The organism is Phenylobacterium montanum (genome assembly GCF_018135625.1).
In the GTDB taxonomy this organism is placed as follows: Bacteria; Pseudomonadota; Alphaproteobacteria; order Caulobacterales; family Caulobacteraceae; genus Poindextera; species Poindextera montana.
Window position 1 is genome coordinate 1,471,569 of record NZ_CP073078.1, and the last position, 115,343, is coordinate 1,586,911.

Genomic DNA, 115,343 nt, shown 5'->3' on the forward strand with positions numbered 1-115,343 from the left:
ACAATCCGGATGGCGGACTGATGATTGACGGCGTGCGCTCAGATTCCGACGCCAGCGAAAAGGGGCTGCGGCGCGGCGACATCATCCTGAAGGCCAACGGCAAGCCGACCGCCAATCCGCAGGACCTTTCTGCGGCTGTGGCGGAGGCGAGGCGGTCGGGCCGCAAGGACATCCTCTTGATGGTGAGCCGCAGCGGCAGCAACAGCTTCATACCGGTTCGCGTCCCGGCGGCGAAGGGATAGTCCGTTCGCCCTTTCTGGGCTCGCGGGGGTTGGGGTCTGGAGGAGCATGATGACCCCTATGGACGGGACCCTGGCCACTTACGATGAGCCGGTCAGGCGCGATTTCATCCATATCCTGGCGGCAACCGCAGTCGCCGGCGCCGGAGCGGCTTGCCTTTGGCCGCTGATCGACCAGATGAACCCGGCCGCGGACACCCTCGCCCTGGCGTCGATTGAGGTCGACTACAGCAAGGTGGCGCTCGGCCAACAGATCGTCGTCAAGTGGCGCGGCAAGCCGGTTTTCGTGCGACATCGGACACCGGCGGAAATCGCCGCCGCCGTGGCCGGCGACCACGCCGATCTTCGCGATCCGGCGACCGACGCCAGCCGGCACAAGCCGGGCATGGCGGACTGGCTGATCGTGATCGGGGTGTGCACCCACCTGGGCTGTGTGCCGTTGTTCGGCCAGGGAGAATTCGGCGGCTGGTTTTGTCCCTGCCACGGCTCGGTCTACGACACGTCCGGCCGCATCCGCAAAGGCCCGGCGCCGAAGAATTTGTATCTGCCAGACTACGCCTTCGAGCCGGCCGGCAAGGTCAAGATCGGTTGAGGGGTCTGCTTGATGGGGCTTTCGCCGGTGATGGCGCGGGTTTTCCAGGCCCGATCTCCGTTCTGGGATCCGAACCTCCCCGGCCGTGCGCTTCGCCGTCGGCAGCGGAGGGCCTGGCCGGCGGGGCCGCCGGCGGCAAGGCGATCCAATTGATCACCGAGGGGTCATCGCGAAGTTTCACATAGAGGCGCAGGCCGCTTGGATGAGGCGCTGGTAGGTTTTGGCCGGTGAACCCATCCGGCGCCTTCACAGCCTTGTCGAAATCCGGATTGGCGGACAGGGAGTCGATCAGGAAGAGATCGGAACCATTGAGCAGGCAGTTTTCGTCGGCCTTGTCGGGACACTGAAAGCCGCCCAGAGCTGGTGCGCGCACCAGATGAGCGAGCGGCTGCCAGTCACCCGCCACACCCGCTTCGACAACGCGGAACTGAAGCGGGCCGAAGGCGGTTGGTCCGAGCGCCTTGCCAGACGGGATCTGCGCCACGAACACATGCGGGTCCTGTTGCGTCAACTCAGCGCCGGCGGTCAGCCCTGCCAGGACCACGCCCTTGTCGTTGGCGACCTCGATCTTTTCCGTTCCGGTGAATTCATTCGGCGTCTGGGCTCGAATGGAAAAGGTGAGGCCGACGTCCGCAGGCCATTCATCCTTGTCGGTGAATTCGAACGAAAGGGGCGATCGCGTGGGGGATGGCGCAATGGTTCGGCTGATCAGCGCCACACTGGGCCGAGCCGGCTCGATCGAGGCCTGCAGCTGCACCGTTCGGCCGTCCTTGAGCGAAACCTTGGCGGCGGACTGGACGCCTGGCTCCAACTTAGCCGCCGCTGTGTCGTCCGAGGCGACCAAAGACAGTTCTTCGCCGGGACCGCCCGTGGCTAGCCCGTCCGGCTTGAATGCGACAGCCCCGAATCTCAGCCCCGTGACCTCGGCGAGCCGTCGGCCTTTGAGAACGCCTTTGTGGTCGCCGGCGTGGAAGACAAAGCTGTCGAGATCGGCGGGTTGTGGGAAGGCCTGGAATTGCACTTCATCGGCGGCGCCGCGACCGTACTGCTTGACCAGCAGGGCAAGTGGGCCCGGCCGGACACCTTTCAAGCTGAGAACAGCCTCCACCTTGTCTGGACCGGCGGCCTTCCACACGACCGGCTCGGTCGCGCCGTCGGCAGACTTGAGGACAACGCTTTCGACACAGGCCGCCGCCGGCGCTTCAAGGGTGACAGGATTGTCGCGGCCGGCGACGAGCGGCTGTTGATCTCGCGCCGCCAGACGCCAATGGACAGAACTTGGTGACTGCAGCGGAAACGTCGGCCCACTGAAGGCCGAGAATCCCCACACGCCCTGGATCGACGCCTGGGTCGCATCCGCCACGCCCGCCTGTCCCAGGCTCGAGGCGTCGACGACAAGCCCTCCCTTCTCGGCGTCGGCCTTGACGGGAAGATCGATGTCCGGACCAGCCGAACGCTTCAAGCGTAGCACCAAGTCATGGGCATAGCCCGTGGAGAAGACCAGCGGCGCGCCTTCGGCCGGCAGGGCCAGGTTCGCTTGGGCCAGGCAATAGGCGGCCTTGGGATCGACCGGATGCAATGGCGGCGGCTGGGGCGGCGCGATCGCCGGAAGGGCGACGACAAGCACGGACATTGGGGGCTTGAACGACGGCGGCACATTCAGCAACAGCGAGATCTGTTCGCCGTGCGCGGACGCCAGAGCCGGGATGTACTGATATTGGGCGGAGTGGAAGGAATCCAGGATCCGCGCGATGTCCATGACCGAAGCGATGTAGGGGCTGAAATAGCCATAACCAGCCTGGGGCGTGGTGCTGAGCTGCTGGATCAGGTTCGCCGTATCACCGGAGGTCAGCGCCTGGACCATGGATTGGCTTTGCCCGTCGCCTAGAACAAGCGATTCCTGACCCCGGGTCAGGCAGGGGGCTTGAGCCTCCTCGACCTTCTGCAGGCACTCAGCGTCAAGCTTTATGTCGAGGCTTCGCGCCAGCAGCGGCGACACCGTCTTCAAACGGGCGGGATCTGTGTCGCTGATCCTGCGGACCGCCGCCACGAAAGCATCCAGCCGCGTACGGTCTAGCGAGGCCTGGTTCAGGTCTTGAGAGGCGCGCACGAACGCTCCGGGACGGCTACGCACAGCCTTGACCAGGGAGCTGAAATCGCCGCCGGTCTGAGGCGCCAGAAACACCAGCACCTGCTGGGCTCCATCCGGCACGACGAGGCTAAGGGCGTCACCGGCCTTTCGGTCCCAGGTGCGCCAGGCATGGAACCACTTCTCAGGCGGCGGATTTGTCGCGCCGCGCAGGAAGGCTACCACCATCAGGTAGCGCACCGACTGGCCCCTTGGCAGGTCAGGCTGAATCCATAGCCGATCCCCTGGGGAAAGGTTTGGAGCCTGCGAGATCGGGAGCGCCTTGTCCGCATGGATCACCTGCACGGAAAGCGCCGGCCCCGCCAGATCGAACGGCGCTGGGTCGGCGGCGGCCTTGCCCGCTGCTGCGACGACCCCGATCAGCACCAAAAGCCAGAGACCGGCTGGCCTGCGGGAAGATTTGCTCGCAATTGAGCCAGCGTCGGCGCTCGGCCAACGCCTGATCCGGTGAGCTGGTCTGGTTCGACGCCTCATCAGCTGGCCAATCAGGTTGGGCGATCTTGCGTCATGCCCACCCTCACCCGGCATAGGCGACCAGGACGTATGCGCCGCACAGGAGAACGATCAGGGCGATGGCGCTGTAAAGGGCGATGTCGAGGCGATCGCGCGGTCTGCCGCGTCCATCACGCGCTTCTATCGGCGCGCCGGCATCTGGGGTGGGAGCTCGCTTTCGCACGAACATGGACGCAGTCAAAACCTAAGCTCGCATAGTGACTTTGCAGGGCATTGGGAACGGCTTCAGCCCGATAGGATGAAGGTCACGGGATCATCCGGTCGCAATGCGTCCAATTTCGGGCGGACCATCGCGTATATACCTGAATCAACACTACAATTTGGTTCCGTAAGATCAACATTTTGTCGTGCGCCGGCAGGGGCCGGCTTGCTCCGCCACCCGGCGGGATAGATCCGGCGCCGAAAGGCGCCGGATCGGGGCCAAGGGCGACCCGTCGTCCTATTGGGCGCCTTCCGTGATCGCCGTGTGGCCGTTGCGATTGTGCTGCCAGGCCTCTTCGCCTGTTCCAGGATCGATCGGCCGTTCCTTGCCGTAGCTCACCGTGGTGATCCGGCTGGCGCTAACACCGTGCTCCACAAGGAAGGTCTTAACCGCTTCCGCGCGGCGTCCGCCGAGCGCGAAGTTGTATTCGCGCGTGCCACGGTCGTCACAATTGCCTTCGATCCGAACTTTCACGGCCGGATAGCGATTCAGCCAGGCCACTTGAGCGGTGAGCACGGGCAAGGCGTCGCTGCGGAGATTGTACTGATCGAGGTCGAAATAGACGCGGTCGCCGGCGTTGACGACGAAATCCTGGATCGTGCCGGGAAGCGGGCCGGTGCGCACCGGTGCGGCTGGCGGCGGAGCGACCGGAGTGGCGGCCGGTGGCGGGGGTGGCGGGGGCGCGTGAGGCGCAGGCTCCGGCGCGGGCTTCGGATGGGAGGCGCAGGCCGAGAGCAGCGCAGTGGCGCACAGGATCAGGGCCGGTTTGAGGGATCGCGCGACGCGCGTGGCTGTGGGGGACATCGTCCAAGGCTCTCCAAATCGTAGGCCGCCGCCTGGCAAGCCTAGTGCTTATATATCATAGAATGATAGAGTGAAGCGCGGATTGATGCGTAAGGCCAAGTTTGTTCAAGTTGCATTTCTGGACGCGGCGTTCGACGCTATAGAAGTGAAACGACGAGCAGGGTTCGCCCGTTGAAGTGGATCGAGCCCCGAACGGGAGGAACAATGTCGCTGGACGCTGAGCGCTTCATGGGCCTTGCGGGCTTTCGCTACGCCCTTCGGCAGTTCGTCGCGGCCAGCGAGCACATCAATCGCGGAGCCGGCATCACCCAGCAGCAGTACCAGGCCATGCTGGCGGTCAAGACCTGGCCGGGCGAGTCCATGTCGATGAAGGATCTGTCCGAGCAGCTGCTGCTGACCCATCATGCGGCGGTCCAGCTCGTCGACCGCCTGGCCAAGGCTGACCTGGCCTTCCGCGAGCCTTCGCTTGAAGATCGCAGAAGCGTGCTGGTGAAGCTGACCCCAAACGGCGATGTGCTCCTGGGCGAACTGGCCGCCAAGCACCTGGAGGAAATGCTCCGCCAGGAACCGCTCCTGACCCAGTCGCTCAAGCGCCTGAAGCGCATGGGCGTTTGAGCCTAGGCGCGGGGATAGATCTTCACACTGGCGGCCACGGAATCGGCGACGTGTTCCTTGGTGATCGCACCGATCACATCGCCGCCGCGCGGCACCCCACGGCCTGACACCACCAGCGCCATGGTCGCTTGCTTGCGCCACATGCGCTCAATGACGTCGAAAACGACCTCAGCTTCCCGCACGACGATGAAATTGCGATTGGCGACGTCGCCCAAGGTGACGCCGGTATAGGCGCTTTCCAGGCCATGCCTGAGCCCTGTGTTCACCCGTATCACCCCAAACAGTCGCCCCTTCTTGATGATCACCACATGGCGCAGGCGCCCATCGTGTTCCGGCAAACGAAGAAAGGCGTCGAAGCTGGCCTCGGCCGGCAAGACGATCACGTCGGGATCCATCACCTCGCTGGCTTGGCGCACCAGGAACATGTTGGCATGCAAGGCCTTCGGGATCGCCCTCCCCCGGCGCGCCAGCTTCAAGGTGTAGATGGTCTCCCGCGAGAGCACACGCCGCACACCGACACTCATCGCTACGGCCACGATCATCGGCATGATGATGTCGTAGCTTAGAGTCATCTCGAAGATCATGACCACAGCCGTCATCACCGCACCCGCGCCGCCGCCGACCATGGCGCCCATGCCCACCATGGCGAAGGCGGGAACGCTGAGCGTGACCGGCAGTCCCAGCGAATTGAGCAGCGCCGCAAAGCCACCGCCCAGGGTCGCTCCCATGAACAGTGACGGGGAAAAGATGCCGCCGGAGGAGCCGGACCCGAGGCTAAGCGATGTCGCCATTAGTTTGCTGGCGAACAGCAATCCGAGCAGCCAGAAACTTGCCTGCCTGCCCGAAAGTATCGCCTCGATTGTCGCGTAGCCGACGCCGTCGACATAGTACTGGCCGGCGCTGCGCAGGAGGCCATACATCATCAAGCCGACCAGCAGCATGCCCAAGGCATGGCGAAGATATCGCGAGCCGATGCGATCGAAGATATCCTCAGCCAAGTGAAGCCCGCGAATGAACCCAGCGGCGGCGACGCCGGTCAGGCCGCCCAGCAGAGCGAACAGCAAGAGCACCAGAAGCGCGCTTGCATCACTGGTCATCGGCGCCAGGGCGGGCACCTGGAATGCAGGCTGATCGCCCAGCATCCAGCGACCAACGAAAGTGGCCGCGCCGGTCGCCAGGGCCACCGGCAGAAAGGTTGAGGCGCTGACTTCCGGCAACATCAGTTCTATGGCGAACATGACACCGCCGATCGGCGTGTTGAACGTCGCCGCGATCCCCGCGCCGGCGCCCGCCGCCACCAACGCGATCCTCTGACCGGGGGGCATGCGGACGATCTGGCCAAGGGTCGAGCCCAGGGCGGAGCCGATCTGGATGATCGGGCCCTCCCGGCCGACGGATGAGCCGGTGCCAATGGCGATGGCGGACGCGAGCGATTTGACGACCGCAACAACGGGCCGGATCACGCCGCCCCGATAGTAGATCGCATCCATCACTTCCGGCACGCCATGTCCCTTGGCTTCCGGTGCGAAGTTGCTGACGAGAAAGGTCACCAGGAGGCCGCCGATGACCGGTACCAGGATCACCGCTGGGCCCCATGGCGCAACCGGCGTGAACAGGTTGGCGTCATAGAACGCCGACGGCTTGCCGGTGAACGCCAGATTGTGGATCAGGGAGATCAGCGCCCGGAAGCCGACCGCGCCAAGCCCTGTCACGACCCCCACGACCAAGGCCAGAAGCGAGATCTCGACCAGGCTGAGCTGGCGGCTGTCTTCAAGGCTGGCGATGTTGGTCGCCCCCTTGCGACCCAGGAACCTCGGCCTCGGCGCCGCGCGCGGCATGGTTCGATCGCTCATCGAGGGGCGCGGACGTCCTTTCGGCGGACTGGCGAGCCGAAATCGGCTCCGGTTGTGACTTTTCGACTTGACCGGCGCCGGCGCCATGAGCAAGCCACTTTTATCCTAATAGGATATTTCTGGGCGGCAAGTTTCGATTTCGCCCCCGCCAGCCCAGAAAGAGAGGTCGAACCTATGCCCATGCCCGCGATCCGCCGAGACGTTGCCTTGATGCTCGCCCAGGCAGACATCCAACTCGCCGACGCCGAAGCCAAACTGTTCCGGGGGTCGGACCGCGAGAAAATGCAGGCCGCCGGCAAGCTCGCTTTCCTGAAGCGGCAGAAGGAGATGCTCGAGCGGCGCATTGAGGAGATCGATCGCCATCCCGAAGCGTCAGAGACGCTTTTCCAATGGATCAAGGAGGAGAGCTTCGCCTTGTCGGTGCGGCTGGAAAGCTGGATCGCCAACGCCTGACCGGCCGGCCGTCGCTCGCCGCGGGATGAAGCTCTTGGGGGCTGTTGATGGACGACGAATTGCGGCTCTTCGCCAGGACCGTCATAAGGTCCGCTTGGGCCGTTAAGGCGCTTCTTTGCATGCGGCGCCCCCCCGATCCGGGCCTGGACTGCGAGCGAACCGGCGGTCGAACTGCGCAGCAATTTGGCGACGCCGGCAAGAAACGGTGACGCTCGCGCGACCGCCCCATCATCAAAGAGCCCGGCCGGGGACACAGGCCAGGCTCCGCCGCAGCGGCGCCCTTCGAATTCGAGTTAGGTGGGCCGTGTGTTCAAAAGCGTGGCCACGGCCATCACGATCTGGGCCGGCGCGAAAGGCTTTTGAATCATGATGCTCCGCGGGACACCCTGGTTCGGCCATTCGGCCGCGCTTGCACCACTGATGTAGACAACTGGAATTTGGGGATTTCCTTGGCGGCTTCGACGCGCAACATCCCATCCATCCGGGCCAATGCCGAGATTGATATCGGTCACGACCGCGTCGAAAGTCACAGCATCGGCCTCAAAGCGGGCGAGCGCCTCAGAGCCGCTTGAGGCGCTCACGACTGCGAAACCGGCGTCATCCAACGCAACCTCGACCAGCTCCTGGATCATAGGTTCGTCGTCGACGAGCAGCACCAAAACGGCGCGATCTGTATCCGAATTGAGCACGCCGCCCCTCCTGGAGACTGCCGGTATCGACATCAAAAAAAGCGTTCGCCGATCCGTAGCGTGTCGCCAGGATGAACGGGAACTCTCGCCTGCAGGGGATCTCGTACCTCGGCCGCCTGATGTTCCTGCTTGATGAACACGTACTTTTTGTCGGCCCGATAGGTGAACCCCTGAGCCGCCGCCACGGCGTCCATCACCGTCAGCCCAGGTTCATAAGGATATTCGCCCGGCTTGTTCACCTCGCCCAGGATGTAGAAGGGGCGAAAGCCGATTACGTCAATGCTGACTTGTGGTGTGCGCAGATAGCCGTCGGCCAGCCGCCGCGTGATCGTGGCGGCCACATCGTCCTTTGTCTGCAGCACGGCCGGCACATCGCCGATCAATGGAAAAGAGATCGTTCCGTTGGCGTTGACGCTGAATTCACCCGTCAGATTGGGTTCATTGAAGACAATGATCCGCAGCTTGTCCCCAACGCCCAGCCTATAGCCCTTCATCGCTGGGGCCTGGCGCTCGACGACGGCTACGTTCTGCGATGTGTTCGCCGCGGCGGGAGGCACCCTCAAGCCGAGGCAAATCAAGCTGGCCCCCATCACCAGGCCCAGTGCCGATCTCGCTCTCATCGCAACTCACGCTTAGGCGGTTCTACGATCACGGGCCGATCTCATATCATTTTAGGATATAGCTGCAAGGCAAACGGAGCTCAAATCCGAGCGCAACGTCGGGTGATCGCGCTAAGTGCAAGTGAGGCGCCATTTGGAGCGCCCTTTAGGCGACCCGGCTATCGGCGAGCCCGACAGGTCTGCCATTTGTACCACCAAGAAATCGGTGGCCGGACCTGACGCAAACTAAGGCGCCGCAAAGCGCCAAGCCGAGACGACCATAATCAAATTTCACGTAAGGCTTGGAGTCCGAATATAAGTCACTCAACAAAGCGATTAGCTAATTGGCTCAATTCACGCGAGGCGGTTCTGCAGAAGATATTGGACCCCGCAGGAGGAAGTACTGTCGCCATTGCTTCGCCTAGGGGTCCGATAGCTCTTTTCTCGCCACACCTCCGAATACATTACTCTTTGGGAAGCTGACCCCGAATCTCCCCACCTTTGTTTTGTGCGGTGTGGATATTGAAATACCACTTACCTGCCTGCAATTCCTCCTCCTGATGGGCAGTGAGTTTCGCAGTGCCGGTTATAGGGCTCTTCAAGTCCGTTATCGTGATGATTGGCGGTGCATTCACGCCTGGAGCAGCCGGACCATGAAAATGGGCGGCGACGACCGGCGAGGTCAGTCCCGAATAGGTAATGGTGTAGGTAAGGACCCTCTGGCTCGTATCGAGCACAGCCTTGACCTCACCCGTTCCCGTTGTGGTGTTCGGTGGGACTTCATTCGACCCTTTTAGAGCCGTGTTGAAGTTTGCCGTGGCCGCTTGAGATCCGGTCGCCGCGAACATGCTGAGCGCCGAAACGACCGCGAATGATTTCAACCCCATCTTATTCTTTCCTTGCTTGGTTGATCGACATTGCACCCCCAGTTTGCACCAACCCGCTCCGAACGCTGGACCGGCGGCGTTTGCAGATCATGAGAGCCTTGTCGGGCGAACACGCTAGCAATATCATGGCGTGATAGAGGTGGCTAGTGGCCGAGTTGGTTTGATTGGAGGACCACTACGGCGTGCGAGCCTTTTTGTTCGAGATCGGCCACGGCTGGACCCTTGAGCCACCTCAATGTGCATGCCGGTTCACATGGCTAGCTTTTCAAGCACTCACATTCGCTACCCGCCCTGTCAGCCCAAGCGCCTCCATCCGAGACTAGGCGATAGGGACGTCACAGATTTCATGAGCAGGCCGAGACGATGGCGCAACGGCGCGGACGCGAACTGGCTAAACGCTCGGCGCGGGACCTAACGGGCCGAGTCGTGGCTGTACGGGGCTCGGTGATCGATATTCGCTTCGACAATAGCTCTCTGCCCGAGATCAACGAGGCGCTCGATATCGCCGCTAGCCCCCAAGCTCGCGTGCTGGCCGAAGTGCAGGCCCATCTGGACGAGCGGACCGTTCGCGCCGTGGCCATGCAGTCCACCGAAGGCCTCAGCCGCGGCGTTCGCGTGCTGGCTACTGGCGCGCCGTTGATGGTTCCGGTTGGCGAGGCGATGCTGGGCCGGCTCGTCGACCTATTGGGCGCGCCGCGCGACGGCGGTCCGCCGATCGCTGCTGACGCGCCGCGCTCGCCGATCCACAAGCTCCCACCGGCGCTCGCCAGGCAAGGCGGGTCGCGCATACCGCTGGAGACCGGCATCAAGGTCATCGACTTGCTGGCGCCCCTGGCCCGCGGTGGCAAGGCCGGGCTGTTCGGCGGCGCCGGCGTTGGCAAGACCGTGCTGGTCACCGAGCTGATCCGCACAATGGTCGAGTCTTACAGCGGCATTTCGGTGTTCGCCGGCGTCGGCGAGCGCTCGCGCGAAGGCCATGAAATGCTCCTCGAAATGCGCCAGTCGGGCGTTCTGGAGCGCACGGTGCTGGTGTTCGGCCAAATGAACGAACCGCCGGGCGCTCGCTGGCGGGTCGGCCTGAGCGCCCTGACCATCGCCGAATACTTCCGCGACGAGCTGAAGCGCGACGTGCTGCTCCTGATGGACAACGTGTTTCGCTTCGTCCAGGCGGGCGGCGAGATCTCCGGCCTCTTGGGCCGTCTGCCTTCACGCGTGGGCTACCAACCCACCCTGGCCAGCGAAGTGGCGGACCTCGAGGAGCGGATCGCTTCGGTTCCTGGCGCGGCCGTCTCCGCCATCCAGGCGGTCTATGTCCCGGCCGACGACTTCACCGATCCGGCGGTGACCGCCCTCTTCAACCATTTCGACGGATCGGTCGTGCTCTCGCGCGCCATGGCCGCCGAGGGCATGTATCCGGCGGTCGACCCGCTGCGATCGACCTCGGTCCTGCTGGATCCGAATGTCATCGGCGATGAGCACTACCGGGTGGCCGAAGAGGTGCGCACCACGATCGCGCGCTATCGCGACCTGCAGGACATCATCGCCCTCCTCGGCATGGACGAGCTGAGCCCGACGGATCGGGTCACGGTCCTGCGCGGCCGCCGGCTGCAGCATTTCCTGACCCAGCCGTTCCGGGTCACCGAGGCCTTCACCGGCAAGCCGGGGCGCTCGGTGCCGATCGCCCGGACCGTTGAAGGCTGCCGCGCCATCCTCGAGGGCCAGACCGACGCCTGGGCGGAAAGCTCGCTCTACATGGTCGGCGACCTGGACGAGGCAAGGGCGCGCGAAGCGCAAGCAGCGCGGACGCCGGAAGGGGCTGCGGCGTGAGGCTCCTGATCACCACGCCGGGCGCCATCGTCGCCGACCATGCCGACATCACAGCCGTTCGCGCCGAAGACGAAACCGGCGAGTTCGGCGTCCTGCCGCACCACGCCGATCTGGTGACCGCCCTTTCGGTCTCAGTCGTCGGCTGGCGCCATCAGGACGGCCGCCAGGGCTACTGCGCCGTGCGCGGCGGGCTGCTCACGGTCAGCGACGGCTGTGAGGTCGCGGTCGCAACCCGCGAAGCCATCCTCGGGGACGATCTCGGCCGCCTCGAGACCGTCGTGAAGGGCCGGTTGACCAGCGAGGCCGAGGAAGAACGCCAGGCGCGGGCGCGGGCCGAGCACCTGCGGGTTCAGGCCATCCGCCAGATGATCGGCTTCCTTCGCCCGCAGGCCAGCAGCGGCGGAAGGGATCGCCCGTGAACCCGCCAACCGCCAAGCCGGCGCCGGACACCGACACCAAGCTGATGCAGTCGGTCGCAGAGCGCGCCGCGCGACGAACATTCTGGCTGACCCACGGCGAGCGATCGCTGGCGCGGAACCTGGCGATGATCGGCGCGCTCGGCTGGCTGGTGATCACCCCGACCCTGGTGGGGGTGTTCCTGGGCCGCTGGCTCGACCGGTTGTTCAAGGCCGGCATCTTCTGGACGGGGGCGCTGATCGTGGCCGGGCTGACCCTGGGCTGCTGGCTCGCCTGGCGACGCATCGAGGAAATCCAGCGCGAGGATCCGTCATGAACGCGTCAGGCGCGGTCAATCTGGCGATGTTCGGCCTCGCGGGCCTGGCCCTGGGCGCAGCGAGCCTCACCGCCCTGCGCGTCAACACGTCTCTTTATATCTCGGGTCCCCTCTGGCGGCCGCTGGGTTTGCACGCTGCCAGGCTGGCTATCGTGGCGGCCGTGCTGGTCTGGGCGGCCAGACAGGGACCAGGGCCGCTCATCGCCATCGCCGCTGGTCTGGTGCTCGCGCGGCCGATCGCGATCCGAGCGCTGGGGCGGACGCCATGATCACTTCGCCGCTGAGCGCTGATGTCGTCTTCCGCATCGGGCCGGTCGGGATCACGACGCCTGTGGTCACGACCTGGGCCTTGATGGCGGCTTTGACGTTGGGAAGCGTCCTTGCAAGCCGCAAGCTGCGGCTCAAGCCCCACGCCGGACAGGCCGTGCTGGAGCTCCTGATCTGCACGATCCGCGACCAGATCCGCGACACGCTCCGCATCGAGCCCGAGCCCTACCTGCCCTTTCTCGCCACTCTGTTCATCTTCATCGCCAGCGCCAACCTCATCTCGCTGATCCCCGGGCTGGAGCCGCCGACCGCCCATCTCGAAACCGACGCGGCCCTGGCCGTCATCGTCTTCGGCGCCGTGCACTATTTCGGCGTCCGGGCCCGAGGCCTTGGCGCCTATCTCGCCGATTTTGCGAGGCCGACATGGATCATGTTGCCGCTGAACCTCCTGGCTCAGATCACCCGGACCTTCTCCCTGATGGTCCGCCTGTTCGGCAACATCATGAGCGGCGTGTTCGTCATCGGCGTCGTGCTTTCCCTGGTCGGCCTGTTCGTGCCGATCCCGTTCATGGCCCTCGAGCTGCTGACCGGCCTGATCCAGGCCTACATCTTCACCGTCCTGGCCATGGTCTTCATCGGCGGGGCCGTCGGCCAAACCCCACCCCCGCAAACCCAGCCCCCAACGAGGATTCCGCAATGAACTACCTTCCGCACGTCAGCATCCTGGCCGCGGCCTTCGCCGTCGGCATGGGCGCAATCGGTCCGGCGCTGGCCGAGGGCCGCTCGGTCGCCGCCGCCATGGACGCCATCGCCCGCCAGCCGGACGCGGCCGGCGTGATCTCGCGGACCCTGTTCGTCGGCCTGGCCATGATCGAGACCATGGCGATCTACGCCCTGGTGATCGCGCTCCTGGTGCTGTTCGCCAATCCATTCGTCCACTGAAGATGCATTTCGATCCCTGGACCCTCGGCCTGCAGGCCGCCAACTTCCTGGTGCTGGTCTGGCTCCTGCACCGGTTCCTCTATCGGCCGGTCCTGGCGATGGTGGCCGCGCGGCAGGCGGCGGCCGACAAGCTGGTCTCGGACGTCGAGGCTGAGAAGAAGGCCGCGCAAGCCCTGCGACAAGAGTTGGAGCACCGCCGGGACGCCCTGGCTGCGGAACGGGAGACCGTGCTTGCGAACGCACGCGACGCGGCTGACGCGGACGGCAAGGCGCTGCTCGCCAAAGCCCACGCCGAGGCGGACGCTGTACGATCAGAGGCCAAGAACGCCGCCGCCGGTGAGCGGGCCGAGATCGCCCGGGTGCTCGGGCGCGACGCAGCGCGGCTCGCCGTCTCGATCGTGCGCCGATTGCTCGATGAGGACACCACGGCCGCGGTCCAGGCCCGCCAGCTCGACCTCGTCTGTGACGATCTCGCATCCCTCCCAGAAGAAACCCGACGGCACATCGCCGAACGCCTGACGGCTCGCGAAGGCGTCGCCGAGATCGTCACCGCCGCGGCGCTCGAACGGGCGTCGAGCGTCCGCATCGGCGAACGTCTCGCCAGGGCCCTGGGCGCGCCGGTGGTCCCCACATTCAAAATCGATCCGACGCTCCTCGCCGGGGTCGAGATCCGCTTCCCGTTCACGATTCTCCGGCGCTCCTGGGCGGAGAGCCTCAAGCGGATTGAAGCCGAGCTGCTCAATGACGATCACTCTTCGCGAGTCGCTTGATCTCTGGCTGAAGGCGGCCGAAGCCCGCCTTGCCGATGTGGTCCTGGCGCCGCCGCCGGACCAGATCGGGGTGGTCGAGCAGGCCGGCGACGGCATCGCCTTTGTCCGCGGGCTGCCCGACCTGCCGCTGGGCGCCCTCATGCGCTTTGAAAGCGGGGCGAGCGGTTTCGCCCACGCTCTGGACGAGGACCTGATCGGATGCGTGCTGCTGGACTTCGACCCGGTCAAAGCCGGCGAGCAAGTGCGCGGCCTTGGCGGGGTGGTGACCACGCCGGTCGGCGAAGCCCTCCTGGGCCGCATCGTCGATCCGCTCGGCCGCCCGCTCGACGAGCACGGGCCGATAGCCGCCGTCCGCTACGATCCGGTGGAGCGCGCCGCGCCGGGGATCATTGAGCGCGATCTGGTCACCCAGCCCCTGCAGACGGGGATCAAGCTGGTCGACGCCCTGTTCGCACTCGGGCGTGGCCAGCGCGAGCTGATCATTGGCGATCGCGAGACCGGCAAGACGGCGATCGCCGTCGACGCGATCATCAACCAGCGCAACAGCGACGTGATCTGCATCTATGTCGCCGTCGGCCAGAAATCATCGACCGTGCGCCAGGTGATCGACGCCGTCGCCGCGCACGGCGATCCCCAGCGCTGTATCTTCGTGGTGGCGGGCCCGTCGACCGCGCCCGGTCTGCAGTGGCTGGCTCCTTATGCTGGTTTCGCCATGGCCGAGTATTTTCGCGACCAGGGCGGCCATGCGCTGGTCGTCGTCGACGACCTCAGCAAGCACGCCGCCACCCACCGCGAGCTGTCGCTTCTGATGCGTCAGCCGTCCGGACGCGAAGCCTATCCCGGCGACGTTTTCCACATTCACGCCCGGCTTCTGGAGCGCGCCGCCAAGCTGTCGGCCGCCCTCGGCGGCGGCACGCTCACCGCCTTGCCCATCGCCCAGACCGAGGCTGGCAATCTCAGCGCCTATATCCCGACCAACCTGATCTCGATCACAGACGGCCAGATCGTGTTGAGCGCCAAGCTGTTCGGCGAAGGCCAGAAGCCGGCCGTCGATATTGGCCTCAGCGTCAGCCGGGTCGGCGGCAAGACCCAGGCGCCGGTGCTGCGCGAACTCGCCGAGACCCTCAGGCTCGACTACGCCCAGTTCCTGGAACTGGAGCTGTTCACGCGCTTTTCGACGACACTGGATCCACGAACCCAGGCTCAGATCGAGCACGGCCGCCGCATCCGCGCCGTCCTCACCCAGGCGCAATACGCCCCCTTGTCCCTAGCCCACGAAGCTGCCGAGCTCCTGGCGCTGCATGACGGCCTGCTCGATGGCCTTCCGCTCGATCGGATCGAAGCCTTCAAGCACCAGTTGCCCGCTTGGCTGGAGCAAAGCTGCAAAGGCGTTTTGGATCGGATCGAGGCCGAGCGGACGCTGGATCCGTCGGACCGGGATCGGCTGCGCGCGGCCATCGAAGACCTGGTCAAGACGCTGACCCCATCGGCGTCCCAGGCTTCAGCATGACCGCCCTGGCCGAAACCCAGGCCCGGATCGACAGCGTCCGCAACCTGCGGACCGTCGTCGGCGCCATGCGCGGCATCGCCGCGACCCACGCCCAGCAGGCCCGGACAGCGTTGCCCGGCTATCGCGCCTATGTCGAGATCATCGCCGGCGGCGTCGCTCGCGCGGCCGATTTGGCGGTCGCCGAAACCGCGCCCGAACCGGCCCGCGCTGCAAACGGCGCCGCCATTGTCGCCTTTGGCGCGGAGCACGGTTTCGCGGGCGCATTCTCCGAGCGCGTGCTCGACGGCCTGGACCGCAGGCGAGGCGATCGGCTGTTCATCGCCGGAACGCGGGCCCTCGTCCTGGCGGAGCAGCGGACGCTCCAGGCTGATTGGGAAGGGCCGATGGCGAGCCAGGCCTCCGGTGTCGGCGCGACCGCCCGGCGTCTGGCTGACGCCCTCTATTCGGGCTTCGTCGAGGGCCGCTTCTCACGCGCCGAGATCCTGTTCGCCAGGCTGACGGGCCCAGCAGACTACGTCCTCATCCGCCGCCCCATCCTACCGATCGACCTCTCGGCATTTCAGCGACCCCGCTCCGGGCCACCGCCGCTGACGAACCTGCCGCCACAGCGCCTGGTCGAGCAGTTGGTGGGAGAATATGTCTTCGCCGAACTGGCTCTGGCGGCGCTGGAAAGCTTCGCCAGCGAGAATGCGGCGCGGTTGGCGACGATGGAGTCCGCCCGCCTCAACATCGATCAGAAGCTTGACGAACTCGCGGGCTTGGAACGCCTGCTCCGCCAGGAACAGATCACCGCCGAAGTGCAGGATGTCACCGCCGGCGCTCTGGCGGCCGAGCGCTCGGCCTCCTGAAGGCCAAAGGGCGAAACCGACGGCTCAATTCGACGCCTCTTCGCGCGCCTTGACGACCAGGACCGGACAATGAGCCTGGCGCATCACCGTTTCGGCGACGCTGCCAAGCACCGCCCTCATGACGCCGTCGCGGCCGTGGCTGCCGATGACGATCAAGTCAGCGTCCCATCTTCGCGCCGCAGCGATGATGGAGGGCGCAGCAGCGCCAATTTCGGTGAACCGGGAAATCTGGCCGGCCTCAGCCGACGTCGGCAGCAATGTTTCGAATAGGCTGGCCGCCTCGCGCTCCGCTTCGACGGTGAGATCGTTAATGGGAACACCCGCCTGCACTTCCAGGGCGTGTGGCTCGAACGCATGGAAAAGCGCGACCTCGGCGCCGAGTGAACGCGCGAGCGCCATGCCGGTCTCGGCGGCTCGCACTGCCGGATCGCCCCCATCGACGGCGATCATGATGTGCTTGAACATGCGACTCTTCCATCCGGATCAGACGTCCAGCGGCGACCGAGCGGCGATCTACCATGACCCGGCGCTGGCCTCCTGGCGTGATCGATCATTTCACCGGCCCGTCGCCATGTTCCATGACCTAAATCAAGGTCAAGCGGCACAGATATATCATTAGATGATATTAATTGGTGTGGCCGCCGCAGGGGGAGAGGAACGAAGGCTCTCCCGTGGCGACCGGTCTTTGGAGGTGCTCCGATGATCGAGAAGTTGGCCGGCTTTCCGAGCGATGTCCTCGCCTTCGCCTGCAGGGGGCGTGTCACTCGCAGGGACTACGAGACCGTTCTGATCCCCGCGGCGCAGGCGGCCTTTGAGGCCCACGACCGAGTGCGTCTGTACTACGAGATTGGCCCTGACTTCGAGACCATCGAGACGGGCGCTCTCTTGGAGGATCTCAAGGTCGGAATGGAGCACCTGACCAGCTGGGACCGGGTCGCGCTGGTGTCGGACGTGGATTGGATCCGCAATACCGTGCGCCTGTTCGGCTTCCTCCTGCCGGGCCGGCTGAAGGTCTTCCACCTCGGCGAGGCGAGCGAAGCCCGTCATTGGATCAGCGCTACGAATTGATGGTCGCCGGGCAGTGATCTTCATCAATGCCCCTCGCCCAGCCAGGTGAAACAAGCAGGCCACATCGATCGTCAGCGTGAACGGCTCAAGGCCCTTAGCTCAAAAACCCAGTCCGACACTCATTTCGCCGCGGAGGCTCTCCATGAAGGCGCTCGTCTACAAAGGTCCTGGCGCAATGGCGCTCGAGGATAGGCCGAAGCCCCAGGTGCAGGCGCCAGGCGATGCTGTCGTACGCATCGTCAAGACGACCATCTGTGGCACCGACCTGCACATCTTGAAAGGTGACGTCGCGACCTGCGCCCCCGGCCGAATTCTCGGCCATGAGGGGGTGGGAATCGTCGAATGTGTGGGCGGCGGGGTGACGGCGTTCAAGCCCGGCGACCGCGCGCTGATCTCCTGCATCACCGCCTGCGGCAAGTGTGATTATTGCCGTCGGGGCATGTATTCGCACTGCAAGACAGGAGGCTGGATCCTCGGCAACCAGATCGACGGAACCCAGGCGGAATACGTCCGCATCCCCCACGCCGACACCAGCCTGTATCCCATTCCCGACGGAGCCGACCAAGAAGCATTGGTCATGCTGAGCGACATCCTGCCGACCGGCTTCGAGTGCGGGGTCCTCAATGGCAGGGTGTCGCCGGGCTCGACAGTGGCCATTGTCGGCTCCGGCCCGATCGGGCTCGCCGCGTTACTGACCGCGCAGTTCTACTCTCCTGCTGAACTCATCATGATCGACCTGGACGACAACAGATTGGAGGTAGCCAAGCGTTTCGGAGCGACCCACGCCATCAATGGCGCCGGGGGCGATGTCGTCAGCAAGGTCATGGCTCTAACGGGTGGCGTCGGCGTCGACACAGCTATCGAAGCCGTCGGCGTGCCGGCGACTTTCGTTCTCTGCGAAGACCTGGTCGCCCCAGGCGGGGTGATCGCCAATGTCGGTGTCCACGGCGTCAAGGCGGATCTCCATCTAGAACGCCTTTGGTCGCAGAACATCACGATCACCACCCGGCTCGTCGACACCGTGACGACGCCCATGCTGCTGAAAACCGTTCAGTCAGAGAAACTCGACCCAAAGCGGCTGATCACCCACCACTTCCGCCTGGACCAGATCATGGACGCCTACGACACATTCGCCCATGCAGCGGACAATCGGGCTTTGAAGGTCATCATCGAAGCCTGAGTCGTCGCCGACCCGACTGCCGCTTACTGCCACGCCAGGACGGCGTTGGCCGCAAAGGCGACGACACCCCCGACGGCGACCAGCATGGCCGCAACCACCCGTGCGACCGTCGTAGTCGCAAACCAGCGGTCGGCGCTGTTACCAGGCCGACGGAGTTCCTCAGTCGACAGCGAGACGGCGGTCTCGAATGCCTTGTATCCAGCAAGGGCCGCGACGAATCCCACGACAACTGCGGCTAGGAGCAAGCCCGAGCCGACGAGTAGCAGTCTCGGCGCAGGAGCCGCGGCGCGGGATGCGTAAAGATTGGCGATCTCAAACCAGCATGAGACAGCGCCGGCGCCGCCACCGCTGACGAGAAAGCCCGTAACGCCAAACGAGCGGCGCGCGCGCTCCTCAAGGAAGAACTGGGTGAGATCCTCCGCCGGCGCCCTCCCCTCAAAATCGACCAGGAGTCCTCGCGTCCTGATCGGATGCCGCGCCTTCTGCACTGGGTCGGCCACTGCGCTCCCCTAGGGCTCTGACGTGGAAGTCGGGCCTCGCACTTGAGCCTCAAGCCTACGCAGGATTCTGGACCCGGCGATCGGCTCGAAACGTGCTGCCCGCCTCGCTCGGTCAGACATTTGCGATCCATTGCTCGAGCCGCAGCGTCAGGTTGAACCACTCCTCCTTTATCCACTGGAACATGGTTTCATTCGCCTCGGGATGGTCCTCGATTTCCTTGAGACGTTGTTCCAATGTTTCTTTTTGGCGCTTCAAGAACACCAGTTCGCCGATCGCGTGGGCCTTTTCGCGATCGCCGCCGCGTGAAAGCTTGATCTCAGCGTCAGCAATCTGACGGTTCGCCTGGTCGAGCATCAGCGAGACGTCGCGGCGGATATTCGGCATCGACATGGAAGACTGCTCCGCAAAACAAAGTGTGGCGACCATCGGTGTTTCGGCTCCGCGCAGATCGACCTGCAAAAAGCGGGTCGCGATCGACGGGCAATAGATCCATCACCCGGGTGGCGGTTGCAGTCATTGATTGAGATCAGACCTCGGTAGCCAAGGCCGATCCTGAGCATCACAGCACCGCTGTCCGAGACCCCACTGTAGGCGGACACAGGCTGCTGGCCTTCGTTTCGGGCTCTCACAGCATCATGATTTGGCCCGCTCGCTCTCGAACACGCGCTTCCCGGCGCGACGCCAGAGCGTCAGGGTATCGCTCCGATCGCCGGCCTGAAGCATGGTGGCGAGGGAGAGGAACGCGCCGAAGAGAACCGCACGATCATCGCCGGTGAGCTCGACCAGGCCGGCCTTCTGCACCAGCCCGCCGAGCTCGATCAGATGATGGGTTCGCTCGCGCCGCTGCATCACCCACGCCCGCGTGTCGGTCCTCGATCGCTGCAGCTCAAGCCGACGCCGAGCCGCCGCCGTTCGCTTGCTGGCTTCCCGCGTCGTCAGAAGCGCCGCCAGCATCACGGCCACGTCCCTGAAAGAACGCCTGCCCCTTCTTCCTCCATCCCTCCTTCCTGGCCGCGTCCGTGATCTGGACGAGACCCAGGAGCCCGCCGGCTAACACCTCGATGTCGAGCGCATCGGCTCCGGTAGCGATCACCAGCTCGCCCAACTGTCGGACCTTGCGCTCCTTGAGGGTCTTCGCCTTGGCCTCAAGCGCTTTGAGTTCAGCATCGAAGTCGATCGGTTTGCGCATGGGAGACTCCATCAGGATCTGATGCGTCAAGTGTAGTGCAGGGGTGCCTGAGAAGCTTCGGGGTCGCAGGAACGGGGTGCGACGATCCGGTCCCTCCCGAGATTTTTTCTTGGGAGGGCGCGCTTATACGTCGTGCCGACGTTCTGCTCGTGGCGTAACTGGATCGCCGTCATGGCGATCTATCATTTCTCAGCCAAGGTGATCAGCCGCGCTGCGGGCGGCAGCGCCGTGGCCGCGGCCGCCTATCGCTCGGCCTCGCGACTGCGCGATGCGCGGCTGGATCGCAGCCACGACTTCTCGAACAAGGCCGGCGTCATCCATTCCGAGGTGATGCTGCCGAACGGCGCGCCCGACGAATGGTCCGACCGCGAAGAGCTCTGGAATGCGGTCGAGGCGGCGGAAGTCCGCCGAGACGCCCAGCTCGCGCGGGAGATCGAGTTCGCCATTCCAAGAGAAATGGAGAAGGCCGACGGGATCGAGCTCGCCCGCGACTTCGTGCAGCGCGAGTTCGTCGAACGGGGGATGGTCGCCGATCTCAATGTGCATTGGGATATCGGCGCCGATGGCCTGGCCAAGCCGCATGCGCATGTGATGCTCACGATGCGCTCGACCGGCGAGGACGGCTTTGGTCCAAAGGTCAGGGACTGGAACCGCACAGCGCTGGTCGAGCGCTGGCGTGAGGCATGGGCCGATCACGTCAATGAGCGCCTAGCCAAACTCGATATCGAGGCGCGGATCGATCATCGCAGCCTTCAGGCCCAGGGCATCGAGCTCGAACCTCAGCACAAGATCGGGCCCGCCGCCCAGCGCATGGCTGATGAGGGCCTAGAGGCCGATCGGCTCGACGAGCATCGCGAGATCGCCCGCTCCAACGGCGAGCGGATCATCAAGGATCCAAGCCTCGCCCTAGACGCCATCACCCGGCAGCAGGCGACCTTCACCGACCGGGATCTGGCGATGTTTGTGCATCGCCATTCCGATGGCCTGGATCAGTTCAATGAGGCGATGGGCGCGGTTCGCGCCTCGCCGGACATGATGGCCCTCGGCAAGGACGGGCGCGGCCTCGACCGCTTCACCAGTCGCGAGATGCTGGAGGTCGAGCAGAGCCTGATCCGCAGCTCGGCCCTGCTGGCGGAGCGCGAGAAGCACAGGGTCGGCGAGCCGGACCAGGCGCGCGCTCTGGCGCAGGCCGAGGCGCGCGGGCTCGCCCTCTCCGGCGAGCAGCGCGACGCCTTCGAGCACGTGCTTCAGCCGAAGGACCTCGGCGTCGTGGTCGGCTACGCCGGGACCGGCAAGTCGGCCATGCTGGGCGTGGCCCGCGAAGCCTGGGAGAGCGCGGGCTATGAGGTCCGGGGCCTCGCCCTCTCCGGCATCGCCGCGGAGAACCTGGAGAGCGGATCAGGCATCGCGTCCCGCACGATCGCCAGCCTCGAACATTCCTGGGCGCAGGGGCGCGACGCCCTCACGTCGCGCGACGTGTTGGTCGTCGACGAGGCCGGTATGATCGGCTCGCGGCAGATGGAGCGCGTGCTCTCCGCGGCCCAGGACGCCGGCGCCAAGGTGGTGCTGGTCGGCGATCCGGAGCAGCTGCAGGCGATCGAGGCCGGGGCCGCCTTCCGCGCCATCGCCGAGCGCCATCCGCATGTCGAGATCACCGAGATCCGCCGCCAGCATGAGGCCTGGCAGCGGGACGCCACAAGGCAGCTCGCGACGGGCAGGACGCGCGAAGCCCTGGAGGCGTTCGACGACCACGGTCGGGTGCATGTTTCGCAGACCCGCGAGCAAGCGCGCGCGGCGCTGGTGGAGCGATGGGATGCGGACCGCAAGTCCGCGCCGGATCAGAGCCGCATCATCCTCGCGCACACCAACGACGATGTGCGCGAGCTCAATCTGGCGGCGCGCGAACGGCTCCGCGGCGAGCCGCTTCGCCGGGCCGGCGCGCTCGGCCTGGATGTTGAGGTCCAGGCCGAGCGCGGCGAACGGGCCTTCGCCGCCGGCGACCGGATCATGTTCCTCAAGAACGACCGCGGCCTTGGCGTGAAGAACGGCATGCTCGGCGAGGTCGTCGAGGTCTCGCCGAGCCGGATGAGCGTGCATCTCGATGCTGGCCGCGACGTCGCCTTCGACCTGAAGGACTACGCCCACATCGATCACGGCTATGCCGCCACCATCCACAAGGCCCAGGGCGTCACCGTCGATCGCACCCACGTGCTGGCGACGCCGGGATTGGATCGGCATGGCGCCTACGTCGCCCTCTCCCGCCATCGCGGCCGGGTCGATCTCCACTACGGCAAGGACGACTTCGAAAGCCATGATCGGCTTGCTCACACGCTGGGTCGCGAACGCGCCAAGGACATGGCGACCGACTTCGCCGAACCAGCGCAGCCGCAAGCGCCCCCCACGCGTGGGCGCAGCATCTTCGCCGGGTTCAAGCCGGCCGCGCCGGCGCGCACGTCGGAGATCACGCCGCTGGATCGCGGCGAAACCGCCCTGCGCCGGACGATCGAGCGGCACGCCCGGGCCGCGGCCGACGTCGAGCGCATGCGAGCGCGCGGCCTGCCCGCCCTCGCCCACCAGCGCCAGGCGCTCGACCAGGCGCGGGACGCACTGAACCAGATCGATCGGCACGCCGCGCGGGACTTGGAACAGGCCTATGCGCGCGAGCCGGCGCTGCTGGCGGAGACCGCGGTCGGACGCACCCAGCGGGCTGTGCGCGTGCTGCAGCTGGAGGCGGAGATTCGCAGCAATCCCGCGTTGCGCGCCGAACGTTTCGTCGAGCGCTGGCAGGGGCTGGAGCGGCAGCGCACCGCCCTCTGGGCGGACGGCGATGTCGCCGGGTCTAGCCGCCTGCGCCAGCAGATGGGCGCCATGGCCAAGAGCCTGGAGCGCGATCCGCAGGTCGACTCGCTGCTCGCCAACCGGCGGCGCGAGCTTGGGATCGACCTTGAGCTTCGGCGCGGCCTCAGCGTCGGCGACAGCCTTACCCAATACCTCGGCCTTGGCCGCGGCCGGAACATCGGCCTTGGCCTTTGATGGAGACGGACGATGGAGCAGCAATCGGACTTGGAAGAACCGGTAGATTCGGCCGCCCTGGCCTTCGAGGGCCTTCGGCGAGAGGTGGCCCTGCTCAATGTCGCTATCGGCGGCTTGGCCGCCGAGCGGGCGTCGGCGCCGGACTACAGCGAGAGCCTGGCCGAGATCGTCCAGCAGGTCAGCCGTATCGCCGGCGGCATGGGCAAACTCTCTGGAGCGCCCGCGCTGCAACTCACACCCGACGATGTGGGGCGGCGGATCGTGTTGGCCGGGACGGAAGCACGCCGGCAGGAGCAGGCGGCCCTGCAGGGGGCGCAGGCGAGCCTTGAGCGGGCCGCGGCCGATCTGCGCGGCTGCGCCGCCTCGGCGCGGCTGGCTGGCGTGCAGAACCTGCGGCTGCTGCAGGTCGGCGCCGCAGCGCTGATGGTTGGCGCGGTGCTCGGCGTCTTCCTACCGGGCGTCGTCGTCAGGAGTGTTCCGGGCCGCTGGGCCTGGCCGGAAAAGATGGCGGCGGGGCTGCTGCATCGGGACCTGTGGTCCGCCGGTGAGCGGCTGCTCTTGGTGGCAGATCCGGATCGTTGGGGGCGGATCCAGATAGCGCAGGCGTCAGCCCAGCACGACTCTGCTATGGCCGAATCCAGCGCTCCGCCCCGCTCTTCCCGGCCAAGGCGGTCGCGGTCTTCGCAAGCCCAGGCGCCGCGCGCCGAGGCTGGGGATTCCCGCTGATCGCCGCTGGACAGGTCGGTGCGGTGGGTGTGAAGTCGTTCTATATTTGTTCCCGACGGAGCGCAGAATGCTGACCCAAAAGATCGATGGAGCCCTGGACGCCATCCTGGCCTGCATGATGCGCGTGCCGGCGTTGCGCGACACCTATCGCCCCGGCACGCCCGAACGGGGCGCCCTGGACGATCTCCTGGCCTCGCTGCAGCGGGCCGATGCAGTGCTGTTCGATCGCGGGCCAGATGCGCCCTCCCCTGCCGCCCTCGGCGCCGCCGAAGCGCCTGGCCGCTTGCAACCCTGGCTCGAACGCCGGACATAAGGGGCCGATGAAGACCGAGCTCGACCATCTGCCGGAAGCCAAGCGCCGCGAGCTTCAGCGCGTGGTCGAGATCCTGTTCGCCGAGTTCCAGGACGCCATCGCGCTCGGCACCCAGGCGCACAAGAAGCAGGGCCGGATCCTCAAGGTGATCCTCTATGGCTCCTATGCCCGCGGCGACTGGGTCGACGATCCCGTCGGCGGCTACAAATCCGATTATGACCTTCTGGTCGTAGTCAACCACGACCGGCTCACCGACATGGTGGAATACTGGGCCAAGGCCGAGGACCATCTCATGCGCGAGATGACCATCGACCATCGCCTGACCGCCCCGGTCAGCCTGATCGTCCACACCCTCTCCGACGTGAACGCCCAGCTGAAGCGCGGCCGCCCGTTTTTCGTCGATATCGTCCGCGACGGGATCGCGCTCTACGAGGCGCCAGGGCATGAGTTCGTGCATCCCGAGCCCCTGTCGCCCGAAGAGGCGCTCAAGGAGGCGCAGGGGTATTTCGACGAGTGGTTTCCGAGCGCGGACGAGTTTCTCGTTCACGGTTTGGATGCCGTGTCGCGCGGCTGGGCTAAGAAGGCTGCGTTCGAGCTCCACCAGGCGAGCGAACGGCTCTTTCATTGCGCCCTTCTGGTCCTGACCCTCTACTCCCCACGCGCTCACAAGCTCAATTTCCTCCGTTCGCAAGCGGAACAGCTAGACACCCGGTTGATCGCAGCTTGGCCGCGGCGATCGAAATTCGAGCAACGCTGTTTCGAGCTGCTGCGGCGCGCTTACGTGGAGGCGCGGTATTCGCCGCAGTACAAGATCACGACCGACGAGCTGACCTGGCTCGGCGAGCGGGTCACAGCGTTGCAGGCGCTCGTCAAACAGGTCTGCGAAGACCGGTTGGATGTTTTGCGGGCCGAGGCCTGAGTCGGCCGCGACGTCGAGTTCGATGACACCGGGCCCTTGATCAGGTTATTTCCAGGGCGTGAAGCCGTTCATCGAGATCGCCGGCGTGTCCGGCACTGTCTATCGCTTTCAATGGGTCAGCGGCCCGTCAAGGCTGCCGGCGACCGCCGGCAATTTCATCTTTTTCCGCTCCGCTCCCGACGGCGATGAGATCGTTTGCTGCGGAACGGCGCGCAGCTTGGTGCTCGCCGCCACTGCCTGGGAACGGGCCCGCGATCAGTACGGGGCCGCGTCAATCTACGTCCGCCTCAACGTCTCGCGAGCGATCCGAAGCGCGGAGCACCAAGATATTGCGGCTAGGCAGGCACCGATGGTGACGATCACGGAGCTAGATTAGTTCGAGGTTGCGGCGGGAGCCGTGGTGCTGTCGTCATCGGCGACCAGCGAACCGCTCAAGGGTGGCGTCCTCAAGGCGCATGCGTCCCATAAGGCGTCGTCCGCGGCCGCGGAGCCCGCTCCCAAACCGGGTGCGACAAGCGGTCATAGCGCCGGCTAAGCTATCAACGGCCCGAGGATCACATTATTCAGACCATGCTGGACTCCACTACCAAAACTGCCCGCTAGCGGCCTTCGTCAAACGCTGTTCGATGAGCAGGCGCTCCACGCCCGGAAATCGATGGCAATGCGTGCCGACCGAACTCTCCAGACGATACGGTCTTGAATCTCGGTCGTGGATGCCCGATCTTGGCAGCATGCCCGTGACCGTAGTTCGTAAGCCCAAAAAGGCCGTGAAAGCCACCAAGGCGAAGGCCATGGTGCTCGGCTTAGCAAAGGACGGCATCAAGATCCTCAAGCAGGGCCGCTCGAAGCACTTCACCCAGAAGGAAGCGCTCGAAACTGCCCGCAAGGTTGTCGCGGCACGCGCTGGCAAGTGAGCGAGCGGCAGGTCTTCATCAACTGCCCGTTCTCCGTGGACTACCAAGACCACTTCCGGGCCATAGTTTTCGCTGTCATCCGATCGGGGTATACCCCAAGGTGTGCCCGCGAGAACGATGATGGCGCCGAGATTCGTTTCAACAAAATTTGCCGGATTATCGAAGATTGCGACTACGGCGTGCACGACATCTCGAAGACCGAGCCCGATCCAGGGTCGGGACTGCCGCGCTTTAACATGCCCCTTGAACTCGGTCTGTTCCTGGGCGCCAAGAAGTACGGATCGAAAAAGCAGAAGGCAAAGAACGCGCTCATCCTTGATCGCGAGGCCTTCCGCTATCAGCAATTCATCTCCGACATCGCCGGCCAAGACATTCATGCTCACAATGGTGATGTGGCAAAGCTGATCGGAGAGGTCGCGACCTGGCTGAGAGATGCCGCACCTCAAGATGGCGTCCCTGGCGGAGTAGCGATTGCAGCAGAATACCAAGCATTCCTGGCCGACCTTCCTAGCCTTTGCGCGGACAAACAGCTTGATCCCGACGAAATCACCTTCAAAGACGTGACTTTGCTGGCGGCAGCCTGGATAGTCGCGACGGCGAAAGCGGCCGCCTGACGGGGCGTGAGTGCCAGTTGCGGTTACCAGGGCTCGCCCACAAAAGCCTGGGCTTTGGACGTCGGAACTGACAGAACGCGGGCGGCCGGCGAGCGCCAATAGGCATCCTAAGAAGTCGGTCTGGCTGGCGGCCTCCGGGTGCGATAAGCGGACGTAGCGGGCCTAGCGGCTTGCGGGGAAGCCGCCGCCGGCCTGGACATCGCGAAGTACGTTTGACGGCTGGCGCCTAGTCGTCGACGTCCTTGAAGATGCCCGCAGCGGTGCCAGACGCTGAGCTTTCCGGCTTCTTCATCGACGCCGAACTCCAACCTCCTCCATGCGAGCGCTCCTCGCCACCCAGGCTCTCAATGTGGGCGTCGATCTCCGCGTAAAGTTCGTCAAACTCGTCGTTGTCCTCCATTTCGAAGTAGGCCTGCGCAGCCTGAAGGTTCTCCTTGAATTCGTTGTAGAGCCCGACCTCGTCCTCTGAAGAGTAGCGGCCAAACTCGCTGAAAACACTTGGGATGTCGGAAAGCCATGCCTTCTTGAAGGCTGCCTCGTACGCCGCGAACTCATCGTCCTTGAATATCTGGCGGGTGACTTCGTTGGTCAGGGGCTTGGCGTTTAGCCAGGAGATGGAGTGTTCCTGGATCTTCGCAACCATTGCCTTACGCGTGGTCTCGGGGAACAGGGACCAGGAGGCCATGGCTGCGAACAGGACGCGGCCACCCAGAACCAGCTCGCTGGCTGCAGCGCCTTCCGCCCACTTCAGGATGTCCGGCCGCACATCAAGGATCCGCTCTAGGAACGCCTTCTCGCATTGCGAGCCCAGGAACCACATCAGGGCGTCATCGAGCGGGTGTTGCTTCAGCCGCTCAATCAGCGCGGGATAGAGGGCGGGCGGAATGCGAATGCGGCCGCTCTCGGCGGCCTTCTGGCGGCACGCGGCGTCCTCCAACAAGCGGTCGAGCTTCGCACCATGGACATAGAGTTCGATTAGCTCCGGCGAGGGCCCCACCAGGGTGGCGAAGGCGTCCGCCACGGTCGGATGGCGGAAGATCCATCGGTCGCCATCATCCTCGGAGATCAGGCGGGTAATGCTGTCGTTCAGGTGCTGCATGGCCCGCGCGATTTCGGCGTGCGTGACGCCGGTCAACCGCGTAACCATCTGCATAGCCGGCGTCTCCGCGATCGGCGACGGGACCCCAGACTGGGAGTTCAGGAAGACTAGGGCGACAGCGGCGCGCGAGGGGTCGTCCAGCTGCTCCAGCACCTCGGCCAGGAACTCGACCGGGTGCTCCACGAGCTCGATCAGCCGCTCCCGACTGATCACCAAGTTCTTTGTGAAGAGCGGATCGCCCAAGCGGCGTGCAGTTTCCGGCAGGAAGGCCTTGTTGGAGGCAACGGCGGGCAGGAAGGGTTTGAGACGCTGCCGAATCTCCCGTGGCTGCACGCGGCGCACGTGGTTGTAGAGCATCTGGGCGCGCTCTTCGTCGGAGAGGGCGTGGACGTTGACGACCACTTGGCTCTCCTTAAACAGCGGGAAGGCGCTGGTCTTCAGGTGCGGGCGGGCTGCCTCCCAGATGTAGTTACGCGATGTGAAGACAACGCGGGCGCCGCCCTCGACCGCGGCGCGCAGGGCGCCAAGTTGGGCGTTCCACCCCGCCATCCGGGCGGCATCAAAGTTGTTTGGGCCGAAGGCGTCGTCCACCCAAAGGAATTGCTTTTCGCCGGGATGCCAGAGGCTGAGCTGGTCAGGCGAATTGATCTTCAGGGCGCCCAGGCAGCCGTCGTCGATGGCGCCGAGTGCCAGGATCGCGGCGATGGTGGATTTTCCGGAGGCAGGATCGCCCAGCAAGATGACGAAGCCATGCTCCTGCAGCGCCGTCACAGCCGACCGGTAGGCGTCAGTTGGCACAAAGCAGCTCAGGTCGGACCCCATGGAATTGAGGATCGCTTGGGCCTGCTTGTAGCCGTGGCCGGTGATGACGTGGGACAGGTCGCCGATCCCGTAGACCCGCGGCACGAGCATCCGCAGTCTTGGGTTTTCTATTAGTTGCTTGACGATCCAGCCGCCGTCGAAAGTCCGGCACTGTTTGACGCCAACCGACTCAAAGGCCTTGCAGATTTGGTTGTCGGCATCGCCGGACACCCCGGCGTTAGTCATGACGATGTAATCGTCGGCCAGGCCGTCCGCGGCGAGCTTCTGAGCCTTCGGCAACTCGTCCTTGAGGTCGGCAAGCGTGAGGTTGGCGCCAGGCTTGCCAAGAAATTTGCACTGGATGGTCGACTTTCCCGCGAGGGGACCAGCGGCGTCCCAGCGTCCGAGGAACGCGCCATCCCGGCCACCGTCGTTGGACCCCAGGAAGGACTGCACCGGGCGCTTGAGGACTTCGGCGGCAACCGCCGCGGCCAGATCCTGGAAAGCCTTCCAGCCAAGTTGGCTGAGGTCGAAACTCACGATCGTCCATGCTCCGCCGATGGATCGGCTCTTGTGGCCAGGACTCGCGGAAGCGCCCCAGCTAGCTCTGCGTTATGCCAATGCCCCCGTGGCGGCCGAGCGTCAACGCCCTCCGGGCCAAGACCTCATGCCTGGATCACTCTACGGGTGCTGCCGCAGGCTCGCCTGCTCGGGCGACGGCAAATGGCGACGCCCCGCGCGCGCCAAGGGTGCGCCACGGCACCTCGATAGTCTCGCAGGGCCTCGATCTTCCCGTCTTAGAATTGGCTGAGATCGGCCAACATCTCGAGCGTGTTCCCGCCCGCGGCAGCGGTGGCCATGTCGAGTGGGTGGAACTGATGATGATGAAGCGGTGAACCAGCCGGCTCGCTCCGATGGCCAACTCAGCGCCGGCTACTTCCCGGTCACTGCGTTGCCCTTGCGCTTCACCTTCGGCGCCGGCGCTTCGACGTAGAGGCGCATATCGAGACGCTTGAACATCTCGTAGCCATCATCGTCCCCGTACCGGGTGATCAGATCGTCCACCCACGTTTTCAGGGCCTCAGCCGGATAGCTTTCGGCGTTCTTCTTACCATCGAAGATAATCTCGACCGTTTGATATCCGACACCATTACTGTCTTCATCGATGTCGTACTCGCCGCGGATGCCGCAATTGGTCAGCTGTTCGAACACGCGCCGTCCTCGGCTAATGCCCCAGGCCGATGCTTTGAACCGAGACTCGTTAACCGAAAGCCTCCGCTCGTTTGGATCGCCATGGCGGGCTACGACCCACACCGACTTCAGTTGCTCTTGCTTGACGCTGTCCTTTACGTCAGCGGCCAGCACGCGCTTCAAGCAGTCGTAAACTTGTCGGAGACCCGCCTGCGAAAGGGTCCGTTCCTCTTCGGTGTCGCCAGGCGCGCCGTCGAGGCGCGAGGGGAAGGCCACCGATTGCCCCTTCTTGACCGGCGTCGGAGATGTCTTCTTTCGGAAGCTCTGCGAATAGCACAGCAGGAAGAAGGCGAATTGGGCACGGAGCGTTTCGACGATATCTGCGACGTTGTCGAACGGGTGTAGCCAGTTGTCCTCGTGGCCGGAGGCGACCCAGTCGACGAAGTCGAAGATCCGCGTGTCGTCGACCGTCGGCTTGAAGTCGGCAGTCGGGTTTTTCCTGAAGGTTGGTCGCAGCGCGTCGACCTTCTTGTCGATGAACGCGATGATCGGCCGATCCAATTTCTGTGCGGCTTTCACCTCCTCATTGGTGATGGACTTGTCGCTGCCGACATAGGTACCGCCGCGGCGACCGCCGATAATGAGAACGACGTAGTCTGCGTTCTGCATCATCTCGAGGCAGGCATCGTGGGAATGGACCTTTGGAGTAACGCCGAACGTCTTGCCCTGTGAGTTCAGGACCTCGAAGCCGTGACCCTCAAGGAAGGTGGTTAGCGCCGCCCGCGCATCCGAGAGATCATAGCAGGTCGAGGAAAGAAAGATTCGCGGCTTCGCCATGGCGTGTCCTTGTGTGTAGCGCCAAGGCGCAGGCCATGGTCGTCAGTCGCTCGATATGGTCAAGCCGGGCCGCCCATTCAACTTGGGCCAGAACGCCTTACACGCCCCTACGTTGCTTTGAAATATTCCACATCCATACCGGTCCTTCAGAAGCCCCGCTAAGAGGCAAAATCCCCAGCGAGAATGACGGCTTTAGGGAAGCTAGCGCAGCATTGGATCGGTCTCGCCTATGTCTGCATTTGGCGATCAAGAGCAAGGCGGTGTCGCCAGGATGTCAGCCTAGTCCCGCGGCGAACATGTCTGCCTTCCCGATTGGCACGCCGTTGTTGCGCAGGATTGCGTATGTCATCGACACGTGAAAGTTGACGTTCGTGGCGGCGAAGACGGTCAGCCACCGCGCCGCGGGAAATGTGGGGGCCATCCCCGGCATGATCTCGAATGTCAGAGGAATTTCGTCCCGGCCATCGAATTGCTCTGGCGTAAGCGCGCGCAGGTACGCCAGGGCGGCGTCGAGTCCGGCGTTCAATCCGGCGACGTCGAGATCGGCCGCGATCCCCTCTGGAGGCTCCAGGCCTGCAACGCGCGCCGTCCAGGTCCTGCTGAAATTGGCCACCACCATCACCTGGAAACACAGGGGATGCATGTCCTCCGCCAGCCGCCAATTGAGCATTTCCCGCTCCGGCACGCCCAGGCCGGACACATGCGCCGCGCCCTTGTCGAGGAGGTGCTTGGTGGCGACAACGGAACGGGCGAACAGATCGACGAAGCTGAAGAGATTAACGGCGGACATCGGCTCTCCTGAAGGTTCTGCCGTTTCATATGCGGCCGGAGGCGGGGCGGCGATGGCTGGGCGGCTCGAAAAGCGGCAGGTGCGCGATCCTGCCGATCATCATGACCGTTATATGGATTCTGACGCAGCTTTATGCCCATCCTTCGGAGGGTAGCAATTAGCGAACGGCTTGCCTGGCACAGCCGATTGCGCGACAGAGATGTGGGCTGTTCACCCCTGCGAGCGGGAGATCCGCCAGCAGGAATTGGCGACCCGGGCTGTCCTAACAAGCTGCGTCTACGGAACCAGGGCAGCAATCAATTGCGGCCCCCGCACCTTCATAGCGCTCGCAAAGACGGACTCGAAATGTTCGGCTCTCTGGCAGGAGATGGTGGGCAAGCCGAGACTCTTCGCCAACGAAACCCAGTCTATCTCGGGCTCGCCGATATCGAGAATCCGCTGAGCTCGGGGGCCGGCCGCTCCCGAGCCCGTACGGGCCATCTCAATGTTGAGGATGCGGTAGCTATTGTTGACGAAGACGACGACGGTGACGTCGAGATCTTCTCGCGCCAGCGTCCACAGGGCCTGGACCGTGTACATGGCCGATCCGTCACCGGTGAGCGCCACGACCTTGCGATCGGGCGCGGCCACTGCGGCGCCCACGGCGAGCGGCAAGCCGATACCGATGGCCCCTCCGGTCAGGCCCAAGACGTCGTGTGGGGCCGCCGCCGTCGTCTGTTCGGCGACGCCCGCGCTGGATGTCACGCCGTCATCGCAAATGATCGCGCCGTCGGGCAGATGGCGTGCGATCGAGATCCCGATCGATTGGGGGCTGAGGTCGCCGCTTGGAGACATGTCCGTTCGAACGTGAGGCTCAGAAGGCCCCTCCCTCGGGGCGGCGATGGCGTCAGCCAGCGCAGCGAGCGCCTCTACCGCATCCTCGGTGCGCGACGCGAGGCGCATGGCCCTGCAGCCCGACGGCATGAGCAGGCTCGGACGATCCGGGTAGGCGAAAAAGGCCACCGGTTCGGTCGTCCCAGCCAGGACCATCAGGTCGACGCCTTCAAGCGCCTTGAGGGCGGCCTCTGCGAAATAGGGCATCCGTTGCGGAGTGAACCGCCCTGTTCCGCGCGGCAGGCGCGCGACAAAGGTGTCGACCATGACCGTGACATCCTTGGCCTGAAGGCGCGCCGCCTGGGCCAGCCCTTCAGCTTGGCACGCTTGACCGCCGATCAACACCACCGGCTTGGCGGCGGCGCGAAGCGCTCCGGCCACAGCGTCGATCACGGAGCCTGGCGGAGCCAGACGCGCCGGCTTTTTCACGACAACCGGCGATGAGCTCGTCTCTGTCCAAGCGCTGTCGGCCGGCAGAATGAGACTGGCCGGGCCGCCTGGCGGCCCGTAGCTCGCCGCCACCGCCTCCGCCGCCAGCTCGGCAACCGCATCCGCTCTCTCGGCCGACTTGACCCAGACCGAGTTTGGGGCGGCGAGCGCGGCGATATCCGAGTTCAGCGGGGCGTCATATTGGCGATGATAGGTGGCGTGGTCGCCGATCACATTGACGATCGGGGTATGGGCGCGGCGCGCATTATGCAGGTTGGCGACGCCATTCCCGTAGCCGGGGCCCAGGTGCAGCAGGGTGCAGGCGGGTTTTTCCGCGATGCGCCCATAGCCGTCGGCCGCGCCGGTAGCCACCCCTTCGAACAGGCAGAGCACCGAACGCATGGCCGGCTGGCGATCCAGCGCGGCCACGAACTGCATTTCGCTGGTTCCGGGATTGGCGAAACAAGCCGTGACGTCATTGGCGAGCAAGGTCGCCAGCAGGGCGTCGGCGCCGTTCAACCCAAGGCTCCATCACGTCGAGAGATGAAATCGGCGGGGCCCAGGTCAGCCTGGGCGATGCGCGCCGGCGCGGTTTCGCGGATCAGCAGCAGCCCTGCAAAACCGATCAGATTGGCCCCTGTCAGGTACCATGCCGGCGCCATCTCGCTGCCTGTCACGTGGATCAGCCAGGTCACGACAAGCTGGGTCGAGCCGCCGAACGCCGCCATCGCGATGGCGTAAATCGAGGCGAACCCACGCCCCCTGACCCGCTTCGGCAGACTCTCGCTGAACGCCGTGTAGAAGGCGCCGGCGGTCAACCCGCTGAGCACAGCCATGACCGATATGACGCAAACCAGGGCGATTGCTGTCCGAGCGCTCAGGATCAAGCCGAACAAGGGAAGGACAAGGATCAAGTTGGCGAACGATGACCAGATCATCAGCGGCCGCTGGCCGATCCTGTCCGACAGCCAGCCGCCGAACAGGATGGCCGCCGCTCCAATCAGATAGGGCACGAGAACAGCCGTAAATCCGGCGGCCGGACCAAGATGCAGTTCGCTCTGAGCGAATGTGGCCATGTAGCCGGCGACATAACTGCCGATCGCGTTGGCGGCGAACACCATCAGGCCGATGATCAGGATGCGGCCACGTCCGCGTAATGTGACGCGAACGGCAGCGCTTTCGCCCGCATCCGCAACATCCGGCCCAGCCGCATCCAGCGTTTCTGGCAGTGATCTGCGAAGCCACAGGCCGAACGGTACCGTGACCGCACCGAGCAGGAAGGCGATACGCCAGCCGTAAGCGTCCAGCGCCGCCTGGGACATTGTGACGGACAGCACCAGGCCAACAGAGGCGCCGACGACGACCGCCAGGTTCTGGCTGGCGCCCTGCCAGGCCACCATCAATCCACGTTGGTGCGGCGCTGCTCCCTCGACGATGAAGGCGGTGTTCGGCCCGGTTTCGCCGCCCAAGGCGAATCCCTGGGCCAGCCGGGCGAGGATCGCCAAAACCGGCGCGACGATCCCGATCGTGGCGTAGGAAGGCGTCAGCGCCAAGCCGACGATGGCGAATCCCATCATCAGATAGGCCAGGATCATCGCCGGCTTGCGCCCGACCCTGTCCGCATAGGCCCCGATCAGGTATGCGCCGACCGGGCGAGCGGCGAAGCCCGCGCCGAACGTCGCTAGCGAAAGCATCAGGCTCGAATACTGATCGCCTGCGGGAAAGAAGGCGTGCCCGATCTGAATGGCAAAAAACGCGTAGATCAGAAAATCATAGAACTCGAGCGCGTTTCCCAAGGCGACGGCGAATACGTCGCGGGGGCGAAGCAGCGGCCTGGCGCTCATGACCTGGACGCAAACCATGGGGTGATCCGGGCGATCGCCTCTTCCACCTGGGCGGTCGAAACCGCGAAGCTCATGCGGATGAAGTGACGGCCTCGGTCAGGATCAAAGTCGACGCCCGGCGCCGTCGCCACACCGGTCTCGCGAAGCAACTGCTTGCAGAATGCAAGGCTGTCATCGGTCAGATGGCCGACATTGGCGTAGATATAGAAGGCGCCGTCCGGCGGGGCGATGTCCCGCAATCCAAGACCTGGAAGGGCCGCCAGCAGCAGGTCGCGATTGCGGGCATAGACGGCGAGATGCGCCTCCAGCTCAGCGCGACTGTCGAGAGCGGCCAGAGCCGCGTGCTGGCTGAGCGACGGCGCGGTGAGAAAAAGATTGCCGACGAATGTTCTTGCCCGCAGCAGCTGGGGCTTGGGCGCCAGGAGCCAGCCCAGGCGCCAGCCGACCATGCTGAAATATTTCGAAAAGCTATTGATCACCAACGCGTTGGGCTCGAACTCGAGCATGGAGGCCGCCGGCTCCACATAGCTGAGGCCGTGATAGATTTCGTCGGATACGATGGTGATGTTGCGTGCGCGGCAAACCTCAGCGATCGCCTCGAGTTCGCCCCTGCCAATGATCGTTCCCGTCGGATTCGCCGGGCTGGCGATGATCACGCCCGCAGGCGCCGGCTCCAGGGCGGCAAGTGCCGCCGCCGTGAGCTGAAAGCGCGTTTCCGGGCCGAACTCGATTTCCTGCGGGACGAGGTGGAGCGCCTTGAGCGTGTTGCGATAGGCCACGTAGCCGGGTCGCGCCACGGCCACGCGATCGCCAGGTTTGAAGCTCGACGCCAGCGCCAGAACTAGCGCCGGCGAAGCGCCGCAGGTCAGTATGAACTGCTCCGGCTCGACCGCGACCCCATAGGTGTCGGCATAGTGGCGAGCCAGGCGCGCCTTCAAAGGCTCGCTCTCCCAATAGCCCATCCCATCCCGGTCCAGGACCTGGTGCGCGACTTCGATCGCCGCACTAGGCGCGCCGGTGGACGGTTGGCCGAACTCCATGTGGATGATGGACCGGCCTTCAGCCTGCAGAGCGTGCGCCAGACGGCTGACGGCGATGGCGTGAAACGGTTCGAGGTCCGCTTGCACGGCGCTCACCGGACCGCCAGGCGCGGCGCGGGCGCGATGACGCCCATGGGCAGGATCGACGTCCGCAATATGAGTCTTTTGTTCACGTCGGCATCCCGAGAGGACCAGCGGATCTGCACCTTGGCCGCGCCAAGGCGCGGCCGGGCTGAGGCTGATTAGTGCATCATTCTCTAAATCGCAATATTTTTCTATTTAGAAAATTTTAACATGACAGCCACGGAGCTCCGGCCGCCTGAAGCCCAGGCCGGGCTATCCGTGGATCTTGCCGTCGATCTTCATGAAGCGCGTGTCGGTCGGCGTTGAAAAGACGGACACGATCCGACAGGGTCCAGGGCCCGCATTGACGTAGGCGTGACCCATTCCACTGTCGAAATAGACGGATTCCCCCGCTTTAAGTCTCAACGGCGCATAGGTGTCACTATAGATGAGCAATTCGCCCTCGATCACGAGGACGAATTCCTGTCCCTTATGCCTGTGGAATTCACCAAATTCTTCAATGGATCTGGCTGAAATGTCCGCCACCATCGGGGTGAACGGCTTATCCAGCAGATCGAGCGCGTGATATTTGTACTCGCCATGGGGAGATCGGACGACCTCGCCATCATCCAGTCTCGTGACAGCGCGCCGGCTGCGATCGCCGCCACCAGATTCGCTTCGCGGCGTGGCGATGACGTCTGCGAGATTCACGCCGAGGGCGGAAGAGAGTCGAAGCAGCCGCTCGAGCGTGAGGGTCGTTTTTCCGTTTTCGATCTTGGAAAGGGTGGAGACGGGCACGCCCGTCTTTCGGCTCACCTCGGCAAGGGTCCAACCGCGGTCGCTGCGGAGGTCCTTAAGGGCTGCTCCAGCGGTCAAAAGCGCCTGAAGCTGCGCGTCTTCGCCGATCATCACGCCTCCATCCCCGGCCATAAGTAGCTCATGCACGCTGATTCACAAAATATGTCGAAACCAACATCGCCATTCTGAAATAATTTTCTAGACAGAAAATATTGTTCGTGCTGAAACGCGTCCCGCCGCCCGAAGACATTCGGCCTCCGGACGGTTGGCGCGGGCAAGGCGCAGTGAAAAGGCGGTCGGCTGAGACCGCGCGCCGTTCCACCCCGCTTTTTGTCAGTAGGGGGCGAAATGTATCGATCTCATCTGAAGTCATCGCTGGTTTGCAGCGCAGCTGTTCTCTCGCTCGCCGTTGCGACAGCCGCTCATGCCCAATCGAGGGCGAGCGGCGGCCAGGCAGCGCCGCGACCCCAACAAACGAGCATTGACGAAGTGGTGGTCACCGCGACCAAACGCTCGGAAAACATCCAGAAGGTGCCCCTGGCGGTCCAGGCGCTCGGCGAGGCCGCCCTCAAGGCGCGGGGCGCCCAGACCGTCGAGGAAGCCATCGCCTATGTCCCTGGCGTCAACTTCTCGTCAAACGGGACCAATGCAGGCACCTATACCATTCGCGGCGTCGCCACGAGCAGCACGACCACCAACTCGCAGGCGACAGTCGGCCTCTACATCGACGACATCGACGTCCTGGACCCGGCCTACCCCAAGATCACCACCAACCTGCGCACGTTCGATGTCGAGCGGGTCGAGGTGCTCGAGGGGCCGCAAGGCACCTTGTTCGGCGCCGGCGCTCTGGGCGGGGCGATCCGCATCATCACCAACAAGCCGAACCTGACAACGTTTCAGGCTGCCACGGAGACGACGCTTTCAGGGACTGCGGGCGGCGGCCTGAACTATGACGTAAACGGAATGGCCAACATCCCCCTCGTGCAGGACCAATTGGCGCTGCGCGTGGTCGACTACTACCAGCAGGATTCCGGCTATATCGACAACGTCACCCGACACGAGTCCGGCGTGAATTACGCGAATTCGGAAGGCGGCCGTGCGGAGCTCAAATGGAGGCCCATCCCCGACCTCACCATCACCGGCACAGCCCTGTTCGAGAATGATCGGCCGCACGACAGCCCGTACAGCGACTATGGCGACAATCGTTACAAGTGGAATGGAGCCGTCACCAACACCAACTACAACGAGACCCGCATCTACAGCCTCGCCCTCGACTACAAATTCTCGTGGGCCGATCTGGTCTCGATCACCACCTTCGCCGACAAGTTCGAGAACATCCAGGCCGACTTCACCGCCGACGCCACGTCCCTGCTCGGCTTTGCGGCGCCGCCTTCGGTCGTCAACGACTATGGTCCTTCGCAGACCTTCGATCAGGAGGTTCGACTGACCTCGTCCAACGCGGGGCCATTGCGGTGGCTGGTCGGCGCCATCCTGGTCGACAACCGCAGGACGGTGATCGAGCCTGTCGTCGTGCCCGGCTCGGGCGCTCTGGTTGGATCCAATTCCGACGTCGTTTCCTACAGCAAGGGCCTTTCGCGCGTGCGTGAAGCGGCGCTCTACGGCGAAGCGTCCTACGATATTCTCCCCAAGCTGACCGCCACCATCGGCGTGCGGGTTTTCAACGATCAGCTGACCAACCAACAAACTCTATCGGGCACGCTGGTGCCGGCCAGCCACACCTTGACGCACGACACCGAGAGCTCGGCGACGCCCAAGTTCAACCTGGCCTACCACGTCACGCCCGAGTCTCTGCTGTACGCCCAAGCGGCCGAAGGTTACCGCATTGGCCAAGCCAATATCGCGATCGTCGACCCGATTTCGAAAGAACCCATCCCCGCCGCGGCTCGACCCGACAAGCTCTGGAACTACGAGATCGGTGAGAAAAGCAGCTTCCTTCACGGCAAGCTGATCGTAAACGCCGACGTCTACTACATCGACTGGAGCAACATTCAGCTTGGCGAGTTCACCCAGCCCAGCGGCATCAACTTCATCGGCAATGCAGGCAGGGCCTATGTGAGGGGGCTGGAGCTGCAGGTGCAGGCGCGGCCGACCTACGACTGGCAACTGGGCGGATCCCTGAGCCTTGACGACTCCCGGCTCACCAGCATCGCAGCCACTGTGGCTGCGTCGAAAGGCGACCGACTGCCGGGGTCTGCGCCGCTGAACCTCGTGCTCTATGCCGAATACAGTCACCCGATCGCGTCCGATCTCAGCTGGTTCGCGCGCATCGACACCCGTTATGTGGGGAAGGAATACGCGGATCTGAACAACAGCTCATCCCTGACCTACGGCCGCTATGCGGAGTTGAACCTGCGCGGCGGCCTGAATTTCAACCGCTACACCCTGACCGCCTTCATCAAGAACGCCACCAACGGACACGCAAGGACGAGCGCCTTTCCTGACCTGACCGTGCCCGTCGCCATCCGTCAGCAGCCGATCACGGTCGGCTTGACCTTCGCGGGGCGAATGTGAGCCGGCGTTCGATTTCGCACCAGACAACGGATTCTTTGGAGCATTGGCGATGAACGGGTCGACACGGCGAAGTCTGACGCTGGGTCTGGGCGCCGCCCTGGCTGCCGCCGCCGCGGGGCGGGCCGGGGCCGGACAAGCCGCCGACGAGGCGCCCGTCGACGCCCGCAAGGTGATCGCAGACGTCCAGGCGTTGCCCGGTGGAATCGACGAGCTGAAAGCCGTCGAGATCAACGGCCTCAAGCAATGGATCCATGTGCGTGGCGCGGATCGGCGAAATCCGATCCTGCTTTTCATTCATGGCGGTCCAGGCTCGCCGATGATGCCTGAAGCGTGGTCCTGGGAGCGTCCCTGGGAGGATCTTTTCACCATGGTCCAATGGGACCAGCGCGGCGCCGGCAAGACCTACGCCTCAGCGGGCGGGCTCGGCCCCCAGCCCCTGACCGTGGACCTGATGCTCTCGGACGCGAAGGCGGTGGTCGCCTATCTCAGGCAGACTTACGGCCGGGAGAAGATCTTCGTGCTGGGCCATTCATGGGGCAGCCTGCTGGGCCTCATGTTGGCGCACGCCATCCCCGATCAGCTCTACGCCTACATCGGCGTCGGCCAGGCGGTCAGCGGACGGCTGAATGAAGAGGTCGGCTATCGCGAAACTCTGGAGGCGGCGCGGCGCAAGGGCGATCAAGCCGCGATCAAGGCCCTCGAGGCCATTGCCCCCTATCCGGGGGCGGGCCCTCTAGACCTGGAGAAACTGGTCGCTGAACGCCAGTGGGACGTCGCGCTGGGCGGTATGCGCTACGGTCAGGACCACGCGCCGGAAATGCCGATCTGGAGCCTCAGTCCCGACTACACCGAGGCTGACTTGGCCACCGCCTCCAAAGGCGAACTCGAATCGGTCATGGCGCTCGCGCCCCAGCTTCCCGCGGTCGATCTCCGATCAATCGTCGACTACCGCTGTCCAATCTTCTTTTTCGCCGGAGTCGATGATCGGACCACCCCGACCTCGGTGGTCGAGCGCTATTTCACCTCCCTGCGCGCACCCAAGAAGCGCCTGTTCGTCATGGAACACGCTGCTCACTATGTGGTCGATGAGGCGCCTGGCTTGGTCCTCCTTGATCTGGCCCGCGAGGTACGTCCTCTGGCGCCGTAAGCCGGTCGCGTCGCACGCTGAGAAAGGTCTTCCGTGGACGCCATCGCGGACAAATCTAATGACCGCAATGGAGCAACCGGCGCTGCGCTAGCGGCTTCCAGCAAATGACCGCAAATGGCGAAGCCGTGCCCGGCTGCCTTCCGGTCGAGATGCGCCACGAGCGGAAGTTAGGGGCGGTGCACAAATTCTCCGTTCGCCATCGTGTCGGCGCCTCCCTGAGGACGTGTGAAACTTCGCATTTCATCCCTCCGCCGTGTTGGCAGGGTAGATGGCGCATGGTCCCTCGGTTCGTTTGAGCTGAGTTCACCAGGGACGGAATCGCTCGGTTAGATCGTTGCACGACGGAGCAGTGGGAAAATGCCGCCAGCCTCCAAGAGCTGCCGTTCATGGGCCGTGGGACGCGCGATTTTTAGAACCTGTTTGGATCCGGCGTTTGTCAGCGTCCCGGCCTCCCAATCCACGGACAGAACGTCCCACCGTTGGATTGCGCTGAGGATGCCCGGGCAGGTGATCTGCGGAAATCCGTTGGCGAGTTCGCCCATCAGATAAAGCGGCGCAAAGGATTCCGCGATCACCCCGGCGATGCCAATTCGGCGCATGGTGTCCATCGGAGGCCCATGCGGGTGGCCGTAGCCGAAGTTTACGCCGCCGACCAGAAGGTCACCGGATTGCACCACACTATGAAAGTCGGGGTCAAATGCCCCCATTGCGCTCGCGCGCATCGCCTCTGTATCGTGGGAGCGCATGACGTCGAAGCCCAGAATACGGTCGACATCGAAGTTCGGCTCGTCAAACACGAAGGCCGCGCGTCCCTGCAATATAGGCATCATCGAGCGAGATATCCGCGTGGGTCTGCGAGACGACCTTCGATTGCTGAGGCGGCCACGACCGCCGGGCTGGCGAGATATATCTCGGCTTCGGCGCTACCCATGCGGCCCGGAATGTTCAGTGTACCGCTTGAAACCGCCGCCTGACCTGAGGCGAGGGCGCCTACCGCGCCGTAGCAATAGCTGCAGGTCGGCGAGGAAATGAAGGCCCCTGCCGAGGCCAACTCGGCAATCAGCCCCTCCTCGGCCGCCCGCACCATGATCTCGCGGCTAGACGGTACGACGTTGAGCGTGAAGCCAGGATTGATCCGACGTCCTCGAAGCAGGCTGGCTGCTATGCGGAGGTCCTCCAGGCGCCCGGAAACGCACGAGCCTAGGTAGCCAACCTGAAGCGGTCGCCCGATGACCTCGCTCAGGGGCACGATCGTGGCCGAACTCGGCGGAACAGCGACAAGCGGGCCGACTTTGTCGAGATTGCAGACCAGGTCCGCAGCGTAGACAGCATCGGCGTCGCTGACGATCGGTGGAAGCACAAGGCGCGCTCTGTTGCGTACAAAGTCCCGGACCCGCTCGGTCGGTTCCGCGATAGCGGTGAGCGCTCCAGTAAACATCGCCAGGCCCGTAATGGTCTGCAAGTCGTCCAGAGACAGGCTCTCCAGTCCGGAGCCGGACAACTCCAACACTTTGCGGTTGCAAAAGTCGGCGCCAAATTGCGCGATGAGGTGATGAATAAGGTCGCGCGCCATGACCCCTGACGCCAGCTGCCCTGTCAGTTTCACACGCACAGTTTCCGGGACGGTGAAGGCGATGGTCGGACGGGCGAACGCTTCGTAAATCCCGATGTGGATACCGACCGCCAGCGTTCCGAAGGCGCCGAGTTGGCTGATATGGCCATCGAAATGGACGGCGAACGCCCCAGGCGAAGCGTAGCCGGATTCCGACGCCACCACGTGGCCGATGCCCGCGCCATCATGAATTTCAACGCCCTTTGCGTCGCACCAGTGGCGTACTTCGGCCATCCGGGCCTCAAGGCGGGCGTCGGTCACCGGGATGTTGTGGTCCAGAAAGAGTGCGAACCGTTCCGGAGCGTCGAGGCGTTCGATCCCGAACTCCTTGGCGATCAGCCGCGGGAACTTGACGAAGCCCCCGAAGACGTAGGCGAGAATGAAGTCTGGTCGAACCTGCACCTCGTCGCCCGCTCGAAGCGCACGCCCCTCAGCGGCGCGGGCAAGGATCTTCTCCGTCATGGTAAAGCCGGTCACGCTAGAGGCCTGGCGCCTTTTGGGCGCCCCTAACTAGCCGACCTGGCAGCGCGCCGGTCGCCTCCCCTTTCAGGTAGGTTACGACGCCTGATTTCACGGTCGCGTCGTACCCTTGTGCGCGCTGAAGCAGCCGGCGACCGCCTGCGGGTAGATCATCGACCATGATCGGCGCTTGCAGCGTGAGATTGTCGAAATCGATCACATTGAGATCGGCCTTGTATCCGGGCGCAATGCAGCCGCGGTCCAGAAGGCCGACGGCCCGCGCTGTATCCAAGGTCTGCATCCTGACGAGATGGGCAAGATCGAACCGGCCAGTAGGCCTGTCGCGGCCCCAATAGCTCAGCAGGAAGGTTGGAAAGCTCGCGTCGGAAATCATGCCGACATGTGCGCCGCCGTCGCCAAGGCCGACGAGCGTATGCGGGCTGTCTAGCATAGCGCGGCAGGCCTCGAGGTTGCGGTCTGCAAAATTAGAAAAGGGAGCGAAGAGAAAGCCTCTGCCCTCCTCCTCAAGCATCAGGTCCAGAGCGATCTCCAGCACCTGGCGTCCCGTCGCCCGAGCCGTCGCGGCTATGGAGCTCTCTGGGGCAGGTTCGTATTTGGGTGGGCTGCCCAGCGGGAAAATCCGCTCAAAGTCGCTGAAGCGCGCGACAGCTTCCGCCGCTCGGCCCACAGGCCTTTCCGAGAACAGCCGCGCGCGGAACTCCGGCTGACGCAGTGCGGCGACTTTTTCCGCGAACGGCAAGGCCGCGAGCGATCGAAACGAGGGGTGAGCCGAGAACGGGTTCAGACTGGCCTGCAGCCCGAGCAGGGTGCCGATGGGGCGCGGCGCCACTTGGCCCTTGATGGGCAAACCGTTGTCGGCGGCCGCCCCGATTAGACCGAGCAGTATTTTCCACGCGGCCGGATCGTGATGCACCTGGGCGAGCGACAAGGTAGTCGGCCGTGCAAACCGCTGCGCTAGGCGTCGCACGATGCCGAATTCGGCGTCGGGGCCGGGCGAGTCGAAGTCGGAGATCATTTCGAATACGCCCGCCGAAGCGTCATCAAGCCCTTGGAGGATCCCCGTCAGCTCCGCTTCCGCTGCCCGCAGCGAGGGCGTCGGATCGCCTCGCTTGGTTCGGTGGTTGAGCGTCCTGGAGGTGGTGAACCCTAGAGCGCCTGCTTCCATCGCTTCGCGAGCGAGCCTGCGCATCTGGGCGATATCGTCGTCTGTCGCCATCTCAAGGCGCGCCCCGCGCTCGCCCATGACGAAAATGCGAAGCGCCGCATGGGGGAGCTGTGCGGCAATGTCGATGTCGTGCGGTCGGCGCTCCAGCGCGTCGAGATAGTCTGGAAAACCTGTCCAATTCCAGGCCAGACCCTCATGCAAGGCCGCGCCGGGAATGTCCTCGACGCCTTCCATCACTTCGACCAGCCGATCACGATCTTCAGGCCGGACCGGCGCGAAGCCGACGCCGCAGTTACCCATGACCGCCGTAGTCACACCGTGCCAGCTCGACGGCGCGAGATAGGAGTCCCAAGTGGCCTGGCCATCGTAGTGGGTATGGATGTCGACGAAGCCGGGCGTGACCAGGCGATTGGCGGCGTCGATCTCCGCCTCGCCTTTCGTCAGATTTGCTCCGATCGTGGTGAAGACGCCGTCCTTAATCCCTATGTCGGCGACGTAAGGCTCGCCGCCACGCCCATCAGCGACGCGCCCGCCCCGAACGACCAGGTCGAACTCAGCCATGGGTTTGAGCCTGAGCTTGGGGTTGCGTGGGCCACTGGCCCAGAACGGCAATCGCTTTTGCGACAGCCTTCTGGCGGCGCTCGATGTCAGGGAGAAATTCTCTTTCGGTCAGGACGATGAAGGCGTTGGTGCGCAGACCCCGCAGGGCCATTTCGCCGACCGCGCGTGCGTCAAGACCAGTGTCGACCCGCCGCTCGATCATCTGGAAAAGCTCTTTGGCGGGTCCCGTGAACCCGGTTTCCATGAGCCAAGCTTGCCGCGCCGGCAGGTCGCCCGGGGCATTCCGCGCGCTTGTGGCGATACGGCTTTTGACAAAACCCGGACACAGGACGGTGACGCCGACGCCGTGCGGCGCCAACTCGTCGCGCAGGCTCTGCGATAGCCCGACGACAGCGAACTTACTGGCTCCATACTGACCGTGGTTCGCGGCGGCGGTCAGACCGCCGATCGACGCGACATTCAGTATATGGCCACTGTTCTGCGCCTTGAAAAAGGGCGTGGCGGCGCGGACGCCGTTGACGACGCCCATGAGGTTCACTCCCAGAACCCAGCTCCAGCCAGCGTCGGTCCAGGACTCCACAGGTCCTTCCAGTCCAACGCCAGCGTTGTTGCAGATTATGTCTATGCGGCCGAAGCGGTGCACCGTGGATTTCACCGCCGCATGGACGGCGTCAAACGAAGAGACGTCGGCGGTTTGACTGAGCACCGACCATCCTCGCGCTAGAAATTCGTGTTCGACCTTCGCCAAAGCGCCTGCTTCGATGTCGACCAAGCTTAAAGCTGCCCCCGACTCGCCGAGCACTTCGGCAATGGCGTAGCCAATTCCACTTGCCGCGCCCGTGATCAACGCGACCTTGCCGTTGAAGTCCTGCATGAGCGTCTCCTTGCTCCCAAAGGGCGCATGTCGACGATCGACGCGAAAGGGCGGATCCGCTCGGTTCGACCCGGACCTTTTCGCTCACCGTACCGCTGGGGTACCTTGGCTCAAGGACGCCAGCCGCAAGGCCCGTCGCACATCCGAGGGCGAGCCGCCGAACCAGGCTCTACAGGCCCGCCTGAAGCAACGGGAATCGGCAAGACCAAGCTCGGTAGCGATTTCTTCAACCGATTTGTCACTGATCAGCATCACCTCCGCCGCTTCGCGGCGGAGTGAGGTCTGGATTCCCCGAAATGAAGCGCCTTCCTCAGTGAGACGTCGGCGCAGGGACGGCACGCTCATCGCCATTTGTTTTGCTACGTCCACCTGGCCCTGCGCGCCCTTGAGCAGCGCTTCACGGACCTGTTGCACGGTCGGCGACAACCGCGCCGGGCGATCGGCCTCGAACCTCGACACGAGGCGTACGTATTCGTGAAACGTCGCGTCATGCCAACGTCCGAACGCGTGTTGCCGGAAGGGTGCAGCGCTCGCATCCGCTGGGTAGACGACAGATACCCCCTCCCCTTTTCTCTGCACCGGGGGTCCAAAAAGACTGAGCCATGAACCGTGGTTCGCCGCAATGATTCCTGGGCCGCGCACGCGGATGGGGTCAACGGCTTGCTCGAGACCCCAGCGCACCGCGCAATGGATCACGGTTATGAGCGCCTCGAGATAAACTGCCTTAGCGAGGGTTTCCCCGCTCGAAAATCGAACCGTAAGCTGCGCACACCCTTGCCGCACCGAGACTTGGAAGTCCAAGTCGGGACGAAGGATGCGGGCGCCGCTGACCATCCTCGTCAGCCCGTCGGCGAGTGAGGTTCCCTGCACCATCGAGGCGATGAGCAACTCGAAATTCCCCGTCGGCACCGCGGTGTTGGATAGGCGATGTCCTTCATCAGCCATGGTTTCGACGTTGGAGTTCAGAACCTTCCATGCGGTGACGAAATCGATCGTCTCGCCTTGGCTGTGCGATCCGGCGACGCGATCGAGCCGAGCAAGGATTTGCTCCAGCGTCCCCCGGCCGATCAAAGCGGCGACGTAAGCCGAATGCACGCCGATCTGACGGCTCGGCGGCGTTGCCTTACTGCACAATTCCACGGACATCCCTGCTCCTTGGGCAGGACCGCCATCGGTTATCGACAGGGCGATGTGACTGAGGAGACGCTTAGTTCGCCTTGCAATCAAGATGCAGGCGTTCGCGCGGTGAGGAAGCCGGCGGCTTCGTCCAACGCCTCGCGCGCCTCGGGCAACAGGTTCAAGAACGCCTGCCAGACATGCGGCATCGCCGGCCAAATGCTGAGGTTCACGCGAACGCCGCCGTTGATCAGACGGCGGGCGAACTCTCCTGCGTCCCACACCAGAAACTCGGCGTTGCTGGCCTGGATCAATGTCGGGGGGAAGCGGGCCAGAATGTCCGGGGCGGCCATGAGGGGAGACACGCAAGGATTGTCGATCTGGTCACGGCTTTTCAGATAGAGCGACATCATCGCCTCAAGCGACGCTTGGTCGCCGTTCGCCGAGGCTTCCGGCCCGCGCGCAGGATTGGCCGATCCATCCAGTGCTGGAGACATTAGCACCAGTCGGCTCGGAATGGCGGCGCCGCTCGCAATAGCCTCGACACAGACGGCCGCGGACAGGTTGCCGCCGGCTGAATCGCCCACGAGGAAGACTTGGCTTGCGGGATCCGGTCCGCTCGGCCCGTTATTCCATGCCCAGGCATAAGCAGCGCGACAGTCGTCCAAGCCGGCAGGGAACGGGTGCTCTGGAGCCAAACGGTAGCCGACCAGCAATACGGCCAGGCCGCTCAGCTCCGCCAGGACGGCGGCCATCGGGCGATGGCTTTCCAACCCGCCGGCCACCCATCCGCCGCCGTGTAGCAGAACGATGCGGTCGGCCCCGCGAAGTTGGTGCGGCACGATCCACTCGGCTGGCACATCGCCAATGCGGGTGGGGAGCACTTCCTTTGCTGACAGCGGTCCTCTCGCCTCAACGTCCCCGTAGCGGTCAACAAAAGCCCGCATGGCGGCGATCGGGTCCTCTGACGAGCCGGGCTGGGCGCCCGCCGCCAGGTGTTCGAAAGCGCGTTCTATGTCAGGTCGACGCGAGTAATGAGCGCTCAATTGCAAGTCCAAGAGAAGCTCCGGGCTGTCGATGGGCGCAAGGCCTATTGGTAGCGGTAGGACATCGTCACACCGAAAGTGCGAGGCATGCCGGCAAAGCGGGTCGTTGTGTCGGTATCGCGGCTTGCGGCCGTCCAGTAGTAGACATCGCCGACGTTGCGACCCCAAACCCAGAGCCTCCACGCCCCATCCGCAGATTGCACGCCAGCGCGCAAATCCACGAGGGTATAGGCTTTGAGAGCCAGTAGCGGGACGTTGCCGAGCTCACTATTGGTCTTGGATTGGTACGTGACGTTTCCGCCGACGAACGCATCCAACCGGTCATCCAGCCGCCACTTGTAGTCCGCGGCCGACACGAGCTGCCACTTCGGCGTGTTAGGAAACGCCTCTCCCCCGAAGTCGACCACCTGTCCGTTGGAGTCGTAGTTCGAGAAATTGTCCAGAACCTCGGAGTGGATGTAGGACGCCCCCGCGGTGACGTTGAGCCCGTCGATCGGCGCCCAGGCGATCTGCAGCTCCGCGCCTTTGATGTCGGATTTCGGCACGTTTATGAGTTTCAGCAGCGGCCCGAACAGGGGGTCGAGCACCCGGCCTAGGATCTGCTTGTCGCGATAGTCGTAGTAGAAGACCGCGCCATTGAGTTGAAGCGTCCGGTCGATGAGCGTGGTCTTAAAGCCTGCTTCATAGGCCAGAATCGATTCCTGCGACGCCGGAAGGTATTGGGTCGCTGTTGTCGCGCCAAGATCGGGAAAACCGCCGGCCTTATAGCCTTTGCTGACGTTGGCGTAGAGCAAGGTGCGGCGGATAGGCGTCCATTCCGCCCCGAAGCGCCAGGAGACATTATTCTGATTGAGGGTCTCGTCCACCAGGACAGGAGCATAAAGCGCGTTTGCGGTGATGCAGCCGCCTTTCGCGATCGCCGGATTGGGCGGAAGCCCCGCCAGGGAGCGCACATAATCCTGGAAGGGTCCAAAATCCGAGGCCGCGATCCCGTCGCCGCTGTCAGCGGAGCAGCTGATGAAATGATTGTCCGCTTCGGTGTATCGCACGCCGCCGTAGACCTTCACCGCGTCCGAAATCTTGTAATCGAGGTTGCCGAATACGGCATAGGTCTCCTCCTGCTGCGTCCCGAAGTTGCTGAAATCTGAGAACAACGGCAAGCCGAGCGGCACGAAGGTCAACGCCGTGGTGCTTTGCGGAAAGTTTGTGTGATCCTTCTGGTAGACCCGATCGTTCGCATAGTCGGCGCCGACCACGAAATGGAGCTTCGGCGTCGGATCGCCGTCGAGCCGCAGTTCCTGAGAGTAGCTTGTGATGTCGCCCCTGACGAACTCCGTCAGGTTTGAAAGTGTAGTCCCGTCGATGTCCTGAAGTTGGTGTTCGGCGTAGTGGCTGAATGATGTGATCGAGGTCACGACCAACTTGTCGGTCAGATCATAATCCGCCCTGACGTTCGTTTGAAAGAAGTTGTTGTTCTTGTGATAGTCGGCGCCGGGATTGAAGTCGGCGGCGCGAGCGTTCATCGGCGACAGGGGATAGGTCAGAAGGCCCGGAACCAGCGCCGCCGCGGCCGGTGCGCTCGGCGTTATGGCGACCAGCTGGCTAGCCTGAGTGTCCGAATTGTCCACCCATCCGTTGACGTTCAGCTGAACCTTCAAGCGGCCGGTGGGCATCCACGCCAGAATGATCCGGGCATTGTTGAATTCCCCGGCGCCATTGGTCGCGCCTGTGGTGTAGCTGCGCTGCCAATCGTCGTTCTGGGTATGGTCGAACGCGATGCGGCCGGTGAGGTTCGCCGCGAGGGGGCCGCTAATGAATCCATCGACGTCCAGGCTGTTGAACCGGCCATAACTGCCGTCGAAGCCATATTTAAGGGACTCAGTCGGTTTGGCGTCGATGTAGTTGATGGCGCCCCCGGTCGCGTTCTGGCCGAAAAGCGTGCCCTGCGGCCCCTTGAGGACCTCGACGCGCTCCAGGTCGAGGCTCGCGCCGCGCGTTTCAATGGCGAAGGGTATCGGCGCCTCGTCCGTGTAGATGCTGACCGTTGGGCGGCCGCCAAGGCTGATGTCGCTGAACCCAACCCCGCGCAGGGTGTAGATCGGTGAGCCCACATACGAATCTGCGTAGCTAAAGCCCGGCGTGATCTTGACGAGGTCCTTGGGCTGGCCGATCCCGGCCACTCGAAGTTGATTGCCCGTCGCAGCTGTAATCGACATCGGCACCGAGTTCGCCGTTTCCTGGCGCTTTTGTGCGGTAACGATGATCTCAGAGACGGTGCTCTGGTTTGTCTGACTCCCGTTGGCGGCGTCGCCGCCTGGTGAGATGGATTGCGCCATGGCTGGCGCCGCCAGCACCAAGCCTGAGGCGGTGGCCGCCAGAAACTGCAGGGCTCGCGCCGATAGGCGGGCATTGATCGCTTCGTCGCGTTGCATCGTGGTCCTGGCCATTTCACCCCCTGCCCCGAGGCTGGCTATCGCTGCGCATGGAGCGCAGGCGCCGCCTTCACATTGGGAGGAAGAGTGCCCCGGACCCCAAGCGGATCTAAGGGTCAGTCCGTTCAATTTGAGGCGGACTTTTTCGCTCAGCAAAGGTTGGACACTGTGGCGCCTAAAGCGCCTGGTGGATCGCACTTAGCGTCGCAGCGGGTGGCTGGCACCCTCGACAGACGGCCGGAATGGCGGTTCGGCGCCATGAGCGACCGTTGGGACCGGTGCGGTTTTTCGCCGTTGAAAAGCGCTCCGGCGCCAACGGCCGGCAACGGAGATTTCCGGAACGGGACCTGCAGGTCGAGGGCGACCCAAAGCCGAAGTAAATTCGGACGCCGAGCGGCTGCAATGCGAACCTGCTACGCTGGTCACTGGAGGCGGAGGCCTCCCGTGACATTCACGCGGCCGCGATTGCTTATTGCCGGCACTTTGACGGCGACTATGCTGACTCTGACCTACCTCTGGCTCGACCTATTCTTATCCGGTGCGACGTTCTATCAGGGGCGGGCGTCAGCGGTATCGCTCTCATTCATGGGTGCGACCGCGACTAAATCGGCGAAGCTGTGAGCGCAGCGCGTCCGTTCTCCACCCACCGTTGCCGATTCCAAATGTCCGGAATCGGGTGGCTGACCTCGCTGTAGCCCTGCTGCTCAGAAGGGCGGCTCTCGGCGGGAAAAGTCTTTTCCACTTGAATTTGCGTACGCGCTCTGAACGCACTGGTAGCTCTCGCTAGCGGTGAAATTCTAAAGCCGCTGGAAGGTGCGAACCTGCGCTCTCGATCTGAGCGAGGCCCTGGTCCAGCGCCTCTCGACTGGTGTGAACCGAGCTAGGGCCGATGACCAGGGGATGGGGATGTCGGACCGCGGAGCCCACCAAAATAGATCCTCCCCTACTTCCTGCTTCGAATTGCATGTCGCCGCTGCTTGCAAACACCTTGACCCCGCCCGTTGGAGCGCGCGCGCCTTGCATGAGAACATCGCCCGCGTAGTCGAACGCCCAAGCCACATCGTGTGCGACGGGCGGGGCGTACCTCCATCGAACCCCAGGCGCGAGCGAGACAGTGAAATAGTTCATGACCTGATGCGAGGTGATGGGGCTGATCGCAATCTTTTCCGCCAAGCGAAGATGGCCGAGGAAGAGTTTGATCTCAACGCCCTCGGCTGCCAAAATCGGTACATCGGTGGGCGCGACATACTGGCCAAGCGGAGGACCGCTCTCGACGCCCGGCGGCATCGCCACCCAAAGCTGGAAGCCCATCACCCGGCCCTGGCCGAGAAGAACGCCCTGGTGCCAAGCGCCGCCGCCTGCATTCATCCACTCAAGGCCGCCAGCCTTAAGCGTGCCGTCTTTTCCTGTCGTATCGCGGTAGCGGACATCGCAGCCTGGCTGCCAAGTTAAGGTGGCGATGCCGGAATGGGGATGCATTGGAAAGCCGAATCCAGGCGAGATCTCCCCGGCAAAATAATCTAGGAAGATGAATGGCTTCAGCGCCTCACCAAGGTCCTCCGGGCTGATCAACCGGGTGATCGGCCCTTGCCGATGGAGGGAGCCAACCTGTGCTAGGGTACGCAAGTTCATATCTGGCGTCCTTTCAGAAACGAAGGGATAGCGACGTCATCGCAAAGTCTTCATCGCGCCCGCCGGCGTGGCGGATGAAGGCGCCGGCCGAGAAGTGGGCCAGCGCTGCGGTCAGGGTGGCGACTGCATTGATCCGCCAAGCGCATTTGACCTGCTGTTCGATCCCACTGTAGCGATCACCGGCCCCGTTGGGCCGAACCAGCGGGGCAAAGGGCGCGGCGTAGAAGGCGTCCTTCACCGAGAAGCGCCAGAGGCCTTCCAAGGTATATTGCAGCGTCACCGGGCGGATCGGGCTGGCTTCCGCAACCAAGCCGGTTTCGATCAGATTGGCGGGCGCCTCAATCGTCGCTTCGGTCGAGTACGCAACGTTGGGGTAGAGCGCGTTGAAGGTTGTGACATGCCTGCTATTGTCGCCGCCGCTGAGCACGTCTGCCCGGACCGATAGATTTGGCGTCCAAACATCATCAAAGCGCCAACCGACATCTCCGTGTGCGGCGAATGCCCGCACGGGCCGACCGGCGGCCGATCCAGTCTGACCGATAAGGCCGACGGAGCCGCTTAGGGCTCCAGCGCCGCCACGCAGGCGGGCTCCGAGCGTATCGGTCCGCTCCGGACCGGCGGCGCCGAGGATCGACACCAAGGGATTGCGAACGTGATAGTAGAAAGCGTCCACGGCCCAGGGGCCCCGCCGCGCGAGCGTGAGATGGACGCCCTCTAGAGATTGTCCCGCCAGCGCATGGTCGTTGAAGTCACCCGGCTTGACCGCGTCGGGCCGGACCGCAAAGGCGTCCCATCGCCAAGGCCCTACGACATAGGTCAGTCGTGCGCCATCCCAGACCTGACGCACGTTAGGCCCATCGCGAAGGCCGATAAGTGCGCCTTCGTCGAAACTCATTTCCGCCCGGCCCAGCCGCAGGGCGGCATGCCCCCCGGCCACATCGCGCCCGATGTCGACGAAAGCTTGAGACAGATCCAGCCGATCGACGTCGGTGGGTATCGGCCCCGGCTTTCTGCCTATCTCTTCATAGTTTCCCAGTTGTACAAAGACCCTAACATCTGGCTCCAGTCGCAGGTCGCCGTACACCTGAAGCCGATGCAGGTCGTAGGTTTGACGACCACGATAGCGGAGCCCCAGGAGCGTAGCGTTGCTCGTCTCCACTCGCTCTCGAAGGTCTGCGCCCAGGGAGAGGATCGCGTCTTCGCCAAGCGGCAGAGCCTTCAATTGATGAAAAAGATCATCCTGATGGCCGTTCCGATAGAGCGAAAGGTCGTCATCGTATCGGAAGGGCGAGGACGGCGCGGGCGCTTCAGACGCCCACGCGCAGTCCCATGACGCCGCGAATAGCGACAGCGCCAGCAGCGCCGATTTCATGCTTCAGCGCCAACAAAATAGACATGGTAGGGTACTGGATCGATGCGCAGGGCAAGGCGCGCGACCTCTGCGAGATGCGCCTGGCCGGCTTGCGAGCCCAAGGCCGCATCCAGATCTTCTTTAGCACGCCACTGAACGTAGTTGAGCACTCGCGCTCCGTCCAAGCTCATATGGACCGCCGCCCCGATAAAACCAGGCTGGGAGGTGGCGAACTGCTCGGTGAACGTCTTTAAAGCGGCTGCTAGCTTCGGCTGAGACGATGGATCAACCTGGAATGTATTGACCAGGGTGAAGACCGTCGCGGTCGGATCGATCACTGCAGGCATTGGCCGCGCTCCCGTCGCTCGGGACAGAGCTAGACGACCGCCGCCCGCGGGATAATCGGCTAAAATGAAAAGCTCTATCCCGTTCGCGGGATAAACGAGTGGCGGCTAGCCGCCGACGGGAAAGGTGGCCTGCAGCCGCGGGGAAATCTGTTCGGTCAGAATCTTCAAAAACAGCCGGGTCTTGGCTGGCAAAAGCCGGCTAGGCGTCAGGGCGTAGACGGGGGCCTCGCGAAACAGCCAATCTGGCAACACGCGTCGCAGCCGGCCTGCCGCGACATCGGCTTCGACCATCGGCTCATGGAGGGTCGTGATCCCAAGGCCGAGGAGCGCGAGCTGGCGCATGAAACCGAAGTTGTTGACCTGCAGCCGGGTAGAGACCTCGACCTCGACGCTGCGATCGAGATTGCTCAGCGACCAAAGGTTGGCGTTGGGGCTATTCAGGTTGCAGATCACGGCATGCCGGGAAAGATCGTCTGGCCCTCGCGGTTCACCTGCGGCCTCAAGATATTGCGGCGCCGCAAAGAGGGCGACGCGCACCATACCGAGGCGTCGGGCGATCATGCTCGAGTCCGGCTGGGCGCCGATACGCAACGCTAGATCATAGTTCTCGGCGATCAGATCGACCTTGTGCGGTTGCATATCGAGCTCGAGCGCGACATCTGGATAGAGCGCAGCGTAGTCGGCAACCAAAGGCCCAAGAAAAAGCCTGGCGAACTCGGCGGTGGTCGACACGCGCAGCCGGCCGCGCGGCATGTCGATCAGGTCCCCGAGCTGTTCGTGCGCGACCCGAGCCGCCTCCACGATCTCGCGACAGCGCGCGTAGTAGACCGCGCCAGCCTCAGTCAGTTCGATTGAGCGGGTTGTCCGGTTCAAAAGGCGTGCGCCGACAGCCGACTCAAGCTCGGCGATTCTCCGTGAGAGTGTGGAAGTGGGCATTCCCAACGCCTCCGCCGCGCGGCGAAAACTCCTGAGCTTCGCGACTTCGACAAACAACGCCATGTCGCGGAGCACCTCACCCATCGGCTTTGTCCCTCTTGTGGAATTATGAAATCCAAACTCAAGCGTTCATGCCGCTCGCGGGACGATGTAGCGGTGAGGCAACCTACGCCGTCAAGCCATCGGACCTAAGGACGCCCAATGCCGCTCTTCGATCGCCGTAAAGTATTCGCCTTCGCCCCCCTGGTCGCCGTGTCGACAGCCATCGCGGCGTCCACCACCTCATCTCGCGCCATGACGGCGAATACGAACGGATTCTCTACCCGTAACAGCTTGATTATGTTGGTCGATCACCAGACTGGCACCGTCAATTGGGTCAAGAGCATTCCAAAGGAAACAGTCGTCACCAGCTGTCGCGTGCTGGCCAAGATGGCGCTGGCATATGATATGCCTCTTATCCTTACCACCACGGTTGAGCAGCAGGTCGGGCCGACCATTCCCGATCTGCAGCAAATCGCACCGGAGGCCTATGCGCATCGCTATGCGAGAGGCGGACAGCTCGACTGTTGGGATGACGCCCGGCTCCAACAGGGTGTCGCAGCGCTCGGGCGGAAGAAAATCATTCTTGCGGGGTTGACGACCGACATCTGTATGTATTGGGCGGCCACGAGCGCGCTCAAGCTCGGCTACGAGGTGCTGGTCGTGGCCGACGCCTGCGGCACCACAAGCACCCAAGGTGATGAAATGACCTATGCGCGGCTCCGCAAGGCCGGAGCCGAGGTGTCGGTCGTCAATCAGGTGGTGACCGAACTGGCCAACGACTTCAGCACCGCTGAAGGTCAGAAGGCGCAAAAGATCATGGCAGACGAGATCATCTCAAAGCTCTAGGCAGCTTCGGCGCCCCCAATCATAGCCTTTCTAGCGCGGCACAAAGGGCTTTCGATGGACGCGGGGAGGATGGAGGCCTTCAGTGACGGCGTGATCGCGATCATCATCACGATCATGGTGCTCGATCTGAGGCCGCCAGTGAGCGGCGAGCCTTCGGCCTTGCTGGCGTTATGGCCTGTCCTGCTTTCCTACGCCTTGTCATTCGTCCTAGTGGCAATCTACTGGGTTAATCATCATCACCTCTTGCAGGCAGCCAGGCGGGTCGGCCCGACCACCCTCTGGCTTAACCTGCATCTGTTGTTCTGGCTCTCGCTGTTCCCGTTCGCCACGGCCTATCTCGGCGCGATGCGCGGTACAGCCTTTCCAATCGCGGTATACGCAGGTTTGTCGGAAGTCGTCGCGTTCGCCTACCTGCTGCTGGCCAGGGATCTGACGCGCCGCAATTTTGACGCTCAACAGATCGCTGGCCCAGCCCGGCGGCACCAATTTAAAAATTTCGCCGCCATGCTTGCCACCGGCGCAGCTATTCCGGTGGTCTATCTCAGCAGGCCGCTCGCCCTTATTTTGCTTGCAGCGCCGGCGGCGGCCTATTTTATCCCTGATGTTCCGGCTCCACCTCCGCGCTTCCCAAAGTAGGCCCACGGAACTGGTCCCCGCTGCGCAGCGCGCTTGGCCGGCCGCAACCATGTGTCCGGCGCGCGTCATGTGATCTCTCCGAGCTTCGAGCGGATCAGTCTTATTCCGAGAGCTCCTTGCGTCGCGCAGGGATCGCCTAAGGAGTTGGCGTCAGGCATCCCCGGCGATGACTTCGCCATTGGACGCGACAGCTCCCTCTTCCTCACCACGCACCTCTACAACACGCTGGTCAAGGTCGGGCCAGACGGTCGCCGCTCCGTAATCGTCGACAAGCGCCAGGCGATTATCGGGGCGAGGGACGCCGTGTTCGGCGCCACGAGCGCCGATCGAGATACACTTTATGTCGTGACTGACGGCGGAGCATTTACGGGAGGTCCAAGAACCCGCGGGCAACTGGTGGCGCTGAAACCCTACGCACCTCACTGAATTTGGATAGTTCGGGCGCTCGATGCTTGAGCACCGGGTGCGCTGCCGGTTGCAATGTCGACTGTTGGGAACCGGCGGAGCCTCAGATCGAGCGTCCTCAACGACCGCACTTGGCGACGGCGTCCGGCGAGATGGTGCTTGCGCGCCTCGCTTGACATAGATGGCCCATCAACTGCAGCCTTCGTCGCCACATGACTGAGGCCTTCGAAAACTGGTATTTGCGGGAAATCGCGCCGTTCGAACCGGCGCTCCGCTCTCGTCTTCGCGCTCTGGTCTATTCGGACTCTGATGTGGAAGACCTTCTTTGGTCCGCCTATGAGCGCCTGATCGAAACCGGGATCTGGCGATCGGCGCATCGCCCCGTCGCCCTTGTGCATCAGATCGCGCGCAACCTGGCGCTGGATCAGCTGAGGCGTAGCCGCATCGTGCCGATCGAGAGCGCATCGGCGGCGTTCTTCCAAGCCGCCGATGATGAGCCGGGGCCCGAAGAGCGCCTGGACGACCGGCACGCGCTTGCGGTCGTGATCGCCGCCATCGAAGCGCTTCCGGAACAATGCCAGCGCGTGTTCAAGCTCCGCCGTTTGGACGGAATGTCCCCGGCGGAGATATCGGCGCATACTGGCCTCTCGATCTCGACAATCGAGAAGCACGTCGCCAAGGGTTTGCGCCTGTGCGCGGATCGGCTGGCGCAGATCGGATTGGAACGGAAAAAAGCCAGGCCATGGGTGAAGCGAACCGCAATCGCGAAGCGGTGATGGCCGAGGCCGCCGACTGGCTGGCCCGCCTCGACGCTTCGGACCGCGACGCCTCGCTGAAGGAGGCGTTCGAGAGCTGGCGCGCCGAGTCGCCATCTCATGCTGTCGCACTGGCGCGGCTGAAGGGCGCCTGGGAGCTTTCCGGCCAGTTGCAGCCCGCGGCGGCGAGGCCCAAGCCCACCAACACCCCAATGCAGATGAAGCCCGGATGGCTGATCTCGGCCGCAGCCGCGGCGGGTGCGATCATTCTTGTCGTCGCGACCGCGGATCCCACGGTTTCCTATGCGACCCAGGTCGGCGAGCGGCGCGTCATTGAGCTCGGACAGGGGCAGAGCTTGACCCTGAACACTGATTCCAGGGTCGAGGTCCGGCGCCGACGCTCGGGCGCCCTGGTGCGCCTCACCCGCGGCGAGGTTCTCGTTACTTCACGATCGGGCGCGCCGCCCATTCACCTGTCGGCCGGATCGCTCAATCTCCAAACCTCAGGCTCCACCTTCGACATGCGGCTGACGCCCCAGGGGGCGCGGGTCGCGGTCGTGGTTGGAACTGTGCCGCTGCCGGGGCAGAGCGGTCGATCTGAAGCCGCCAATGCCGGCGACGTCGCCGACATCCAGGCTGGCGAAGTTGTCGGGTCTGTTCGACCAATGCCCGCGGAAGTTCAGCGCACGGTGGCCTGGCGAACCGGCCGCCTTGAATTCGACGGCCAGACCCTGGGCGAGGTGGTGGCCGAGTTCAACCGCTACAACCGCACCAAGCTTTCGGTTGCGCCTGAGGTCGCAGCGCTACGGATTGGGGGAGGCTACGATATCGACAGCCCGGACGCCTTCGCCGCGAGCACGGCCCGCGCCTTCGATCTGAAACTGCGCCATCAAGACGACACCTTGGAAATCAGCCGCTGAGGGATAGCGGAAATCGCCGCCTCGTTCGTCAAGGTTTGGACAGCGCCAAACATGACGGGGGCAGGCATGGCGAAATACAATTCCGGCAAGGCGAGTGGCGTTCGACGTCTACTGCTGGGCGGCGCGGCGATGGCGGCGGGGAGTCTTTGGTCGGCGGTCGCCATCGCCGGCGCGACGCATGAGTTCAACATACCGCCGGAAAGCGCCGCGGAAGCCTTGAAGGCCTTCGCCGCCCAAACAGGTCTCCAGCTGATTTTTCCCTATGACGCCGCCGCCCAAGCCAAATCTCCCGGCGTCCACGGGCGCCTGAGCGACGCCGACGCTATCAAGACGCTGCTCTCCGGCACTGGCCTAGAAATCGTCCAGATCAACGACACAACGGCCGTCGTCCGTTTTCAGAGCGCCGCCGGCGCTAACACGGCACAGGGTGACGCGGCGCCGAGCCAGATCTCGGAGATTGTGGTCACCGCCAACAAACGCCCGGAACTCCTGAGGTCGATCTCCGCATCCATCTCTGCGGTCACCGCCGGCGAACTCGAGACCTTAGGCGCCGAATCCTTCTCGGACTATCTCAATCGCGTGCCGGGGGTCAGCTTCAACGCCGGAGCGGAGGGCTACTCCACGGCGACCATCCGCGGCGTCTCGACAACGACCGAAAACGATCAAGGCCAGGGCACAACCGGGTATTTCATCAATGATGTTCCGCTGACAGATCCCTACTTCAGCGCGGGAACGCCCGACATCGACGCCTTCGACGTCGACAACGTAACGGTGCTGCGCGGGCCTCAGGGCACGCTCTACGGCTCCGGCTCGCTGGGCGGGGTCATCAACTATCAGACGATGAAGCCCGATCTGCGGCGCTACGATGTCCATGTCCAGAGCACCTTCGAGGGGACGCAGCATGGAAGCGGTGGCGGTTCTGGGAAGGTGATGGTCAATCTGCCGCTAGTCGAGGACGTCTTGGCCGTTCGTGGAGTGTTCGTCTACCGGCAGGAACCCGGCTTCATCGCCAACATCGGCACGGGGCAAAGGAACGTTAATAACACCCTCACGCGCGGCGGCCGGCTGGAAGCAACCTGGAGACCCAACGCCCGCACCACCGTCAACTATCTCTACCTGCTGCAGACGCAGGACACTCCGGATCAGGGCTATCAGGAACCTGACATAGCTGGACCGTACAAGAAGAACACCCCGACGGCGGAACCGGCCAATTTCACCACCGAGATCCACAATATCCGGGTGGATGAAGATCTCAGCTTCGCGACCCTTACGCTGAGCGCGGCCTATCACAGGAAAAAGGAACTCTTCAGCCAGGATCTCACATCGGATATCGCGCCGATCTTCAACGGCGTCCTCTCGCCGGTCCCTTCACCGAGCTACGCTGGAAGCGATGGCAGTACGTTCGAGGTCCGACTGACCTCCAAGCCGGGAAGCCGCATAGATTATCTGGTCGGTCTCTACCATGACGACACGCGCGAACGGAATTTCGAGGCTTTGGACGCGCCCAACGCCGCCGCGAACATCGATTCTCTGTACGGCTCCGTCTACGGCTCGACGATCGGGCAGCAAATCACCAGCGGCGATCAGTTCGAGAACGACGGCTTCATCTTTCATGGCCAGGAGAGCGCGCTCTTCGGTGAGGCCTCCTACCACCTCAACGATGAGTGGAAATTCACATTTGGCGGCCGCCTCTATGATGAGAAATCCACCAATAGAAACATCAACCAGGGCCTCTTCGAACTCATCGCATCGGACCCCGCCAACATCGTCACTGAATCGGAGACGAGCGTCTCCAGCGAATACAGCGGCTTCACGCCGAAGGGTTCGATCACCTGGACCCCCAGCAACTCCTTCATGGCCTATGGGTTGGTGTCCGAGGGCTTCCGCTTCGGCGGCGGCAACCCCACCGCATTTGGCGCCAATATTCCGCTCAAATTCAGACCCGACAGCTTGATGAACTACGAGTTCGGCAGCCGCCTTACGCTGCTGAACCGCACGCTGCTCATCGATACGACCCTGTTCTATATCAACTGGAGCAACATCCAGGTGCGGCTCGACACCTCAACCGGGCTGGGCTACGCCGCGAACGCCGGCAGGGCAACCAACTATGGCGTCGAGGAGGCCGTAACCTGGCGGCCGGTCCGGGGCTTCGCCCTGCAGTCGAACCTGACCTATCTGGACGCGACCCTTGAGACGCCGCTCGAACTGCCGAGCGGCCTTGCACCCAAGGGCGCCACCCTGCCAGGGGCATCCAAGTGGACCATTTCGAACACCCTTTCGTATCGATGGGAGGATGCTCCACTGAGGCCTGCGCTGGTGCTGTCGGAGCGCTACGTCTCGCGCGCCCCCGGGATATTCGGTCAGCCAGGAACCCAACAAGGCGAATACAACCTCGTGGACATCAGAGCCAGCGCTCGAGTCCGCGGTATCGAAGTCACCGCGTTCGTTGAAAATATCGGCGATTCCCACGGGGTCGCCACAGCATTCAACTATGGCCAGCTCAGCCAATACCTCGTCAGGCCGCGCACCTTCGGCCTGACGTTCGACTACAAGCTGTGAGCAGGGTCGCCGCGGGGCGCGCCAGGGCTTGCGTTTTCTCTGCCGTCCTGGCGAGCGCAGCACTCCCTGGGGCGACGCTAGCTCTGAACGCCGCGACGGCCGTCACCCCCCGTTTTGCAGCCGCCGATCATCACATGCACATCGCTTCGCCCCTGTCGGTCGAGATCGAAAGGAAGTTCTGCAAGAATATCGCCGAGAAAGACGGCTGTGACAGCGATGGTCTCAAAGCCTCGACCGGAGCCGATGCGTTGCGGTCGCTCGACGCGGCCGGGATCGGACGCGGCGCGCTGCTCTCGACGGCCTATATGATCGGCTCCCCTGAGGTCGCCGAACCGCCCAACCTGCTGGCGCCGGAAACGCGGGCCGAGAACGCCTACGTGGTCGAGCAGGCGAGGCTCAGCTGCGACCGCTTGGCGGCCTTCATCAGCGTCAATCCAAACAGCCCGAACGCCCTGGACGAAATTCGGTATTGGGCCCGAACCGGCGGCGCGACAGGCCTGAAACTGCACCTCGCCAACTCAGGCTTCGACTTCAATTCGCCCGCGCAGATGGCGAACCTGGGGGCCGTCTTCGAAGCGGCGAACGAAGCCCGCTTTCCGATCGTTGTCCATCTGCGGAATCGGGACCCCAACTACGGCGGCAAAGCGGTCGAGCAGTTCCTGAACCAGATCCTGCCTCGCGCGCGTGGCGTGACGGTGCAAATCGCCCATGCTGGTGGATGGGGCGGCGTCGACGCTCAGACCCTCTCGGCCCTGAGTGCTTTCGCCGAGGCGATCGGGAGCGACCCCGCAGGAACCCGCAATCTTCTGTTTGACTTGGCCTACGTGCCCGACCTGCCGGACCGCAAAGCTTCGCTTTCCGATGACCAAGCCTTGGCGGGCCTGATGCGCCGGATCGGCCTGCAGCGTTTCCTGCCAGCGTCAGACTGGATCAAGGGGATGGATCTGACCCAGTACTACAGCTCCGAAGTCCCGGCGTTGCCGCTCACGCCCGACGAATGGCGCGAAGTCCTTTCTAACGAGGCGCCCTATATGAGACGACTGGACTCGGGCTGTTCACTAAATGCCAAAACTCAATAGTCGCGAACTATGTTTCAACTAGGTGCTACGTACGCCGATTTCAGCTGTCGCCTCCGGCTTCTACGGGTGCGATTATGTTGGTTCCAATATCAGCAAAGCGGAAGCTGCCTTAGCTTTGAGAAGCCCATCGCTACGTCGGCTTCTGGCGAGGCTAGGCTGGGCCTGGCGAGTTCCGGCGCGGGCCCTGTCGGCAGTTCGCGACCATTAGCGGACGGGCGGCTTTCGGACGCCCGCCAACGTGCGCATCGCTTGACAGTCGCCAAAATCAGTAGGATGCTACTGTTATGTCGCACCCCACCCTTGCTTTTAAGCGCGCTTACCTCGCGCTCCGGCGCGCGCTGGAGCACACGGTGAAGCCGTTTGATTTCACGGGCGCCCAGTTTGACGTCCTGCAGCTGCTGATGCACCAGGACGGTTTGGAGCATCGGGACCTGCAGCGCCAGTTGTCGATCGCCTCTCCGACCCTGACCAACATTCTCGATGTGCTAGAGCGCGAAGGGCATGTGGAGCGGCGATCCGAGAGTTCCGATGCGCGGATCAAGACGATCCACATGTCTCGCAAGGCCCGCCAGATGTGCGCCTCGGATGAGTTCTGCGACGCCGGTGACGCCCTGGTAAAGCAGATGTTCGACGGGTTCACAGAAGAAGAGCGTCGGCGCTTTCTCAGCGCCTTGGCGCGGATCGAAAGCAACCTAGACAAGATCGCCAAGCCTTAGCGTCCACCTCACTCGATCCGGTTGCACGTCAAACTAAGTAGCTTCCTACTCGAATTCAACAATGTAGCTTCCTATGGAGTTGGCTCCGATGATGTCTCCCACCCTCGACCTTCAGGCGCTCGCTGCCGCCGCGTTCTTCGCCGCGGCGCTTGGGCTCCTGACGCGTCCCCGCTTCGCCCGGTCGGCGTTGTCGCCGTTCCCAACGGGCCAGTTGGGACGAGTGATCCTGGCCGGTCTGGCGCTACTTCCTGCGACTGTCCTGGCCGCGTCCATGGCTGTCCCTTTCCTCGCTTTTTTTGCTGCGGTCCTGGGCGCCGTCATCACCCTCATTTTGGCCCTCTACGCCTTCGCCCGCGGCGTTCGCGCGATCTGGCCTCTCCCGGTCGCGATGTTGCTCACCATGGCGCTCATCGCCGGCCTCCAACCCCTGGGATTGAAAGTTATGCTGTTGCCCAAAGCCGACCCGCTTCCGTACGTGCCCGTGCCCGCGTCGGTGGTCAAAACCTACGGCGAGGGCGTCTGGTTTGAGAGCGTCCGCGCGGGGCCCGACGGCACGCTATATCTTGCAGCCAACATCGGCCTCGACTTCTCTCGGGGCGACTATTACCGCCGCGCCCACGGCGAGGTGATCGCCCGCAAGACCGACGGATCCGAGCGGATTCTCTTCACGACGCCGACTGGATCGGCGGCGGGCGTCTTCGCGGTCGCGCCGGACGGGACGCTCTATATGTCCAGCAATGGGGTCACGCCCGGCATCTGGCGCATCACCCAGGATGGCCACGGCAAGATGCTGGTGCGCCTGCCGAGGGGCGCCTGGCCGAACGGGCTCGATTTCGGGCCGGACGGTGATCTCTACTCGCCGGACAGTTCGCTCGGCCTCGTATGGCGGGTCGATCCACGCAGCGGTGCGGCCCAGGTCGCCGTTAAGGACCGGTCGTTGTCCGCGCGGCCCTTCATCTCTTTGGCGCCCGGCGCCAACGGACTGCATTTCAAAGGCCGCGACATGATCGTGACCGTCTCCGACAGCACCAAAGTGCTCAGCTTTGAGATGGACCAGGCGGGCAAATTCAAGGCGCCTAAGACCCTAGCCTCCGGTATTCCCGGCGACGACTTCGCGATCGGGCGGGACGAGTCCTTCTTCATCACGACCCATCCTTACAACACCGTCGTCCGAGTCGCCCCCGACGGACGCAGATCGGTAGTCGCCGACGCGCGCGACTCCATCGTGGGGGCGACAGATGCCGTCTTCGGCCGAACCGATGCAGACCGCGACACCCTCTACGTCGCCACCGACGGCGGCGCCTTTCGCGGTGGAACCAGAACCCGGGGGCAGCTGGTGGCGCTGAAACCGTATGCCCGGAACTGAGGTGCGCCGCCCTCTGCGCCTGATGCATCCGCATCGGGCGCACGCAGCCGGAAGTTGAGGTCTCCTCCCCACCCTCCCCCGCCGATTCCAATGACCGGAATCGGGAAGCTGCCTGTGCTGTGGCCGTCCCTCCCGGGATGTCGCCTTATGGCGAGGTCCAGCTCGGCCAGGCGGACGGAAGAGATGCGCCAGCATCGTCAGGCCCGTTCCAGATTCGGGACGTTCGCTTCAGTTATCAACGCAGGGGATGCTCGCCGGGCCGGACACGATCTCGCGCCCGGCCCAAAGCCAAGTCAGGCCGCTGATCGAACGGTCAGCGCGGGCTGGAACAGGTCGTCCCGCTCAGTCCCGAAAGTGTTGTTGAACAGGTTGGTGATGAAGCTGAACGCGGTTTCCGCGACGATGTCGATAACCTCGGCGTCGGAGAAGCCGGCGGCGCGGACGGCTTCGAAATCGGCGTCCTCAATATGGCCGCGCGATTGAGCGACCTTGTAGGCAAAGGTCAGAGCAGCGTCAGCCTTCGGATCGGTGGAATGGCCCGAACGGTTCAGCTCCAGATCCTCGGCCGTCAGGCCATTCAGCTTGGCGCCGAGGTAGCTATGGGCGGTCAGGCAGTAGCTGCAGCCGTTCACCTCAGCGGTCATCACGTGGATGCGCTCGCGGGTTTTGTGGCCAAGGCTCTTTCCGAGCGTGCCGTGCATGTCGGCGATCGCCTTCAGGGCGTCGGGCGACTGGGAGATCATCGCGAAGAAATTGGGGATGGTCCCCAGGACCTTGTTGTAGTTCTCCAGGATCGGCTGAGCCTTCGCCGGAGCTTCGTCTTTGGTGGGGATGGCGATGCGGGCCATGGTTGTTCTCCTTGCTGCCGAGCCCAATCGGCTTCGGCGAGGAGGAGATGCGCCTTTCCAGAGAGGCGCGGAATTCGTTGATTTATGGAGATAGGCTCCCATAAATTGGAAGGAGCCTAGAGAGTGGCCGCCTCGAGCCGGCTGCGAAGCCGCGGAACCGCAAAATCCACGAACGCCCGAAGCTTCAGGGGCAGGCGGCTTTGATGGCCATAGACGAGATGCACCGGAGGGGGTGACGGTTCGTAACCTTCGAGGACCGTTTTCAAACGGCCGGCGTGGACGTGATGCACGACCTGATAGGACGTGGCCCGAAGCAGACCCGCGCCCGCGACCCCGGCGTCGATCGCCCCTTCGATGGTGGTGACGCTCAAGCGCGCGCGAAACGATGCGACGATCTCCTCGTCACCCGACCAGAATGACCAGGACTGCACCTCCGAGACGCCCCCGAACGAGATGACGCTGTGAGCCTCGAGTTCACTCGGCGTCGCCGGTTCGCCCCGTGCTGAGAGGTAGTCCGGGCTTGCGCATACAACCCGCCGCAAAGAGCCGAGCCTGGTCGCGATCAGATCGCTGTCGGGTAGGTTACCGACCCTCAGGGCGACGTCGATCTGATCGTCCAGGAAATGGGCGACCCGGTCGGTGAGCACCAGGCTGACCGCCACGTCGGGGAAGGCGGTCAGGAATTCGAGCACGATCGGCAGGGCATGCAGCCGGCCGAGCATCGTCGGCGCGGTGACGACCAGATCGCCCTTGGGTTCGACATATTCGCCTGCGGCGGTACGCTCCGCCTCGTTGACCTGCTCCAGGATCGCCTTGGCGGCCACGACATAGGACCGGCCCGCTGGCGTCAGTTCCAACCCCTTGGTCGAGCGGATCAGAAGGCTGGCCTTCAGATGGCTCTCCAGGTCCGAAACCTTGCGGCTGACGGTGGCGAGGGGAAGCCTGAGCTTGCGGCTCGCCGCGGAGAGGCTGCCGCCGTCGACGGCGGCAAGCAGCACAGACATGGCGTCGAAGCGATCCATAGACCTACCAAAATCCGAGAGGTGTTCTCCCGATCTTGGCGACTGCCGCGCTCAAACGGAAGGGATCAATTTCCGAGGCGCTGCGACGGCGAAGGCCGCCGCCCATCCAAGGGAACCGACGCCATGTCCATTCAAACCTTCCACCGCACCGCCACCGTCAACGGCCGCAAGGTCTTCTACCGTGAAGCCGGCGACCCAAGCGCGCCCACTATTCTGTTGCTGCACGGCCTGCCCACCAGCAGTCAGATGTTTCGCGATCTGATGCCGGCGCTGGCCGACCGGTTTCACCTGATTGCGCCGGACTACATTGGCTTCGGCCATTCCGACGCCCCGTCGCACGACGAGTTCGACTACACCTTCGACAACCTGGCTGCGCACGTGGCGGGTCTGGTCGATGTGCTCGGGCTGACCTCCTACGTCCTCTACATGCAGGACTATGGGGGCCCAATCGGCTTTCGACTTTTCACCCAACGGCCGGAGCGGGTGAAAGGCTTCATCATCCAGAACGCCAATGCTTACATGGAAGGTGTCGGCGAGGCGCCTAAGCAGGTTCTTCTGCCGTTGTGGGAGAACCGCACGCCCGAGACCGAGAAGCCCGCGCGCGATTTCGTCAGCCTGGACGGCACCCGCTACCACTGGCTGGTCGGCGCCAAGGATCCGGAGGCCATCAATCCGGACAATTGGGTCTTGGACCAGGCCCTGCTCGATCGGCCCGGCGTGCAGGACTTTCAGGTCGACCTGCTCGAAAACTACAAGACCAACATTGGCCTCTATCCGGAGTGGCAGGCCGCTTTCCGCGCGCACCAACCCAGGACGCTCATCGTCTGGGGCAAGCACGACCCGTTCTTCATCCCGCCGGGCGCGCGGGCCTACCTCAGCGACCTGCCTGAGGCGAGGCTGGTCTGGCTCGACGCCGGCCACTTCGTGCTCGACGAGAACTGCGCCCAGGTCGCCGCCGAGATCAAAGCCACGTTCGCCCAATAGGCTTCGCCCGGAGATTGGGACGCATTGCGCAGGTTGCGCGATGCGTCCCGCACAAGGGATTGGATGATGCTGGATTCAATTGCGCTGCGCATCGTGGAGCGCACACTGCCGCTCTTTGTCGGATCGAAGGACGACTTCGGCCTGACCTGCCAGAGGTTCGCGATAGACCGGACGACCTGCCTGCTCAAGTGGGCAATCGTGAACCTCGTCGCCATCCTCGCGCCAACCGGCAGTTTGACCGGTCAGGACGTGAATTCACTTGGCCAGTCCGCGCTGATCTCCGCAGCAGTTTTACGTGACGGGCGAGTTCGCTCGTCCCCTTCTCCGCTTGGCCTGGTAATGTCGGCAATGTGGAAACAGGCTCGACTGTAGGCAGCCTCTACGGGATGTCGCCTTTTGGCGATTTTCATCTGCTCGCCCCGACCACCAAGCGGCGCCTGTGCATCCCAAAAAGATCGTCACGAGGACGCCTGCGCTGACCGTACCCTATCGCCCGGCTCGATCTTGCAACTGCGCGAACAAATGCACTTCCCAGGGCGTGAGGCTTCCGTTGATCTGATCGAACAGGCGGTCGTAGTTGTGCCAGCCATAGGTGGATGGGGAACCTTCGGCAACCCGAGCAGCGAAGTTGGCGAACGTACCAACTGGAGAAGAGAGCATCCGATCGCGGATGCCGATCATGAAGTCGGCGAATGCCTCGGGCGCGTACGCCGCTTGGGCGGCGGCTGCAAGGCCGCTGCGCTGCCATGAATATGAGAAGTCGTCGCCGAGATTTCCGCGAATCTGGACGATGTCGGCAAGCGTCAGGGCAAAGCTTTCCTCGCACCATCCGTGGGACTCGATGAAATGCGGCACCACCTCGTCGCGGAAATATAACTCATGCCAGTCGTCAATACACATCTCGTATTTGGCAAGCTCAATCCAAGCGCCTGCATCAATGCCCCCGAGCGCCTTCGCCGCCGCACCGAACGCCTGCTGCCCATCCTCCAGTTCGCTGCTCCAGACGCGTTGGAGATCTGCATCCATGCGGCATTTTGCAAGCAGACGCGTGAGCGCCGGCACGGCTGCGGAACCATGTTTCTCGACAAGGGCAAAGAAGTGTTTCTCGTCATAGGGCACACCGGCGATGTTCACCGATACCTTGATGATCCCGTCGTCGGCAAACCAGGCAAGCCCTCGATCGAGCGCCGCAGTGATGGCGTCTATCACGCTGACAATGTCAGCAGCCTGCGCCGTCTTGAGGGTAAATCGCAGCTCGCTCTTGGCTTTGACGATTTTTGTGAGGGCCGCCTGTGCGTTCCGCTGCCGCTTCAGCTCGGCCGCGCTCGGCGTGACCACCATCGGCGCTGGCGCATCCCGGTGCGACAGATCGGCGGACGGCGAACCATCCAACCGGTACACTTCAACGGTCGTCTCCCGCTCCAGCGCAAGCTCGGCAATGCGTCCAGGCAGCGCCGAGCAGATTGAACGGTAAGTGTCCAGACGCATCGGTGGCGACGAGCGGCCATCCAGCCCGACGCATATCGCACTGGTTTGCTGAATCCACCAGAATGCCGTTTCATCAGGCTGCCAAAAGATCTGATTCCTGTCGGGGAATTGCCAGGCATTGCTGTAGTTTGCCCATTCGAACGGAAGAGAGCACACATGGTTGAGCGGGTTGACAGCCCATACCTCGATCCAGCGTTCGTAAATTCCAGACCCTTCGCCGAACCCTGCCATGGCGGCTGGCTCGGTCGATAATCCCAATTCGGGCCGGAGCAGCTTACCGGCTTTCAGCACATATTGGCCCGATGGGCTGATCAGTACGTCGGCATACCCCGGGAACAACTCGAACGACATCTCCCGGGTGTAGGGGTGGATGCGCGCGATTCCATGCTTGTACAGATGCTCGTTGTTCTCGCCGAGTAGAGATGCATCCAGGACCAACCATCCGTCGGGCGTATGTCCGATTGGACGATCAAACAGGTGCGTACATCCCTTCAGAAGGAAACGCTCGGCGATCTGGGCAGACGCGATATCGACAACCACGAGCTCTCTCGTGGGATCGCCCTGCTCCGCCGTCCGTGGGCAAAGCAGCACAAGCCGTTCGCCATCATAGTCCACGATATCGTACGCCCGACTCATCGAAAGACCCGATACCTCCGCGTATGATTTCGTCGGGAGGTCGAGGATATAGAGGTGCAGACGGTGATAGTCCCGCCGGTCGGCGCTGATCGCCCAGGCCATGGTCGGGCGATCGCGAAAGATCTTGCCCCAAGTGCTGCGCCCTAAGGGTGACACCAGCCAGTCGCTACCGTCTTCATACCCGGTGATCAGGAATCCGTTGTTGCTGTGCTCGAAGAAATGATGCGGCCGCCCCGGCGCCGGTTTGTGGCCGATCTGGTATCTGCGGATATATTCAATTTGGAAGGTCACCCGTGGCGCCCCGTCTTCGTTGGTTCGCGTGCCGATCGCCGCGCTAGGGCAGCTTGCGACCCATTGTCAGAGCGCCGAAGACCGCTTGGCATGCGGGATGATCTCCAGATCCTCTAGGCGCTCGCCATCATGATCCGGGTCGCCGCCCTCATCCGCTCAATGCATTGCCGACACTATTGCGGGCAGCGAAGCTTAGCAATGCGCCCACACGCTCCTGCCGATCCGCATGTCCGCTTGGTGGAAGCTGGCGCAACCGTAGCCTACCAGGTCGGCATGTCGGCTACTGGCGAGCGGCAGATCCAGATGGACCTGGGCCAGACCTCAAAATGCATTCGATGAGGGCGGACAGCATCCAGGCCGACCCGGCTCATACATAGCGCGGGATGGGGCCGACCTGTGGGGTTTGATCTGGCAGGTCGATGAAGATCTCGTCGACATAGCACCAGCCCCAGCCCTCCGGCGGGTCATAGCCTTCGATGACGGGATGACCCGTCGCGCGAAAATGCTTCGTCGCGTGCCGGTTCTTCGACTGATCGCAGCAGCCGACATGGCCGCAGCTGCGGCATAGTCTCAAGTGCACCCAGCGGTCGCCGGACTTCAGGCACTCCTCGCAGCCGCGCGCGCTCGGCGTCACGCGATCGACGGCCGAGAGGTGTTCACAAGTTTCCGGCATGGTGCGCTCCTCGTGGTCAAACGGTTTGGGTCCTGCGTGCGGGCTCACCCCAGGCCCGCCAGATACTGATGGATCTGCGCGACTACGGCCGCGCCCTCGCCGACCGCTGCGGCCACCCGCTTGACCGAGCCTGCTCGGACGTCGCCGATAGCGAAGACTCCCGACAGGTTTGTCTGCAGGGACAGCGAGGGCTGTTCGCCGGCGCCCGTGATCACGAAGCCCTTCTCATCCAAAGTCACGCAGCCCTTCAGCCAGTCGGCGTTCGGGTCTGCGCCCACGAACAGGAATAGGTGGCGCAGCGGGACGGTTTGCAAGACGCCGGACGCACGATCACGGAAGGTCGCGCTGCTGAGGCCGAGGCTGTGGTCGCCCTCCAGAGCGGCGACCTCCGTCCCGGCATGCAGCTCGACATTCGGCAGCGCTGCAATACGGTCGATCAGATATTGGGACATTGAGGCCTCGAGCCCCTCGCCGCGGATGACCAGGTGAAGCTTCCTGACCCGGGGCGCCAGGAACACTACCGCCTGACCGGCGGAGTTGCCCCCGCCGACCAGGACGACCTCCGCATCTTCGCATTGGCGCGCCTCAACCGGCGAGGCCCAGTAGGAAACGCCCGCGCCCTCGAACGCCGACAGGTTGGCGATGTCGGGCCGCCGATAGCGGGCGCCGGACGCCACCACGACGGTGCGGACCTGAACCACCTCGTCGTCGCCAAGCTCCAACCGCAGCAGATGCCCGCCATGAATCTGGCGATGTTCGCAGTCCAGCCGCGTGACCTCGAGCGGCAGGGCCAGTTCGGCGCCAAACTTCAGCGCCTGATTGTAGGCCCGCCCCGCCAGAGCCTGCCCCGAGATGCCGGTCGGGAAGCCGAGATAGTTCTCGATCCGCGCCGAGGCGCCCGCTTGGCCGCCGATCGCGCGCTGGTCCAGCACCACGACGGAGAGCCCTTCCGAAGCCGCATAGACTGCGGTCGCCAGTCCCGCCGGCCCCGCGCCCACCACGGCCACGTCATAGACCCTGGCCGGATCCAGCTGAGGCGTCATGCCCAGGCCGATCGCCGCCTCGGCGTCGCTGGGCCGCTTCAGCACAGTTCCATCGGGACAGACCAGCAGCGGCAGGTCGTCGGGACCGATGCCGAGCCGCTGAATCAGGGCCTGACCCTCGGCGTCATGGACGGCGTCGAGAATGGTGTTCGGATTGCCGTTGCGGGTCAGAAAGCCCTGCAGACGGGTCAGGTTCCGCTCACCGGGCCGGCCGATCAGCACCGATCCCGACGCATCGCCCTCGATCAGGGCGACACGCCGCAGGATCAGCGCGCGCATGACGATCTCGCCGATCTCGGCCGAACCGATCACCAGGGCGCGCAGATGCGCCGTGTCGAATGGCAAGGCGACGCATCCGTTCGCCCCGGCCTTGGCCGCCGCGAGAGACGAGCGTCCAGCCAACTGACTGACCTCCCCGGTAAAATGCCCAGGCCTGTGGATCGTGACCGGCTGTTCCCGGCCCAGCCCGTCCCGGCGCACCACGGCGACAGAGCCCTCCAGGATCAGCCATACGGGCGAGTGTTGTTCGCCCACCTCGAACAGCTGCTCACCCGGCGCGAAGGTGCGGGCCTCGGCGCTGGCGAAGCGCTTCGCCGCCTCGACCTGTGCGGGTTCGAGCACGGGGAACATCTGATGACGCCGGGTGTCGATCAGGCTCATTTCAGATCTCGACAAACAAGAACGTCGCGGGTCGCAAAGTCCGCCTTTTTATCCGGCCGAGGGGACGCTGTGGCAACCGCGCGACCAAGACCGCGCCAGTCCCGTTATCGACCGGATGTCTGGTTTCAGGAATTGGCGTTGCCGTGATCGAGGGCTCTCTGCAGGACTGCTATTGTTGAGGGCCCGGCTCCTGCGACGACCAGCCCAGTCGCAGCGATCGCAATCTTGACCCGATCGCCCTGTTCCGATGCATTCAGCCTCACAGCGTAGCTTCGGGTGAGGGCGAGCATGACCGAAACAGAGGCTGGCCCGCCGCCGAAGGCGATGCGGTGGGTGATCCTCGCCGCGTCGCTGGGCTGCAGTATCGAGTTCTATGACTTCATTATCTTCGCCTTCTTCGCCGTTCAGATCGGCCAGAGCTTCTTCCCCTCGAACGACCGTTACGCCAGCCTCATGGGGGCGTTGGCGACCTTCGCCGCAGGGTTCCTCAGCCGCCCGCTCGGCGCCTATGTGCTGGGCGGCTATGCCGACCGGGCGGGTCGCAGGCCCGCCATGCTGCTCAGCATGGTGCTCATGGGGCTGGCCATTGCCGCCCTGGCCCTAACCCCGTCCTATAGCGTCATCGGCCTGGCCGCGCCGATCGTCGCGGTAGCGGCGCGATTGGTCCAGGGCTTTGCGCTGGGCGGCGAAATCGGCTCCTCGACCGTCTACATGGTCGAGGCTGGCGGATCTGGGCGGCGGGGCTGGAACGCCGGCATGCAAGGGGCCGCTCAATATGCGGCCGCCGCCCTCGGGGCGCTGGTCGGGGTTGGGCTAAGCTCGGCGCTCAGCGAGGTCCAGCTCGCCACGTTCGGCTGGCGTATCGCCCTACTCCTCGGCGCCACGGTGGTTCCCTTCGCGCTCGTGATCCGCCGCGCCCTGCCCGAGACCATGGGACGCCCCGAGCCTGCACGCCCCCGTCGGGCGGTCGCCGGCCCCAACTTCACCCAGGTGGTCTGGCTGGGCGGTCTGATCATGGCCAGTAGCACGATCGGCGCCTACATCTTCGCCTACACCGCCACCTTCGGCGAAACCCAGCTCCACCTCTCGACCCGGGCCTCAATGGAGGGCCAGACCGCCGCCAGCGCAGTCGGCGTCGTCGCCTCCCTCGCCGGCGGCTGGCTGTGCGACCGCTGGGGCCGGCGCGCCCTGATGATCTGGCCCCAGCTCGCCTTCGCCCTGCTGACGGTCCCCTGTTTCGCCTGGCTGTTGGCGTATCGGACCGTCGCGAGCCTTGTCTCGACCAACCTGCTGCTTGGTGGGCTATCTGCCATCACCGCGAGCGCGCTCTACGCCGCGGTGATCGAGAGCCTTGCGCCGCTACAACGCAGTCGCGCCTTCGCCCTGATCTATGCTGTGCCGATCGCCGTTTTCGGCGGCACGACCCAGCTGTTTGTGACCTGGCTGATGAGGGTCACCGGCACGCCCATGTCGCTGGCCTGGTTCCTGACTGCGGTCAACCTGGTCGGCCTGGCCGCCATGATGCTCCTCCCCGAGAGCGCGCCGGGGCGGTGGGCGCCGATGAAGACCTCCGAGGTCTCCCAAGCCTGATCTCGGCTTCAGGGGCGATAGTTTGATGCAGCGACGGCCGCTGGCCGCGCGCCCGATGACAGACCGTTGAGCAAGGTTTTCGCCGTCTGGAGGTCGGGCGTTGCAAAGCCCTCGGCGAACCAGGCATGGACGGGCGCGAGCAGGTCGGCAGCTTCAGTCGGGCGGCCCTCATCGCAGCGCAATTGTGCGAGGCTCGTGGCGGCGCGCAATTCCCAGAGCCTGGCGCCCTGCCCCTGTGCGATGGCGACAGCCTCGCGATAGTGCGCTTCTGCAGCCTCGGAACGCTCCTGTCGCAGCAGCAACTGGCCCTTGCGCCGGGCCAGCTCGGCGGCGAACCAGCGCTCGCCGGTCCGCGTAGTGATCGCGATCGCATCGTCCAACAGGGCCGCGGCCTCTTCGACCTGTCCGGCGACCTCATGGCCGGCGGCCTGGAGAGCGATGAAATGCGGCAGCCACATCACTGCCCCGGTCGCCCGGTAAGCGGCCACCCCACCGCGAAGTAGCGCCACCCCGTCCGCCACATCGCCACTCTGAACCTGTGTGTAGCCGCGATAGATGGCCGCCCAGGCCTTGTAGAACGGTAAACCCTGTTCCGCCGCGACAACCGCCAGCTCGTTCGCATACCGGTCGAGAGTCAGGTGGTCCCCCGCAAGCGAAGCCTGCAGGGCGCCGATCGCCAGAGCCACGGCCAGAGACGTAGGATGGGCCAGCCTGCGCGCGTCAGCGATGGCGGCGATGCTCCGCGCGCTGGCCTGGTCCGGAAAACCGAGACAGAACAGCGCGAGCCCCAGGAAGGCCTGCGTCATCAGGGGGTGAGAGCCCGTCTGATGGACCAGCGCGGCATGGGCCTCCGGGTCATACACAACAAGCAGTTCTTCCAGATGCGGCCGCGAACCCGCAAAGTCGCCCGCCAGCAAGAGGCTTTGCCCGGCCGCACTGCGCCCCAGCACAAGCCCGGCGGAGTCGCCGCGCTCTCGGCTCAGGCTCAGCAAATGCTCGCCGACGCGCAGCGCCTGATCGAGTTCACCGCAATACACGTGGAACATCGAACGCCCATAGGGCGCTTGACGGAACTCCAGGGGGGACCCCAGCTGCTCCCAAAGCTCCATTGTGCGGGCATAGGCAAGGCCGGTTTCCGGCGCCGCTTGGCCTTTGACGAACCGCAGCAACGCACCCAGAGCGCTGCAAGATTCCAACTCCTGGCGCAGGCGTTCGGGGCTTTCCGGCGTCAGCGCCAACTGCTCCAGCGCCTTTTGGAACTGCGCGGCCGCCTCCGCCAGCGCTGAACGCGCGGCGGACCGTTGGCCGGCGCTCACCCAGGCCGCCACGGACTTTTCGATCAGCCCGGCCTCGGCATAGTGATGCCCGAGCAGTTCGGGCTGGGTCTCCAGCAAACCGGGCGATTGCGCCTCGAGGGCCTCGGCGATCGCGGCGTGCAGCTGTCGCCGAACGCCCCGCACCAGGCTGCTGTAAGCCACGTCCTGCACCAGCGCATGTTTGAAGCTGTAGACCGCGTCCGGCGGAACACCGCGTTGAAATACGAGTTCGGATGCGACCAGCCGGGCCAGCGTGCTCTGCAGCTGGTCCTCGGACAGACCGGAAACCGCGCGCAGCAGCATATAGTTGAATTCGCGCCCGATCGCCGCGCCAGCCTGCGCGAGCCGTACCGCAGCCGCACGATCAAGCCGGGCCAGTAGCGAGGAGTAGAGGCTGGTCGGGATCGCGAACGAAGGTGTCGCGCCGTCGGCTGCGAAGCGGTCCATCTCCGCCAGCTGCTGGCCGTTCTCGAGCACGCTCTTGGTCAGTTCCTCGACGAACAGCGGCACCCCGTCGGTGCGGTCCGCGATCTGCTCCAGCACGGCGTCCGGTAACGCCTTGCCGGCGACCTGGGCCACCAAGGATTTGCGGTCGCGCCGATCCAGGCGGCTGAGCGCCAGCGTCGTCACATGCGCCAGGCCTGTCCAGGGCGGCTTGAACTCAGGGCGAAACGTCAAGATCAGCAGCACCGGCAGGCTGCGGACGCGCTCGATCGCAAGATCGAGGAGCTCCCGCGACGTCGCATCGACCCAATGCGCATCTTCGAAAATCACCATGACAGGCCGTTGACGCGCCAGCCCTTCGAGCCGCCGGATCAGGGCTGCCAGCGTCCGCTCTTTCTTCCGCGCTGCGCTCAGGCGCGCTAAGACTTCGGGCTCCGGAGCCGGCAGGTTCAGAAGGTCGGCGAGCAGCGCCACGTCCTCGTCCGGCGAGGCGGAGCCGCCCAGCAACGCCGCGAGCTTCCCCAGCCGCGCCGCTGTCGGATCGTCCCCCGCAAACCCGGATTCGCGCTCGAGCTCGCCGATAAAGGGGAAAAGTGCGCTGTCTTGGCGATGGGGCGAACAATAGTAGTGCTGCCAGAAGTGGGGATCCCCCGGCAGGCGGCGCTCCAGTTCTGCGGCTAGGCGCGACTTGCCAAGTCCAGGTTCGCCGGAGATCAGCACGACCTGCCCCTCGCCGGCCACGGCGCGCTCCCAACGCCGCAACAGCAGGGCTATCTCTTCGTCGCGACCGACCATCTGCGTCAGCGACGTCCCCCGCAAGGCCTCGAACCGGCTGGCGACCAGGCCCTCCCCCAGCACCTGCCAAATGCGGACGGGTTCGACGGGACCGGTCGTGGTGACCTGGTCGACTTCGCGGCAGTCGAACAGATCGCCGATCAGACCGCGTGTCGCCGAGTCAACGGCCACGACCCCGAGGTCCGTCGATAGCCGCAGCTGAACCGCGAGGTTCGGCGCGTCACCGACAATCTCGCGGTCTTGCGATACACCGATTGCGCCGATCTCCCCGATGATCGCCATGCCGGTGGCGATACCGGTTCGGCAACCCAGCTTGGCTCCACCGACGGGCCCAAGGGTCCCGGCCGCGGCGCGCAGCTCAAGCGCCGCGCGAACCGCCTGCTCGGCGTCATGCTCGTGCGCCGACGGATAGCCGAACAGGACCAACACTGTGTTCCCGAGCTGGCTGACGACCCACGCATCGTGGCGGTTAGCTGTCTCCGCTACGCACTTCTGAAAAGCCGCGTTGGCTTCCTGCAGGTCTTCGAGATTGGGTTCGCCGAGCTGGCCGGGTACGCAGGTCAGCTCGCACGACATCGCGGTGATCCGGCGACGTTCGGCGAACCGATGCTGACCGGGCGCAATTTCGAGGCTCGCGCGCCCAGGAGGCGACGCCACGGCAAAGGCTTCCTCGACGTGCTCCCCGACGGGTCCAACGAAGCGATAGCCGCGGCCCGGCATAGTCTCGATCCAACGCTCGCCGCCGGGGGCCCCCGCCAGGATCCGGCGCAAAGCCGCTATCTGAACCGTGAGGTTGCTGTCTTCGACGATCTGGCCCGGCCACGCGGCCGCGATCAACGCATCTTTCGAAACCAGCGCCCCGGGCCGTTCCACCAGCGCCTGCAACAGGGCGACCGCCCGCCGGCCGAGCGCCACGGGCTTGTCGCCGCGGAACAGCATCCCGTCCCGCTTATCCAGACGAAATGGCCCGAGCGCCCGACTACTCATGGTCGCAGGTGTAGCCGCTTCGGAAATTTTTCGGAACCTTTTCCGGGCTGGCTAAGGACACGCAATTGCTGAGAGCCCAGCATGTGGGCGTCACAACAAGCGCGCCTGACCATCGACAATCTTGGCGCGGCAGCAAACCGGAGCCGTTCAATGTCCTTGCGCATCAATTCCGAAGCCCCAAACTTCACCGCCAACACCACTCAGGGCGTGATCGATTTCCACGAATGGATCGGCGGCAGCTGGGCCATCCTGTTCTCGCACCCTAAGGACTTCACCCCGGTCTGCACCACCGAACTAGGCTACATGGCCGGGCTGAAGCCGGAGTTCGACAAGCGCAACACCAAAATCGTCGGCCTGAGCGTCGATCCGGTAGACAACCATTCCCGCTGGGCGATGGACATCGAGGAGACCCAGGGCCATGCGGTCAACTATCCGATGATCGGCGATCCTGAACTGAGGGTGGCGATGCTTTACGACATGCTGCCTGAGGACGCCGGAACCACCTCAGAGGGTCGCACCGCCGCCGACAACGCCACCGTGCGCTCGGTGTTCGTCATCGGGCCGGACAAGAAGATCAAGGCGATGCTGACCTATCCGATGAGCACCGGTCGCAATTTCGACGAGGTCCTGCGCCTGCTCGACTCGTGCCAGTTGACGGCGAAGCACACGGTGGCGACGCCAGTGAATTGGCGCCCGGGCCAGGACGTCATCATCCCGCCCTCAGTCTCCGACGACCAGGCCAGGCAGAAGTTCCCTGGTGGGTGGAAAACCGTGAAGCCCTATCTTCGGGTGGTCGCCCAGCCTCAAAGCTGATGACGGCGGGGCGTCGCTGAGGCGCCGCGCCCACGCCCCCGGGGCCTGGGCAGGCGCCGCTCCGGGGCGCTCTGGCGTCAGAAGCGCCTACACCTTCGCCGAACTGACAGCGACCGTACTCTCGTGGAGAGCAGACATGGTCTTCGAACAGATCGCCACCGGCGGCTGCCAATCCTATCTCATCGGCTGTCCGGAGAGCCGGGCCGCCGTTCTCATCGATCCCGAAGTTCGCCAGATCGATCGCTATCTGGGTTTGGCGGCGCGGGAAGGCTTGCGTATCCGGTATGTCATCGACACCCACACCCATGCCGATCACTTCTCGGCCGCGCAGCAACTCGCTCGACGGTTGGACGCCCCTGTGGTCACCCACAAACTCAGCCCCGCGCCCTATGCCGACCTCAGGCTGGAGGACGGCGAACTCCTGATCGTCGGGGATCTGAAGCTCAAGGCTTTGCACACGCCAGGGCACACGCGCGACTCGATTTGCCTGCTTGCGGACGACCGCGTCTATACCGGAGACACCCTTTTGATTGGCGCAACCGGCCGAACGGATCTGCCGACTGGCGACCCCGAGGCCCTTTACGACAGCCTCTTCAACATCGTGCTCAAGCTCGACCCGAAGCTGAAGGTCTATCCTGCGCATGACTACAAGGGCCGCGGCCACTCCACGATCGCCGACGAAATCGCTGACAATCCGCGTTTGCAAAAACGCGATCGCGCCGAGTTCGTGGACATGATGCGCCACCTCAACCTTTCGGCGCCCACCCATCTCACGGAGGCCCTTCGCACCAACATGAGCGGGGGCAAGACGGTGGCTCAGATGCTGGCCGAAGCCGCTGCAACGGTGCCATTTGTGTCGCTGGACGAGTTGGCCGACAAGGTCGCTTCAGACCGGCTCGATCTGGTGCTGCTGGACATGCGCGAGCGCGACGCCTGGTTGGCGGGCCATATCCCGGGCGCACGTCACCTTCCGCGCGGTCAGCTTGAGCTGCGCGTCAATGACGAGTTGCCGGATCCGACGGCGCGGATCCTGACGTGCTGTGAATTCGGGAGGATCTCGACCTTGGCCGCCGCGACCTTGCGGACGCTGGGCTTTCGCAGGGCGGCGGCCCTGGACGGCGGCGTCAAGCTATGGCGCGAACGCGGCTTTCCCCTGACTGTGGGCGACAGCCCTTGATCGCCAGCAAACCTCCCATTTTCCCGGTTCTTTTGTGACCGCTATGCGGAAACTGCCGCTGCCGTAGACACATCGTCTCGAATGACAGCAATTTGGCGATCAGCCATCATTCTCCTCGGCCACCAAAAGATAGCCGATCCCCCGGCGAACCTCGACCCGCACCTCGGCCCCGGCATCCTGCAACGCCCTGCGCAGGCGAGAAGCGGTGACTTCGACCGCATTGGGCGTCACAGCGAGATCGCGGCCATAGAGCCGCTCCTCCAGCACATCCCGCACCACGATTCGCCCGCGCGCCAGCATCAAGGCCTCTAACAGCAGCAACTCCCGCCGCCTCAGATTGAGCGGAACGCCGACAACGCTGACCTGCTGAGAAACGGTGTCGAAGGTCAAGCGCCCGAGACTGAGCTCGCTCGCAGCACGCGTGCCGGGTCGCCGCAGCACCGCCCTCAGCCGCGCGCATAGCTCATCGAGTTCGAAGGGCTTGACCATGTAGTCATCCGCCCCGGCGTTCAGGCCGGATATCCGGTCGGCGGTTGCGTCGCGGGCAGTCAGCACCAGGGTCGGCGGTGGCGGTCTGCCGCGGGGCCGCGCGGTCAATAGGCCGACCCCATCGCCGTCCGGCAGGCCGAGGTCCAGGACCATCGCGTCATAGCCGCCCAGATCCAAGGCCTCGCGCCCCTCCCCTAGTGAGCCCGCGTGATCGACCACGAAGCCCTTCTCGCTCAAATAGGCGGCCGTCATCCTGGCGAGTTCAGGGTGGTCCTCGACCAGGAGGATCTTCATGGTGGCTAGCCCCCGAACCTGGCGAGGGCTATCAGGGCCAGGGTCACGGTAAGCGCCCCGCCGATACGGGTGGCGATCTGGGCGAAAGGCATCAGTTTCATGCGATTGGCCGCGGTCAGTATGGCCACGTCGCCCGTGCCGCCCTGACCGCAGCGGCAGGCAGCCACGATCGCCGTGTCGATCGGGTGCAGGCGGACAAGATAGGCCGTGGCGAAGCCCGTCCCGACCATGGTGACGACCACCGCCACGACCGTCGCCATCTCGGCGCGATTGAAGCCCGCGATCAGCTTGTCCCACGGCGTCATGGCCACGCCGATGGCGAACAGCAGCGGATAGGTGACCGCGACCGAAAAGAAACGATAGACCACCATCGCCCCGCCGCGCAGGTCCGGCGAGACCGCCCGTCCGAGCTTCAGCAGCACGGCCAGGAACAGCATGGTCACCGGCGCCGGCCAGTTCCACAGCCGTTGGGTCATCACGCCGACCAGATAGAGGGCGACCGCAGTCACCCCTGCGGCTGCGACCGATGCGACCGAGGGAGCGCCATGCGGCGCATCTTCATCGTCTACCACCGTGTGGGCGCCCGGACCCGACTGCAGCCGCCCTTCGCCGGTTAACCCAGGCAGGCGATGGCCGAGCAGATTGAGGGCGCCGGAAAGCAGGATGGCCGTCAAGCTGCCCATCATCACCGCCGGCAGCACCTGGGCGAACAACTCGCCCTGGGGCTTGTGCAGGATGGCGCCGTAGCCGATCGAAAGCGGAATCGCGCCCTCGCCGACTCCGCCGGCCATCACCGGAACGACGATGTAGTAGAGCGTGTGACGCAGGCCCAGGCCGAGCGCGTAGCCCACTGCCGAGCCCACCCCAAGCGCCGCCACCGAACCCGCGGCGATCGGGGCGAAGATCTTCAGAAAGCCGGCGATCAGCACCCGTCGGTCCATGCTCAGGATGCTGCCCACGATGATGGAAGCAATGAACAGGTAGAGGATGTTGCTCTGCTTGGTGAAATCGGTCACCGACGTCACCAGCCCCTTCGGCAGCAGGTGCGCGTAGACCAGGTAGGATGGAGCGAAGGTCGCAAAGATCGCGCCGGCCCCCATCTCGCCCAGGAATGGAAGGCGCTTGCCGAGCTCGGCGCAGGCGAAGCCGCCAACTGACAGCACGCCGATGTTCATCATCACGTCCGAAGGCGGCTTGCCGGTGGCGACGAAGGCCCAGATCAGAGCCAGCAGCAGCACAAACACCGGAACCGGCACGATGCCGATGCGGGCGTCGACTATCCGCCACCACCCATAGGGCCAGGCGGACTTGGCGAGGCCGCGCCCTGCCCTGACGTTGAAGGTCTGGTCGTTCATGGCCTGATCCCGATGTTGATCTTGATCGATCTGCGTGGGGGCCGCGTCCTACGTCAGCGAGGCGCGTAGGTGAGCAGAGTGAAGCTGTCGGGGAAGTAGCGGTTCGGATAGAAGGGGCCGGCCTCGTGATTGACCGGCTTGGCCGGATCGACCACCCCTTCGGCAGTGACCAGGAAGACCGACTTGGTCTTAGGGTCCAGAGCCATGGTGCGGGCGATCGGACGCGTCGTCACCGCCTGGGCCAAGGCATAGCGGTCCGCCCCCAGCTGGCTGAAGATGACCAGGTTCGCGTCGAGGCCGTTGGAGGTGAACACGGTCCGCGTCTCCGGATCGTACGCCACCCCGTCGTTACCCCGGCCGATCGGCAGGGTTGCGACCTCGACGCCCGTCTGGCTGGACAGCACCGCCAGCACAGGCTTGTCGCCGCGGCAGCCGATGAATAGGCGATGGTTGGCCCGGTCGATGGTGAGGCCGGTCGGCGCCTTGCAGTTGGCGATCTTCCATTCGCCGAGCACGCGGTGGCGGCGGGCGTCAACCCTCAGCACAGCAGCGCGGTCCCGCTCGGCTACGAACAGGTGGCCCTGGCCGTCGGCGGCCGCAGCTTCGAGTTCGTCGCTGATCGTTTTCGTCCGAGCGGTGACCGCGCCGCTGCGGGCGTCGACGAAGGTGATCTCATGATCGTCGCCGCGCATGAAGGCGAGTTGGCCGGTGGCCGGCTCGTAAAACGACGCATCGGCGCTCGGCCCGAGCTTCATGCGGTCCAAGGTCTTCAGGGTGGAGAGCTGAAAGACTGTGGTCGAGCCATCGCCGTTGGTCGTGTAGCCTCGATCGACATCGGGCACGAGCGTCGTGGCGTTCGCGCCTTCGGACCGCTCGATCTGGCCGACGACCTTTCCTTCTTGCGTGTCGTAGACTGTGACCCCGTCGGCGCGCCGGTCGATGAACAACCAGGAACGGGCGGCGTCGAACGCCAAGTAGTCCCAGCCGGGAGACTGGCTCTTGAAGCTGACCGTGGATTGTAGCCGATAGAAGGGACCCGCATGGGCCGCGAGCGCGGCGGACGCCGCGATCACGGCCAGCACGCCAACCTTGGCTGATCTCCTGTCCTGGCGCACCCCGAAGCTCCCCGTCGCTCTTGCGAACGCCGCCCGCTCCCCAGTGACAGGGTTCTTCGCAGGCGGCCTGTTGGGCGGCAGATCTAGGCGCGCTCGCTGAACGGCCGCTGACGCCAAACTGAATTTTCTTTCAGAAACAGATGTTTGTCAGGATTTTGCTCGACAAGCCGGACCATCCGTGGCGGAATCGCGACCTGGGAGTTCGACGCTATGAAGATCCTGATCGTCGAAGATGAGCGCAGGCTGGGCAGGTTCCTCGTGCAGGGCTTGACCGAGCAGACCTACACCGTGGCGCTGGCCGCCAACTGCCGCGAGGCCAATGACGCCATCGTCGAGACCAAGTACGACGCCATCGTTCTCGACCTAGGCCTGCCTGACGGCGACGGCTTGGACCTGATCCGCGAATGGCGCGAAAGCGGACTGAATGAACCCGTTCTGATCCTCAGCGCACGCGACACGCTGGAAGACCGCATCAAGGGCCTGGATGTCGGCTCGGACGACTACCTGCCCAAACCGTTCAGCCTGGAGGAACTCCTGGCCCGCCTGCGCGCCCTTTTGCGACGCCAGTCGGTCAGCAAGCAGACCGTCATCGAGCGCAACGGCATCCGCTTCGACCTGGTCAGCCACACTGTGCACCTCGACGGGGCGACAGTAGACCTGACCAACCGCGAATACGCCCTGCTGGACGTCTTCATGCAGAACGCCGGCCGCGTCCTGACCCGCACGTTCATCTCCGAAAAGATCTGGGCCTCGCACTACGACGTCGACACCAATCTGCTCGATGTCTACATGAGTCGGCTTCGCAACAAGCTTGAGGCGTCCGGCCGCCAGGTCTTCAAGACCGTGCGCGGTATCGGTTACCAATTGCTATGAAGACGATCGGCGCGCGGCTGACGGCCTGGTACGCGTTCAGCGCCACCCTCACCTTGTTCGTACTGTTCCTGATCGGCTACCAGCTCCTGGAGCAGCGGCTGACCCATGGCCTCGACCAGCTGAATTTCGCCGAGTTCGAGCAAATCCGCGCCCATCTGGGCCCCGACTATAAATCGATCGACCGCGCCACCATGGACAGGCGCATCCGCGAGACCAGCGAGTTCTCCTCGGTCCTGTTCTATATCGTGGTCGACCACCCCAAAGGCGGCATCTACTTCCGCTCCTCCAACCTGCATGGCGGCGATATTCCCGACGTCAAGGGCCGCCGCCAGTACAGCACGCCGGCGCCGGTGGGGGATCTCAGGGTCAGCGAATTCCTGATGCCGCCGTTCGATGTCACCATCGCCACCTCTCTGCTGCCGGTGCGCGAGGGCCTGCGCTCCTATGTCGAGGTCTGTGCCGCGTTGATGATCGGCATGCTCCTGGCCAGCATCGCCGTCGGTTTCGGCGTCAGCCATGTGATGCTGAGGCCCATCCGCCTGATCCGCGAGACCGCCAATCGAATACGATCCGACAATCTCAGCGAACGGATACCGGTCAGCGAGGTGCGCGACGAGCTGACCGACCTGATTCGGTTGCTCAACCAGATGTTCGACCGTCTGGAGACGGCGTTCGTGCAGGTCCGCCGGTTCGCCGACGAGGCCTCGCACGAGCTGAAAACCCCGCTTTCTCTGGTCAGGCTGCATGCCGAGAAGATGCTGACCGACGGCGACCTGCCGGCGGAACAGACAGACGCAGTGCTGGTCCAGCTGGAGGAGATCGCCCGGCTGAACCAGATCATCGACGAGCTTCTGTTCCTCTCCCGCGCCGAGGCCGACGCCATCCCCTTCCAGCTCAAGGTGCAATCGCCGGCCGCTCTGATCGACGGCTTTCGCCCCGACGCCCTGGCGCTGACCGGCCACCACGGCCTGTCCTTCACCTGCAGCCACGAGGGCGAGGTCGCCGTCGACTACGAGGAAAAGTGGCTGCGCCAGGTCCTGCTGAATCTCCTGACCAACGCCCTGCGCGTCTCACCGCCCGGCGGGGAGATCCGCCTGAAGTCGCAGGTCGCCGACGGGCTCTGGAGCGTCGCCGTCGAGGACCAGGGCCCCGGCCTCGCGCCCGAGCAGCTGCAGCGGATCTTCGAGCGGTTCGTGCGCTTCAACGTCCCGGAAAACGCCGGTAAGGGCAGCGGCCTGGGCCTGACCATCTGCGAGGCCATCATCGCCAAGCACGGCGGCCGCATCTATGCCGAGAACCGGTCCATGGGTCATGGCCTGCGCGTGGTGTTCGAGATCCCGACGGCGGCGGCGGCCTGAGGTCTACGCCATCCGCCGCAGCACGCCGTCTTTCAGGATGAAATGATGCGCTAGGCCCGCCGCGGCATGGGCGGTCGCCAGCACCAGGATCAGGTTGGCGGCCAGGCTGTGCAGGTCGGTGATCTCATTGGCGAGGAGGTGGCGCGCCGTCGGCGCGTAGTCTCCGAAGGCAGGAATCCGGGCCAGGTTGAACAGGCTGTCGCCGCGCAGCCAGGCAAGAGAGAGGCCGAGGCCTACCAGCGCAACGAGATTGGCCATCAGCGCCCAGTGCATACCCTTTGCCGCGAACCCGAGCAGCCCACGTTCGGCCGGCGGCAGGCGAGCGCCCCGGTAGCCACGCCAGAATATCCGGTAGAGGGTGGCTGCGGCGACCACTGCGCCCACGACGATATGCACCGAGCGAGCGTCGATCTTCAGCGGCCCGCGCGGAAACCAGTCGATCGTTTGGCCGCTGATCCATTGGAAGACCACAGCGGCGACGATCAGCCAGTGCAGGGCGATGGTCGTGCGGTCATAGCGTTGGCGGCCAGAGGTGATCCGATTGGTCATGCGCTCACTCGGGCGGACTGACCGCCCACAGCACTGCAGCGCGGAACAGAGCCAGACCCTCAGGCCTCAGCCCCTGGAACGTATCCTGCCATAGGAAGAAGCTGAGCCGGCGGGCGGGGGCAAGGAATTCGGCGTACATGGTCGAGCCCTTCTCGTAGGCGAACACCGCCGCCTTGTCCGGCTCGCCTAGCAGGGTTGCTATGGTCACGGCGCCGAGGCAGGGCTTGCCCCAGTTCATCTTGTAGTGCTCGTCGTCCAGGACGTTCTGGACGCCGGCCTTCAGTCCAGCAGCCAGCGGATGGGGCGCATTGACGACGAAGATGAAGCGCTGGTCGTCGTCGGTGCCGTAGTCGTGGCCGCTCTTCCAGCCGGTCATCCCGAGCTCGCCCAGGAGGTCGTTCTCGAAGGTGATCAGCGGGATCGGCAGAGCGCGGTACTTGCCGCCCACGTCGATCGCGTCGACCGATTCCGAGATCAGGATCAGGTCCTGGCCCCTGGCCTCGTCGACGGAAGAATATTCGTCGACCTGGCGGACCTTGAAACCCAGCGACTGCAGGAAGGCCACCGCCTTCATGTCGTTGTCGCGCCAGGACTGCAGGGCTGCGATGCGCTTGGGCTCGGGCGGCGGGGTGGCCGCCCTGGCCTTTTCCAGCTTGGTCAGGTTGCAGACATAGAGCACCTGCTTGCCGCGCCCGGCATTGGCGTCCACCGCCGCCGCCCGCGCCCAGCCCTGCGGCAGGGCCGCCGCCAGCCCGCCGATGAGGAGGCCGCCGAACAGAACTCGCCGATCGACGCCGCCTGAAGCACCCAGTCTATGGGCCATAAACCGCTTCCTCATATCTCAGAACTTGGCCGTGGCCTGCAGGTAGAACAGCCGCCCGATCGGCGAGTAGCTCGCCACGTCGGCGTTGTTGTCGGTGAAGGCCAGCGGCGAAAGCGGCGGCATGGCGTTGGTGAAGTTGTTGATCCCGGCGGCGATCGTCCACTTCTTCAGGATCTTGCCGCTCTCCATCTCGAACAGCTTCTGGGCGCGGATATCCCAGGCGGTATAATCCTTGACCGGATAGGGCGGCTTTGCCGTGCCGGCGGCGATCAGGTTCGCCCGCGTCTGCCCACCGACGCCAAGGTCCTGCACCGACGAAACGTAAGTGTTGCCGAGGGTCACATCCCAACCGCGGAAGTTCCAGTCGATCGAGCTGTAGAAGTGGTATTTCGGCAGGGTGCCCTGCACCCCGGTGCCGCCGTTGGTGGCCGTGCCTGCATATTCGTAGAACGGCTGGATCGGCAGGGCCTGGAACTTGTAGGAAGTGAAAATCGCGCCCGTGGTGTCGAAGGTGAACACCCCGTAGTTTTCGGTCTCGCGCACGTAGTCGACATTGATGTTGAACGAGCGCTCCCTCACCCCGCCAAGGTTGGTGAAGCGGTCGATGATGAAGAGATTGTTTGCCGCGGCGATCTGGCCAGCCGCGGTGCCGTCGGCCCTCAGGTAAGTCAGCAACGCGCCTGGAGCGGCGAATTGCGAGGCGCCGGACGTGCCGACGAAGTTACCCTGGGCGATATTGTTGTAGAACTGCGATCCCGAGCCCTTGGTGTTGACGTCCTGCAGGATGTTGGCGAAGCCGATGCCGCCGGCGATGCCTTTTTCGTCCACCGCCGAATAGTCGATCGAGATTTTCAGCCCGTGGATGAAGTTGGGCTTGATCACGACGCCAAGGAAATAGGAGTCGGCCTTGGCCGGCTGTAAGTGCGGGTTGTTGCCGTCTTCGGCCTGGAACGGCATCTGCGGCAGGCCGAGCCCCGGGAAGGCCTGAGTGGGAATGATCGCCCCGCCGGCGATGCGGGTATCGGTCGGACCGTACTCGGCATAGAGCGAGGGCGCTGTGTAAGACTTCGAATAGGTGCCGCGGAAGGTCACCTGGCTGTCCACCGGCTCCCAGCGGAAGCCGATCTTGGGCACCACCGAGTCGCCGGCGTCGCTGTAGTGCTCGAAGCGCAGAGCGCCGATCAGGTCGAAGGCGTGGAAGCCGGTGAAGTTCCAGTGCGGGCTGGTGATCGGCGCGCGGGCTTCGGCGAAGGCGGCGCCGATGGTGCGGCTGTGGCTGAAGGGATCGTTGAACTGGCCACCGACCCAACTCTGGGCGCCGGAGCCGAGGGTATTGGTCCCGTTGGGGTCGGTATGGGCCGACAGGGCCTCGCGGCGCCAAGCGCCGCCAACCGCCAGGCCGATATCGCCGGCCGGCAGGGTGAAGACATCGCCGGTCACCTTGAAGTCGAACGAGTCGAGCTGGCTGGCCGCCGTCAGGGTTTCCGTGCCCAGCACGTTGGCCAGCGACCCGGGGATGATGTCGCCAGCCCGGGCGAAGGGATCCAGAGCCGGCTGCAGGACGGTCGGCCCAGCCGAGGTCACCGTGTAGTTCCCATAGACCTTGCTGTACTTGCCGCCCAGCACCGGGTTACCGCTGGCGTCATAGCCGCCGGCGACCGCCAGGGCGAGGTTCGGCTTGAACAGCACGTTCTTTTGCAGTTGGGTCAGGTCATCTTCGCTGTGAACGAAGGCGCCCTCCCATTTCCAGTCACGCCCCAAGACGTTGAACTTCCCGCGCAAGCCGATCGTCGCCCGAACGTCGTCGCTCGTGTTGTAGTATTGCTTCGGCGCCAAGGTGTCGCCGAACACCACGCCGCTGACCGCCACGCTGAGGGGGTCATAAGGCGCAGTCGCCGGCACGTTCAGAACCGTGGTCCGCGGCAGGAACTGGGTGAAGCTTTCGTTGTGCGCGTATTCCACGCCCCCGAAAGCAACGACATTGCCGCTCTTGGTCAGGTCGGCGGTGAAATTGGTCGCCAGCGCTCCTTGCTCTTGCCGCATCAGCAGGAACTGAAACTGCGACAAATCGTAGGTGCGGCCGATCCCGGCTGCGTTGGAGCCGATATAGGTGCCGGCGGCGAGACCCGAGAGGCTGGTCGCGGTCGCATTGCCGGGGCCGGTAGGGTTGTTATCGCGCGGTGAGTTCAGGGTCGCTGCAAGAAGATTTGCGCCGACCACACCGGGAACAGAGGTCGTCGAGATGTAGAATGGGCTCGAGAACGAGCGCGCGCTCTGCCGCAGCGGATCGGTATGCTGATAGCTGGCGGTCATGGTCAGGTTCAGGCCCTCGATGGGCTCGCCGCCGGCGATCAGATAGGCTGACCGTTCGGTGTAGCCGCCGTCCGCCTCGGCGATTCGCCCGCCAACCTCTTCGCCGTCGAACTTGTGCTTGAGGATCAGGTTGACCACCCCGCCGACCGCATCCGAGCCGTAGATCGCGGAGGAGCCGTCGGCCAGCACCTCGACGCGCTCGATGGCCGCGGTCGGGATGGCGCTGACGTCGACGAAGGTCTTGCCGCCGAGGCCGGCGATGGCGTCGATCGCCGAGCGGCGGCCGTCGATCAGCACCAGGGTGTCAAGGTTACGCAGCTGCACCTGCGAGCCGCCCGCCGTGTTCTGATTGGTGTTGTTGGCGTTGCTTGTTCCGGTGTTGCTGCGGCCGGCGAAGGACGGCAGGTCCTTGCGCAAAATCTCAAGCACATTGGAATTGACCCCGCCCTTGGCGATAGAGGCTGCGCTGACCGTGCTCACAGGCACGGCGACCGCGTCCGGTGTGGTCGGCAGGGCCGAGCCGGTGACCACAATCTCCTGCACCGACGGCGGCGCGGGCGAGGGCTGGGCTTGGGCATGAACGCTTGACGCGGCGGCAAGCGCAGTGCTCACCAAAAGCGACGCGACATATGCGGACTTCGACGGCATGGATGTCCTCTCCCCGTCCAACGCCGACCTTGGTCGCGGCGCCGGATTCTCTATCTTGTTCTTGCTGGCGGCTGGCTCGCCGCATCCGGCCGGCAACGCCGCCAGGCCAAGTCGCCTTGCGGGCCTTGCGGCCCTGTTTCCTCCATCTGCAGGCCGCGTTTCGCGGCCTTTCATTTTCGAAAACACCATGCGCCGGCAACCTGTAGCCAAGCTGAATTGCGACTTAATTCGGGCGCACCTTTCAAAGCTGAAGTAACGCGCAAAGAAAGCCCCGCCCGTCGGGGGACGGGCGGGGCGAGGTCCGGTCGCCTGGGAGGTTGGCGCCGGGCCGTCCGCGCTTTTCAGGTCAGGGTCGGGGCGCGACGGCGTATTGCAGGACGGCGGCGCCGGTCTTGGCTTCGCCCGGAGAGACGGCGACGAACAGGCGGTTCAGCTGCGGCACGAGGATGCCGGTCTTGGCCGCGACCCCGCTCGGTATGCGGGCCAGCTCGGAATAGTGGTCGGGATCGTCTTCCTGGAAGACGCCGATATAGCCCTCGCCACCCAGCACGTAGACACGGCCGTTGGCCTTGTCGAACACCACCTCGTCGGTGCGCTCGGGCGCCTTGAAGCTGGCGATGGACTGGCCGCTGTCGGCGTTCAGCACCACCAGCTTGCCGGGCTTGCGGGTCACCACGAACAGACGGTGGTGCGCCTCGTCCATGGCGATCGGCGCGTTCTGCTCGGCCTCCTTGATCGGCCATTGGGCGGTGACCTGGCCGGTCTTCTTGTCGATCACCGCCAGAAAGTTCTTGTCGGTGATGTTGATGAAGATGCGATCGCCCTGCTGCTCGACCGCCAGGGCCTCCGTGTGATTGGAGTCGAAGTGGACCTTGGAATATTCCTCGCCGGTGGTCGGATCGATCTCTTCAAGATAGCAATCCTTCATGTCCACGTCCTTGCCGCCGGTCACGACGTAGAGCCGGCCACGCGGCGCGTCATAGCCCACCGAGTCGGCGCCCGGCGTCAGCTTGACCGAACCCACCACCGCATAGCTGGTCGCATCCAGGATCTTGGTCATGCCGGAGCCGCTGTCGGTGACCAGCAGCCGGTTCTGGTCGGGCATGAACAGGATGCTGTGCGGCGTCTCGACCCCGGTCACCGTCTTCAGGTGCTCTCCGGTCGAAAGCCTGAACACCTCCAGCGTGCCGTGGTCTTCGGCCGCCAGGAACAGCCGGTCGCCCTTCAGGTCGACCCCGAAGTGGTCGAAGTCGCCCGAATATCCGGGCAGCTCGGTACGGCCGACGAGCTTCAGCGGCTCTTCGTCCGCCGCATGGGCCAAGGAGGCGGACAGGGCGGCCACGGCTAGGGCGGCGCCGGTGAACAGGGCGGCGAGACGAGCACGCATGTAGCTCTCCAGATCGATCGAAAGGGCTTTGGACTGTCGGTTGGGCGCCGGCGTCATCTGGCGGGCGCCGCCAACGCGGCGACCGAGCCGATCTGCGGACGCATGGCGTCGCGGATAACTATGGCCTTGTTATAGAGAGCCTTTTTGTCTGCCCCCTTGTTGTAGCGGAACACGCAGCTGAGCGCCCCGATGCGGGCGCCCTTGGCGTCCAGCAGCGGCAATTCAACCTCGAACCGCTTGCCGGTCGAATTGACCTCCTGGTTGACCGCGCCGGTATTGGCCACGCGCATGTCGTCGTCATCCGCCTCCTTGCCGATGCGGCCGATGTTCGAGGCCAGGATCAGATTGTGGGCGGCGCCGGGCGGGGTCACGTGGATCGCCAGGATGATCAGCTCGTGGTGTGCGGCCAGGGTCCGATCGACCAGCTTCTGAGCTCTGGTATCGGACGGAACCTTGGGATCGAACGGCCACGGTTCGACCAGATTGGCCGGGTTCGAGATGCGCCTCGCCATGGCGTCGCGGATGGCGATCGCCTCAGCCTGATGGGCCTTGGTGTCATCGCCCTTTTTATAGTTGAACACCACGCCCACGGCGCCGAGCGTGTCGCCGGACAGGTCGTGCAGCGGCAACTCAACTTCGTAGCGGTCGCCAGTCTCGTTGAACTCGAGCTTGGGCACGCCCGTCTTGATGACGTTCAGGTCGTCCTCGTCGGCCTTTTTGCCGATCCGGCCGATATTGGAGCCGACAATCACGTCGTCGGGCGTGTTCGGCGGGGTGGCGTGAATGGCGAGGATCACGACCTTGGGGTGCTGCGCCAGGGCCACGTCCACCAGGTGCTGGGCGTAGCTGTTCAGCGGGGTGGTCTGATCGAAGCGGGCCGGCTCCAGCAGGTTGTTGATATGCGAGATCCGCCGCGCGACGGCGTCACGCACGCTAACCGCGGCCTTCTCGGCCTTCGCGACATCGGCGCCGGGGACGACCACCTCCAGCGAACCCAGCGGACGGCGCGACATGTCGAGCAACGGCAGGCGTACGTCGACATGACCATCCTCGACCTTGGCGCGGGTATCGCCGGACTGGATCACCGCCAGGTCATCCGCCAGGTTGACGCTGGACGTGTCGTTCAGGCTGCTCGCCACGACCACGTTGTCGGTAGTCTTCGGTCGCGTCACATGCATGGAAATACCGCTTACCTCCGGCCGGCTCGCCAGGGTCGTGTCGATCAGTTGCTGGGCATAGCTCAGCTCGGCGGCGTGGGCCGCCCAAGGCATGGCCAGAGGCAGGCACAGGAACCAGGCAATAGGCTTCATCACTCCTCCCAGACGGGTCTTCTTGTCGGCTACGGGCGTAGGCCGAAGTGCGCGGCCAGAGTTGAGCGCCCCGAGCAGGCTGCACACTGCGCCGCCAAGCTGACTTCAGGCTGAATTTCCGCTGAACATGTCTGTAAGGCGGTGCAGCGCGCCCGGCGGGCGCCTTTCACCGACGCTTCAGGTTAGTGTCAGCTTGTGGCGCCAGCCTCTCGGTGATCGCTCGATCGGCCGAGCTGACAGCGCAGCCTTTCCGTACAGGGCGATGTCTAGGGAGGGTGGGCAAGAACGGCCCAGGCTGAACGATGACGATCGCCATATCGAGGCTGGAGCGCGCACGCATCGCTCGCGGTGACATCGAGCAAGAACGCCCTTTGGCGGCCAATTATCCCAGAAGGCCGCTCAGCATCCTGCTGGTCGAGGATCAGCCGATCAACCGCCTGACCGTCCAATTCCTGCTCGATCCCATGGGGGTCGAGCTGGCAATGGCCTGCGACGGGGCCGAGGGTGTGCGGATGTTCCGCATGGGCAGTTTCGACCTGGTCTTGATGGATATCGACATGCCGGTGATGGACGGCCTGGCCGCCACTTCTGCGATCCGCGACTACGAGCGCGCCACTGGCGCCACCCGCACCCCGGTCGCCATGCTGACGGGCCGCACATCCCCCAAGGACCACGCCGCCGCCACCGCCGCCGGCGCCGACGCGCATTTGTCCAAGCCAGTCGATCCTAACCTGCTCCAATCCTTGATCCGCCAACTGACGGCGCGGCGCACTACCTGAGCCCCGCGACCCGAACCCAGGGGCACGACGCCCATCCGGAGCGGGCGGAGAGGGCGCGGCACGCACAAGCCGCTGCTGAAACCAGCCCATTGCGGCGGAGGGGGTGAATCACAAATCGCCCTACACGATCGACGCGCTGTCGTCCGCCGGCAGCGCGCGACCTCGAGAAGACCTTCCGCCGCGCTCGTGCTTTGGAGGGATTTCTACTTCTGTCCCGAGCCTAGCGCCTGAAGTGCGGCCTCGCATGCCGCCGCCTTGTTCGCCTGTCCGGCCATCAGCGCTGCGTCGGGTTTGAGTCCCAGGCCGGGACCCTCGTGGCCGGTCAGACTCGCCGAGATGGCGAGTACGATGTTTTCCTCGGTCCTGAGCTTTCCGAGCGCCGCGAGTTGCGCCTGCTCCACGGCGGGATTGGTCGGTAGGCCATAGCGGACGGTCATCGCCTCGGCGAAGTTGTCGAAGATCTGGAACTGAAGCTCGCGTTCGGTTGAGACCCTGCGGAACGCGATGCCATAGTTGGCCAAGTCCTTGCGATCGAGGTGATCGGCGATCTGTTCGGCGAGCGCCACGTCCCAGGCATCGCTTTGCCAGGGTTGGGTGTCGAACGGCGGCCCCAGGTCGTGGAGCGCATTGGCCGCTTTGGCGTCGTTATGGACGATCGCCGTCTGCAGGGCGTCGAGGTACCGCGCGGCGCAGACCTTCCCGGTTTGCTGCTCGGCCGCGAAGGCGAGATCGCCGCTCAACTCCCGATCCAGGCTGGCGCGCACCGCCTCGGCCTTCTGGCTCCAGTGCAGCGCCTCCACCCCCTGCTCGCCCAGCAGGGCGATGACGATGCCGATGACGATTACGCCAACCTCTCGCGCGAGTTCGCCCCAGCTGTGAACAGGCTTCGGCTTGTGGATTTCCATAGCCCCATCCACTGAAGTTTGCTGAACATAATCGGCCGCCACTGGATCGCCGCCGACGGTGGTGTCCCCGCTCGGCGGCGGCTCACTCGCATCTGACATCAGCCAGTCTCGCCCCCGCCCATCGCGCCTTTAAGCTTAGCCGAAACGGCGCGGTTGTCGAACGCAAGGCGCCGGTTTCGTCCACTTGCCACCCTCCCCGTCGGCAGGGATGTCAGCTTTGTGGAAGCGGGCTCTGCTGCAGGCCGATCGCTCCGGAGAACAGCTATTGGCGACGCCCTGCCCGGTCGTCCGCATCGGCGTCCAACAATCAATCTGTCCGGAAACTTGTGCATGGGCCTCAGCGATGGACATTGCCGCTCCGGTCGCCAGGCGATGCAACGAGGACAACCCCAAACATGGATCGCTTCAATGGCAGCTGACTGGCCGCCGCGCCGGATCAGCACGCGACCCCTGGGCCGCGCTGAGCATGATTTCCCTGACCCGCAGGCACAGGGCGTCCGCGTCGTAGGGTTTGGCGATGATCTGCAGGCCCTTCGCCGTCGCGAGAGGACCCGCGTCGCTGTAGCCGGTCGCCAGGAGAATTGGCAGCCCAGGAAAGCGTCGGCGCACAGCCTCGGCGAGTTCAACGCCGTTCATGCCACCCGGCATGATGATGTCGGAGAAAAGAAGATCGACCGGCTCGCCCGCCTCAAGGAGATCGAGCGCAACCTTGGCGCCAGGCACAAGCTTCACCGTGTACCCGCAGCCCTCCAGCAGTTGGCCCGTGAGACTGGCGACCTCGACGTCATCATCGACGACGAGCACGCGCCCCGACGCTTTGACGGGCTGATGCGCCAAAGGCTCGCCGCTCAACTCCGTCACCGCCTCCTTAGCCGCTGGCAGATAGAGGCGGACGGTCGTGCCTTGCCCGACGACGCTGGTGAGGTCGACTGCGCCGCCAGATTGATGGATGAACCCTTGGACCTGGCTGAGGCCGAGGCCCGCCCCAGGGCCAAGTTCCTTGGTTGTGAAGAATGGCTCAAACACCCTCTGAACGATCTCCGGGTCAACGCCCTCTCCGGTGTCGGCCACTTCGATGACAACATAATCGCCATGCAGCGCCATTTGCTCGTCGTCGACGCTCCGATTGGCCGCCGATATGTGCAGGACCCCGCCGCCGGGCATGGCGTCGCGCGCGTTCACCGCCAGATTGAGAAGGGCTAACTCAAGCTGAGCGGGATCAACATGGATCGGCCATGTTGGGCTCGCGACCTCAACCTCCACGGCGATGTCGCTGCGAAAGGCGTTGGCGAGCAGAGTGCTTGCCGCAGGCATCCATTGCGCGAGGTCAATGACCCGCGATTCCAACACCTGCTGACGCGAGAAGGTCAGAAGCTGCTTGACGACGTCCGCGCCCCGTTGGGCGCCGGCTATGGCCGATACGAGGAAACGCTCGACATCTTCGCCGTTCGCGGCGCGGCGCTTCGCCAATTGAAGATTGCCGAGCACGACCGTCAGCAGGTTGTTGAAATGGTGGGCGACGCCGCCAGTGAGTTGGCCGATCGCTTCCATCTTCTGAGCCTGGTGGAGCGCGGCTTCGGTCTTCCGCTGTAGCCCAATCTGCTCTTGGAGCTGGGCGTTGGCGGCCGCCAGCTCAGCCGTACGCGCCGCGACAAGGGCTTCAAGTTGGGCTTCGCTGTCCCGCAACAAGCCATCGGCGCGGCGACGTTCCATGACCATCTTCAAGGTCGCATGAAGCTCTCGCTCGGAGAACGGCTTGAGGAGGTATCCATAGGGCTGCGTCTCGCGAGCGCGCTCCAAGGTGGCCTCCTCGGAATAGGCGGTCAGGTAGACGACCGGCAGATGCAGTTCCGGCGGGATCGCGGCGGCCGTGTCGATGCCGTCCATGTCGCCATCTATGTGAATATCCATGAGCACAATGTCGGGCCGGTTGGTCGCTATGGCGGCCAGCGCCTTCGGGCCCGACGTGGCGATGGCGGTGACCTCATAGCCCATCCGTGCGAGTCGCTGCTTGAGATTGAGCGCGACGATGCGCTCGTCCTCGACCACCATGATCTTTGTTTGCAGCATGGCGACCACCTACTCGATGGGGAAACGGAGGGTGAAGCGCGTTGGATTCACGCGGTGAACGTCGAGATCACCGCCCAGCTGATCGGTAAGCATGGCCACCAGCTGGAGACCAAGTGTCGTCGTCTGGGCGAAGTCGAGATCCGCAGCTATGCCCACGCCGTTGTCGCTTACCGACATGGTTGCGCGCCCGTCAGCCTCGGGCGCCAAGGCTATGCGGATCTCCCCCATCCTGCCGTTTGGGAAGGCATGCTTCAGTGCGTTGGAGATCAGCTCGTTCACCACCAGGCCGCACGGGATAGCGGTGTTGATCGGCAGCAGTACTTCCACCGCATCGATAGAGAGCACGACCCGATCGGAATCGACGCCGTAGGAGGAAATGAGGGTCGGGGCCAGAGTTTCGAGGAAATTGCTGAAGTCGACCTGAACGAAGTCTTTCGACTCGTAGAGTGTCTGGTGGATCAGCGCCATGGATCTGATGCGGTTCTGGCTCTCCCTCAGTATGCCGAGGATTTTGTCGTCGTTGACCAAATCACTCTGTAAGTCCAGGAGACTGTGGATGACCTGAAGGTTGTTCTTCACCCGATGGTGAATCTCTCCGAGAAGCGTGTCTTTCTCCTTGAGCGCGGCATGGATCCGCTCTTCTTTCTGTTTGCGATCGGAGATATCGACGATCGCCGAAAGGACCATCTCGCCCTCTTCGGTCTCGATCGGGTTGAGACCGATCTCCACCGGAAACTCGCTGCCATCCTTCTTGAGGCCGTAGAGATCGCGCCCGGCGCCCATTGGCCGCGAATGGGGGTCGGAGAAGAACGACGTCCGCAGCGCCGGGTGATGGGCGCGGAACCGTTCGGGCACCAGAACCTCAATCGACCGGCCGAGCATCTCCGCCCGCTCGTAGCCAAACACCAGTTCGGCTTGGGCATTGACCATCTCGATCCGACCGGCCGCGCTGATCATCACCATGGCGTTCGGCGCCGCTTCGACGACCCTGCGAAAACGCTCCTCCAGGCGCTTTCGCGATGAGATGTCGACGATGGCCGACAGCACCATGGGGCCTTCTTCGGTCTCGATGGGGTTCAATCCGATTTCGATGGGAAACTCGCTGCCGTCCTTGCGCTTTCCGTAGAGGTCCCGGCCGACGCCCATTGGGCGTGCTTCCGGGTTTGTGAAGAAGCTGGCCCGCAATTCGGGGTGGTGGCCACGGAACCGGTCCGGCACAAGCATTTCGATGGAGCTGCCGAGCAATTCGGCGCGCTCATAGCCGAACACCTTCTCGGCCTGAGTGTTGACCATCACGATCTGCCCTGACGCGGCGATCATCACCATGGCGTTGGGCGCGGATTCCACGACTTGGCGGAAACGATCCTCCAACTGCTTGCGGCTGGTGATATCGACAATAGCCGAGAGGACCTTCACCCCTTCGTCCGTCTCGATCGGGTTCAAGCCGATTTCGATGGGAAATTCGCTGCCGTCCTTCTTCAGACCATAGAGGTCGCGCCCCGCGCCCATCGGGCGGGGCTTCGGATCGGCGAAAAATACCGACCGCAGTTTCGGATGCCCGCGCCGAAACCGCTCCGGAATCAGGCTCTCGATTGGCTGGCCCAGCATCTCCGCACGCTCGTAACCGAACGTCGATTCCGCCTGCAGGTTAACCAATTCGATAAGGCCCGTAGGGCCGACCATAACTATGGCGTTCGGCGCCGCCTCGACGACTTTCACTTGGAGCGTCGCGGTCGATAGCTCGCGGATCGCCTCCTGTTGCTGGCGAATGGTCTGCTCGCGATCGGCCATCATGGCGTCGACGATGATGGCGATGTCAAAGAAGGCGATCTTTTTGAGCGAGGTGAAATGCTCGAAGCCCGCAACGGGGTCCTTAGGGAAACGCTCCATGACCCGCACGCCTATGGAACCCATCAGGCTGTGGAAGGCGCCCATGAAGATGCTGACCTCAAGCGCGGCGCGGCTGTAGAGTTGGCCAAGCCGAAAGCGCTGATCGATGTATTCGCGGCCATATTCCCCGGACACCATGGCGACAAGGTGCGCGCGCTTGAGCCGTCTGGCGTCTTGAAAGAGCTCGCCGTGATCCGTTAGTCCGCGCGCTTCTTCGAACTTGGCCAGGTGGTCGAAAAACGCCGCGACATGCTCGTCCAGGTGTTCCAGGACCGCGGGCCTCACCGCCGTGATGCGCGCCCGGTCGTCGGTCCCGAGGTCGACAAATTCAAGCCGCCGCTCGATGTTGCTCGGCGCAAACTCGGTCACTCGGAACAGCAAGACGGATCGCGACTCAGACAATTCGATCGCTCCTCCGAAGGGCGTTCGCGCTCACCGAGCTCGCCAGCGCATGCCGTGGAGACCGCTCCACATCACGCAGTCCCAGGCTGGCGTCTCCTGCGAGCCCGGAATGACTTGGATCGTCATTGGACCATACCCCCGTTCGATTCCCCGGGCACGGATATTGCGCCACCAGGTTGAACTTCATACCACCAAATTACCTGGACGATCCTGGCGAACGGAGTGAATGCTAAACCGCGGACGAGATGGGTGAGAGCGGATGGGCTGGGACAGAAGGCGGCGCCAGCCAAGCGTGAAAGACGATCATGGGCGCAGGCGCTGCAGGGTCGACTATCCTGGGCATGCGGGTATTCCTGGTTGAGGATGAGGTGCTGCCTGCCGTCATGCTCGAAGACATGCTCGCCGACCTAGGTTGCGTCCTACTGGGATCGGCAGGAATCATCGCGCGGACCCCTTCCCAAATTTTGGGTACGTCCGCCATCGACGCAGCGATCCTCGACGTTCACCTTGGCGGCGAGATGGTCATTCCCGTAGCCGACGCCCTGCGCGAACACAGTGTGCCGTTCATCTTCTCGACCGGCTTTGGACCGGCTGATCTGGCGGCGCGTTATCCGAATTCTCGCCTACTCGCCAAGCCTTAATCCCCCCGAAGCGCTCGCGGGCGTTCGCGTTGGATAGCGCGCCCTGGGGTGGTGAATGTTCACTGTTCGAGACGCCCCCCATGGCGATGGGGCTGACCGCTGCATCGCAGGCCGTATTTTCCACCTTGGCCGGCCGACCGTGATGTCAGCTATCCCGGCCGCACCCTCTTTGAGCTGGACGGCTTGGCATGTCGGCTTCTGGCGAGCCTTGCCCGGAAATATGCCGGGCTAATCGCCGACACGGGAGCAGCGGTAAGGGCGTGGCCACGCGAACCGATGGGCTCGGCCCAGCTCCTGCAGGCGAGCAGGGTCGTCTGCAGCTTCCTGATCTGCGTCGTCTCTGCGCCACTCGCGGCCATAGCGAGGATCTGTGGCGAGGAGATGCCAATGCAGCGCTTCGTCAATCAGCCGGCCACGCTCACTCATGTTCTGGGCTCTTGCCGCCTGAGCCAGAAATTGGTCCGACTTCTCGCGAAATTGGTCACTCTTGGACATAGTTGCGCCCAATACAAAAACGTCGCTCATCGCTTGCGCAACTCATGGCGAGACTGGCAGTTCCGAGGGTGCCGTTGTTTTCGCTCCACTGATCTGTGTTGGATCATCGAGATCGACCAGGCTGGCCGGGAGGTCAGCAAACCGGAACTAGCGTTGCTAGGGGCCACCGAGGCGGGATGTCAGCACATGGCGAACGGCAGCGGAGCCTGGCAACGGCCCACCTATCGGCGGTGAGTTTCGTCGATCGACGGACGGGCGCTTACGCACCCAACGGGCGCCGGTCGAAACGCACCTCTCCCCGCTTCAGCTGCACCTTGGCGAGCGATCTGCGGCGAGTTTTCTCGGAATTTCCTCGCAAGACGAAACGTACCGCAAACAATCGAGGACCTGCGGCAAATCGACCAACTCTCCAGCGGACATCCGAATTTAAGCTGCATGGGCGAAGACTGCTCCGATCTTCATAGGGGGCAGAAGCCGCGAACGTGGCAACGCCATCGCGAACCGAGTGCCATGAGCGCTGAAAACGCCGGTCGCAAGGCCAGATCCAATACGCGCTTCGATATCGCAACCAGCGTCGAGCTGGCTCGGGTCGGCACGCCGGGGCGATTGGCCTTCGCTGCGCTCTACGCGCTGGCTTGCGGCGTGTTGCATGCCTGGCGGGTCTCGTTCGCCTGGCTGATCCTTGTCGTTGCTTGGGAACTGCTGGTCCGCCCCGCCCTGGATAGATGGGCCCTGGCCTTGCCTCCCAAGCAGGCGATGACCGCCTATGCGCTGGTCAACCTGGTCGGCTCCACACTGTTCGCCGCCATGGGCATGATGGGTCTGGCGAACGGATCGCCTGCGGGCGTCGCCCTGGCGGCGACCTGGCTCACCGGAAGCTTCATCAGCATCTTCACCTATTTCGCCGCCGACCGGCGGATCTTGCTGGCCTGCCTGGCGCCGCCGATGATCACCACTCTGGCGGGGCCTCTCCTGGCGCATGGGCTGAGCGCGCAGGCGATCATGATCGCCCTGCTACTGATTGCTTCGCTGGTGTCAGCGCGAGGGTATGCGCTTGATCATCGGGCCCTGACACGCACCCTCGCCGACCGGCAGATGGCCTTCATCGACGTCGAGCGAAAACTCGCGGTCGCGATAGAAGCTTCGGGCGACGGCCTGTTCGACATCGACCTGCAGAAGGATGAGGCCCGGCTGAATGCGACCTGGGCGGCGATGCTGGGCTACGAGCCAGGTGAATTGGCCGATCCCGACCCCAATTGGCGACGACACGTCCACCCCGACGACCTCCCCCTGGTCGAGCAGGCCTACGCCGCCCACTTCCGGGGTGAGAGCCCGCACACGATCGTCGAGCACCGGATGATCTGTCGCGACGGTCAAGAAAAATGGGTCCTGGCCCGCGGACGCCTCACGGAACGGACCCCAGACGGTGAGCCCGCTCGGGTCGTCGGCACCATGATGGACCTTAGTCTGCGCAAGGCGCTCGAGGGCGATCTGGAGGCGGCGCGGGACGATGCCGAAGCCGCCAACAAGGCCAAGGGCGCGTTCCTCGCCAATATGAGCCATGAGATCCGCACCCCGCTCAACGGCGTTGTTGGCACCGCCGGCGCTCTGGCGCGACGCCCGCTGCCTGCCGATCAACGCGAGATGGTCGATCTGATCGTGACGTCTGCTCAGACGCTTGATCGCCTTTTGTCCGATGTCCTTGATCAGGCCAAGATCGACGCCGGCCAGTTCGAGCTGGTCACGGCGCCGTTCGATCTGCAGCATGAAGTGGAGGCGGCCGCCGAACTGATGCGAGCGCGAGCTGAAGAAAAAGGCGTCGCGTTCCATGTCAACTACGGACCTTCCGCACGCGGGGTGTTCGAAGGCGACGCGGTCCGCATCCGCCAAGTAATCACCAACCTGGCGTCCAACGCGATCAAGTTTACCGCCGCCGGCGAGGTCCGCATCGATGTTAGCGTCAATGATGGATGTGCCGCCGACGGCCCTCCTAGTCTCGCCATTCGCGTCACCGACACGGGCATCGGATTCGACGCCGAGGTCGCCGCGCGGCTCTTCACACGCTTCACCCAGGCGGACAGTTCGATCTCACGACGTTTTGGCGGCACGGGCCTAGGCCTGGCCATCTGCAAGGCCTTGACGGACCTCATGCAGGGAAAGATCAGCGCTGTTTCCGAAGCGGGGGTCGGGACGACCTTCACCGTGGAGATACCGCTGAAACGGAGCCTGCCGCTAGCGGAATACGATCGCCAACGGGCACAGGTTGTTCATGAAAGCGAGGTTGCTCCGCTTGATGAACTCGAAGGTCTTCGCATCCTGTTGGCCGAAGACCATCCTATCAATCAGCGCGTCGCCCTGATGATCCTGGAGCCCTTAGGCGCAGAGGTCACCGTCACGTTCGACGGGCGTCAGGCGCTCGACGCCTATGCACCTGGTCGCTTCGACCTGATCCTAATGGACATGCAGATGCCGGTGCTGGACGGCCTGTCGGCCGTTCGGGAAATTCGTCAGGTCGAGCGTGACCGAGGTCTCGCAAGGGTCCCGATCGCTATGCTGACGGCGAACGCCATGGAGCAGCATGCGCTGATGTCACGTGAGGCCGGCGCCGATCACCTTATCGCAAAGCCCGTTACGCCAGACGGGCTCGTCGCAGGGGTGCTGTTGACACTGGAGCGGTCCAGGCTTGGGCCGGCTGCGCCTGCCGCCGACGGATCCTCTGCAGAGCTTGGCCACACCGCGCGAGGCTTGGCCTAACCAAACGCGGGGTGCGTGTTCTCTGCTCCGCAGCGTACTGGCGCCGATGTCTGGCGGCTTGATCGGCAGGCCTCGACCAAGGCGACAAGGTCAGCCAGGCCGATCGGCTTCACAAGGTGCTGACACGCCCCGGCGTCCTTCGAACGTCGGACGTCGGCGGCCGAGCCGTGCGAGGTGACCATGGCGATACTGCAAGGCAGTCCATCGCCACAGCGCTCATGGCGCCGGATCAAGCGCGTGGCGGTCAGACCGTCCATCCGCGGCATGCTGAGGTCCATCAGGATCAGATCGAACTGGCCCGCCAGGGCCTGCTCGACCGCCTCGTCGCCATCTGTGGCGACCTCGGCGACGTGCCCGAGCGAGCGGATCACCGTGGAAAATAGCTGCCGATAGCCGTCGTTGTCGTCGACGACCAGTGCTCGCAGCGGCGGCGCCATTGGCCCCTCCTTGTCCCGGCCCTAAAAGAACGGACCGACAAACACAAACAAGACGCGAGAGATGTAATTGAGCCCCGCTCGCGTGTTTATCAAATTCAATAATCGTGACAGTTGCAACGACGATTAACCGTTGCAGCCGACCTGCGACCTTTTGCCCAAGCCGCAAGCGGAACCGCCAAGAGAATGCCGGCGCGGGATTTTCGGTATCATGGCGCCGATCGGCGCCGCAACGACTGAGCCGCAGGAGCTCAGAGCCGCCCCCCAACTAAAATTCAACAGGGCTGGTCCGATCAATTGCCGGGTGAATTCTGTTCGGCTCTAAGGCTCGGCTTGTTAATCCTTTGCGATGTCGACCGGGAGCCTCTTCCTTGGCCGCAGGGGGCGAAGCCCTCTCTGGACCACCGAGCTTCTCGCCAGCCGAGGTTTGCTGTTCGGGCTGGTCGGCCTGTTCGCCCTGATCAATCTGCCGACCTGGCTGGTTTGCGCCTGGGTGCTGGCCCAGAGCCTGCTAATCGGCGCCGAAGTGCTCGCCCTGCCCCGCCTTCAGCCGATCCTCGCCAGTAGCACCAGCGGGCCGTGGCTGGATCCCCTGCTCGACAATCTGGAGGCCCTGGTCTGGCTCGGCCTGGCCGGGCTTTGGTGGTTGTCCGGTGACCCGGCGCTCGCTGCGTTGGCGTTACTGCTTGCTGGCGTGACCATCACGGCGGCCATGCGCGAAGCCGCCGCGCGAAACGGCTTGAGCCGGTTCCTCTACGCAGCGCCGTGGTCAGCCACCTTCGCGTTCCTGATCTTCGCACAAGACCGGGCGGGCCTTCGCACTGGCCCTCTGATACTGGCCCTGGCGGTCACGGCCATGGCGGCGTTCCTGGCAAGGCGGCGCAGGACGAGGGCGATCCTGGTCAAGGCTTTGACCGATGAGACCGACTATCGCGAGCTGGCGCAGAACGCCACGGACATGATCGTTCGCTACGATACGGACGAGCTGATCCAGTTCGCATCGCCCTCGGTCCGCCGGCTCGGCTATCCGCCGACGGCGCTCGTCGGCCGGCCGATCAGCGACTTTGTCCACCCGGACGATCTGGCCCCAGCCCGCCGACGCCGGGCTGAGATTTTCTCCGGACGAGCGGGAGAGGACCAAGACTTCCGGGCCATCCGCGTGCGCACGGCGGACGGCGGCTGGCTCTGGCTACAGAACAGTCCCTCGCCGATCCGCGACGCCGACGGCCTATTGACCGGCGTCGTCTCGGTGCTGCGCGACGTGACCGCCCAGAAGCAAGCGATGGACGCTCTGGCCGCGAGCGAGGCCCGCTACCGTTTGCTCGCCGAACACTCGAGCGACCTCATCGTTCACACCGAGCCTGACGGGACCATCGTCTACGCCTCGCCGGCCTGCCGCATGCTCGGATACGCGCTGGAGGACATGGTCGGGCGCCTGACGCGTGAGTTCCTGCATCCCGAAGATCAGGCGGAGAACGTTCCGCGGCGAGCGGCTTATCTGGCGGACGAACATCCGCCGAACGGCGACCGCAGGGAACTTCGCGTCCTGCGCAAGGACGGCGGCTACCAATGGATGGAAACCCACACGTCCGCCGTCCGCGGGCCCGACGGCCAGGTCACCGGTGTGATCAGCATCCTGCGCGACACAGCCGCACGCCGACGGCTTGAGGAAGCGCTTCGTCAAGAGAGCGCCGCCGCCGAAGCCGCCTCCGTCGCCAAGTCGGAATTCCTGGCGACCATGAGCCATGAAATCCGCACGCCCCTGACCGGGATCATCGGTTTCGCCGGGCTTCTGGAGGCCGCCAGCGATCTGCCGGTCAATGTCCGCACCTATGTTGATCGCATCGTGACCGCGAGCCAGACGCTCCTGGGCGTGGTCAACGACGTCCTCGACTTTTCCAAGCTGGAGGCTGGACAGGTCGAATTGTCTCGGCAAGCCTTCGATCCCGCCGCCTTCGTGTTGCAGACCGTGGAGCTGGTTCACGCCCAGGCCCAGGCCAAGGGGCTCAGCGTCAACACCGAACTCGGCTCGTCCCTGCCCCCGGCGGTTACAGCTGACCCCTTGCGGCTGCGTCAGGTCCTGCTCAACCTCCTGACCAACGCCATCAAGTTCACTGACCAGGGCGGGGTTGCGATCGGCGTAAGCTATAGCGAAGACGAAGGCGGGACCCTCAACCTCGCCGTCGCCGACACCGGAGCTGGCATGGCCGAGGATCAGGTCGGCCGGTTGTTTCATCGCTACGAACAGGTCGACACCGACGCCGAGCGTGCGCAATCCAGTACGGGCCTCGGCCTGGCCATCTCCAAGGCCCTGGTGGAGTTGATGGGGGGCTCCATAGCGGTCGAAAGCCAACTCGGACGGGGATCGACCTTCCGCCTCTCCGTCAAGGCCCCGTTGGCCGACACCGTCGCACAGACTACGCGCGAGCCGGCGACCACACTCTCAGGCGGCGGCGCCAGCATCCTGGTGGTCGACGACGTCCCGACCAACAGGGAATTGGCCCGAACGCTGCTCACGGAGTTCGGCTATCGCGTGACCGAGGCTGCTGGCGGCGCCCAGGCGATCGAGATCGCTGGGCGCACGCCGTTCGACCTGATCCTGATGGACCTGCAGATGCCTAGTCCTGATGGCTTTGCAGCGACCCGGCGGATCCGCGCCGGGGACGGCGCGAACCGCGCCACCCCGATCGTCGCCCTCAGCGCCAACGTCCTAGACACCCATCTTGAGGCCTGTCGCGCGGCCGGCATGGACGATCACATCGCAAAGCCGATCGATCCCGCCGATCTGCTCCAGAAGGTCCATCACTGGTCGAGCGCGGGCGATCCCGACGCGCGCGCCTGAGCCCCACAACTCAACTGGCCCGAGCAAACCCACGTGCGCCAGCGCCGAACGGACGCTCGCCCCGGCAAGGCATGCTCCCCGCCTCGGACGCCAGAGCGCCGACCTGGAAGCCGCGGGTCAGGCCGTCCAGGGTCTCCGCTTCCTGAGCCAAGCTATGGCTTGCGGCGGTGGACTCCTCGACCATGGCGGCGTTCTGCTGGGTCATCTGGTCCATCTGGTTGATGGCGGTGTTGACCTGGGACAGGCCCGTGGCCTGTTCCTGGGTCGAATGGGTGATCTCCTCGACGATCGCGTTGATCTCGGCCACCTGGTCGGCGATCCGCTGCAGCGCCTGACCGGCCTGGCCGACCAGTTCGACGCCATGGCCAACCTCCCTGGCCGAGGCCGAGATGAGCGTCTTGATCTCCTTGGCCGCATCGGCCGAGCGCTGGGCCAGGGCGCGGACCTCCTGGGCGACCACAGCGAAGCCGCGGCCCGCCTCGCCCGCCCGGGCCGCCTCGACGCCGGCGTTTAGGGCCAGAAGATTGGTCTGGAAGGCGATCTCGTCGATCACCCCGATGATCTGGTTGATCTCGCCGGAGGACCGCTCGATAGCGCTCATGGCCTTGACCGCGCCCTCCACGATCTCTCCGGAGGCCTGGGCGTCGTCCTTGGCCTTGGCCACCACGCTGCGGGCATGCTGGGCGCCCTCGGCGGTCTTCCTCACCGTGGCGGTGATCTCGTCCAGGGCCGCGGCGGTTTCTTCCAGACTGGCGGCCTGCTGCTCGGTGCGACGCGACAGGTCATCGGCGGCCTGAGTGATTTCGCCAACGCTGGTATTGATGCCGCCGGCGGACGAGACCACAGCCCGGATGGCGGACTGCACCTTGGCCATGGCGGCGTTGTAGTCCTGGCGGAGGGTTTCGTATTCAGCGGCGAAGGCCTCATCGAGCCGGTGGGTCAGCACGCCGTCGGCGAGGGTCTGTAACCCCCCTGCGAGGGACTCCACCACCGCCGCCAACTCGGCGGCTCGCTCGGCGCGCTCGCGTTCGGCCGCCTGGCGTTGGGTTTCGGCCTGGTCACGCAGGCTGCGGGCCTCCGCCTCCATCGTCTGAGCCTTGAGCGCATTGTCCTTGAACACCTGCACCGCCTTGGCCATGTCGCCGACCTCGTCGGCCCGGGCCTGTCCTTCGATCTGGATCGACAGATCGCCGGCGGCCAACCGCTTCATCCGTTCACCCAGTCGCACCAGGGGTTTGGCGACCTTGCCGTTGGCGATCCAGGTCGACACGCCGAGCCCCACCACGATCGACAACAGGCCAAGGCTGATCATCATCACCGTGGTGCTGATCGCTTCCTGCTGCAGCGCCTTCGTGGTTTTGGCGTTGGCGGCTTCCAGGCCGCTGTTGAAGGTGTTGATGTCCTTCGCAAGGTCAGTGATCTTCCCATCGAGGACGGCCAGTTCCTGAGCCGCCAAGCCCATCTGGTGAAGGTCCGCCGGCGAAATGCTGCTGGCCGTCAGGCTCGGAGTGGCCAGGCCGATCGCCTCCGGAGCTTTTTCACCTTCATAGAGGGCGTCAAAGCGATCCTTGAACGATCGATATTGATCTGCACTGGAAGGATTCAAACGCGCTGCGTCGTCGAACAATTGATCGCCGAACGCCTTCGCGTTCTGGAAATCTGTAATAGCCTCCTTCGTGCCGGTCTCGCTGGGATCATTGACGAGGATCCGGTAGACGTCGCGCCCGAGGGCGTTGGAGACACGTGAGGCCCTGGCGAGACGCAGGATGGCGGGGTCGGTTCCCATAGTGACCGTCGCGTATCGGCGGCCGAGGTCGTTCAGCTTCAGCGCGCCCGCACCGATCACAGCGCCAAACATGATCGCCATGAAGATCAGTGGGACGAGTGTTTTAGTTCTCAGCTTTAGGTCATCAAAGCTCATGAGCCGCCCCCAACCTTTTTGCCCAGGCGAACTACCTGCGCCAACGCGGTCGCCCGGCTGTCACTTCCTGAGTCCGCCCAATCGAACGCGCGCGGTTTGAAGTCACGCCTCCGAATCAAGTAATTATGATCAGCTGCACTCCTTAATCTGCGATTTACGTCGCGGCGCCCGACCCTATTCGGGGCGATGCGAAGTAATTGAACCCAGAATGTAGTGATCACCCGCTTTCGTTGAATTTGAGCGCACCGGCGCATGTGGGATAGAGATCCAGCGGCTGCCGGCCCTGCTGGCTGCCGCTTTTTATGACCGCTACCGAGAATGCCGCTGCCCGAAGGCGTCCACCCTTGAGGACCGCAACTGGCGAGGGACAGCCGGCCGGCGGCCCCTGGGGGCCGGCCGCAACGAATTTGCGCGCGAGCGTGGAGCCAATGGGCCCGGCGCCGAAAATACCGATTTTCATCATTCGCTACCGCGCTGGTGCGGCGAATGGATCGCGCTATTGGGTACCATTTCGTACCTGCGATCTAGGACTCCCTTGATCTCCCTGTAAATCGGATCAAGGAAAAGCCGTTCGGGGGCGTTCGTCGCCAGATCGCACGCGCTCCGACACGCAACGCCCTTGACAGGTACGAATGGGTACCACATTTTGGTTTGGTACCGATAAGTACCCATGAGACTCGGTAGAGAGCATCGATGGCGTCCGCCCAAACGACACAATCCAGCCGCCTCAGCTCGTCCACGAACTCGGCGAACGCCGTTGCGGTCGCCGCGGCGGTCGGGCTGGTCCTTGCCGGTTGCGCGGTCGGGCCGAGCTACCAGAGGCCGGCGGCTTCGCTGGCGGACTTCCATCACGCCGTAGCGGTCCAGAGCCCTGCAGCCGGCGCGCCGCCCCCTCTGGAGCATTGGTGGAACGGCTTCAACGACCCGGAGCTCTCGCGGATTGTCGATCGCGCCCTGACGCAGAACCTCGACCTGGCCGCCGCGTTCGCCCGGGTGCAACAGGCCCGAGCCGCGGCTCGGGAGGCCGGAGCGCAGCTGGCGCCGGCCTTCGACGCCACCGCCCAGGCCGAGACGATCCACCAGTCGCTCGAAGGCCAGACAGGGCGGATCGCCAGTCGCCTGCCCGGCTTCGAGCGCGACGCCTCGCTCTACGATGTCGGCGTGGGCGCCAGTTGGGAGATCGATCTCTTCGGCGGACTGCGGCGCGGCGCCGACGCGGCGCGAGCGGAAGCGCAAGCCGCGGAGGCGGAGAGGCTCGGTGTACGGGTGTCGGTCGCCGCCGAGGCCGCCGACGCCTATTTCCGCATCCGCGGCGATCAGGCCAGGCTGGCCGTTGCGGCGGATCAGATCACCACGGATGCAGGCCTCCTGAAGCTGGTCCAGCTTCGCTTCGAAAGGGGCCTCGGGGCCGACCGGGAGGTCGCCCAGGCCGAGGCGCTGCTATCCCAGGCGAAAGCGTCGGTCCAGCCGCTGAACATCGATTTGCAGGCGCAATTGAACCGGCTGGACGTGCTGATGGGCGTCCAGCCCGGCGCCTTCGCCGCCGAACTCGGCGCGCCAGTCGATATCCCAGGCACGCCAAGCATCCCCGCCGACAGCAAACCCGTCGACGTGCTGCGTCGGCGTCCCGATGTCATCGCCGCCGAACGCCGCGTGGCCGCGGCCAATGCGCGGATTGGGCAATCTATCGCCGAGTACTATCCGAAGATCTCACTCTCCGGCCTGCTCGGCTTCGAGAGCGCCAGCCCGGGCCATCTGTTCAGGGCCGCGACCTATCAGCCCGAGGCCGTCGGCGGACTCCGGTGGCGCCTGTTCGACTTCGGCCGAATCGACGCGGAGGTGCGCCAGGCTCGTGGCGCCGAAGCAGAAGCCCTGGCGCAATATCGTCAATCGGTACTTCGAGCGGCTCAGGACGTGGAGGACGCGTTCACCGCGCTGGCGCAGCTCGAAGCCCACCGGGACGAGCTGGTGCGCGAGGTCGCCGCCCTGACGCGCGCCCGGGACCTGGCGCGGGACGCCTACCTGCGCGGGGCCATCGCTCTAACCGACGTCCTCGATGCGGATCGGCAACTGCTCGCCGCCAAGGACGAGCTTGCACAGACACGCACGGACGCCGCGAGAGCCGCCGTCCAGTCATTCAGAGCCCTCGGGGGAGGATGGTCGTCATGATCCTTGTACGGCCCCAAGTATTTCGCGTGCGTCAACTCGCAGTCTCCGCGGCCTTGGTCGCCACCCTCGGCCTCCAGGGATGCAACCACTCGGCGGCAGGCGATCCTCGGACCCAGACCCAGCTGGTCGAGATCGCCCAGGTCGAGTCCGCCGAGCCCGGCGCCAGCGGGTTTACCGGCCTCGTCGTCGCCCACGTCGAGAGCAACCTTGGATTTCGCGTTCCCGGCAAGGTCGTCGAACGGCTGGTCGATTCAGGTCAGGCGGTGCGGCGAGGCCAGGTCCTGATGCGCATCGACCCAGCTGATTTCGAGCATAACGAGGCGGCGCAGGCCGGCGCTGTCGCCGCCGCCAAGGCGCGGGTCGTCCAGGCTGCGGCCGATGAGGATCGCTACCGGGATCTGGTCTCCTCGGGCGCAGTCTCGCGCTCCGCTTACGACCAGGCCAAGCAGGCGGCCGACAGCGCGCGAGCCATGCTGTCGGCGGCCGAGGCCCAGTTGAAGGTCGCCTCAGACGAGCGGGCCTATTCAACCCTTGTCGCCGACGCCGACGGCGTGGTCATGGAGACCCTGGTCGAGCCGGGGCAATATGTGTCCGCGGGCCAGATCGTGCTTCGGCTCGCCCACGCCGGCCCACGCGAGGCGGCGGTGAGCCTGCCCGAGACCGTGCGGCCCGCGATCGGATCGCAGGCGCAAGGGAGCATTTATGGCGTTCCTTCGCGCGCATCCGCCAGGCTTCGGCAGCTGTCGGACTCAGCTGATCCGGTCACACGCACCTACGAGGCGCGCTACGTCCTGGACGGCCCCGCCGCCCAGGCGCCGCTGGGCGCAACCGCGACCATCTATCTGAACGCCTCCCGGCCAGACGGCGAGATGGCGGTCCCGCTCGGCGCCATCGACGACAATGGCCACACGTCCGGGGTCTGGATGCTCGACGCCAAGGGCTCCGCCGTGTCCTTCCGGCCCGTGCGCGTGATCCGGCTGGAAGCCGAGCGCGCCATCGTCTCGGACGGCGTCCGCGTGGGCGATCGCATCGTGGCGCTCGGCGGCCACAGCCTGCACGACGGCGAGCTCGTGCGCATAGCCCAGGGCCCCGTCGTCAAATGAGCGGCTTCAACCTCTCCGCCTTCGCAGTCCGCGAGCGCGCGATCACCCTGTTCCTGATCCTCGCGGTCATCCTCGCCGGGACCTACGCCTTTCTGCGCCTCGGCCGGGCCGAAGATCCAGCCTTCACCATCAAGACCTTCACGGTCACAGCCGTATGGCCGGGCGCCACGGCGCAGCAGATGCAGGACCTGGTCGCCGACCCTCTCGAAAAGCGCATGCAGGAGCTGCGCTGGTACGACAACGTCGACACCTTCACCCGTCCTGGGGTGGTGCTGATGCAGGTAAGCCTGACGGAGAAGGCGCCGCCAAAGGATGTGCCGGACGAATTCTACCAGGCGCGCAAGAAGCTGGGCGACGAGGCGCCCCGACTGCCGGCCGGCGTGCTGGGCCCGTTCGTCAATGACGAATATTCCGACGTGACCTTCGCACTCTACGCCGTCGAGGCCCACGGCATGCCGCCGCGCCTGCTCACCCGGCGCGCCGAGGACCTCCGCCAGCGCCTCTTGCACGTCCCGGGGGTGACGAAGGTCAACATCCTCGGCGAGCGGCCCGAGCGCATCTTCGTCGATTTCTCCTATCCCAGGCTGTCGACGCTCGGGGTCAGCCCCCGCGACATCTTCGATGCGCTTCAGCGGCAGAACGCCATCACGCCCGCAGGGTCGATCGACACCAGCGGTCCGCGGGTGTTCGTGCGCCTGGAGGGCGCCTATGACGACCTGCAGAAGATCAGGGACATGCCGATCGCCGCTGGTGGTCGGATGTTCAAGCTCGGCGACATCGCGGCGGTCGAGCGCGGCTACGAGGATCCGGCGAGCTTCCTGATCCGCCACAATGGCGAGCCAGCCTTGGTGCTGGGCGTGGTCATGAAGGACGGCTGGAACGGGCTCAACCTCGGCAAGGCGCTCGAGCATGAAGCGGTTTCAATCGCCAGGACCCTACCCGCCGGCCTGACCTTCTCCAAGATCACCGACCAGGCCGTGAACATCCACGAGGCGGTGGACGAGTTCATGCTCAAGTTCTTCGTCGCCTTGGCCGTGGTCATGATCGTCAGCCTGATCAGCCTCGGCTGGCGCGTGGGCCTCGTCGTTGCCGCAGCTGTGCCGATCACCCTGGCGGCGGTGTTCGTCATCATGCTCGTCACCGGCCGGGTGTTCGACCGGATCACGCTCGGCGCCCTGATCCTCTCGCTCGGCCTCCTGGTCGACGACGCCATCATCGCGATCGAGGTCATGGTGGTGAAGCTGGAGGAAGGTTTCGAGCGGGCCAAGGCCGCGGCCTACGCCTGGAGCCACACCGCCGCGCCGATGCTGTCGGGCACCATCGTCACCATCATCGGCTTCACACCGGTCGGCTTCGCCCGCTCGACGGCCGGCGAATACGCCGGCAACATCTTCTGGATCACGGGGTTCGCCCTGATCACCTCATGGATCGTGGCGGTGATGTTCACGCCCTATCTCGGCGTGCGGCTGCTGCCTGAGATCAAGCCGATCCCCGGAGGTCACGGCGCTATCTACGGCACGCCGCGCTATCAGCGGCTGCGGCGAGCGATCACCTGGGCCGTCGACCACAAGTTTCGCGTGGCCGGGCTCGTTATCGGGGCCTTCCTGCTCTCGGGCGCGGGCATGGCCGTGGTCAAGAAGCAGTTCTTTCCAGGCTCGGACCGTCCAGAGGTGCTGGTCGAGGTCCAGATGCCCGAAGGAACCGGCATCCATGCGACCAGCGCGGCCGCGGCGAAGGTCGAGGCCTGGGCGCGCGGCCAGCCGGAAGCTAAGATCGTCACAGCCTACGTCGGCCAAGGCGCGCCACGCTTCTTCTTCTCATACAATCCCGAGCTGCCCGATCCCGCCTTCGCCAAGCTCATCATCCTGACGCCGAACGCGGCGGCCCGCGATCGACTGAAGCTGAGATTGCGCCAGGCGATCGCCGGTGGCCTTGCGCCTGAGGCGCACGTCCGGGTGACGCAGCTCTTCTTCGGCCCTTTCCCGCGCTACCTGGTCAATTTCCGTGTCATGGGGCCGGATCCGGCGATGTTGCGCGACATCGCCAGCCAGGTGCAGGCCGTCGTGCGGGCCAACCCTCATACCCGCCAGGTCACCCAGGATTGGGGCGAGCGCGCGCCGACCGCGCATTTCGTCCTCGATCAGGACCGGCTGAAGCTCATCGGCCTCGATCCCGCCCAGACGGCTCAGCAACTTCAGTTCCTGCTGACAGGCGCGACGGTCACCCAGGTTCGCGAGGATATCCGGACCGTGGACCTTGTCGTCCGCAGCGCCGGAGCCGAGCGGCTCGACCCTGGCAAACTCGGCGACCTCACGCTTTCAGGCCCGAACGGCCGGCTGATCCCTTTGAGCCAGATCGGCCACGTAGAGATCCGCCCGGAGGACCCAGTCCTGGGACGCCGCGACCGCATCCCGACCATAACCGTCCAGACCGACTTCGACGAGCAATTGCAGCCGCCGCAGGTCTCGACGGAGATCTGGAAGGCGCTCGCGCCGCTGAGGGCTGGCCTCCCCGACGGCTACAGTATCGAGATGGGCGGCAACATCGAGGACTCCACCAAGGCCAATTCAGCCTTATTCCCGATCTTCCCTATCATGATCCTGCTGACGCTCCTGGTGCTGGTGTTCCAGACCCGCTCGCTCTCGGCGACGGCGATGGTGTTCCTGACTGGCCCCCTTGGCCTTGTCGGGGCTGTCCCGGCCCTGCTGCTGCTGGACCGGCCATTTGGTTTCAACGCCATTCTGGGCCTGATCGGGCTGTCCGGCATCCTGATGCGCAACACGCTGATCCTGATCGGACAGATTCGCACCAATGAGGCGGAGGGGCTGGATACCTACCACGCGATCATCGAGGCGACGGTCCAGCGGGCGCGACCGGTAATCCTGACCGCCTTGGCCGCAGCCCTGGCCTTCATACCGCTCACCACCTCGGTGTTTTGGAGCGCGATGGCGGTCACCCTGATCGGCGGGACGACGGTGGGGACGGTGCTGACCCTGGCCTTCCTTCCGGCGCTCTACGCGATCTGGTTCCGCATCCGCAGGCCGTCCCCTGCCCCGTCAAGCGGTGTTCCCGCCCGGGCCGGCATGCCAGTTGGAGAGAGACAAAATGGCAATCTCATCGACGCCCAAGGCGAGTTTGTTGCAGATAACGGATGAACTCAGCCTGCGTTACGAGAAGACCGGCGACGGGCCGCCGCTGGTCCTTCTGCATACGATCCGCACCCAGCTCGAATATTTTCGCCAGTTGGTCCCGTTCCTCGCCAGGTCCCACACGGTCTACGCGATCGATCTGCCCGGACACGGCCATTCGCCGATTGATCCTCGCGCTCGGTTTGACGAGCCCTACTTCAGGCAAGGCGTCATCGGATTCATCGAGACACTCAACCTCACCGACGTCACCCTTGTGGGCGAATCGATAGGCGGCGCCTTGGCGCTTACGGTTGCGGCGTCAATTCCAAAGCGGATCGAGCGCGTCGTCGCGATCAATACCTACGACTACGAAACCCGCTATGGCGACGGCATCCGGCGCGGCAACGGGTTCGCGAACTTCATCATCGGAAGCTTGCAGATCCCTGGTCTTGGCGCGCTCAATGCATCGCTCGAAAACAAGATGGTCCTGGCCAAGATCATGAGCGGGGGCTTCCACGACCCGCATAGACTTCCCGCCGACCTTCTCGCCGAGTTCGACAAGGTGGCCCACCGTCCCGGATACAAGCGCGCAGCCCGTAAGGTGCTGGCAGGCTGGCGATCCTGGAGCCAAGCGCGGGACCGTTATCGCGCGGTCTCGGCGCCAGTGACGCTCAGCTATGGCGACAGCGATTGGTCGCGACCTGACGAGCGCGAGCGGACCCGATCGTTGCTCTCGAACGTCCGCATGGTCACGCTCGCAAACACGGGACACTTTTCTGCTGTTGAAAGCCCGTCGGAACTGGCGCGTGTGATACTGGAGGAATCCGCCCTTGCGGGCCCGTCAAAGGCCAACCTGAGCCCGGCCTCATGAGTGACTGCAGTGTGCAATGGGCGGACACCTGCACCTTCGGAGACAACGTGTGAACCGTTTGAAGCCCTCGGATCCGGCTCCCGCAGAGACTGACGACATGGGCCAGCGTATTGTGCGCGCCGCTTTCCAGACCTTCTCCGAGAAGGGCTACGCCGGCGCGAGCACGCTCCTGATCGCGACCCGCGCCAAGGTTTCCAAGCGGGACCTCTATGCGATGTTTCCGAGCAAGGAGGCGATGCTTCTCGCTTGCATCACCACCCACTCCGAAAGAATGCGGATGCCGGAGGGCCTTCCTGAACCGGAAGACCGCCAGATGCTGGCCGCAGCGCTGGAGGCCTTCGCGGCGAATTTCCTAGGCGAAACGCTGAATCCGGACGTCATTGGCATGCACCGGCTGGCGATCGCAGAGGCCATCCGATCGCCCGAGGTCGCGCAGATGCTCGAAGAGGCGCGGGAGGCCAACCGCGCCATCCTCTACGAGCTCTTTGTCCGAGCCCAGGGCAAGGGACTGCTGCCTTCGGGAGACACAGCCGAGATGGTCCGCAAATATCTCGCTCTGGTTTTGGAGGATCTGATCCTTAGTCTGCTCCTCGGAGTGCTGCCGCAGCCCAGTCGCGCTCAGATCCAGCGTCACGCCACCAGAGCGGCAGTCGATTTCCTGCTTCTTTATCCATCGCCGGGCCAGAGCACGTAGACCGCCGCGAGACCTCGGGCGATGATTTCGTCGCCTTCGATCGAAACCGGCTTCAATGACCGCTCCTGAGGAACAACCTCGGCACTAAAGCCCGAGGCCTGACGACTGCTACTGGCGAGTTGCTCTCCCTTCACAGGGATGGCTGCGCGACGACAGGCGGACGCCCTGCTGAGCGTTACGGTGTTTCGCCTGGCCTAGGCGCGTTCGAAGCCAGCCAGCACGGTCGTCACACAGCTTCCGATCGTATCGAGGTTGTAGCCTCCCTCCTGAACGAGCACGGTCGGAACGCCGAGGCGTCCGAGCCTGGCGCCAGCGGAACTAAACCCGTCAAAGGTCACCTTCAACTCGTCGGTCGGGTCGGCCTCATGCCCGTCGACGCCAAGCGACACCACCAGGGCGTCGGGCGCATAGGCTGCGATACGAGCGCAGGCGGTTTCGAGGGCGGCCAGGAAAGTAGCGTCGCCAGCGTGATGCGGCAGCGGAAGGTTCAGGTTGTAGCCGTGGCCGCGTCCCTCGCCACGCTCCTGGTCGTAACCAACGAAGTAGGGATAGCAGTCATCAGGATCGCAATGGATCGAGATGAAGAGAACATCGTCGCGATCGTAAAAGATGCGCTGGGTGCCGTTGCCATGGTGCGAATCGATGTCGATGACCGCGACCCGTCCGATGCCGCTTCGCAGATGTTGCGCCGCGATGGCGGCGTTGTTCAGGTAGCAGTTGCCCCCGCCGCGATCCTTGTCCGCGTGGTGGCCGGACGGGCGGCAAAGGGCGTAGGCGGAGCGCTCGCCCATGAGCACGGCCTCCGCGGCCGCCACGGCGAGATTGGCCGAGGCCGCAATGGCCTCCCAGCTTTGCTCGCCGATCGGCATCCAGAGATCGCTGGCGTGATACCCCGCCCGGCCAAGGGCCGAACTCGGGTAGCGGGCGTCGACGCCGCGAACGGGAAAGATCAGCGGATAGGCGTCTCCCGAATGGGTCAGCAGCCCAGTAGCGAGGGCGGGCTCAGCCGCCTTCCGCCAGGCCGCCCAAGCGGTCTGCAGATATTCCAGGTACTCGGGCGTGTGGACTTCTGCGATCGGCCGCAACCCATATGGAGGCGCCTCCAGCACGAGGTGACTGTCGCGCTTCAGCGCCTCCAGGATGTTCTCGGCGCGGGCCGGCGGATCAGGGGTGAAGGCGATGATCTGCCCCCAGATGTAGAAGCTCTCGGGACTGTGGTTGGCGTGCTCGGCGCTGTAGAAGACTTTCATCGGCTCTGTTCTCAGTTTGTCGATTGAGGATATGTCCCAAAGTCAGCCGGCGAGCGCTCCAAACCATCTCCGCTGTCGGCGCTGTCCGTCGCCGTCGGCTGGGCCCGACCAAAGACGCGGATGGGAAGTTTTTCCAACCGCGCCTTGAGCTGCAGCGCAAGAAACAGCGAATAGAAACGCGATTGCGCCAGGTTGCCGCCGTGGAACCACAGCCCCTCCTGCGCCGTGGGCTTCCACATATTGCGCAGCTCGCCTTCCCAAGGCCCGGGATCGTGGGCGGTGTCCGAGCCGTAACCCCAGACCTTGCCCACTTTCGCCGCAACCTCTTCGGAGACGAGATCGCCGACCACCTGGTCCATTGACCCGAAGCCGGTCGCGCAGATGATCAAGTCGGCCGAAACCGTGGAGCCATCGGACAGCAACACGCCCTCAGGGACGAAGCGTT

At 64.3% G+C, this 115,343-nt stretch carries 99 protein-coding genes (2 of these 99 cut by a window edge); 49 read left to right on the top strand and 50 right to left on the bottom strand.

Annotated elements, in window-relative coordinates:
• Both KCG34_RS06485 and petA read left to right on the top strand, forming a co-directional pair.
• A protein-coding gene (locus tag KCG34_RS06485) for a Do family serine endopeptidase (RefSeq protein ID WP_211939576.1) crosses the window boundary here: on the top strand, positions 1-242 show its 3' end. It extends 1,273 nt beyond the left edge of the window; only the last 242 of its 1,515 coding nucleotides appear in the window; its start codon lies off the left edge, out of view; it ends in the stop codon at positions 240-242.
• A gap of 46 nt (positions 243-288) precedes the next feature.
• Complete coding sequence (gene petA / locus KCG34_RS06490) at positions 289-831, top strand: ubiquinol-cytochrome c reductase iron-sulfur subunit (RefSeq protein ID WP_211939577.1); 543 nt, start codon at positions 289-291, stop codon at positions 829-831.
• Here the strand turns inward: petA and KCG34_RS06495 are convergent.
• Together KCG34_RS06495 and pal are read right to left on the bottom strand one after the other, a co-directional pair.
• Entirely contained in the window at positions 818-3,349 is a 2,532-nt protein-coding gene (locus KCG34_RS06495; RefSeq protein ID WP_211939578.1) for a hypothetical protein, read from the bottom strand. The two genes, petA and KCG34_RS06495, sit on opposite strands and share 14 nt — an antisense overlap.
• 583 nt (positions 3,350-3,932) lie before the next feature.
• On the bottom strand, positions 3,933-4,499 hold the full coding sequence (gene pal / locus KCG34_RS06500; RefSeq protein ID WP_211939579.1) for a peptidoglycan-associated lipoprotein Pal: 567 nt from the start codon (positions 4,497-4,499) through the stop codon (positions 3,933-3,935).
• A 204-nt stretch (positions 4,500-4,703) separates the two neighbouring features.
• Between pal and KCG34_RS06505 the strand changes: the two genes are divergently transcribed.
• Positions 4,704-5,114, top strand: coding sequence for a MarR family transcriptional regulator (locus KCG34_RS06505; protein WP_211939580.1), 411 nt, complete (start codon positions 4,704-4,706; stop codon positions 5,112-5,114).
• A gap of 2 nt (positions 5,115-5,116) precedes the next feature.
• Here KCG34_RS06505 and KCG34_RS06510 read toward each other — a convergent pair whose 3' ends face one another.
• Entirely contained in the window at positions 5,117-6,967 is a 1,851-nt protein-coding gene (locus tag KCG34_RS06510) for a chloride channel protein (protein WP_211939581.1), read from the bottom strand.
• A gap of 180 nt (positions 6,968-7,147) precedes the next feature.
• Between KCG34_RS06510 and KCG34_RS06515 the strand changes: the two genes are divergently transcribed.
• Entirely contained in the window at positions 7,148-7,420 is a 273-nt protein-coding gene (locus KCG34_RS06515) for a hypothetical protein (RefSeq protein ID WP_211939582.1), read from the top strand.
• Between the two features lie 293 nt (positions 7,421-7,713).
• Here KCG34_RS06515 and KCG34_RS06520 read toward each other — a convergent pair whose 3' ends face one another.
• From KCG34_RS06520 to KCG34_RS06530, 3 genes are all read right to left on the bottom strand, one after another.
• The gene (locus KCG34_RS06520; RefSeq protein ID WP_249138241.1) at positions 7,714-8,109 is read right to left on the bottom strand and encodes a response regulator; all 396 of its coding nucleotides are present in this window, start codon (positions 8,107-8,109) and stop codon (positions 7,714-7,716) included.
• 32 nt (positions 8,110-8,141) lie between these two features.
• Positions 8,142-8,729 carry a polysaccharide biosynthesis/export family protein gene (locus KCG34_RS06525; protein ID WP_211939583.1) on the bottom strand — a complete coding sequence of 196 codons (588 nt, stop codon included), beginning with the start codon at positions 8,727-8,729 and terminating at the stop codon, positions 8,142-8,144.
• Between the two features lie 443 nt (positions 8,730-9,172).
• A complete protein-coding gene (locus KCG34_RS06530; protein WP_211939584.1) occupies positions 9,173-9,595 on the bottom strand; it encodes a CHRD domain-containing protein in 423 nt (140 codons plus the stop codon).
• Positions 9,596-10,021: 426 nt separating this feature from the next.
• Between KCG34_RS06530 and atpD the strand changes: the two genes are divergently transcribed.
• The 9 genes from atpD to KCG34_RS06575 are packed head-to-tail and all read left to right on the top strand — an operon-like array spanning position 10,022 to position 16,492.
• Positions 10,022-11,422 carry a F0F1 ATP synthase subunit beta gene (gene atpD, locus KCG34_RS06535; RefSeq protein ID WP_305825981.1) on the top strand — a complete coding sequence of 467 codons (1,401 nt, stop codon included), beginning with the start codon at positions 10,022-10,024 and terminating at the stop codon, positions 11,420-11,422.
• Positions 11,419-11,841: a F0F1 ATP synthase subunit epsilon gene (locus KCG34_RS06540; RefSeq protein WP_211939586.1), complete on the top strand. Its 423-nt coding sequence runs from the start codon at positions 11,419-11,421 to the stop codon at positions 11,839-11,841. The genes atpD and KCG34_RS06540 overlap by 4 nt, the downstream gene beginning before the upstream one ends.
• Positions 11,838-12,155: an AtpZ/AtpI family protein gene (locus KCG34_RS06545; protein WP_211939587.1), complete on the top strand. Its 318-nt coding sequence runs from the start codon at positions 11,838-11,840 to the stop codon at positions 12,153-12,155. The genes KCG34_RS06540 and KCG34_RS06545 overlap by 4 nt, the downstream gene beginning before the upstream one ends.
• Entirely contained in the window at positions 12,152-12,424 is a 273-nt protein-coding gene (locus tag KCG34_RS06550; RefSeq protein WP_211939588.1) for an N-ATPase subunit AtpR, read from the top strand. Before KCG34_RS06545 ends, KCG34_RS06550 begins: the two co-directional genes overlap by 4 nt.
• The gene (locus KCG34_RS06555; RefSeq protein ID WP_211939589.1) at positions 12,421-13,122 is read left to right on the top strand and encodes a F0F1 ATP synthase subunit A; all 702 of its coding nucleotides are present in this window, start codon (positions 12,421-12,423) and stop codon (positions 13,120-13,122) included. Before KCG34_RS06550 ends, KCG34_RS06555 begins: the two co-directional genes overlap by 4 nt.
• The gene (locus KCG34_RS06560) at positions 13,119-13,364 is read left to right on the top strand and encodes a F0F1 ATP synthase subunit C (protein WP_211939590.1); all 246 of its coding nucleotides are present in this window, start codon (positions 13,119-13,121) and stop codon (positions 13,362-13,364) included. The genes KCG34_RS06555 and KCG34_RS06560 overlap by 4 nt, the downstream gene beginning before the upstream one ends.
• Positions 13,365-13,366: 2 nt before the next feature.
• The gene (locus KCG34_RS06565) at positions 13,367-14,134 is read left to right on the top strand and encodes a F0F1 ATP synthase subunit delta (RefSeq protein WP_211939591.1); all 768 of its coding nucleotides are present in this window, start codon (positions 13,367-13,369) and stop codon (positions 14,132-14,134) included.
• Positions 14,106-15,644 carry a F0F1 ATP synthase subunit alpha gene (locus KCG34_RS06570; protein ID WP_211939592.1) on the top strand — a complete coding sequence of 513 codons (1,539 nt, stop codon included), beginning with the start codon at positions 14,106-14,108 and terminating at the stop codon, positions 15,642-15,644. Before KCG34_RS06565 ends, KCG34_RS06570 begins: the two co-directional genes overlap by 29 nt.
• On the top strand, positions 15,641-16,492 hold the full coding sequence (locus KCG34_RS06575) for a F0F1 ATP synthase subunit gamma (protein ID WP_211939593.1): 852 nt from the start codon (positions 15,641-15,643) through the stop codon (positions 16,490-16,492). The genes KCG34_RS06570 and KCG34_RS06575 overlap by 4 nt, the downstream gene beginning before the upstream one ends.
• Before the next feature lie 24 nt (positions 16,493-16,516).
• Here KCG34_RS06575 and KCG34_RS06580 read toward each other — a convergent pair whose 3' ends face one another.
• Positions 16,517-16,957, bottom strand: a complete 441-nt coding sequence (locus KCG34_RS06580; RefSeq protein WP_211939594.1) for a universal stress protein — start codon at positions 16,955-16,957, stop codon at positions 16,517-16,519.
• Positions 16,958-17,191: 234 nt separating this feature from the next.
• On the opposite strand from KCG34_RS06580, the gene KCG34_RS06585 reads away from it, so the two are divergent.
• Together KCG34_RS06585 and KCG34_RS06590 are read left to right on the top strand one after the other, a co-directional pair.
• On the top strand, positions 17,192-17,560 hold the full coding sequence (locus KCG34_RS06585) for a SpoIIAA family protein (protein WP_211939595.1): 369 nt from the start codon (positions 17,192-17,194) through the stop codon (positions 17,558-17,560).
• A gap of 142 nt (positions 17,561-17,702) precedes the next feature.
• Positions 17,703-18,740 carry a zinc-dependent alcohol dehydrogenase family protein gene (locus tag KCG34_RS06590; RefSeq protein ID WP_211939596.1) on the top strand — a complete coding sequence of 346 codons (1,038 nt, stop codon included), beginning with the start codon at positions 17,703-17,705 and terminating at the stop codon, positions 18,738-18,740.
• Positions 18,741-18,763: 23 nt separating this feature from the next.
• Here the strand turns inward: KCG34_RS06590 and KCG34_RS06595 are convergent, their stop codons facing one another.
• The 4 genes from KCG34_RS06595 to KCG34_RS06610 form a co-directional block, all read right to left on the bottom strand.
• Positions 18,764-19,240 (bottom strand): hypothetical protein, encoded by a 477-nt coding sequence (locus tag KCG34_RS06595; protein WP_211939597.1) that lies wholly within the window; start codon positions 19,238-19,240, stop codon positions 18,764-18,766.
• 112 nt (positions 19,241-19,352) lie between these two features.
• Positions 19,353-19,700: a hypothetical protein gene (locus KCG34_RS06600; RefSeq protein ID WP_211939598.1), complete on the bottom strand. Its 348-nt coding sequence runs from the start codon at positions 19,698-19,700 to the stop codon at positions 19,353-19,355.
• 174 nt (positions 19,701-19,874) lie between these two features.
• Complete coding sequence (locus tag KCG34_RS06605; RefSeq protein ID WP_211939599.1) at positions 19,875-20,090, bottom strand: conjugal transfer protein TraD; 216 nt, start codon at positions 20,088-20,090, stop codon at positions 19,875-19,877.
• Positions 20,091-20,127: 37 nt separating this feature from the next.
• A complete protein-coding gene (locus KCG34_RS06610; protein ID WP_211939600.1) occupies positions 20,128-20,430 on the bottom strand; it encodes a conjugal transfer protein TraD in 303 nt (100 codons plus the stop codon).
• A gap of 171 nt (positions 20,431-20,601) precedes the next feature.
• Here KCG34_RS06610 and traA point away from each other — a divergent pair, with 171 nt between their 5' ends.
• The 7 genes from traA (at position 20,602) to KCG34_RS06645 (ending at position 26,949) form a co-directional block, all read left to right on the top strand.
• The gene (gene traA / locus KCG34_RS06615) at positions 20,602-23,463 is read left to right on the top strand and encodes a Ti-type conjugative transfer relaxase TraA (protein ID WP_211939601.1); all 2,862 of its coding nucleotides are present in this window, start codon (positions 20,602-20,604) and stop codon (positions 23,461-23,463) included.
• Between the two features lie 12 nt (positions 23,464-23,475).
• Complete coding sequence (locus tag KCG34_RS06620; RefSeq protein ID WP_211939602.1) at positions 23,476-24,189, top strand: DUF6118 family protein; 714 nt, start codon at positions 23,476-23,478, stop codon at positions 24,187-24,189.
• Positions 24,190-24,256: 67 nt separating this feature from the next.
• Complete coding sequence (locus KCG34_RS06625) at positions 24,257-24,502, top strand: hypothetical protein (protein WP_211939603.1); 246 nt, start codon at positions 24,257-24,259, stop codon at positions 24,500-24,502.
• A complete protein-coding gene (locus tag KCG34_RS06630) occupies positions 24,426-25,421 on the top strand; it encodes a HEPN domain-containing protein (RefSeq protein WP_367576021.1) in 996 nt (331 codons plus the stop codon). Before KCG34_RS06625 ends, KCG34_RS06630 begins: the two co-directional genes overlap by 77 nt.
• A 58-nt stretch (positions 25,422-25,479) precedes the next feature.
• Positions 25,480-25,797, top strand: a complete 318-nt coding sequence (locus KCG34_RS06635) for a hypothetical protein (RefSeq protein ID WP_211939604.1) — start codon at positions 25,480-25,482, stop codon at positions 25,795-25,797.
• Between the two features lie 289 nt (positions 25,798-26,086).
• Positions 26,087-26,335, top strand: coding sequence for a hypothetical protein (locus tag KCG34_RS06640; RefSeq protein ID WP_211939605.1), 249 nt, complete (start codon positions 26,087-26,089; stop codon positions 26,333-26,335).
• The gene (locus tag KCG34_RS06645) at positions 26,332-26,949 is read left to right on the top strand and encodes a hypothetical protein (RefSeq protein WP_211939606.1); all 618 of its coding nucleotides are present in this window, start codon (positions 26,332-26,334) and stop codon (positions 26,947-26,949) included. The genes KCG34_RS06640 and KCG34_RS06645 overlap by 4 nt, the downstream gene beginning before the upstream one ends.
• A 226-nt stretch (positions 26,950-27,175) precedes the next feature.
• Here the strand turns inward: KCG34_RS06645 and KCG34_RS06650 are convergent, their stop codons facing one another.
• From KCG34_RS06650 to KCG34_RS06680, 7 genes are all read right to left on the bottom strand, one after another.
• Entirely contained in the window at positions 27,176-29,389 is a 2,214-nt protein-coding gene (locus KCG34_RS06650) for an nSTAND3 domain-containing NTPase (protein WP_211939607.1), read from the bottom strand.
• Between the two features lie 393 nt (positions 29,390-29,782).
• Positions 29,783-30,877: a DUF4062 domain-containing protein gene (locus KCG34_RS06655; protein WP_211939608.1), complete on the bottom strand. Its 1,095-nt coding sequence runs from the start codon at positions 30,875-30,877 to the stop codon at positions 29,783-29,785.
• Between the two features lie 274 nt (positions 30,878-31,151).
• On the bottom strand, positions 31,152-31,667 hold the full coding sequence (locus tag KCG34_RS06660) for a DUF1993 family protein (protein ID WP_211939609.1): 516 nt from the start codon (positions 31,665-31,667) through the stop codon (positions 31,152-31,154).
• A 276-nt stretch (positions 31,668-31,943) separates the two neighbouring features.
• Entirely contained in the window at positions 31,944-33,488 is a 1,545-nt protein-coding gene (locus tag KCG34_RS06665; protein ID WP_211939610.1) for an acetolactate synthase large subunit, read from the bottom strand.
• Positions 33,485-34,831 (bottom strand): MFS transporter, encoded by a 1,347-nt coding sequence (locus tag KCG34_RS06670; RefSeq protein WP_211939611.1) that lies wholly within the window; start codon positions 34,829-34,831, stop codon positions 33,485-33,487. Before KCG34_RS06670 ends, KCG34_RS06665 begins: the two co-directional genes overlap by 4 nt.
• A complete protein-coding gene (locus KCG34_RS06675; RefSeq protein WP_211940735.1) occupies positions 34,810-35,940 on the bottom strand; it encodes an aminotransferase class I/II-fold pyridoxal phosphate-dependent enzyme in 1,131 nt (376 codons plus the stop codon). Before KCG34_RS06675 ends, KCG34_RS06670 begins: the two co-directional genes overlap by 22 nt.
• A gap of 249 nt (positions 35,941-36,189) precedes the next feature.
• Positions 36,190-36,825: a helix-turn-helix domain-containing protein gene (locus tag KCG34_RS06680; protein ID WP_211939612.1), complete on the bottom strand. Its 636-nt coding sequence runs from the start codon at positions 36,823-36,825 to the stop codon at positions 36,190-36,192.
• A gap of 378 nt (positions 36,826-37,203) precedes the next feature.
• Between KCG34_RS06680 and KCG34_RS06685 the strand changes: the two genes are divergently transcribed.
• Together KCG34_RS06685 and KCG34_RS06690 are read left to right on the top strand one after the other, a co-directional pair.
• A complete protein-coding gene (locus KCG34_RS06685) occupies positions 37,204-39,246 on the top strand; it encodes a TonB-dependent receptor (protein ID WP_211939613.1) in 2,043 nt (680 codons plus the stop codon).
• Between the two features lie 49 nt (positions 39,247-39,295).
• Positions 39,296-40,393, top strand: a complete 1,098-nt coding sequence (locus KCG34_RS06690; protein ID WP_211939614.1) for an alpha/beta hydrolase — start codon at positions 39,296-39,298, stop codon at positions 40,391-40,393.
• A 326-nt stretch (positions 40,394-40,719) separates the two neighbouring features.
• Here KCG34_RS06690 and KCG34_RS06695 read toward each other — a convergent pair whose 3' ends face one another.
• The 11 genes from KCG34_RS06695 to KCG34_RS06745 all read right to left on the bottom strand — a co-directional run bounded on the left by KCG34_RS06695 (position 40,720) and on the right by KCG34_RS06745 (position 54,029).
• Positions 40,720-41,223, bottom strand: coding sequence for a 3-isopropylmalate dehydratase small subunit (locus KCG34_RS06695; RefSeq protein ID WP_211939615.1), 504 nt, complete (start codon positions 41,221-41,223; stop codon positions 40,720-40,722).
• Positions 41,220-42,482, bottom strand: coding sequence for a 3-isopropylmalate dehydratase large subunit (locus KCG34_RS06700; protein ID WP_211939616.1), 1,263 nt, complete (start codon positions 42,480-42,482; stop codon positions 41,220-41,222). The genes KCG34_RS06695 and KCG34_RS06700 overlap by 4 nt, the downstream gene beginning before the upstream one ends.
• Before the next feature lies 1 nt (position 42,483).
• Positions 42,484-44,211, bottom strand: a complete 1,728-nt coding sequence (locus KCG34_RS06705) for an N-acyl-D-amino-acid deacylase family protein (protein WP_211939617.1) — start codon at positions 44,209-44,211, stop codon at positions 42,484-42,486.
• Entirely contained in the window at positions 44,204-45,085 is an 882-nt protein-coding gene (locus KCG34_RS06710) for an SDR family oxidoreductase (RefSeq protein WP_211939618.1), read from the bottom strand. The genes KCG34_RS06705 and KCG34_RS06710 overlap by 8 nt, the downstream gene beginning before the upstream one ends.
• An 84-nt stretch (positions 45,086-45,169) precedes the next feature.
• Entirely contained in the window at positions 45,170-46,231 is a 1,062-nt protein-coding gene (locus KCG34_RS06715) for a helix-turn-helix transcriptional regulator (RefSeq protein WP_211939619.1), read from the bottom strand.
• A 77-nt stretch (positions 46,232-46,308) separates the two neighbouring features.
• Positions 46,309-47,259: an alpha/beta hydrolase gene (locus KCG34_RS06720; RefSeq protein ID WP_211939620.1), complete on the bottom strand. Its 951-nt coding sequence runs from the start codon at positions 47,257-47,259 to the stop codon at positions 46,309-46,311.
• 32 nt (positions 47,260-47,291) lie between these two features.
• Positions 47,292-49,694, bottom strand: coding sequence for a TonB-dependent receptor (locus KCG34_RS06725; RefSeq protein WP_211939621.1), 2,403 nt, complete (start codon positions 49,692-49,694; stop codon positions 47,292-47,294).
• A 768-nt stretch (positions 49,695-50,462) separates the two neighbouring features.
• Entirely contained in the window at positions 50,463-51,311 is an 849-nt protein-coding gene (locus tag KCG34_RS06730; protein ID WP_211939622.1) for a pirin family protein, read from the bottom strand.
• Positions 51,312-51,324: 13 nt separating this feature from the next.
• Positions 51,325-52,683: an alginate export family protein gene (locus tag KCG34_RS06735; protein ID WP_211939623.1), complete on the bottom strand. Its 1,359-nt coding sequence runs from the start codon at positions 52,681-52,683 to the stop codon at positions 51,325-51,327.
• The gene (locus KCG34_RS06740) at positions 52,680-53,009 is read right to left on the bottom strand and encodes an antibiotic biosynthesis monooxygenase family protein (protein WP_211939624.1); all 330 of its coding nucleotides are present in this window, start codon (positions 53,007-53,009) and stop codon (positions 52,680-52,682) included. Before KCG34_RS06740 ends, KCG34_RS06735 begins: the two co-directional genes overlap by 4 nt.
• Before the next feature lie 105 nt (positions 53,010-53,114).
• Positions 53,115-54,029, bottom strand: coding sequence for a LysR family transcriptional regulator (locus KCG34_RS06745; RefSeq protein ID WP_211939625.1), 915 nt, complete (start codon positions 54,027-54,029; stop codon positions 53,115-53,117).
• A gap of 117 nt (positions 54,030-54,146) precedes the next feature.
• Here KCG34_RS06745 and KCG34_RS06750 point away from each other — a divergent pair, with 117 nt between their 5' ends.
• From KCG34_RS06750 to KCG34_RS06790, 9 genes are all read left to right on the top strand, one after another.
• Positions 54,147-54,833: an isochorismatase family protein gene (locus KCG34_RS06750; RefSeq protein ID WP_211939626.1), complete on the top strand. Its 687-nt coding sequence runs from the start codon at positions 54,147-54,149 to the stop codon at positions 54,831-54,833.
• 90 nt (positions 54,834-54,923) lie between these two features.
• On the top strand, positions 54,924-55,469 hold the full coding sequence (locus tag KCG34_RS06755; RefSeq protein WP_211939627.1) for a TMEM175 family protein: 546 nt from the start codon (positions 54,924-54,926) through the stop codon (positions 55,467-55,469).
• Between the two features lie 144 nt (positions 55,470-55,613).
• Positions 55,614-55,895: a hypothetical protein gene (locus KCG34_RS06760; RefSeq protein WP_211939628.1), complete on the top strand. Its 282-nt coding sequence runs from the start codon at positions 55,614-55,616 to the stop codon at positions 55,893-55,895.
• A gap of 191 nt (positions 55,896-56,086) precedes the next feature.
• Complete coding sequence (locus tag KCG34_RS06765; RefSeq protein ID WP_211939629.1) at positions 56,087-56,650, top strand: RNA polymerase sigma factor; 564 nt, start codon at positions 56,087-56,089, stop codon at positions 56,648-56,650.
• Positions 56,617-57,549 (top strand): FecR family protein, encoded by a 933-nt coding sequence (locus KCG34_RS06770; RefSeq protein WP_211939630.1) that lies wholly within the window; start codon positions 56,617-56,619, stop codon positions 57,547-57,549. Before KCG34_RS06765 ends, KCG34_RS06770 begins: the two co-directional genes overlap by 34 nt.
• Before the next feature lie 66 nt (positions 57,550-57,615).
• Positions 57,616-60,108 carry a TonB-dependent receptor gene (locus KCG34_RS06775; protein WP_211939631.1) on the top strand — a complete coding sequence of 831 codons (2,493 nt, stop codon included), beginning with the start codon at positions 57,616-57,618 and terminating at the stop codon, positions 60,106-60,108.
• Positions 60,109-60,242: 134 nt separating this feature from the next.
• Complete coding sequence (locus KCG34_RS06780; RefSeq protein WP_211939632.1) at positions 60,243-61,187, top strand: amidohydrolase family protein; 945 nt, start codon at positions 60,243-60,245, stop codon at positions 61,185-61,187.
• Positions 61,188-61,471: 284 nt separating this feature from the next.
• Complete coding sequence (locus tag KCG34_RS06785; RefSeq protein WP_211939633.1) at positions 61,472-61,903, top strand: MarR family winged helix-turn-helix transcriptional regulator; 432 nt, start codon at positions 61,472-61,474, stop codon at positions 61,901-61,903.
• Between the two features lie 88 nt (positions 61,904-61,991).
• Entirely contained in the window at positions 61,992-63,269 is a 1,278-nt protein-coding gene (locus KCG34_RS06790; protein WP_211939634.1) for an SMP-30/gluconolactonase/LRE family protein, read from the top strand.
• Positions 63,270-63,562: 293 nt separating this feature from the next.
• Here KCG34_RS06790 and KCG34_RS06795 read toward each other — a convergent pair whose 3' ends face one another.
• Together KCG34_RS06795 and KCG34_RS06800 are read right to left on the bottom strand one after the other, a co-directional pair.
• Positions 63,563-64,117: a carboxymuconolactone decarboxylase family protein gene (locus KCG34_RS06795; protein WP_211939635.1), complete on the bottom strand. Its 555-nt coding sequence runs from the start codon at positions 64,115-64,117 to the stop codon at positions 63,563-63,565.
• Positions 64,118-64,233: 116 nt separating this feature from the next.
• Positions 64,234-65,121 carry a LysR family transcriptional regulator gene (locus tag KCG34_RS06800; protein ID WP_211939636.1) on the bottom strand — a complete coding sequence of 296 codons (888 nt, stop codon included), beginning with the start codon at positions 65,119-65,121 and terminating at the stop codon, positions 64,234-64,236.
• A 141-nt stretch (positions 65,122-65,262) separates the two neighbouring features.
• Here KCG34_RS06800 and KCG34_RS06805 point away from each other — a divergent pair, with 141 nt between their 5' ends.
• Both KCG34_RS06805 and KCG34_RS06810 read left to right on the top strand, forming a co-directional pair.
• Positions 65,263-66,123 carry an alpha/beta fold hydrolase gene (locus tag KCG34_RS06805; protein WP_211939637.1) on the top strand — a complete coding sequence of 287 codons (861 nt, stop codon included), beginning with the start codon at positions 65,263-65,265 and terminating at the stop codon, positions 66,121-66,123.
• Between the two features lie 63 nt (positions 66,124-66,186).
• On the top strand, positions 66,187-66,495 hold the full coding sequence (locus tag KCG34_RS06810) for a hypothetical protein (RefSeq protein ID WP_211939638.1): 309 nt from the start codon (positions 66,187-66,189) through the stop codon (positions 66,493-66,495).
• 114 nt (positions 66,496-66,609) lie between these two features.
• Here the strand turns inward: KCG34_RS06810 and KCG34_RS06815 are convergent, their stop codons facing one another.
• From KCG34_RS06815 to KCG34_RS06825, 3 genes are all read right to left on the bottom strand, one after another.
• On the bottom strand, positions 66,610-68,538 hold the full coding sequence (locus KCG34_RS06815) for a hypothetical protein (protein ID WP_211939639.1): 1,929 nt from the start codon (positions 68,536-68,538) through the stop codon (positions 66,610-66,612).
• A gap of 367 nt (positions 68,539-68,905) precedes the next feature.
• Positions 68,906-69,259: a UBP-type zinc finger domain-containing protein gene (locus KCG34_RS06820; protein WP_249138242.1), complete on the bottom strand. Its 354-nt coding sequence runs from the start codon at positions 69,257-69,259 to the stop codon at positions 68,906-68,908.
• Complete coding sequence (locus tag KCG34_RS06825; protein WP_211939640.1) at positions 69,256-70,914, bottom strand: FAD-dependent oxidoreductase; 1,659 nt, start codon at positions 70,912-70,914, stop codon at positions 69,256-69,258. The genes KCG34_RS06820 and KCG34_RS06825 overlap by 4 nt, the downstream gene beginning before the upstream one ends.
• Positions 70,915-71,202: 288 nt before the next feature.
• Here KCG34_RS06825 and KCG34_RS06830 point away from each other — a divergent pair, with 288 nt between their 5' ends.
• On the top strand, positions 71,203-72,504 hold the full coding sequence (locus tag KCG34_RS06830; RefSeq protein ID WP_211939641.1) for an MFS transporter: 1,302 nt from the start codon (positions 71,203-71,205) through the stop codon (positions 72,502-72,504).
• A gap of 8 nt (positions 72,505-72,512) precedes the next feature.
• On the opposite strand, the gene KCG34_RS06835 is transcribed toward KCG34_RS06830, so the two are convergent.
• A complete protein-coding gene (locus KCG34_RS06835; RefSeq protein WP_211939642.1) occupies positions 72,513-75,998 on the bottom strand; it encodes an AAA family ATPase in 3,486 nt (1,161 codons plus the stop codon).
• A gap of 198 nt (positions 75,999-76,196) precedes the next feature.
• On the opposite strand from KCG34_RS06835, the gene KCG34_RS06840 reads away from it, so the two are divergent.
• Together KCG34_RS06840 and KCG34_RS06845 are read left to right on the top strand one after the other, a co-directional pair.
• Positions 76,197-76,859, top strand: a complete 663-nt coding sequence (locus KCG34_RS06840) for a peroxiredoxin (protein ID WP_211939643.1) — start codon at positions 76,197-76,199, stop codon at positions 76,857-76,859.
• A gap of 136 nt (positions 76,860-76,995) precedes the next feature.
• Entirely contained in the window at positions 76,996-78,036 is a 1,041-nt protein-coding gene (locus KCG34_RS06845; protein WP_211939644.1) for an MBL fold metallo-hydrolase, read from the top strand.
• A gap of 99 nt (positions 78,037-78,135) precedes the next feature.
• Here the strand turns inward: KCG34_RS06845 and KCG34_RS06850 are convergent, their stop codons facing one another.
• The 3 genes from KCG34_RS06850 to KCG34_RS06860 are packed head-to-tail and all read right to left on the bottom strand — an operon-like array spanning position 78,136 to position 81,289.
• A complete protein-coding gene (locus KCG34_RS06850; RefSeq protein ID WP_211939645.1) occupies positions 78,136-78,819 on the bottom strand; it encodes a response regulator in 684 nt (227 codons plus the stop codon).
• 5 nt (positions 78,820-78,824) lie between these two features.
• Positions 78,825-80,174, bottom strand: a complete 1,350-nt coding sequence (locus tag KCG34_RS06855; RefSeq protein WP_211939646.1) for a 2-hydroxycarboxylate transporter family protein — start codon at positions 80,172-80,174, stop codon at positions 78,825-78,827.
• A 53-nt stretch (positions 80,175-80,227) separates the two neighbouring features.
• On the bottom strand, positions 80,228-81,289 hold the full coding sequence (locus KCG34_RS06860; protein WP_211939647.1) for a YncE family protein: 1,062 nt from the start codon (positions 81,287-81,289) through the stop codon (positions 80,228-80,230).
• A 210-nt stretch (positions 81,290-81,499) separates the two neighbouring features.
• Here KCG34_RS06860 and KCG34_RS06865 point away from each other — a divergent pair, with 210 nt between their 5' ends.
• Both KCG34_RS06865 and KCG34_RS06870 read left to right on the top strand, forming a co-directional pair.
• Positions 81,500-82,162 (top strand): response regulator transcription factor, encoded by a 663-nt coding sequence (locus tag KCG34_RS06865; RefSeq protein ID WP_211939648.1) that lies wholly within the window; start codon positions 81,500-81,502, stop codon positions 82,160-82,162.
• The gene (locus tag KCG34_RS06870) at positions 82,159-83,520 is read left to right on the top strand and encodes a sensor histidine kinase (protein ID WP_211939649.1); all 1,362 of its coding nucleotides are present in this window, start codon (positions 82,159-82,161) and stop codon (positions 83,518-83,520) included. The genes KCG34_RS06865 and KCG34_RS06870 overlap by 4 nt, the downstream gene beginning before the upstream one ends.
• Before the next feature lie 3 nt (positions 83,521-83,523).
• Here the strand turns inward: KCG34_RS06870 and KCG34_RS06875 are convergent, their stop codons facing one another.
• From KCG34_RS06875 to KCG34_RS06895, 5 genes are all read right to left on the bottom strand, one after another.
• On the bottom strand, positions 83,524-84,069 hold the full coding sequence (locus KCG34_RS06875) for a cytochrome b (RefSeq protein ID WP_211939650.1): 546 nt from the start codon (positions 84,067-84,069) through the stop codon (positions 83,524-83,526).
• A 4-nt stretch (positions 84,070-84,073) separates the two neighbouring features.
• Complete coding sequence (locus KCG34_RS06880) at positions 84,074-84,892, bottom strand: hypothetical protein (RefSeq protein WP_211939651.1); 819 nt, start codon at positions 84,890-84,892, stop codon at positions 84,074-84,076.
• A gap of 18 nt (positions 84,893-84,910) precedes the next feature.
• The gene (locus tag KCG34_RS06885) at positions 84,911-87,853 is read right to left on the bottom strand and encodes a TonB-dependent receptor plug domain-containing protein (protein WP_211939652.1); all 2,943 of its coding nucleotides are present in this window, start codon (positions 87,851-87,853) and stop codon (positions 84,911-84,913) included.
• Positions 87,854-88,199: 346 nt separating this feature from the next.
• Complete coding sequence (locus tag KCG34_RS06890) at positions 88,200-89,240, bottom strand: YncE family protein (protein WP_211939653.1); 1,041 nt, start codon at positions 89,238-89,240, stop codon at positions 88,200-88,202.
• A gap of 53 nt (positions 89,241-89,293) precedes the next feature.
• On the bottom strand, positions 89,294-90,550 hold the full coding sequence (locus KCG34_RS06895; protein WP_211939654.1) for a hypothetical protein: 1,257 nt from the start codon (positions 90,548-90,550) through the stop codon (positions 89,294-89,296).
• 371 nt (positions 90,551-90,921) lie between these two features.
• On the opposite strand from KCG34_RS06895, the gene KCG34_RS06900 reads away from it, so the two are divergent.
• Entirely contained in the window at positions 90,922-91,329 is a 408-nt protein-coding gene (locus tag KCG34_RS06900) for a response regulator (protein ID WP_211939655.1), read from the top strand.
• A 203-nt stretch (positions 91,330-91,532) separates the two neighbouring features.
• On the opposite strand, the gene KCG34_RS06905 is transcribed toward KCG34_RS06900, so the two are convergent.
• The 3 genes from KCG34_RS06905 to KCG34_RS06915 all read right to left on the bottom strand — a co-directional run bounded on the left by KCG34_RS06905 (position 91,533) and on the right by KCG34_RS06915 (position 96,596).
• Complete coding sequence (locus KCG34_RS06905; RefSeq protein WP_211939656.1) at positions 91,533-92,234, bottom strand: hypothetical protein; 702 nt, start codon at positions 92,232-92,234, stop codon at positions 91,533-91,535.
• A gap of 405 nt (positions 92,235-92,639) precedes the next feature.
• A complete protein-coding gene (locus tag KCG34_RS06910) occupies positions 92,640-94,304 on the bottom strand; it encodes a hybrid sensor histidine kinase/response regulator (protein WP_211939657.1) in 1,665 nt (554 codons plus the stop codon).
• A 9-nt stretch (positions 94,305-94,313) separates the two neighbouring features.
• Entirely contained in the window at positions 94,314-96,596 is a 2,283-nt protein-coding gene (locus KCG34_RS06915) for a PAS domain S-box protein (protein ID WP_211939658.1), read from the bottom strand.
• Positions 96,597-96,901: 305 nt separating this feature from the next.
• Between KCG34_RS06915 and KCG34_RS06920 the strand changes: the two genes are divergently transcribed.
• Together KCG34_RS06920 and KCG34_RS06925 are read left to right on the top strand one after the other, a co-directional pair.
• Entirely contained in the window at positions 96,902-97,237 is a 336-nt protein-coding gene (locus KCG34_RS06920) for a response regulator (RefSeq protein ID WP_249138243.1), read from the top strand.
• A 1,005-nt stretch (positions 97,238-98,242) separates the two neighbouring features.
• Positions 98,243-100,486, top strand: a complete 2,244-nt coding sequence (locus tag KCG34_RS06925) for a hybrid sensor histidine kinase/response regulator (RefSeq protein ID WP_211939659.1) — start codon at positions 98,243-98,245, stop codon at positions 100,484-100,486.
• On the opposite strand, the gene KCG34_RS06930 is transcribed toward KCG34_RS06925, so the two are convergent.
• Complete coding sequence (locus KCG34_RS06930) at positions 100,483-100,923, bottom strand: response regulator (RefSeq protein WP_211939660.1); 441 nt, start codon at positions 100,921-100,923, stop codon at positions 100,483-100,485. The genes KCG34_RS06925 and KCG34_RS06930 overlap by 4 nt on opposite strands.
• Positions 100,924-101,347: 424 nt before the next feature.
• On the opposite strand from KCG34_RS06930, the gene KCG34_RS06935 reads away from it, so the two are divergent.
• Positions 101,348-103,762: a PAS domain S-box protein gene (locus KCG34_RS06935; RefSeq protein ID WP_211939661.1), complete on the top strand. Its 2,415-nt coding sequence runs from the start codon at positions 101,348-101,350 to the stop codon at positions 103,760-103,762.
• Positions 103,763-103,772: 10 nt separating this feature from the next.
• On the opposite strand, the gene KCG34_RS06940 is transcribed toward KCG34_RS06935, so the two are convergent.
• Complete coding sequence (locus tag KCG34_RS06940) at positions 103,773-105,620, bottom strand: methyl-accepting chemotaxis protein (protein WP_249138244.1); 1,848 nt, start codon at positions 105,618-105,620, stop codon at positions 103,773-103,775.
• Positions 105,621-106,376: 756 nt separating this feature from the next.
• On the opposite strand from KCG34_RS06940, the gene KCG34_RS06945 reads away from it, so the two are divergent.
• Genes KCG34_RS06945 through KCG34_RS06965 form a run of 5 tightly spaced genes read left to right on the top strand, consistent with a single transcriptional unit; the run spans position 106,377 to position 113,648 of the window.
• Positions 106,377-107,852: an efflux transporter outer membrane subunit gene (locus KCG34_RS06945; protein WP_211939663.1), complete on the top strand. Its 1,476-nt coding sequence runs from the start codon at positions 106,377-106,379 to the stop codon at positions 107,850-107,852.
• A gap of 26 nt (positions 107,853-107,878) precedes the next feature.
• Positions 107,879-108,955: an efflux RND transporter periplasmic adaptor subunit gene (locus tag KCG34_RS06950; RefSeq protein ID WP_249138245.1), complete on the top strand. Its 1,077-nt coding sequence runs from the start codon at positions 107,879-107,881 to the stop codon at positions 108,953-108,955.
• Positions 108,952-112,110, top strand: a complete 3,159-nt coding sequence (locus tag KCG34_RS06955) for an efflux RND transporter permease subunit (RefSeq protein ID WP_211939665.1) — start codon at positions 108,952-108,954, stop codon at positions 112,108-112,110. The genes KCG34_RS06950 and KCG34_RS06955 overlap by 4 nt, the downstream gene beginning before the upstream one ends.
• A complete protein-coding gene (locus KCG34_RS06960; RefSeq protein WP_211939666.1) occupies positions 112,094-112,954 on the top strand; it encodes an alpha/beta fold hydrolase in 861 nt (286 codons plus the stop codon). Before KCG34_RS06955 ends, KCG34_RS06960 begins: the two co-directional genes overlap by 17 nt.
• Before the next feature lie 49 nt (positions 112,955-113,003).
• Positions 113,004-113,648 carry a TetR/AcrR family transcriptional regulator gene (locus tag KCG34_RS06965; RefSeq protein ID WP_211939667.1) on the top strand — a complete coding sequence of 215 codons (645 nt, stop codon included), beginning with the start codon at positions 113,004-113,006 and terminating at the stop codon, positions 113,646-113,648.
• A gap of 194 nt (positions 113,649-113,842) precedes the next feature.
• Here the strand turns inward: KCG34_RS06965 and KCG34_RS06970 are convergent, their stop codons facing one another.
• Both KCG34_RS06970 and KCG34_RS06975 read right to left on the bottom strand, forming a co-directional pair.
• Positions 113,843-114,898 (bottom strand): histone deacetylase family protein, encoded by a 1,056-nt coding sequence (locus KCG34_RS06970; RefSeq protein WP_211939668.1) that lies wholly within the window; start codon positions 114,896-114,898, stop codon positions 113,843-113,845.
• 11 nt (positions 114,899-114,909) lie between these two features.
• Positions 114,910-115,343, bottom strand: partial view of a flavin-containing monooxygenase gene (locus tag KCG34_RS06975; RefSeq protein ID WP_211939669.1) — the 3' end only. It continues 1,414 nt past the right edge of the window; the window shows 434 of its 1,848 coding nt (coding positions 1,415-1,848); its start codon lies beyond the right edge, outside the window; its stop codon occupies positions 114,910-114,912.

What these genes read in the sequence shown, in the direction of transcription:
- KCG34_RS06800 (WP_211939636.1), bottom strand. Translation starts at nt 65,121, where the DNA reads ATGTCTGTGCTGCTTGCCGCCGTCGACGGCGGCAGCCTCTCCGCGGCG.
- KCG34_RS06670 (WP_211939611.1), bottom strand. Translation starts at nt 34,831, where the DNA reads ATGGTTTGCGTCCAGGTCATGAGCGCCAGGCCGCTGCTTCGCCCCCGC.
- KCG34_RS06510 (WP_211939581.1), bottom strand. Translation starts at nt 6,967, where the DNA reads ATGAGCGATCGAACCATGCCGCGCGCGGCGCCGAGGCCGAGGTTCCTG.
- KCG34_RS06695 (WP_211939615.1), bottom strand. Translation starts at nt 41,223, where the DNA reads ATGATGCCTATATTGCAGGGACGCGCGGCCTTCGTGTTTGACGAGCCG.
- KCG34_RS06555 (WP_211939589.1), top strand. Translation starts at nt 12,421, where the DNA reads ATGATCACTTCGCCGCTGAGCGCTGATGTCGTCTTCCGCATCGGGCCG.
- KCG34_RS06775 (WP_211939631.1), top strand. Translation starts at nt 57,616, where the DNA reads ATGGCGAAATACAATTCCGGCAAGGCGAGTGGCGTTCGACGTCTACTG.
- KCG34_RS06620 (WP_211939602.1), top strand. Translation starts at nt 23,476, where the DNA reads ATGGAGCAGCAATCGGACTTGGAAGAACCGGTAGATTCGGCCGCCCTG.
- KCG34_RS06505 (WP_211939580.1), top strand. Translation starts at nt 4,704, where the DNA reads ATGTCGCTGGACGCTGAGCGCTTCATGGGCCTTGCGGGCTTTCGCTAC.
- KCG34_RS06845 (WP_211939644.1), top strand. Translation starts at nt 76,996, where the DNA reads ATGGTCTTCGAACAGATCGCCACCGGCGGCTGCCAATCCTATCTCATC.
- KCG34_RS06725 (WP_211939621.1), bottom strand. Translation starts at nt 49,694, where the DNA reads ATGGCCAGGACCACGATGCAACGCGACGAAGCGATCAATGCCCGCCTA.
- KCG34_RS06830 (WP_211939641.1), top strand. Translation starts at nt 71,203, where the DNA reads ATGACCGAAACAGAGGCTGGCCCGCCGCCGAAGGCGATGCGGTGGGTG.
- KCG34_RS06785 (WP_211939633.1), top strand. Translation starts at nt 61,472, where the DNA reads ATGTCGCACCCCACCCTTGCTTTTAAGCGCGCTTACCTCGCGCTCCGG.
- KCG34_RS06750 (WP_211939626.1), top strand. Translation starts at nt 54,147, where the DNA reads ATGCCGCTCTTCGATCGCCGTAAAGTATTCGCCTTCGCCCCCCTGGTC.
- KCG34_RS06895 (WP_211939654.1), bottom strand. Translation starts at nt 90,550, where the DNA reads ATGAAGCCTATTGCCTGGTTCCTGTGCCTGCCTCTGGCCATGCCTTGG.
- KCG34_RS06870 (WP_211939649.1), top strand. Translation starts at nt 82,159, where the DNA reads ATGAAGACGATCGGCGCGCGGCTGACGGCCTGGTACGCGTTCAGCGCC.
- petA (WP_211939577.1), top strand. Translation starts at nt 289, where the DNA reads ATGATGACCCCTATGGACGGGACCCTGGCCACTTACGATGAGCCGGTC.
- KCG34_RS06810 (WP_211939638.1), top strand. Translation starts at nt 66,187, where the DNA reads ATGATGCTGGATTCAATTGCGCTGCGCATCGTGGAGCGCACACTGCCG.
- KCG34_RS06530 (WP_211939584.1), bottom strand. Translation starts at nt 9,595, where the DNA reads ATGGGGTTGAAATCATTCGCGGTCGTTTCGGCGCTCAGCATGTTCGCG.
- KCG34_RS06515 (WP_211939582.1), top strand. Translation starts at nt 7,148, where the DNA reads ATGCCCGCGATCCGCCGAGACGTTGCCTTGATGCTCGCCCAGGCAGAC.
- KCG34_RS06905 (WP_211939656.1), bottom strand. Translation starts at nt 92,234, where the DNA reads ATGGAAATCCACAAGCCGAAGCCTGTTCACAGCTGGGGCGAACTCGCG.
- KCG34_RS06875 (WP_211939650.1), bottom strand. Translation starts at nt 84,069, where the DNA reads ATGACCAATCGGATCACCTCTGGCCGCCAACGCTATGACCGCACGACC.
- KCG34_RS06835 (WP_211939642.1), bottom strand. Translation starts at nt 75,998, where the DNA reads ATGCTGTTCCGCGGCGACAAGCCCGTGGCGCTCGGCCGGCGGGCGGTC.
- KCG34_RS06855 (WP_211939646.1), bottom strand. Translation starts at nt 80,174, where the DNA reads ATGAACGACCAGACCTTCAACGTCAGGGCAGGGCGCGGCCTCGCCAAG.
- KCG34_RS06680 (WP_211939612.1), bottom strand. Translation starts at nt 36,825, where the DNA reads ATGATCGGCGAAGACGCGCAGCTTCAGGCGCTTTTGACCGCTGGAGCA.
- KCG34_RS06740 (WP_211939624.1), bottom strand. Translation starts at nt 53,009, where the DNA reads ATGCCTGCAGTGATCGATCCGACCGCGACGGTCTTCACCCTGGTCAAT.
- KCG34_RS06955 (WP_211939665.1), top strand. Translation starts at nt 108,952, where the DNA reads ATGAGCGGCTTCAACCTCTCCGCCTTCGCAGTCCGCGAGCGCGCGATC.
- KCG34_RS06715 (WP_211939619.1), bottom strand. Translation starts at nt 46,231, where the DNA reads ATGTCCGTGGAATTGTGCAGTAAGGCAACGCCGCCGAGCCGTCAGATC.
- KCG34_RS06890 (WP_211939653.1), bottom strand. Translation starts at nt 89,240, where the DNA reads ATGCGTGCTCGTCTCGCCGCCCTGTTCACCGGCGCCGCCCTAGCCGTG.
- KCG34_RS06580 (WP_211939594.1), bottom strand. Translation starts at nt 16,957, where the DNA reads ATGTTCAAGCACATCATGATCGCCGTCGATGGGGGCGATCCGGCAGTG.
- KCG34_RS06575 (WP_211939593.1), top strand. Translation starts at nt 15,641, where the DNA reads ATGACCGCCCTGGCCGAAACCCAGGCCCGGATCGACAGCGTCCGCAAC.
- KCG34_RS06940 (WP_249138244.1), bottom strand. Translation starts at nt 105,620, where the DNA reads ATGTTTGGCGCTGTGATCGGTGCGGGCGCGCTGAAGCTGAACGACCTC.
- KCG34_RS06735 (WP_211939623.1), bottom strand. Translation starts at nt 52,683, where the DNA reads ATGAAATCGGCGCTGCTGGCGCTGTCGCTATTCGCGGCGTCATGGGAC.
- KCG34_RS06630 (WP_367576021.1), top strand. Translation starts at nt 24,426, where the DNA reads ATGCGCCCTCCCCTGCCGCCCTCGGCGCCGCCGAAGCGCCTGGCCGCT.
- KCG34_RS06660 (WP_211939609.1), bottom strand. Translation starts at nt 31,667, where the DNA reads ATGTCCGCCGTTAATCTCTTCAGCTTCGTCGATCTGTTCGCCCGTTCC.
- KCG34_RS06825 (WP_211939640.1), bottom strand. Translation starts at nt 70,914, where the DNA reads ATGAGCCTGATCGACACCCGGCGTCATCAGATGTTCCCCGTGCTCGAA.
- KCG34_RS06930 (WP_211939660.1), bottom strand. Translation starts at nt 100,923, where the DNA reads ATGGCGCCGCCGCTGCGAGCACTGGTCGTCGACGACAACGACGGCTAT.
- KCG34_RS06565 (WP_211939591.1), top strand. Translation starts at nt 13,367, where the DNA reads ATGCATTTCGATCCCTGGACCCTCGGCCTGCAGGCCGCCAACTTCCTG.
- KCG34_RS06910 (WP_211939657.1), bottom strand. Translation starts at nt 94,304, where the DNA reads ATGCTGCAAACAAAGATCATGGTGGTCGAGGACGAGCGCATCGTCGCG.
- traA (WP_211939601.1), top strand. Translation starts at nt 20,602, where the DNA reads ATGGCGATCTATCATTTCTCAGCCAAGGTGATCAGCCGCGCTGCGGGC.
- KCG34_RS06945 (WP_211939663.1), top strand. Translation starts at nt 106,377, where the DNA reads ATGGCGTCCGCCCAAACGACACAATCCAGCCGCCTCAGCTCGTCCACG.
- KCG34_RS06590 (WP_211939596.1), top strand. Translation starts at nt 17,703, where the DNA reads ATGAAGGCGCTCGTCTACAAAGGTCCTGGCGCAATGGCGCTCGAGGAT.
- KCG34_RS06550 (WP_211939588.1), top strand. Translation starts at nt 12,152, where the DNA reads ATGAACGCGTCAGGCGCGGTCAATCTGGCGATGTTCGGCCTCGCGGGC.
- KCG34_RS06560 (WP_211939590.1), top strand. Translation starts at nt 13,119, where the DNA reads ATGAACTACCTTCCGCACGTCAGCATCCTGGCCGCGGCCTTCGCCGTC.
- KCG34_RS06655 (WP_211939608.1), bottom strand. Translation starts at nt 30,877, where the DNA reads ATGGCGAAGCCGCGAATCTTTCTTTCCTCGACCTGCTATGATCTCTCG.
- KCG34_RS06745 (WP_211939625.1), bottom strand. Translation starts at nt 54,029, where the DNA reads ATGGGTGAGGTGCTCCGCGACATGGCGTTGTTTGTCGAAGTCGCGAAG.
- KCG34_RS06840 (WP_211939643.1), top strand. Translation starts at nt 76,197, where the DNA reads ATGTCCTTGCGCATCAATTCCGAAGCCCCAAACTTCACCGCCAACACC.
- KCG34_RS06585 (WP_211939595.1), top strand. Translation starts at nt 17,192, where the DNA reads ATGATCGAGAAGTTGGCCGGCTTTCCGAGCGATGTCCTCGCCTTCGCC.
- KCG34_RS06610 (WP_211939600.1), bottom strand. Translation starts at nt 20,430, where the DNA reads ATGCGCAAACCGATCGACTTCGATGCTGAACTCAAAGCGCTTGAGGCC.
- KCG34_RS06710 (WP_211939618.1), bottom strand. Translation starts at nt 45,085, where the DNA reads ATGCAGGACTTCAACGGCAAGGTCGCGTTGATCACGGGCGCGGCAAGT.
- KCG34_RS06765 (WP_211939629.1), top strand. Translation starts at nt 56,087, where the DNA reads ATGACTGAGGCCTTCGAAAACTGGTATTTGCGGGAAATCGCGCCGTTC.
- KCG34_RS06605 (WP_211939599.1), bottom strand. Translation starts at nt 20,090, where the DNA reads ATGCAGCGGCGCGAGCGAACCCATCATCTGATCGAGCTCGGCGGGCTG.
- KCG34_RS06730 (WP_211939622.1), bottom strand. Translation starts at nt 51,311, where the DNA reads ATGAACTTGCGTACCCTAGCACAGGTTGGCTCCCTCCATCGGCAAGGG.
- KCG34_RS06805 (WP_211939637.1), top strand. Translation starts at nt 65,263, where the DNA reads ATGTCCATTCAAACCTTCCACCGCACCGCCACCGTCAACGGCCGCAAG.
- KCG34_RS06865 (WP_211939648.1), top strand. Translation starts at nt 81,500, where the DNA reads ATGAAGATCCTGATCGTCGAAGATGAGCGCAGGCTGGGCAGGTTCCTC.
- pal (WP_211939579.1), bottom strand. Translation starts at nt 4,499, where the DNA reads ATGTCCCCCACAGCCACGCGCGTCGCGCGATCCCTCAAACCGGCCCTG.
- KCG34_RS06570 (WP_211939592.1), top strand. Translation starts at nt 14,106, where the DNA reads ATGACGATCACTCTTCGCGAGTCGCTTGATCTCTGGCTGAAGGCGGCC.
- KCG34_RS06790 (WP_211939634.1), top strand. Translation starts at nt 61,992, where the DNA reads ATGATGTCTCCCACCCTCGACCTTCAGGCGCTCGCTGCCGCCGCGTTC.
- KCG34_RS06705 (WP_211939617.1), bottom strand. Translation starts at nt 44,211, where the DNA reads ATGGCTGAGTTCGACCTGGTCGTTCGGGGCGGGCGCGTCGCTGATGGG.
- KCG34_RS06795 (WP_211939635.1), bottom strand. Translation starts at nt 64,117, where the DNA reads ATGGCCCGCATCGCCATCCCCACCAAAGACGAAGCTCCGGCGAAGGCT.
- KCG34_RS06525 (WP_211939583.1), bottom strand. Translation starts at nt 8,729, where the DNA reads ATGAGAGCGAGATCGGCACTGGGCCTGGTGATGGGGGCCAGCTTGATT.
- KCG34_RS06880 (WP_211939651.1), bottom strand. Translation starts at nt 84,892, where the DNA reads ATGGCCCATAGACTGGGTGCTTCAGGCGGCGTCGATCGGCGAGTTCTG.
- KCG34_RS06770 (WP_211939630.1), top strand. Translation starts at nt 56,617, where the DNA reads ATGGGTGAAGCGAACCGCAATCGCGAAGCGGTGATGGCCGAGGCCGCC.
- KCG34_RS06925 (WP_211939659.1), top strand. Translation starts at nt 98,243, where the DNA reads ATGAGCGCTGAAAACGCCGGTCGCAAGGCCAGATCCAATACGCGCTTC.
- KCG34_RS06690 (WP_211939614.1), top strand. Translation starts at nt 39,296, where the DNA reads ATGAACGGGTCGACACGGCGAAGTCTGACGCTGGGTCTGGGCGCCGCC.
- KCG34_RS06885 (WP_211939652.1), bottom strand. Translation starts at nt 87,853, where the DNA reads ATGCCGTCGAAGTCCGCATATGTCGCGTCGCTTTTGGTGAGCACTGCG.
- KCG34_RS06970 (WP_211939668.1), bottom strand. Translation starts at nt 114,898, where the DNA reads ATGAAAGTCTTCTACAGCGCCGAGCACGCCAACCACAGTCCCGAGAGC.
- KCG34_RS06920 (WP_249138243.1), top strand. Translation starts at nt 96,902, where the DNA reads ATGGGCGCAGGCGCTGCAGGGTCGACTATCCTGGGCATGCGGGTATTC.
- KCG34_RS06780 (WP_211939632.1), top strand. Translation starts at nt 60,243, where the DNA reads ATGCACATCGCTTCGCCCCTGTCGGTCGAGATCGAAAGGAAGTTCTGC.
- KCG34_RS06625 (WP_211939603.1), top strand. Translation starts at nt 24,257, where the DNA reads ATGCTGACCCAAAAGATCGATGGAGCCCTGGACGCCATCCTGGCCTGC.
- KCG34_RS06850 (WP_211939645.1), bottom strand. Translation starts at nt 78,819, where the DNA reads ATGAAGATCCTCCTGGTCGAGGACCACCCTGAACTCGCCAGGATGACG.